This window comes from Pseudomonas sp. R1-15 (assembly GCF_051132085.1).
In the GTDB taxonomy this organism is placed as follows: Bacteria; Pseudomonadota; Gammaproteobacteria; order Pseudomonadales; family Pseudomonadaceae; genus Aquipseudomonas.
Genome location: NZ_CP071660.1, coordinates 3679555 through 3791847, shown reverse-complemented (window position 1 = coordinate 3791847; position 112293 = coordinate 3679555). Strand labels below are relative to the sequence as shown.

Sequence of the window (112293 nt, the reverse complement as noted above, 5' to 3'; positions counted from 1 at the left end):
TGCGGGTAGACCTTGCCTTGCTTGCCCTTGATCGTGCCGTCGAGGAAGTTGCTGGTGTAGAACTGCACGCCCGGCTCGCTGGTGTAGAGCTGCAGGCGCCGTCCGGACTGCGGATCCTGGACCTCGGCGGCGAGTTTGTTCACGTCGCCCTTGGCGTCGAGTACCCAGTTGAAATCGAAGCCGCCTTGTTTCGGTTCGGCAAATTTCAGCTGCGGATGATCAGCCTTGATATGCGTGCCAATGGGCGTGGGCTTGGTGAAATCCATCGGGGTGCCGGCTACTGGCGCCAGCTCGCCGGTGGGGATCAGCTTGGCGGTCACTGGTGTGTAGCGGGACGCGTGCAGCGTCGCGACTTGCTTGAGGATGTCGCCATTACCGGCGCCGGCCAGGTTGAAATAGCTGTGGTTGGTCAGGTTCAGCACGGTCGGCTTGTCGGTGCTGGCCTTGTAGTCGATGCGCAATTCGTTCTGGTCGTTGAGGCTGTAGGTGACGTCGGTCTTCAGGTTGCCGGGAAAGCCCATTTCACCGTCCGCCGACAGATACGTCAGGGTCACGCCTACCGAGTCCTTGTCGTTGCTCGGCTCGGCCTTCCAGACACGCTTGTCGAAGCCTTGCGGCCCACCGTGCAAGGAGTTGTCCTTGTCGTTCTGCGGCACCTGGTAACGCTTGCCATCCAGCTCGAACGCACCGCCGGCCAGACGGTTGCCGAAGCGGCCGATGGTCGCGCCGAAATACACGTTGCCGTTCTTCTGGTAACCCTGCACATCGTCGAAGCCGAGCACGATGTCTGCAGTCATGCCGTTTTTGTCCGGCACGATCAGTGACTGGAGGATCCCGCCGTAAGTGATGACGGTCGCCTCGACGCCGTGGCTGTTGCGCAGTACGTATTTTTCAACCGGCGTGCCGTCGTTGGTCTTGCCGAAGGCAACGCGTTCATTGGTCAGGCCGGCGGCCTGGGCAGAGGTGGCAATCATCAGAGAGACTCCGAGGGCCGTGAGCAGATGTCTGGATTCAAGCATGGTGTGACCTTCCTTTCCTGTTGTTTTGTTGTTGTTTTTAACGTGGTCGAGTCCGTTACCTGTCGGACAGCGATGAAGGTTTTTCTGTTCAGTAGTCTTTCTATTTGAGGGTAGAGAAGGGATTTATAGCTATAAATTGAGATTTATCAATTAAAAAGTAAGACTAATTGAGCGGAGCGAACCTTGGCCAAACGTGTACTCTCACGGCCGTTACCGCACTTTTACGGTTTTTGCCGCTCTATCCATGGCCAGGAAACGGCGATTCCCCACCGCTTCCCCATGCCCAGACCGAGATTCGATGGCCGCTGTCTTACATTCCGTGAGGGTCTTGCCACGTCGCTGCGGCTTGCTGCTGGCGAGCCTGTTGCTGATGCTCAGCGGCGGATGCAGCCATCAGCAAGGCCAGGACATGGTTACCCAGTTCAGCAATGCCAGGCCCCAGGAGTTCTTGCAGACCAGCGTCGACCGCATGGCCACGCTGTCGATGCATGACAACCTGCAGAGCCTTTACCTGCTGATGCACAAGCTCTACCTGCGCAACCCGGAAGAACTGCGCAAATCTGGCTTTCTCGATGCCCGTATCGCCGTCAAGCAAGTGCGCGAGGCGATTGAACAGCAGCAACCGTTGCCGGCCCTGGGCAACAGGAAGGACCTGGCAGCGCTGAGCTATGCGATGAGTCCCGAGTTTCTCGGTGACCGGGTCGGAGCGTTCATCTATGCCATTGGCAGCATGCTGGTGACGGCTCACGGCAACCGTCTCGAGTTCTACATGACCGACACCATCGATCCGCGCTTCGTCAGCAACTCGGCGCGCAACATCGAGAAAGCCACGTGGCTGTTGGGCCAGCGGCAGAACAAGGACGGCACGCCGATGCTGTTCTCCAATGAAATCTCGGAGGAGGGCAGCAACCTGAGCTTTGCCGTGGAGTTCGGGAAGATCGTCGCGCGCCTCGACCTGCTGACCCAGATGCTGGACGAGCGCTATCGGCGAATCGGCTTGAATTATGCGCAGAGTCTGCTGTTTCTCAATTTCCTGCCTGTTCAGTAGCTGCGTCGTGCAAATGGAATAAACATAGATCACATCGATATAGGGAGTTATAAGAAAAATCGCTATGCTCGCGGCCAGATTTTTCATGCGGTCGCGCTGAGACGGGTTTGATGGATTTCGGTAATGTCGGTTTAGTCGTAGCGGGACTGGTGGTCGGTTTCATCGTCGGGATGACCGGCGTCGGCGGCGGATCGCTGATGACGCCCATCTTATTGTGGTTCGGCATCAACCCCGCGACGGCGGTGGGGACTGACCTGCTGTACGCGGCGATTACCAAATCCGGCGGCGTGCTGGTCCATGCGAAAAACCGCAATATTGACTGGGCCATTACCGGTTGGCTGACTTTGGGCAGTGTGCCGGCGGTTGGGCTGACCCTGTGGTTTCTCAGCAGCCTGAACAGTTCTCCCGACGCGATGAACGCGGTCATCAAGCAAGCCCTGGGCTTTGTGCTGTTCGCCACCGCCCTGGCAATCCTGTTCAAGAAGCGCCTGCTGCAGTTTGCCCATGACCGCGCCGGCGGCCATTACAACCCCAGTGGCTCGCGGCTCAACCTGTTGACTGTCATCACCGGCCTGGTGCTGGGCACGATGGTCGCATTGACTTCCATCGGCGCCGGCGCCCTGGGCACCGTCGCGCTGTTCATCCTCTATCCGTTCCTGGTCACCAAGCGCCTGGTTGGCACCGAAATCGCCCATGCCGTGCCGTTGACCCTGGTCGCGGGCCTTGGCCACGCAAGCATGGGCAACATGGACTGGCACATCCTCGGCTTTCTGCTGATCGGTTCGTTGCCGGGCATCTATCTGGGCAGCCACTTGTCGGGACGCGTTTCCGACGAGCTCCTGCGCCCTTGCCTGGCGGTGATGTTGGCCATGATCGGTTTCAAACTCGCGTTCTGATTTGGTCGGAGTCATGGCTACCTCGGCATAGTCATACCTGTAAACCAGGTACTGATGAGGCCTCGATCCATGAACAGCCCAGCCAGAGATCTGCTGCAACGCCTGCGCCGTCGTCGCGCCGAACCGCGCACCGACATCGTCGACATCCTGCGCCGTCACGCCGAACCGCTGCCTGCCGAGGACAGCCCGAGCTTTGGCGAAATGTTTGATCGCTTCGCCGACGCCAAGGTCGTGCTGATCGGCGAAGCCAGCCACGGCACCCATGATTTCTACCGCACCCGCGCTGCTATTACCCGGCACCTGATCGAGCGTCACGGCTTCGGCATTGTCGCGGTCGAAGCCGACTGGCCCGATGCCGGACAGATCGACCGCTGCGTGCGCGACCTGGGGCCTTCGGCCTGGAAACAGCAGGCGTTCGCCCGGTTTCCCAGCTGGATGTGGCGCAACACCGATGTCCAGGACTTTGTCCGTTGGTTGCGCGGCTACAATCTCGGCCAGCCTGACGCTCATCGCGTGGAGTTTCGCGGGTTGGACGTCTACAGCCTGCGCCATTCCATCGACGAGGTACTCGATTACCTCGACAAGAGCCATCCCCACCTGGCCCGTGACGCCCGCCATCGTTATGGCTGTCTGACGCCCTGGCACGACGACCCGGCGCTGTATGGCCATTTCACCGAGCGCGGCAACCTGGCGACATGCGAAGACGCCGTGGTCGAACAGCTCAACACGCTGCTCGCCGAGCGCCTTGATCCGTTGATCGAGGATGACGAGAGCTTCTTCAGCGCGGTGCAGAACGCCCGCGTCGTGCGCGCCGCCGAACAGTACTACCGCGCCATGTATCGCGGCGGCAAGTCGTCCTGGAACCTGCGCGACCGGCACATGTTCGACACCCTGCAAAGCCTGCTGGAGCATCGCGGGCCCGATGCGAAAGCGATCGTCTGGGCGCATAACTCCCACATCGGCAACGCCGCCGCGACACGAATGGGCTGGGAGGGTGAGTTCAACATCGGCCAGTTGTGCCGCATGGCTTATGGCCGCGACGCGGTATTGCTGGGCATGGGCACCGACCGTGGCAGCGTGGCGGCAGCCGATGACTGGGACGCGCCGATGAAAATCAAGCAGGTGGTGCCGGCGCTGGCCGGCAGTTGGGAGCGGGAGTTTTCACTGGCCGGTGTGCGCGCATCGCTCACGGACTGGCGGACCGACCCGGACGAAGCACTGTTGGACGTGCTGTCCGAGCCGCTGCTCGAACGCGCCATCGGGGTGATCTACCGCCCTGAAACCGAACGCCAGAGTCATTATTTCGAAGCGGTACTGGCCGAGCAATTTGATGCCTGGCTCTGGTTCGAGCAGACCGAAGCCGTCACTCCGCTGCCCACGCCGCACACGCTGGAGCGCGAGGAAGACACCTTCCCGTTTGGCCTCTGAAGCCGGCCTGCCGTGGTTGCGCTATGAGTCCGTTGGCCTAAGCTTCAGGGCAGGCAATAGCGGTATCGGGCGACTCTCGCGGAACAATCGCCGCCATGTGCAATCAGTACAGCGTAATTATCAAAAGGAGAGGCGCATGCTTATTCGGTCGTTGACCTTCGCTACCTTGCTGGCCATCGCCGGCCCGTTGTTCGCTGCAGATGGCGACTCACCCCTGGTGGCGGAGGTGGGCAAGTCCCGGCCCGTGATTGTCATCGCGCCCAGCTCTGTCGATCCTGCGTGGGTCAGCCTGAAAAAAGCCTTGGACGAGCCGGCGGGCAAGCAGGGTTTCTCGGAGCGCAACATGGTGCTCTATACCGTGCTCAATACCATCGGCCAGCGTGATGGCAAAGACCTCGACCCGCAAAGCACCATGGCGTTGATCCGTTCCCTCAAGCTGGGAGCGGGAGCGCAGACCAAGATCATCCTGGTAGGCAAGGACGGGGAAAAGAAGCTTGAGCATTCCGGCGCGATCGAACTGAAGGCGCTGTTCGATACCGTCGACAAGCTGCCCGAGACGGAAAAACAAGCCACGGCGCCAACCCCACCGCCAGCGCCGGAACCCGAGCCGGCCAAGGACGCCAAAGGCACCAAGCCGGGCAAGGCAACAAAGCCTGCGGCTGCGCCGAAACCGTTGGATGACTGATTCCTGAAAGCAACGATACCCCCCGTGGCGAGGGAGCTTGCTCCCGCTGGGCTGCGTAGCAGCCCTATGCTTTTTCCGGGCTCATCGTCTGACAGATTTGGGGCCGCTGCGCGACCCAGCGGGAGCAAGCTCCCTCGCCACAAAAGCACCTCACCGCGCTTCTAATGCCATCAGGATCTGGTGCGCGGCTCTCACCCGTTCTTCAATCGGGTAGTTCTTGTTCGCCAGCATCACGATTCCCAAGTCCTCTCCAGCGACGAACGCTGCGTATGCGCCGAAACCGTTAGTCGACCCTGTCTTGTTGATCCAGGCGCCGTCGGGCGCGGGGCGCGGCGGGGTGAGCGGCTCGGCCTTTTGCGGCGTCAAAGCCATCTGTGGACTGTTGCCGGCGAGCAAGCCATCGACGGTGAGCGGAGGTAGGTAGAACTCCCAGCCCAGCCCCTGGTGCATCCCTCCAACCTTGTAGAAACCTGTTTGTGTCGTAGCAATGGCTCGCTGCAGGCCCGCGTCCAGTTTCCCGGGTTGCAGATTGACCTCGACAAACCGGATCAGGTCCGCTGAGCTGATCTTCACCCCATAGGCTTCGGAGGCCAGCGCGCCAGGCCCGACCCGCACAGGCTTGCCATCCTTGGCGTAGCCTTGGGCGTAAGCTCCCATTTGATCTTGTGGCACTTGTACGTAGCTGTGCTTGAGGCCCAGCCCGGGCATCAGCGTCTGTTCCATCACCTCATCAAACGGTCGACCCAGGCTGCGGGCCGCCAGGAAGCCGAACAAGCCGATGCTCGGGTTCGAATAGAGCCGCTGGGTGCCGGCCGGGTAGAGCGGTTTCCAGGATTTGTAGTAGCCGAACATCCGGTCGGGATGGTCGGCATCGTCGGGAAACTGCAACGGCAGGCCGCCCACGCTATAGGTGGCGAGATCGAGCAGGCGGGCGTTTTCAAGGGCACTGCCACGCAATTCGGGGGCATAGCGACCGGCGAGGTCTGACAGCTGCAGTTTGCCCTGGGCCTGGGCGTAGGCGCCGAGTGTCGCGGTAAATGTCTTGCTGATCGAGCCGACTTCGAACAGGGTCTGCTCGGTGACGGCTTTTTTCGTATCTTTGGAGGCAACGCCATAATTGAAGAACCGGCGCTGGCCGTTGTGCGTGATCGCCACGGCCATGCCCGCGATGTCCTGCTCTTTTATCAAGGGTTGGATAACGGCATTGACCGTGTCTTCAATGCGCTCCTGGGCGAAGCCCGGGGTCGTCCCGCAGGCCAGGACAAAAGTCCCGGCGAGTATCGATTTGGCAATGTGCATCTGGACCGCTCTCGTTAGCTCTCCTTGAGGGGGGTCAATCTAGGACGTTTTCCGCTGTCGGGCAATCCGAGGCCATCGAGTAGAGGCCAGGTTCAGAATGGTCCCACAAGGATGCGGGAGCATTCCTACAAAAAGCCCGGCGGCCTGACGCGACTGGCCTCAAGCCAAACCACACAAAGCGGCGGCCGCCGGGTAAACTCGCGGCTCTTTCCAAAGGAGTTCCCATGAGTTACTACCAGCCCGGCATTCTCGCCACCCCTGTTCCGCCTCAGGCCCGTCATCTGTTTTTTGCCCTGGAATCGGTCGAGGCACTGCCGGCTGCGATCGACAAGCTGTTGCTGCAACTGGATGGCCGCGTGGTAGTCGGCTTTGGCGAGTCGCTGGTCCAGGCGCTGGGCGCCAAGGTCGAGGGCTTGCGCGCGTTCCCGGCGCTGGCGGGCGTCGGCGTGGACAACCCGTCGACCCAGCACGCGTTCTGGTGCTGGTTGCATGGCGAAGATCGCGGCGAGCTGATGCACCGCAGTCGCGCCATCGAAGCGGCATTGGCGCCGGCACTGCGTCTGGTGCAGATGAACGAAACCTTTCGGCACATGACCGGCCACGACCTGACCGGCTACGAAGATGGCACCGAAAACCCTCACGACGAAGCGGCCGTGGCCGCCGCCCTGGCCCAGGGCAACGACGGGCTGCGCGGTGGCAGTTTTGCTGCGATCCAGCAATGGCAGCATGACCTGGACGGTTTCGCCGCGATGCAGCCCCATGAGCGAGACAACATCATGGGCCGGCGCCTGAGCGATAACGAAGAGCTCGAAGATGCGCCTGAGTCTGCCCACGTCAAGCGCACGGCCCAGGAAAGCTTTGCTCCGGAGGCTTTTGTCGTACGCCGTTCCATGCCCTGGATCGAAGGTGACCGCGCTGGCCTGATGTTCCTGGCGTTCGGTTTTTCCCTGGACGCCTTCGAGGCGCAATTGCGGCGCATGAGCGGTCTGGAGGACGGTATTACCGATGGCCTGTATCGCATGAGCCGGCCGATTACCGGTGGTTACTACTGGTGCCCGCCGCAGTTGGACGGGCGCCTGGACCTGCGGGCTCTCGCCCGCTAAGCAGCGTCCCGCCCCGACAGGCCGGTCGCGTTGTGCAAATCGTCGAGTCAACGCTATCCTTGGGCCCGACGTATTTGCCTGGAAACGGGAGAGCAAGCGTGGATAAAGTCATCGTCATCACCGGTGGCGGGCGTGGGATCGGGGCGGCCACGGCGTTGTTGGCGGCCGACCTGGGCTATCGGATCTGCATCAACTACCAGTCGGATGAAAACGCTGCCCAGGATGTGCTCGCCCAGATCCGTGCCAAGGGCGCGCAGGCCATTGCGGTGCGGGCCGACGTGAGCATCGAGGACGAAGTGGTCGGCCTGTTCAACCGCGTGGACACCGAGCTGGGCCGCGTCACCGCCCTGGTGAACAACGCCGGTACGGTTGCCCACAAGTCCCGACTCGATGAAATGTCCGAGTTCCGCATGCTCAAGATCCTGAAGACCAACGTGCTCGGGCCGATGTTGTGCGCCAAGCAGGCGGTGCTGCGCATGTCGCCCCGGCATGGCGGGCAGGGCGGCAGCATCGTCAACGTTTCCTCGGTTGCCGCCCGCTTGGGCGCACCGGGTGAATATGTCGACTACGCGGCTTCCAAGGGCGCATTGGACACCTTCACCGTCGGCCTTTCCAAGGAGGTCGCTGGCGAAGGTATTCGCGTCAATGCGGTCCGCCCGGGCTACATCTACACCGATTTCCATGCCCTCAGCGGCGATCCGGAGCGGGTCAGCAAGCTGGAATCGGCGATCCCCATGGCCCGGGGCGGACGTCCGGACGAAGTGGCCGAGGCGATTATCTGGCTGCTGTCGGACAAGGCTTCGTATGCGACCGGGACGTTTGTGGAGCTGGGGGGCGGGCGCTGATCTTGGTTTCTGGTTGTCTGTGCCGGCCTCTTCGCGAGCAGGCTCGCTCCCACATTGGCTCTCTTTTTGGCACCTATTTCAGGCGCGCAGCACAATTCATTGTGGGAGCGAGCCTGCTCGCGAAGGCAATCCCAAAGGCAACATCGCACTCAGAACGACCGGATAATCCGCCCCAACGTCTCCATGGCCTTTTCCGACACATCGGTCCAGGGCCCGCCATAGTTCAGGCGAATACAGTTCCTGAACCGCCGGGTCGCTGAAAAGATCGGCCCCGGTGCAATACTGATGCCTTGCGCCAGGGCCATCTGGAACAGTTTCAGCGAATCAATCTGCTCCGGCAGCTCCAGCCACAAGAAGTACCCACCCGCCGGCTGGCTCACCCGAGTCTGCGCCGGAAAATACCGGGCTATGGCGGCGAGCATGGCGCTTTGCTGTTCTTCCAGGGCGTAGCGCAACTTGCGCAGGTGACGGTCGTAGCCTCCATGTTGCAGGTAATCGGCGATCGCGGCCTGGGCCGGCATCGAGGCGCACAGTGAAGTCATCAGCTTGAGCCGCTCGATCTTCCGGGCGTAGCGCCCGGCGGCGACCCAGCCGATGCGGTAGCCCGGGGCCAGGCTCTTGGCGAACGAGCCGCAGTGCATCACCAGGCCTTCGGTGTCGAACGCTTTCGCCGGCTTGGGAGCCTGCTGGCCGTAGTAGAGTTCGGCATAGACATCATCCTCGATCAACGGCACCTGGTAGCGACGCAACAGTTCGACCAAGGCCTGTTTGCGCGCTTCGGGCATGGTCGCGCCAATCGGGTTCTGGAAGCTGGTCATGCACCAACAGGCCTTGACCGGATGGCGCGCCAGCGTCTGTTCCAGCACATCGAGATCAATGCCGTCGCGTGGGTGGACGGGGATTTCCACCGCCTTGAGTTTCAGCCGTTCGAGTACTTGCAGGCTGGCATAGAACGCGGGCGCCTCGATTGCCACCAGGTCGCCCGGCTCGGTCACGGCTTGCAGGCACAGGTTCAATGCCTCCAGGGCGCCGTTGGTGACGAGCAGTTCCTCCATGGGCAGCATCAGGCCGCCGACCATATAGCGCAGGGCGATCTGGCGGCGCAGTTGAGGGTTGCCCGGCGACATGTCGGTGACCACTACGCGCGGATCCATGTCCCGCGTGGCGCTGGACAACGAGCGGGACAGGCGTTGCAGGGGAAACAGCGTCGGGCTGGGGAATGCCGAGCCGAACGGTACGGTCGTCGGATCCTTGATCGAGTCGAGCACCGAAAATACCAGTTCGCTGACGTCGACCTCGGTGGACTCGTGGACCTGGCTGCTGGCGACCGGCTCGCAGAACGGGCTCGGCGCATGATGATTGACGAAGTAGCCGGAGCGCGGCCGGGCACGGATCAGACCACGTCGCTCCAGCAGGTAATAGGCCTGGAACACGGTGGACGGACTGACGCCGTAGGTCTGGCTGGCGTAGCGCACCGACGGCACCCGTTGGCCCGGCCCGAGCATGCCGGAGCGGATTAGTTCGGCGATGTCGTCGGCAAATTTTTCGTAGCGTTTCATGGCGGGTCCGGTCTTGAATCACGCGTGGTTTGCGCTTTTAACTGCGGAAGCGCGCTCGTTCCCACAAAAGCAAGGCATCTTAAGGCTTCACCGATTCATCGGTGCTACAAAACGGCTTTTTGCTTCGCTGTAAATGTCTGGCTCATCACTGTCGGCAACCTTGAACGTCATTTCCTGGGACCCGCTCTTGGGCCGTTCGCTGAGCATCACCACCGACACCGGAACATCGACGATTTCCCCGGGTGCCAGGCTCAGCTGCGCCCTGCCTTGCAGGACGAAACCAGCGCCGTCCGCCAGCGATAATTGATACGCCTGGCGTTGCTGGGTCTTGTTGATGATCTTCAGGCTGTAGATGTTTTCGATCTGGCCCTGGCTGTTCTCACGGAACAGGCCGCGGTCCTTGCTCACATCCAGCGACACCATTGGCCGCTCCACCAGTGCCAGGGCCAGCGCAGCGATCATGACCATCAGTACCGCCGTGTAGCCGACCAGCCGTGGTCGCAGCAGGTGAGTCTTGCCGCCTTGCAGCTGACGTTCGGAGGTGTATTTGATCAGGCCACGGGCGTAGCCCATCTTGTCCATGATCGAATCGCAGGCGTCGATGCAGGCCGCGCAGCCGATGCACTCCATTTGCAGACCGTCGCGAATATCGATGCCGGTCGGGCAGACCTGTACGCACATCTGGCAGTCAATGCAGTCGCCCAGCCCGATGTTGGCCGGGACCGCATCGCGTTTGCGCGGGCCGCGAATTTCGCCACGGGCCACGTCGTAGGAAATGGTCAGCGTGTCCTTGTCGAACATCACGCTTTGAAATCGCGCATAAGGGCACATGTGCATGCACACGGCTTCGCGCAGCCAGCCGGCGTTGAGGTAAGTGGCCCCGGTGAAAAAAACCACCCAGAACAGGCTGACGCCAGCCATTTGCAGGGTCAGCAGCTCTTCCGCCAGCGGCCGGATCGGGGTGAAGTAGCCTACGAACGTCAGGCCGGTGAGCAGGCTGATGGCCAGCCACAACGTATGTTTGGCCAAGCGTCGCAGCAGTTTGTTCACGCCCCACGGCGCGGCTTGCAGCTTGATCCGCTGGTTGCGCTCACCTTCGGTGATCTTCTCGACCCACATGAAGATCCAGGTCCATGAGCTCTGAGGACAGGTGTAGCCGCACCACACACGCCCGGCGAACACGGTAATCGCAAACAGGCCGAACGCGGCAATGATCAACAACGCCGAGAGCAGGACGAAGTCCTGGGGCCAGAAGGTCGCGCCGAAAATATGGAATTTGCTCTCGGAAAGATCCCAGAGCACTGCCTGGCGACCGTTCCAGTCCAGCCAAACCGTGCCGAAGAACAGCAGGAACAGGACGCCGGCACCGCTGATGCGCAGGGTACGAAACAAACCGCTGAAGCTACGGGTGTGGATCAGGTTGTCGGTAGTCCTGGCCCTGATTCTCGTGGGTGCGGGGTCGAAGGTCTGTATCAACTGGGCGGGGATTCTTTCGCTCATGGTCGGTCGCTCATCAGCCGCTATCTGGCCGGAGCACTATGACCATCGAACTGTTTGCATAACAGACTCAGGTAGCGGGATAAAAACCGGATCAGATACCGCGCGGCCCCGGCCCTGCGACACTTTGATGCACCCGGCAATGACCGAACAACGCTCAGTGGCAAGGGAGCAATCTCCCTCGCCAGCGTGGAGTCAGATCACTGAGTCGCTGTCAGTCGCCTTCAGGTTCTGCCGTCCGTCAGCCGCTCCGGCCACGGTCAGGGCATCCACTTCCGCCTCGGTCAGGTAGACCCGCCCGCCATTGAGCTCCACGGCTGACATGGCCTTGTCCGGGTCGGTAATGATCGTCAACTCGCTCGCCGGTCGCTGTTCCTGGCCGTTGGGGGTGTCGAAGTGGCAGGTCCGGTTGTCATCGATTCGTACAGTCATGTTGATGCTCCTTCCTTCAGTGTCTGAACGTTAGGTGGCGTGCCGCCGGCAGGGTTCGTTGCGGCTGATCAGCGGTCGGTCGCACGTCTCGCATCGCTTGTGGTCCATCATTTATCGAGTGAAGAGAGGAAGGTCCATGGAATCGTGGTGGGATGAAGTCTGGATAACTCTGCAAGCTGAATTCGCCGACATCACCGATACCGAGCAGATGACACGGGTGACGGTGCGCCTGGTAATGGCTGCACTGCTGGGGGGCATCCTGGGGTTCGAGCGTGAGCACAAGGGCAAGGCCGCCGGCGTGCGCACCCATATGCTGGTGGCGCTGGGCGCCGCGCTGTTCGTGTTGGTGCCGCAGATGTCCGGCTCCCAGGCCGACGCGATGAGCCGGGTGATTCAGGGCGTCGTCGCTGGCATCGGCTTCCTCGGCGCCGGCACCATCCTGAAAAACGACAATGGCGACGAAAGCCACGTAAAAGGCCTGACCACCGCCGCCGGCCTGTGGATGACCGCCGCCATCGGCGTTGCCGCCGGATTGGGCCGGGAAGCGACAGCGTTGCTCAGTACGGTGCTGGCGCTGGCGATTTTCAGTGTGATGCCGATGATTGTTCGGGCGTTGGAAAAAGACGAAAAGTTGTAACCATTCGCCGGACTGGGCATGGATTCTGTGGGAGCGAGCCTGCTCGCGAAGGCGGAGTAATCAGCACCACCTATGCTGACTGACACACCGCTTTCGCGAGCAGGCTCGCTCCCACAGGTTTATCACTGATCTGTCGAGTCAAACCCGCTCCGGCGGCGCCTCGCTCGGCGGATCTCCCAAAGGCGGTTGCGGGTCCAGCGGTGGGTCCTTCTCTGGAATCGGCTCGGGATCCGGACCGGGTGGCGGCAGGGTTGGGTCGTCGATGTTCGGATCGGGTGTTTCGGCCGGGATGGGAATGGTCATTCGATCGGGCCTCCGGGGTGGATGTGGCTTGAGTCGTGCTTGTCTGGTTGACCATGGCCCGACGGGTTTGATTCCCCGGTGCCGGCCAGTAAATCGTGCTGAACTTTTGGTCGCCGGTCCGGTTCGGAGCTTAAGTGAGTTAAATCAGGGACCCATTGGGCCTTTACCGCCACAAGTGCGTCCATGGGGCGTAGAAGGAGCGATGCTCGATGATTGCCGAACAGCCAAATGACCTGGCGAACAACCCGCATCTGCCGTTGTCCCAGGCGTTGTTATTGCCACGTATTGCGATTGAAAACACCATGCCGGTGATCGATGGCGGGCAGTTTGCCGCCAAGGCCCTGGCGGGGCAGGACGTGACGGTGACCAGCAAGGTGTTTGCCGATGGCCACGATAAGTTGGCTGTGCGGATCCGCTGGCGTGCGCTGGAAGACGATATCTGGAACAGCGAAGTGATGACCGAGCTGGGCAACAACAGCTGGCGCGGTCAATTTAACGTACCGGCCGTCGGCCGCTACGTGTTTTGCATCGAGGCGTGGTTTGATCAGTTCGCCAGCTTCCGCTACGAGCTGGAAAAAAAATTCGCCGCCGGGGTCCCCATCAGCCTGGAGCTGCAGGAAGGGCGCAATCATGTGCAACAGGCTGCCGAGCGCAGCGATGGGGAATTGAGCGAACAGCTGGCCGAGTTGCACCAGCAGCTTTCGAGTCTGTTGCCGGAAGAACAGGTCGCCCTGTTCCTTGAACCACGCAGCGCGGACCTGATGTCGCTGGCCGACCATCGGCCTTACCTGAGCATCAGTCCCGAATATCCGCTGGACGTGGAACGCGAACGGGCCGAGTTCGCAAGCTGGTATGAGTTGTTCCCTCGCTCGATCACCGATGATCCCAGCCGCCACGGCACGTTCAACGACGTGCATTCGCGCCTGGCGCTGATCCAGGACATGGGCTTCGACGTGCTGTACTTCCCGCCGATCCACCCGATCGGGCGCAGTTTCCGCAAAGGTCCGAACAACTCCCTGACCGCCGGCCCCGACGATCCGGGCAGCCCTTACGCCATTGGCAGCGAGGAGGGCGGGCACGAGGCGATTCACCCGCAGTTGGGCACTCGCGAGGATTTCCGCCGCCTGGTGGCCGCCGCAGCCGATCACGGCCTGGAAATCGCCCTCGACTTCGCCATCCAGTGTTCCCAGGACCACCCCTGGCTCAAGCAGCATCCGGGCTGGTTCAGCTGGCGGCCGGACGGCACGATCAAATACGCGGAGAACCCGCCGAAAAAATACCAGGACATCGTCAACGTCGATTTCTACGCCGCCGATGCGATACCGAGCCTGTGGACCGAACTGCGTGACATCGTGGTGGGCTGGGTCAACGAGGGCGTGAAGATATTCCGCGTCGACAATCCCCACACCAAGCCGTTGCCGTTCTGGCAGTGGCTGATCGCCGATGTGCGCGCGCAGTACCCAGACGTGATGTTCCTGGCGGAAGCCTTCACCACGCCGGCGATGATGGCGCGGCTGGGCAAGGTCGGTTATTCCCAGAGCTACACCTATTTCACCTGGCGCAACACCAAGGCCGAACTGGCGACCTATTTCACCGAGCTCAATGAGTCGCCCTTGCGCGAATGCTATCGGCCGAATTTTTTCGTCAATACACCGGACATCAACCCGGCGTTCCTCCACGAGTCGGGGCGCGCCGGTTTTCTGATTCGCGCCGCGCTGGCGACCATGGGGTCGGGCCTGTGGGGCATGTATTCGGGCTTCGAGCTTTGCGAATCAGCAGCGGTGCCAGGCAAGGAGGAATACCTCGATTCGGAGAAGTACGAAATCCGGCCACGGGATTTCACCGCGCCGGGCAACATCATCGCCGAGATCGCTCAGCTCAACCGTATCCGCCGCCAGAACCCGGCGCTGCATACGCACCTGGGCCTGAAGATCTACAACGCCTGGAACGACAACATCCTGTACTTCGGCAAGCGCACGCCGGATGGCAGCAACTTCATCCTGGTGGCGGTGAGCCTCGATCCGCACAACGTCCAGGAAGCCAATTTCGAGTTGCCGTTGTGGGAGATGGGCCTGCCGGACGATGCCCAGACCCAGGGCGAGGATTTGATGAACGGCCACCGCTGGACCTGGTACGGCAAGTACCAGTTCATGCGGATCGACCCGGCATACCAGCCGTTCGGGATCTGGCGGATCAGCGTGGCGTGAGGCGCGAGAACGGCTTTCGTGGTGAGGGAGCTTGCTCCCGCTCGGCTGCGCAGCAGTCGTGATCTCAGAGGGCCGCTACGCAGCCCAGCGGGAGCAAGCTCCCTCGCCACGTAGATATCGCCAGCCAGTCCAGCGGTTTTATCGAATTTTCAGGAGTTGCAAATGGCCAAGAAACCTCGGTCTGCCACCTTTATCAACGACCCGCTCTGGTACAAGGACGCGGTCATCTATCAGGTCCACGTCAAATCCTATTTCGACTCCAACAACGACGGGATCGGCGACTTTCCCGGGCTGATCGAGAAGCTGGACTACATTGCCGACCTGGGCGTCAACACCATCTGGCTGCTGCCGTTCTATCCTTCGCCCCGGCGCGATGACGGTTATGATATCGCCGAGTACCGTGGCGTCAGCCCCGACTACGGCACCATGGCCGATGCGCGGCGCTTCATTGCCGAGGCCCACAAGCGCAACCTGCGGGTCATCACCGAGCTGGTCATCAACCACACCTCGGACCAGCACCCCTGGTTCCAGCGCGCGCGCAAGGCCAAGAAGGGCTCGAAGGCGCGGGACTTTTACGTCTGGTCGGATGACGATCACAAGTACGACGGCACGCGGATCATTTTCCTCGATACCGAGAAGTCCAACTGGACCTGGGATCCGGTGGCCGGCCAGTACTTCTGGCACCGCTTCTATTCTCACCAGCCGGACCTCAACTTCGACAACCCGCAGGTCATCAAGGCCGTATTGTCGGTGATGCGCTACTGGCTCGACATGGGCATCGATGGCCTGCGCCTGGACGCGATTCCGTACCTGATCGAGCGCGACGGCACCAACAACGAGAATCTGCCCGAGACCCATGATGTCCTCAAGTTGATCCGCGCCGAGATTGACGCCAATTACCCCGACCGCATGCTGCTGGCCGAGGCCAATCAGTGGCCGGAAGACACCCAGCTGTATTTTGGCGATGTCGACGCTCAAGGCCTCAATGGCGACGAATGCCACATGGCGTTTCACTTTCCGCTGATGCCGCGCATGTACATGGCGCTGGCCCAGGAGGATCGTTTCCCGATCACTGACATCCTGCGCCAGACTCCGGAGATTCCAGCCAATTGCCAATGGGCGATTTTCTTGCGCAATCACGATGAGCTGACCCTGGAAATGGTCACCGACAAGGAGCGCGACTACCTGTGGAATTACTACGCGGCCGATCGCCGGGCGCGGATCAACTTGGGCATTCGCCGTCGCCTGGCGCCGCTGATGGAGCGCGACCGGCGCCGCGTGGAATTGCTCAACAGCTTGCTGCTGTCGATGCCCGGTACGCCGACTTTGTACTACGGCGATGAAATCGGCATGGGCGACAACATCTACCTCGGTGATCGCGATGGCGTGCGCACGCCGATGCAGTGGTCCATCGACCGCAACGGCGGTTTCTCCCGCGCCGACCCGGCGAGCCTGGTGCTGCCGCCGATCATGGATCCGCAGTACGGCTACCTCTCGGTGAACGTCGAGACCCAGGCCGGCGACCCGCATTCGCTGCTCAACTGGACCCGTCGGATGCTCGCGGTGCGCAAGCAGTCCAAGGCCTTCGGCCGGGGCACGCTGAAAATGCTGTCGCCGAGTAACCGCCGGATCCTTGCCTACACCCGTGAATACACCGGCCCGGATGGCAAGCATGAAATCATTCTCTGCGTCGCCAACGTTTCACGTAGCGCCCAGGCGGCGGAGCTGGACCTGTCGGCCTATGCCGGCATGGTCCCGGTGGAGATGCTCGGGGGTAATGCCTTCCCGCCCATCGGCCAGTTGAATTTCCTCCTGACCCTGGCGCCGTACGGCTTCTACTGGTTCGCCCTGGCGGCGGAAAACCAGATGCCGAGCTGGCATGTGGAACCTGCCCAGAGCCTGCCGGACTTCACCACGCTGGTACTGAAAAAGCGCTTGGAAGAATTGCTTGAGGCGCCGTCACGCACGACGTTGGAGCAGAGCATTCTGCCAAGCTGGCTGCAGAATCGTCGCTGGTTCGCCGGCAAGGATAGCGCCATCGAGAAAGTCGACATCGTCTATGGCGTGCGCTTCGGTGATCCGCAACGGCCTGTGCTGTTGAGCGAAATCGACGTGACCAGTGCCGGTCAGACGCTGCGCTATCAACTGCCATTCGGTCTGTTGGCCGAGGACCAGGTGGGCCCGGCGCTGCCCCAGCAACTGGCCTTGTCGCGGGTCCGCCGGGGGCGTCAGGTCGGGCTGATTACCGATGCGTTCACCCTGGAGAGCTTCGTGCGAGCCGTGATGCAAGGCATCCAGGCCAACACCGTATTGCCGTGCGCCGATGGCGAGTTGCGTTTTGAACCCACCGCAGGCCTGGCGGCGCTGAACCTTGGCGCCGAGCCGGAGGTGCGCTACCTGTCCGCCGAGCAGTCCAACAGTTCGGTGGTGGTTGGCGGCAGCCTGGTGCTCAAGCTGATCCGCAAGGTCGCGTCGGGCGTGCACCCGGAACTGGAGATGAGTGCTTACCTGACCGCTGCCGGTTTCAGCAATATTTCGCCGCTGCTGGGTTCGGTGATTCGCCGCGACGCCCGGGGCGAGGACGCGCTGCTGATGATCGCCCAGGGTTACCTGAGCAATCAGGGTGATGCGTGGGAATGGACCCAGAACAACCTTGAGCGCGCCTTGCGCGACGAACTGGCGGACGCGGTGTCCGAACAGGAACAGCACTACAACGCCCTGGGCGAGCTGAAGGACTTCGCCGGCATGCTCGGCCAGCGCCTGGGGGAAATGCACAAGGTGCTCGCCCAGCCCACCGACAACCCGGACTTCGCGCCGCAGGCCACCAGCGCCAAAGAGGCCCAGGCGATCGGCAAGGACGTCGTCGCCCAGGTGGAAAATGCCTTGCGTCTGCTCAAGCAGAACCAGGGGCAATTGAACCCGGCGGACCAAGCCATGGTCGCACGCTTGCTGGAACACAGGAAAACCGTGCTGGCCCATGTCCAGGAATTGGCCGGCAAGGCCGCCGGTGGCTTGCGTATCCGGGTGCATGGCGACCTGCACCTGGGGCAGGTGCTGGTGATCAAGGGCGACGCCTACCTGATCGACTTCGAGGGCGAGCCGGCGCGGCCGTTGCACGAGCGGCGTGGCAAGCACAGCCCGTACAAGGACGTCAGCGGTGTGCTGCGTTCCTTCGATTACGCGGCAGCGATGGCGGTCCAACTGCACACCGTGGACACCACGGCCGACGCCGATGCGGCGCGCAAACGGGTCGCCGACCGCTATTTGATTGAGGCCCGCCAGGCATTTGTCGAGGCGTATCGGCTGGCGGCAGCTAGTCTTGCCCATGAATGGAAGGATGCTGAAGGCGAGGACGCCGCGCTGGCGTTGTTCGGCCTGGAGAAGGCGGCCTATGAAGTGGCTTATGAAGCCGAGAATCGCCCCGCCTGGCTGCCCGTGCCGTTGCACGGTCTGTACGGGCTGTTGAGTGGGCTGCAACCCTTTTCCGATTTAGCCGGACCGATTTAGTGGAGAGAATCATGAGCGTCTCGAACAAGGAAACCCAGGGGCAGGCCAAAGAGGCATTGCTGCCGGCCCCCCACGACATCGACGCGCTGGTGCGCGCCGAACACCACGACCCGTTCTCGATCCTGGGCCCGCATGGCGACGGGGCGGGCGGGCAATTCATCCGCGCGTACCTGCCCGGTGCGTTGAGCGTGCATGTGCTCGCCCGTGACGGCGGCGAGGAGCTGGGCGAATTGCAGGCTACCGAAACGCCAGGCCTGTTCGTCGGCCATTTCGACCGCGCACAGCCGTACCTGCTGCGCACCCGTTGGGCGGGCGGCGAGCAGGTTGCCGAAGACCCCTACAGCTTCGGCCCGCTGCTGGGGGAAATGGATCTTTACCTGTTCGCCGAGGGCAATCACCGCGACCTCAGCGCGTGCCTCGGTGCGCAACTGAAGACGGTCGATGGCGTCGACGGTGTGCGCTTCGCGGTCTGGGCGCCGAACGCGCGCCGTGTGTCGGTGGTGGGGGACTTCAACGTCTGGGACGGGCGCCGGCATCCAATGCGCATCCGTTATCCGTCCGGCGTGTGGGAGATCTTCATCCCGCGGCTCGGTCCGGGCGAAGGCTACAAATACGAAATCCTTGGCGCCCACGGTATCCTGCCGCTCAAGGCCGACCCGGTGGCCCTGGCCACCCAGATGCCGCCGGACACGGCATCGAAGGTCGCCGCGCCGTTGAAAATCGAGTGGCAGGACGACGAGTGGATGCAAAGCCGACGCGAGCGCCAGCTACCAGGCGCGCCGCTGTCGATCTACGAGTTGCACGCCGGTTCCTGGCAGTGCGAAATCGACGAGGCGGGGGAGGTTTCCCGGCAGTACAACTGGCATGAAATGGCCGAGCGGTTGATTCCCTACGTCAAGGACCTGGGCTTCACCCACATCGAACTGATGCCGATCATGGAACACCCGTTTGGCGGCTCGTGGGGCTATCAACCGCTGTCGCAATTTGCCCCAACCGCGCGTTTCGGTTCGCCCGATGATTTCGCCGCGTTCGTCAACGCCTGCCACCAGGCCAATATCGGCGTGATCCTCGACTGGGTGCCGGCGCATTTCCCGACCGATACCCACGGTCTGGCCCAGTTCGACGGGACCGCGCTGTATGAATACGGCAACCCGCTGGAAGGCTTCCACCAGGACTGGGACACGCTGATCTACAACCTCGGGCGCACCGAAGTCCATGGGTTCATGCTGGCCTCGGCGTTGCATTGGCTCAAGCATTTCCACGTCGACGGCCTGCGGGTCGATGCGGTGGCCTCGATGCTGTATCGCGACTATTCGCGCAAGGCCGGCGAGTGGGTACCCAACCGCCACGGCGGACGGGAGAACCTGGAAGCCATCGACTTCCTGCGCCACCTCAACGACGTGGTTGCACTGGAGACGCCCGGCGCGCTGGTGATCGCCGAGGAGTCCACGGCATGGCCGGGTGTCAGCCAGAGCACGCAACAGGGCGGCCTGGGTTTCGCCTACAAATGGAACATGGGCTGGATGCACGATTCGCTGCATTACATCCAGCAGGACCCGGTGTACCGCGCTCATCACCACAACGAACTGAGCTTCGGCCTGGTTTACGCCTGGTCCGAGCGTTTTGTCTTGCCGATTTCCCATGACGAAGTGGTCCACGGCAAACGCTCGCTGATCGACAAGATGCCCGGTGACCGCTGGCAGAAATTCGCCAACCTGCGCGCCTACCTGAGCTTCATGTGGGGCCATCCCGGCAAGAAACTGTTGTTCATGGGCTGCGAGTTTGGCCAATGGCGCGAGTGGAACCACGACCAGCAACTGGACTGGTACCTGCTGCAATACCCCGAGCACCGGGGCGTGCAGAAATTGGTGAGCGACCTGAACCGGCTCTATCGCGAAGAACCGGCGCTGCATGACCAGGACGATGCGCCGCAAGGCTTCCAATGGCTGATCGGTGACGATGCGGTCAACAGTGTCTATGCGTGGTTGCGCTGGAGCAAGGATGGCCGGCCGGTGCTGGTAGTCGCCAACTTCACGCCGGTGCCGCGCGAGGCGTATCGGGTCGGCGTGCCGTTTGGCGGACGCTGGGTGGAATTGCTCAACAGCGACGCCGACACCTATGCCGGTTCCAACTATGGCAATGGCGGCGGCGCCTCCACCGAGGCGATCCCCAGCCATGGCCAGGCGCTGTCGCTGGAACTGAACCTGCCGCCGCTGGCGGTGCTGATCCTGCGACCGGAGGGATAGGCCCGGATTCATTTGGATCACATTGATCCAATGTGGGAGCGAGCTTGCTCGCGATGGCGGTCAGTCAGTCACAAAAGTGCTGACAGACACTCCGCTATCGCGAGCAGGCTCGCTCCCACAGTGCTGAGCTAAAAGTCCTCAGCCTCTCAGCGCACCAGGCACGGCTGCTTGTTGTTGAATGTCCAGCCCGGGATCAGATACTGCATCGCCACCGAATCATCCCGCGCGCCAAGTCCCATGCCTTTGTACAACTCATGAGCCTTGGCCAGCTGGTCCATGTCCAGTTCGATCCCCAGCCCCGGTTTCTTCGGCACCTGCACGCAGCCACCGCGGATCTGCAAGGGCGCCTTGGTCAGCCGTTGGCCATCCTGCCAGATCCAGTGAGTGTCGATGGCGGTGATGTCGCCCGGTGCGGCGGCCGCGACGTGGGTAAACATCGCCAGGGAAATATCGAAGTGGTTGTTGGAGTGAGAGCCCCAGGTCAGGCCCCATTCATTGCACATCTGCGCCACCCGCACCGAACCCTGCATCGTCCAGAAATGCGGGTCCGCCAAGGGAATGTCGACCGACTGCAACGTAATCGCGTGACCCATTTCGCGCCAGTCGGTGGCAATCATGTTGGTGGCGGTCTTGAGGCCTGTGGCGCGACGGAATTCAGCCATGACTTCACGACCCGAATAACCATTCTCGGCACCGCAAGGGTCTTCGGCATAGGCCAGCACCTTGTGCTGATCACGGCACAGGCGGATGGCCTCCTTGAGTGACCAGGCGCCGTTCGGGTCCAGGGTGATGCGCGCCTGGGGGAAACGCTCGGCCAACGCCGTCACCGCTTCGATCTCTTCATCGCCCCTGAGCACGCCGCCCTTGAGCTTGAAATCCTCGAAGCCATAGTGCGCGTGGGCCGCCTCGGCCAGACGTACCACCGCGTCAGCATCCAGGGCTTTTTCGTGGCGTACGCGGAACCAGTCATTTTCAGCCTGCGGTTCGCTGCGGTAGGGCAGGTCGGTCTGCTGGCGATCACCGACGTAGAACAGGTAGCCGAGCATCTTCACTTCATCGCGCTGCTGGCCTTCGCCGAGCAGGGCGGCGACCGGCACATCCAGGTGCTGGCCGAGCAGGTCGAGCAACGCAGCTTCCAGGCCGGTGACGGCGTGGATGGTGATACGCAGGTCGAAGGTCTGCAGGCCGCGACCGCCGGCATCACGATCGGCAAAGGCCTGGCGTACGCTGTTGAGGATTTTCTGGTAGGTGCCGATGGGGCTGCCGACCACCAGTGAGCGAGCGTCTTCGAGGGTCTGGCGAATGCGCTCACCGCCGGGCACTTCGCCCACGCCAGTATGCCCGGCGTTGTCCTTGAGAATCACGATGTTGCGGGTGAAAAACGGGCCGTGGGCACCGCTGAGGTTGAGCAACATGCCGTCGTGGCCAGCCACGGGCACTACTTGCATGCTGGTGATGATCGGGGCTTTGCTGGTTTCTTGGGTAGTCATCGTGTACGGATCCTTGAGTTATTGTTGTGGTCAGGCGTGACTGGTAGCCGGGTCGGTGGAAGGCTTGATGGTTTTCGGTTTGGGCGTATTGCGCGCGGCGAACACGATAATCGCGGCAATGATCGATGTGGCCGCCAGGCCATAGAGCCCGCCCTGGATCGAGCCGGTGTGCTGCTCAAGCAGGCCGAAAGTAGTCGGGGCGACGAATCCGCCGAGGTTGCCCACCGAGTTGATCAGTGCGATGACGCCGGCGGCGATCCGTGCGTCCAGGTAGGCCTGGGGGATCGGCCAGAACAGCGAAGAGGCGGACTTGAAACCCAGGGCGGCGAAGCAGATCGCAACGAAGGCGAAGATCGGCCCGCCAGTGGTGGACATGAACATGCCTGCCGCAGCGATCAACAGGGCAGCGGCAACCCAGGCCTGCTGGAACTTCCATTTGGCCGACAGCGAGGCGAAGGCGTACATGCCGACGATCGACAGCAGCCAGGGAATCGAATTGAACAGGCCGACCTGAAGGTCGCTGAGCTCGCCCATCTTTTTGATAATGCTCGGCAGCCAGAAGGTCGCCGCGTAGATAGTCAGTTGGATAAAGAAATAGATCAGGCAGAACAGGATGATCTGGCGGTCCTTGAGCAATTGGCCGATCGACAGTTTGATCGGCGTCGCCGCTTCACGGGCCGCCTGTTCATCGTCGATGGCATTGACCAGCGCATCCTGCTCGTCGCGACTGAGCCACTTGGCGTCGTGAGGCTTGGAGTCCAGCCAGAACCAGACGAACACACAGAGGCAGACCGAAAACATCCCCTCGATGAAGTACATCCACTGCCAGCCGTGCATGCCCAGGCCGTTGATCTGCAAAAGCAGCCCCGACAGCGGGCCGGATATCAGCGAAGCGATCGCCGAGCCGCTGAGGAAAATCGCGATGGCCTTGCCGCGCTCGACGCCGGGCAGCCACCGCGTGAAGTAGTAGATCACGCCGGGAAAGAAACCGGCTTCTGCCACACCCAGCAGGAAACGCAGGATGTAGAAGTGGGTTTCGTTCTGGATGAAGGCCATGCCTGCCGCCACCAGGCCCCAGGTGAGCATGATGCGGGTCAGCCAGATACGGGCGCCGATGCGTTGCAGGAGGATGTTGGACGGGACTTCGAACAGCGCGTAGCCGATGAAGAACAGGCCGGCGCCAAAACCATAGGCGGCTGCGCCGATGCCCAGGTCGTGCTCCATATGGGAACGGACGAAGCCGATGTTCACACGGTCGATGTAGTTGACGATGAACATGATGACGAACAGCGGCAGGATGTGGCGCTTGACCTTGGATATGGCCGAGGACAGCACCGGATCCGCGCCGGCATCTGCCTTGAGGCTGGATGAGTTCACTGGATTTTCTCCCACTGTTTATTTTTATGCGGGGCATCGTGCAGGTGCCGATGTTGATAGACATCATACAAGTTGATTTTTTTGTCTGACAAGCAGTTTTTGAGCACGATTGGATTGGTGCTGGGTCTTTTTTATGCTGGGTTTGTTGGCGTTGGTAAGGTTTTTGGCGGGGTGGTCCTGGCATTAAGCTGCCAAATGCCTGGTGAGCTTTGAGGATTAAACCAGTAGGCTACAGTCTGTTGTCATACAAGTTGGCTTGCATCGACAAACAACTCCGACGCGGCGGATGGTAGGATCGACGAGCCTGTTTTCAAGGAACCCGTGGCACATGCAGCAAGACACTCAAACGCCTCTGCGCAAGCGCACCCACAACCTGGCCCATGACCTGGTGGCGAAGTTGAGCCAGAGCATCCTGCTGGGGCAGTTGAAGCCCGGAGAGAAATTGCCGTCGGAGGGTGCTTTCGTGCGCGAGCATGGGGTCAGCCGCACGGTGGTGCGCGAGGCGATCTCCAAATTGCAGGCCTCGGGGTTGGTGGAGACTCGCCATGGCATCGGTACTTTTGTGCTGCAGCAGACGGGAGAGCAGGGGCTGAGGCTCAACGTCGATACTGCAGCGGGCGTGCGCGGGATTCTCGAATTGCGCCTGGGCCTGGAAACCCAGGCTGCGGCGCTGGCGGCCCAGCGCCGCAGTGAGGAGCAATTGCAGCAGATGCGTCAGGCGCTGGATGACTACCAGCGCTTGCTCAACAACAACGACAGCTGCGTCGAGGCTGACCGGCGTTTTCATTTGCTGATTTCCGAAGCCACGGATAACAGCTGTTTTGTCGAAATCATGCAGCACCTGGGCAGCGCGATGATCCCCCGCACCCGGGTGAACATGGCCGAACGCGGCCAGGCGGACCTGGGCAAGCTGGCGCAGTTTGCGAACCTGGAGCACGAGGCGATTTTCAACGCCATCAAGCGCCAGGACCCCGACGCCGCCCGCGCCGCCATGTGGCTGCACCTGACCAACAGCCGCGACCGGTTTGGCGCAGGGACCTGAAAGATCCGCGTCGCCTGGTTTGTCGCCTTCGCGAGCAGGCTCGCTCCCACATGGATCTTGGGTGTTATCGAGTTCCGCAGCTGCCACAGAACCTGTGTGGGAGCGAGCCCGCTCGCGAAGAGGCCGGCACATTCAGCATCGATGCAAACTGACCCACCGCCTTCGCGAGCAGGCTCGCTCCCACATTCGATCGCAGGCGCTGCCGAATTCGGCGCCATGGCGAATCCCCCGTGGCGAGGGAGCTTGCTCCCGCTGGCCTGCGCAGCAGGCCCCTTGCATTCCCGCAGTCTGATCGCGTCAGCCGGTTTTGCGACTGCTGCGCAGTCGAGCGGGAGCAAGCTCCCTCGCCACGGGGCCGGTGCAGGCAAAAAAAAACCGGCGCAACCAAAGTTGCGCCGGTCTGCTGCCAGTGGTCACGCGGATATCGTGGGTCCGCGCAGCCACCGTTTTGCCTGTTGCCGGTTACGCCCGCTCCAGTGCGAGAGCCACGCCCTGACCGCCGCCGATGCACAGTGTCGCGAGGCCTTTCCTGGCGTCGCGCTTGATCATTTCATGCAACAGCGTCACCAGCACCCGGCAACCCGATGCCCCGATCGGATGGCCCAGGGCAATGGCGCCGCCGTTGACGTTGACCTTGTCCATGTCCCATTGCAGTTCCTTGGCGACAGCCAGGGATTGGGCGGCGAAGGCTTCGTTGGCTTCGATCAGGTCAAGTTGATCCAGCGACCAGCCGGCCTTGTCCAGGCAGCGACGGGTGGCCGAGACCGGGCCGATGCCCATGATGGCCGGGTCGACACCGGCGTTGGCGTAGGCACTGATCTTTGCCAGTACCGGCAAGCCCAGCGCCTTGGCTTTTTCCGCGCTCATCAAGATCACGGCGGCGGCGCCGTCGTTGAGCGAGGACGCATTGCCCGCAGTGACGCTGCCGTCTTTCTTGAACGCCGGCTTGAGCTTGCCCAAGGATTCAGCGGTAGTACCGGCGCGGGGCTGTTCGTCAGTAGCAAAGGCCACCGGATCGCCCTTGCGCTGGGGAATCAGGATCGGCGTGATCTCATCGCCGAAACGCCCACCTTCGATGGCGGCGACGGCTTTCTGTTGGGACGCCGCGGCGAAAGCATCCTGCGCCTCGCGGCTGATGCCGTATTTGTCCACCAGGTTCTCGGCGGTGATGCCCATGTGGTAATCGTTGAACGCGTCCCACAGGCCATCGGTGATCATGCTGTCGATCATCTTCGCGTGCCCCATGCGCAAACCGGTGCGGGCCGCTGGCAACACGTACGGGGCCAGGCTCATGTTCTCCATGCCGCCGGCGATGATGACTTCGGCATCGCCGCAGCGAATCGCCTGGGCGCCCAGGTGCAGCGCCTTGAGACCCGAGCCGCAGACCTTGTTCAGGGTCAGTGCTGGTACGGCATGGGGCAGGCCGGCGAGGATCGACGCCTGGCGCGCCGGGTTCTGTCCGGAACCAGCAGTCAATACCTGGCCGAGGATCACTTCATCGACCTGCTCGCCGGAAAGACCGGTCTGTTCCAGCAAGCGACGGATCACCGCGGCGCCAAGTTCCGGCGCGGGAATGGCCGCCAGCGAACCCTGGAAGCTGCCGATGGCGGTACGGGTAGCGGCGACAATCACGACTTCTTGCATCGAATCTCTCCTCACTGGGCAGCGAACTGCATTTCAGGTACGTGGTCCGGCACGATCAGCTTACCGGCGGTCTTGGCGACGATTTCCTCGACGCTGACGCCTGGGGCACGTTCCTTGAGAATAAAGGCGCCGTCCTGGATTTCCAGATAGGCGAGGTCAGTCAGTACGCGCTTGATGCAACCGGCGCCGGTCAGCGGCAGGCTGCAGCGCGGCAGCAGTTTCGACTCACCGTCCTTGGACGCATGGGTCATGGTGACGATGATGTTCTCGGCACCGGCCACCAGGTCCATCGCGCCACCCATGCCCTTGACCAGCTTGCCGGGAATCATCCACGACGCGATGTTGCCCTCGACGTCGACTTCGAACGCGCCGAGTACGGTCAGGTCGATGTGGCCGCCACGGATCATGGCGAAGGATTCGGCCGAAGAAAAGATCGAAGCGCCGATGCGCGCGGTGACCGTCTGTTTGCCGGCGTTGATCATGTCCGCATCGACTTCGGCTTCGGTGGGGAACGCGCCCATGCCGAGCAAGCCGTTTTCCGATTGCAGCATGACTTCCATGCCTTCGGGAATGTAGTTGGCGACCAGGGTCGGGATGCCGATGCCGAGGTTCACGTAGTAGCCGTCCTGCATTTCGCGGGCGACGCGCTGAGCCATTTGTTCGCGGGAAAGTGCCATGGTGTTATTCCTTCATTCGGGCCGGGGGCAGGGGATCACTTACGCACGGTGCGCTGTTCGATGCGCTTTTCGAACGTGCCGCAAATGACCCGGTCGACGTAGATGCCGGGCGTATGGATGTGCGCCGGGTCCAACTCGCCGGGCTCGACGATTTCCTCGACTTCGACCACCGTGATCTTGCCCGCCGTGGCGGCCAGCGGATTGAAGTTCTGCGCGGTATGGCGATAGACCACATTACCGAAATGGTCGGCCTTCCAGCCTTTGACGATGGCGAAGTCACCGGTGATGGATTCTTCCATCAGGTACTGGCGGCCATGGAACTCACGCACTTCCTTGCCTTCGGCCACTGGCGTGCCGACGCCAGTGGCGGTGAAGAAGGCCGGGATGCCAGCGCCACCCGCACGCATTTTTTCCGCGAGGGTGCCTTGGGGGGTGAGCGCGACTTCGATTTCGCCACTCAACAGTTGCTGCTCGAACAGGGCGTTTTCGCCCACGTAGGAGGCGACTACCTTGCGGATCTGCCGGTCTTCCAGCAGCACGCCGAGGCCGAAACCGTCGACGCCGCAGTTGTTGGAAACCACGGTGAGATCGCGGGTGCCCTTGCGCTTGATCTCGGCGATCAGGTTTTCCGGGATACCACACAGGCCGAAGCCGCCGGCAATGACAGTCATGCCGTCCTTCAAGCCCTCAAGCGCTTCCTCATAGGAGCTCACGCGTTTGTCGAAACCTGCCATAGACACCTCTTTTATTCTTGAGTGGGGTCGCAATGAAATGCAGTGTTGCGCCAAGTCATATATTTGTTAAGTTGATTTTTACGTGGGATTGATTGATAAAACTCAATAGTTGCTGCCCTTCACTTGCAGCTTGGAAACTCATTGCTTGCCGCTGGGAGCGCAGCGACCATGACCCTCAAGCAAATCCGCGCCTTCCTCGCCGTGGCCCAGAGCCTGAGCTTCGCCGTCGCCGGCGAGCGGCTGCATCTGTCCCAATCGGCCCTGAGCCTGACGATCAAGGCCCTGGAGGAAGGGCTCGGCGGTCGCCTGTTCAGTCGTAACACCCGTAACGTAGCGTTGACGCCCGAAGGTGAATCACTGCTGCCATTGGCACGCCGCCTGGTGGCCGACTGGGAAAACGCCGAGGATGAAATGCGCCAGCGCTTCACCTTGCAGCGCGGTCGCGTGACGCTGGCGGCGATGCCCTCGTTTGCCGGAAACCTGCTGCCGCCGATCCTCAAGACCTTCCGCGCCCGGTTCCCGAATGTCAACGTCACGGTCAACGACGTGATCAACGAGCAGGTGCTGGAAATGGTCCGTGATCGTCACGTGGAACTGGGCGTTGCGTTCGAGCCGATGCAAAGTTCATCGCTGGCGTTCACGCCGTTGTACCTCGATCGCTTCGTCGCGGTGGTGCCGCTGGATTCGGCGTTGGCCAAGCTCGGCGAGATCCGTTGGCAAATGCTGCTGGAGCAGCCGTTCATCACCTTGCAACGACCCTCGACGGTACGGGTGATGCTCGAAGAGCATCTGCACGCTCGCGGCATGAAATTGCCGGTCGAGTTTGAAAGTCATCAGTTGGCGACAGTCGGGCGGATGGTTGCCAGCGGCCTGGGCGTGAGCGCCGTACCGGCCCTGTGTGTCGGCCAGATGCACGAGCTGGGCGCTCGCTGCATCACCCTCAGCGATCCGGTAATAGAGCGGGCTATCGGCGTGCTGACCAAGCCGGGTCATGAATTGTCGGCGGCGGCGCAGGCGATGTTCGATACGCTCAGGGATCAGGATATGGGCGCGCAGATGATATCGAAATGAGCGCAGTCCCCTGTGGGAGCGAGCCTGCTCGCGAATAGCGACGTTTCAGTCAACATCATGCAACTGATCCGCCCTCATTCGCGAGCAGGCTCGCTCCCACAGAGCGCACCGTGGTCTTTAGATCAGCAATGGCAACAAGTCTTCGCAAGCCACTTCAACCTTCAGATCCAACAGCTCATCGGCGCGGGTCTTGCCGCGGTTGATCGCAAGCAGCGGCTTGCCCTGATCCTTGATCGCCCGACATAGGCGAAAGGCCGAATACGCCATCAGCGATGAACCCACCACCAGCAATCCATCCGCCTGCCCGACTGCCTCGGTGGCGCGAGTCGCGGTAGCGGCGGCGACGTTTTCACCAAAGAACACCACGTCGGGTTTCAAGCGTTCGCCATCGCAATGCGGGCAACGGGGGATTTGAAAGCGGGCCTCGAAGGCCGGGTCCAGCAAGGTATCGCCGTCGGGCGCTTGCACCGCATCGACACCGGCCAGGTACGGGTTCTGGTCCTCCATCAACAACTGGATCTGCTGCCGCTCGCTCGGCTGGCCGCAGTCCAGGCACAGCACCCGATGCAGGCTGCCGTGCAACTCGATGACATCGCGGCTCCCGGCCCGGTCATGCAAGGCGTCGACATTCTGGGTGATCAAGCCGCTGATGCGCGCCTGCCCCTGCAACGCCGCCAAGGCCTCATGGGCCTGGTTCGGCCGTGCCTGGCGCAAGCGTGGCCAGCCCAGCATCGCTCGCGCCCAGTAGCGCCGTCGCGCTTCTGGCCTGGCGAGGAATTCCTGGTACATCATCGGTTGCCTGCCCCGTCGCACGCCGTCGCTGTCCCGGTAATCGGGTATGCCGGACGGCGTGCTGATGCCCGCTCCGGTCAGCACCAGGAAGCGCCGCCCGGTCAGGTATTCCTGCAATTGTTCGACGGGGTCACGGTGTAGATCGTCGGGCATGGGTGTACTCCGCTGGCCTGGATTCCTTGAGGGTAGCATCGGCTTCGCCAAGCGCCTTTCGTCGCCCGCCGAAGGTGATTGTTCAAACTTTCCCGACGCGCGCGACATCCACCTTATGTGCGGTATTTCAGCGCTCTCGCACTGCGGTGCGTCGACGAACACTGATTAAGGAGAAGGTAAATGGCAACCCCTAAAGAGAACCTGCTGGATTGGCTCAACGACGCTCATGCCATGGAACAGCAAGCGGAGAAAATGCTCAAGGCCCAGGCCGAGCGGCTGGAGCACTACCCGGTGCTCAAGGCGCGGATCGAACAGCACATCGAAGAGACGCTCGGCCAGCAGAAGCTGGTGGAACAATGCATCCAGCGCCTGGGCGGTAGCCCGTCGATGCTCAAGGACATGGCCGGCAAGCTGATGGCGTTCGGTCAAGCCATGGGTGGCATGGCGATGAGCGACGAAGTGGTCAAGGGCGCCATGAGTGGCTACGTCTTCGAGAACCTGGAAATTGCTTCGTACACGGTGCTGATCGAAGCGGCGAAAGTGGCCGGCGATGTGGAAACGCAAAAGGCCTGCGAGCAGATTCTGCCGCAGGAAATCGCCATGGCTGAATGGCTGCGCGATCATCTGCCGGAAATCACCCAGGCGTTCCTTGAGCGTTCGGCCAATCCGCATACCGAAGCCAAGCGCTGAGGTGCAATGCGAGGCGCGGCCCGGCACGGTTCGGCCGCGCCAAACCTGCCATCAACCGCAAAGAGGACAGGTATGAAGCAGACCACCGGTGAGGTTAGGGCCATCAATCGACAGAGTGCCAGGGTGGGCGTCTATGTGGCGGAAGAAGACGGCCATACGGTACTTGAGCTTGGGCCCGCCAATGATGTCGACATTGGCGATGTCATTGAATGGAACAGCGGAGCGGCCCTTGGCACGCAGACTTATCGCAACCTGACCAAAGGCTGGACCGACGAAGTGTATGTAGCGAAGCACGGGGTCGCGGCGGCCAACCTTGAAGTTCAATTACTGGTGGGATCCTGACGACAGCGGACCCCAGGAGGACAAACATGAGCGAACTGCAGTGTGGCTGCCCCGGCTGCCATTGCCAGGTAGATCCCGAGCGGGTGTTCAATCATGACGGCGAGGCCTATTGCAGCCAGGCCTGCGCAGAACAACACCCGAATGGCGAGCCATGTCCGGCGGCGGATTGTCATTGCGAACAAAGTGGCAAGGTCGGCGAGCGGGACATTACCAATAACCAACTGGATGAAGCGCTGGAGGAAACGTTTCCGGCCAGCGACCCGATTTCACCCTGAACATCGCTTTATCCGGGCATCGGCGACAGGGTGCCCGGACACCGCAAGCCGGTCAGTGCGGTGGTGCAAGACAACACCGGCAGCTCGCGAGTTTTGGCTTCCTGGAACGGCGCGCGGCCTGGGTGACGAGACCGGTGCAATGGGGTGCTGGCGCCATCCGGCCCTTGGCGGACAGCGTGGAAAGACACGCACTGTTTTTTAGGCTTTGAGTACGCCCTGTGGGAGCGAGCCTGCTCGCGAATGCTATTTATCATTCGATATGAATGTTGAACTTTCTACCGCTTTCGCGAGCAGGCTCGCTCCTACATTGTTTGGTAGTTGCTGTTGTTAATCGATCGCCGCTTGTTTGATAGCCAGTTTCAATACATACCAAGCGCAGCGGTGTATAAATAAGACGATGACCGTTCGTCGCCGTTTGAAGAACTTTCTTCAAACCTTGAACGGTTCAGGTTTTCCGAATAAGTACGAGCCAACGGGGTTCGCAAATAGCAACTAACGAGGTGAATGAAATGGCAAATACAGGCAATAACAACCCTGGCAATTTCGCTAACGATCGTGAGAAAGCATCGGAAGCCGGCAAGAAAGGCGGCCAGGCATCGGGTGGCAACTTCGCCAACGATCCGGAACGCGCAGCCGAGGCCGGCCGTAAGGGTGGCCATATGTCGGGTGGCAATTTTGCCAACGATCCGGAACGTGCCGCAGAGGCCGGCCGCAAAGGTGGTCAAGCCTCGGGTGGCAACTTTGCCAATGACCCTGAACGGGCTTCTGAAGCGGGCCGCAAAGGTGGCCAGGCGTCGGGTGGCAACTTTGCCAACGACCGGGAAAAAGCTTCTGAAGCCGGTAAGAAAGGCGGTGAAAACAGCCACGGTGGCGGTCGCAAATCGTAATGTCCCGTGGTCTCTGCAGGCCCCATGCCGTTGGCATGGGGTCTGTTCCGGCCACTATCGATTTAAATAGCGTCGGTCATGTCATGCCCGGCTCCGTTTGTTCACTTATATTAAGACGTGGATGAGTTTCTGTTGATTGAAACTACCATTCGTCTTCTGCCTTGAATAAAAAACAAATCTTATCCGTTTAACTTCTTCTGACTTTCATGGGCCTGCCGCCGGCAGTGTTCTCATGAGTGTCCTGATCGAGGAGTTCTACCATGTTCGTACATAACAAACGACTGCAATATACCGTGCGTGTCGCTGAGCCCAATCCAGGACTGGCCAATCTGTTGCTTGAACAGTTTGGCGGCGCCCAGGGCGAGTTGGCGGCGGCGTCGCGCTATTTCACCCAGGCCTTGTCCGAAGATGATCCGGGCCGCAAGGACCTGCTGATGGACATTGCCACCGAAGAGCTCAGCCATCTGGAGGTGATCGGTTCGATCATCGTCATGCTGAACAAGGGTGCCAAGGGCAAGATGGCTGAAGGCGTCGAGCAGGAGGGCCAGCTGTACCGGGAAATCAACGGGGCCGGCAATGACTCGCACATCACCAGTGTGCTGTATGGCGCCGGCTCCCCGTTGACCAACTCGGCCGGTGTGCCATGGACCGCCGCCTACATCGATACGATCGGCGAACCGACGGCGGACATGCGTTCGAACATCGCCGCCGAGGCCCGGGCGAAAATCGTTTACGAGCGGCTGATGAACGTCACTGACGATCCTGGTGTGAAAGAAGCCCTGGGTTTCTTGATGACCCGGGAAATCGCCCACCAGCTGTCGTTCGAAAAAGCCCTGCATTCCATCCAGCCCAACTTCCCGCAAGGTAAGCTGCCAGGCATGCCGGAATTCACCAACGTGTATTTCAACATGTCCCAGGGTGAACCTACCGTGCGCGGCCCATGGAACCAGGGCGACGATTGGGAGTACGTCGAGAACCCGACGCCAGCGGTCGATGGCGGCGATGGCCTGGCCAGCGTGCAGTTGAGTGAAAAGGACGAGGCACTGTTGATGGACATGAAGGCGCGGACGATGTCCAATCCTGAAAGCAATCCCACCACGGGCGCCGACTTGGGTTCGGGGATGCAAGGTGACAAACTGTAAGAAGTTGGCGAGGGGGCCTTGCCCCCCCGCCCGAAAATTCCGCCTGATCGTTCTGCCAATGCGCTCGGCGGTCGGGTATTGCACGGCCAAATCAACAAGGACCTTTGATGGACCAGCCCACCTCCCGGATCCGATCGCCCTGGCGTACCTGGCTTGATCCTGTGCAAAACAACCTGCTGCTGGGCGTGAGCTTCTGGCTGGGATTGGCACTGGTCGCCGTACTGCTGCTGTATAGCGGCTACAACGCCCTGGTGGGGGCCGATCGCCAACACCTCGGCTATGCGGCATTGGGTGGGATATCCGGTTTTGCCGCTACCGCGCTGGGGGCGATGATGGCGGTGGTGCTACGCGATATCTCGTCGCGGACCCAGGACATCATGCTCGGTTTCGCTGCCGGGATGATGCTCGCGGCCAGCTCGTTTTCGCTGATATTGCCGGGGATCGAGGCTGCGCAGATCATTTGCGGCAACCAGTTGCTTGCTGCCTTGGTGGTCGTTATCGGCCTGGCGCTGGGCGTCGCGCTGATGGTCGGGCTCGACCGCTTCGTGCCCCACGAACATGAGCTGAGTGGGCGCCGCGGTCCCGAGGCCAAGCGCATCAACCGGGTGTGGTTGTTTGTCCTCGCGATCACCCTGCACAACCTGCCGGAGGGCATGGCCATCGGCGTCAGCTTTGCCAATGGCGACCTCAAGGTCGGCCTGCCCCTGACCACCGCTATCGCGATCCAGGACATCCCCGAAGGCCTGGCCATTGCCATGGCGCTGCGTGTGACCGGGATCAGCACCCTGCGGGCCGCGCTTATCGCGGTCGGTTCGGGATTGATGGAACCGCTGGGCGCGGTGATCGGCCTGGGCATGTCCTCGGGCGTGGCCGTGGCTTACCCCATCAGCCTCGGGCTGGCGGCGGGGGCGATGATCTTCGTGGTGTCCCATGAAGTCATTCCGGAAACCCATCGCAACGGTCACGAGACACCCGCGACCCTGGGCCTGATGATGGGCTTTGCGGTGATGATGTTCCTCGATACCGCGCTGGGTTAAAGCGCACCCGGAACCCTCTGTCCAGGCGTGCACGGATTTTCTTGAACATCCGCATTTTGCTCCGGGTCAGTGTTGATGACAGGTGAAGCGGCGCTTCACCACTTCAACCCGAAGGAGGATGCCGAGATGGCCAGAAAAACCGTGACGGACCTGTTCATTCACGAACTGTCCGATGTCTACAGCGCCGAAAAGCAGATCACTCGTGCCTTGCCACGCATGGCCCGAGCCACCACCAATCCCTTGCTGGCGCAAGCCTTCAACGATCACCTTGAAGAAACCCAAGGCCAGATCGAACGCATCGACACCCTTGTCGAAGTGGCGGGTATCAAGCTCAAGCGCATGAAATGCATTGCCATGGAAGGGCTGGTGGAGGAGTCCAAGGAGCTGATCGACGAAATCGAAAAAGGCGCAGTGCTCGATGCAGGGCTGATCGGTGCCCAGCAGAAGATCGAGCACTACGAAATCGCCAGCTACGGCACGCTGATCGCCATGGCCAAGCACTTGAACCTGGGCGATGAAGTGGTCGGTTTGTTGCTGGCGACGCTCAAGGAAGAGAAAGCCACCGACGAGAAACTTTCGAAAATCGCCGAGCAGGGCGGCAACCAGGCGGCGACGATGGAAACCTGAGGCCGAACTGACGAGCTATCGTGGCGAGGGAGCTTGCTCCCGCTGGACTGCGCAGCAGGCCCAGGTTTTTGTATAGACGCAGGAGTTTTCAGGGCCGCTGCGCAACCCAGCGGGAGCAAGCTCCCTCGCCACGGGTGCAGTGTTGAATCGGGCATTGGAGTTCATCCCCAATGCCTTTTTTTAAGCGAAACCCAGCCAAACGCCCCCAACGACCGCACAGCGTCTGACAATAAAACTCGTTGGAACTACGCTCCCGCGCGTCCCGTCACTTGTTCTGAGAGGCACTTATCCAGGCAACGTTTCGGCGCTTGCCTGATGTTGAGTTTTTCATCACGGAGGCGATGGACAGACATGACTATCCCGGACAACAACACCGAGCGACAAAGCGGTAACGCAAACCAGGGACGACCTGAAGAATCCCTGAACCACATCAAGGAGGACGTTAACGAAGCCATCGGCAGCGCCCGCGAAAAGGCCGATGCGCATTTCGGCCAGTACCGCGATACCGCGGCGGACCAGATCGATGCACTGGCGCGTGGCGCGAAGTCCGCGATGTCCGAGCTTGAAGCCAACGACACCCTTGGCTTGTCGCATTATCTGGCGGACATGGCCGACAGCATGAGCGGCCTGGCCAGCAAACTGCGCAACAAGAGCGCTGAAGAGCTGCTGCACGATGGCTCTCGCCTGGCGCGGGATAACCCCGGCCTGTTCCTCGCCGGCAGTATTGCGGTGGGGTTCGGGCTTTCGCGTTTCCTCAAGGCCGGCACCTCGCCGATCACCACCGAAGTGCAAAGCCCTGCCTCCACGGAGTCGGATCCAGCCGCCGAAGGTTTCGGCGCCCAGCCCTTCGACGCCCAACCCTTTGACCCCGTGCCTGATCCTATCGGTCCGGGGGCAGGGACCAGCAGCGGCCTCGCCACCGGCGTAACCCCGACTTCACCCAGCGTTCAGGACCATCCCAGTGATTCCGCCACCGGCTCGCTGCCGGGCTCGGCCAATACCAGAGGAGAATTGTGATGAATCGACCAGACCCGGATATCCAGCGTTCCGCCGGCGCCTCGACGCCCGAAAACGATGCCTCGGTCATGGGCTTGCTGCGGCAACTGACCCATGAAGTCCCGTCGCTCTTTACCAAGGAGCTGGCGCTGGCCAAGGCTGAATTCCAGGCGAGCCTCAACACCCTGAAGGCAGGTATCGCCGGGGTCGCCGGCGGCGCCATGGTGCTGATGGCCGGCTTCATCATCCTCCTGATGGCAGTGGTGTATGGCCTGAGCACGATGATGGCGCCCTGGCTGGCCGCACTGATTGTCGGCGTGGTGGTGATGATCATCGGTTTTGTCATGGTCCAGTCCGGCAAGAAGCAATTCGAGCCTTCCCATTTCAAGCCTGACCGAACGCTCGATGCCATGCACAAAGACCAGGAAGCCCTGCGGAGGAAAGCCTCATGAAGGATGAATTGAAGACTGAAGCGGAGAAGAGCCCGGAGACCATCGAGCGCGAGATCGACGAACAGCGCGCCCATATCAGCCACATCGTCGATGCCTTGGGCAGCAAGTTCACGCCGGGGCAGATGCTTGATCAGGCCTTGGGCATGGTGAAAGGCAATGGCGCCGAATTTTTCGGCAACCTGGGCACGACGGTGCGCAACAATCCGGTGCCAACCGTGCTGACTACGGTCGGCTTGTGCTGGCTGATGCTCGGCCAGAACCACCCGCCCCGGGTCGGTTATCGCGTTGGCCCCGACCAGGACGCCAATGGCTGGAGCGAGGGGCTGTCCGGTGGCCTGGACAGCGCCCGCGGTCATCTGCATGACACCACCAACTCCTTGCGCGAAGGGTTTCATCAGCTCAAGGACAAGGCGTCGCATCTGGCTGATGGCCTGGGGGCGAGCGCCCGTAATGCACGGCATAGCGCCACGCAGACAGGCGACCGCCTGGCCCACGGTTCCCAGGATCTGGGCGATCAGTTCAGCCGCCTGCTCAAGAAGCAACCGCTGATGATGGCGGCAGCGGGTATCGCCTTGGGCGCCATGCTCGGAGCAGCCCTACCCAGCACGTCGACCGAACAGCGGGTAATGGGCAAGACCAGTGCGGGCCTGGCCGACAAGGCCAAGCAAAAGGCCCGCGACGGCTACGAAACGGTCCGCGATACGGTGAGCAAGACCACCGAGCACCGTGACGAGCCAAGCGCTGCGCCGGCCACCGGGCATGCGCATTCCGGCGCGGATCTGTCTGGCGGCCTGGGTACCTCGTAAACGGGCAATGATACGGCGCGGGGTGGCCCGCGCCGTATCATTCGGGATTCACGGCAGCCTTGGTTATTTCCATGCACGGTACACCGTCAAGGGGGCGGCACATGAACCATCAGGTTGCGTTCAGCGGCCACCTGGTCTTCATCGGCTTCGGCTCCATCGCCCGGGCCACGTTGCCATTGGTACTGGGGCAGGACCATATCGAGGTCAGGCAAATCACCGTGATCGCGCCGGTGATCGACCAGAACCTCTGGTTCAAGGATCGCGGGATCCGTTTTGTCCGCAAGGCATTGACCGAGCAAACCTTTGCGCAGACGTTGGATCGCTGGGTCAAGCCCGGTGACTTCATCGTCAATCTTTCGGTGGAAGTCAGCTCCCTGGCCATTATCGAATATGCCTGCGCCAAGGGCGCCCTATACTTGGATACCTGTGTCGAACCGTGGGCCGGCGGATATGACGATCCGCACCTGGATTTTTCCCATCGCACCAATTACGCGCTGCGTTATCAGGTCCTGAGCCTGCGCAAGAAATTGGCCGGAGGGCCGACGGCGGTGGTCGCTCACGGGGCCAATCCGGGCTTGATCACTCACTTGCTGAAGGCCGGCCTGGTGGAGCTGGCGGTGCAGTTGGAGCATCCCATACCTCAGCGCCGCGCCGGTGTCGATTGGGCACGGTTATGCATGGAATTGGGGATCAAGGTGATTCATTTTGCCGAGCGTGATACCCAGCGTTCCCGGAAACCCAAGGAGGACGATGAGTTCGTCAACACCTGGTCGGTGGAGGGCTTCATCAGTGAAGGCAGCCAACCGGCGGAGCTGGCATGGGGCAGCCATGAGCGAACCTGGCCAGCGTCTGCCCGGCGCCATCGCTTTGGCAGTCGCAATGCGATCTACCTGGCACGCCCGAGCGCCAGCGTGCCGGTCAAGACCTGGACGCCGTTGGGCGGGCCATGCCTGGGGCTGATGATCACCCATCATGAAACCGCTTCCACAGCCGACCTGCTTACCGTGAAAGACCAGCGTCGACTGATCTATCGACCGACCCTGCATTACGCCTATCACCCCTGCAATGACGCCTTGCTCTCGGTCCACGAGCTGATTGGTCGCGGCTGGCAAACCCAAGCCCGGCAGCGCATCCTCAACGGCGAAATCGACAGCGGCGGGGCAGATGCGCTGGGGGTGTTGTTCATGGGGCATGAGCTGAATGCCTACTGGTTTGGCTCGGTGCTGAGCATTGACGAAGCTCGCGCGCTGGTGCCTTTCAACAGTGCCACCACCCTGCAGGTGGCGGCAGGCGTGCTGTCTGGCATCGTCTGGGCGGTTGAGCATCCGGATCGTGGCATCGTCGAGCCGGAACAGCTGGATCATGAGCGGGTGCTGGAGGTCGCCAGGCCCTACCTCGGCACTTTGGTTGGGCAGCGCACCGACTGGACGCCGAGTGGCACTTCGCATAAACCGTCCGAGGACGGCGCTGCGGATAGCTGGCAATTCGAGCATTTCACCCGGTTTTAACTGACACGACCGCGATTCGTGGCGAGGGAGCTTGCTCCCGCTGGGTTGCGCAGCAACCCTAATGCAGGCGACCCGGTCAATTCGACTCATTGGATCGCCTGGTCGAGGGGCCGCTACGCGCCCCAGCGGGAGCAAGCTCCCTCGCCACGGTTTTTGGGTGTTCCGCCTGGTTCTGTTTCCATGGATCTATACTCAGCTCCGTGGATGACAGGATTCCAAGGTGGCGCAATCGTGCGGCGTTCGCTGATGCTGGCCGTGATGTTCGTTCTGGCGGGGTGCGCCACGTCGCAGCGCGGCCAACAGGTCGCCCCGGTGGTGATTGCGCCGGACACCTGGCGGCAGGCGGACCGGCAGATCATCGCCGCGTCGAAAAGCGCCACCGAGCAAGCCGAACTCTATGCGCGCGGATCGATGGAACATTGGCGAGTGCTGGTCTACGAGCGCACCGAGGCTGCATTCATCCCTTGGTTCAGCAGCTACTGGACCCAGGAGTGGCTGGCCGTGAAGGTCAGTTGGTATTCGGCAAGCGCCAAGGGCGAGGCGGACTCGTCGTCCAGGCGCCTGGCGGGTTACCTGCAGGAACAATATCGCGAGCAGGTGCTGGAACCGGTGGCGGTGGAAATCGATCCCGAGGCGATCCGGGCCAACGCGACGGGGTATTACCTGCGCCTGCTCAACCAACAGGTCCAGGTCATTGCGCAACGGCACCGAATCCCGCCCGAACTGATGAACCGGCGCCTGCACGCAATTACGGCCATCAACCTGGGACCGCCAGCGACGCGCAACGCAACGTTGTACGAAATGGTCCACACCGAACCGCTCAATACACTGCCGGCCTATGCGGCGCTGATCGATCATGTCGACAAAGCCGCCGACACCGGTTCCGGTCCGTCGGACGCCGTGATTGCCACGGTGGCGCAACGTACCAGTGAAAAAATCGAGGCGCAGTTCGCCACGCGAGGAGCGACCGGTGCGGCGGCGGCTGTCGCCGGGAAGGCGGCAGGGGCGCTGATTTCGGTAGGCGTGGCGGGCATCCGGGCAATCATCCATGAGGGCGAACGGCCGGAAATGGAAGCGCAGATCCGTAAAAGCCTGAGCGCGGCGTTCGACGAAGCGTGGTTCAAATCGCTCAAGCATCCCCTCAGCGGCGTCATGGCGGCGGTGTACTACCTGGCTGGGCAAATCGACGATAGCCTGGTGGCGGCAGACCTGAGCAACCGACCGGTGTTCCTGCCTGTCATCGAACCATGAGCGCGGTCACTCGGACCCGAGTGTGACCCGGCAGCCTTTGCGCTGACGGATCTGTTCGTCCGTGGGACGCTCCTTGATGAACTCGAAACGCGGCTCGCCTTCGCTGTAGACCACCAGCCAGCCCCATTCCAATTCACTTTCATCCTGCCCAGGCCGGGGCGGCGCGGCCCACCAGGGTTCCTTTTGCATAATCTGGCGCATCGGTTACCTCCTGCGGGTTGATTCTTGACTATAGACCGCAGGATTTCACCACAAGCGCCCACGCATCATTGCTTTTGTGGCGAGGGAGCTTGCTCCTGGCCACGGTTTTTTTCGGGCAACTCAGTGTGCTCTGACCCCACCCACCAGCGTCTAGCGTCTGTATCCCCGCACTCGAACGGGGAATGACCGGACCCCTGCGCACATGCAAGCACTGTTGAACGAGATCCTCGATGCGGTTCGCCCCCTGATTGGTCAGGGCAAGGTGGCCGACTATATTCCTGCCCTCGGCACCGTGGCGGCCAATCAACTCGGCATTGCCGTGTACAGCAACGATGGCGAGATCTATTGCGCGGGCGATGCCGAGACGCCGTTCTCGGTGCAGAGTATTTCCAAGGTTTTCAGCCTGGTGCAGGCCATCGAGCATTCCGGCGAAGCCATCTGGGAGCGCTTGGGCCATGAGCCGTCTGGCCAGCCCTTCAATTCCCTGGTGCAACTGGAATTCGAGCGCGGCCGGCCGCGTAATCCGTTCATCAACGCCGGTGCCTTGGTGATTTGCGATATCAACCAGTCACGCTTCGCCGCCCCGGCGTTGTCGATGCGCGATTTCGTCCGACGGTTGTCGGGCAATCCCCAGGTGATGGTAGACGGCAAGGTTGCCGAGTCGGAATACCAGCACCGCGCCCGCAACGCAGCGATGGCTTATCTGATGCAGTCCTTCGGCAATTTCCATAACGACGTGGAAGCGGTGTTGCGCAGCTATTTCAGCCATTGCGCGCTGCGAATGAACTGCATCGACCTGGCTCGGGCGTTCTGCTTCCTGGCCAACGATGGTTTCTGCAAGCACAGCGGTGAGCAGATCCTCAGCGCTCGCCAGACCCAGCAAGTCAACTCCATCATGGCCACCAGCGGTTTGTACGATGAGGCCGGCAACTTCGCCTATCGCGTCGGCCTGCCTGGCAAGAGCGGCGTGGGCGGCGGCATTGTGGCCGTGGTGCCCGGGCAGTTCAGCGTCTGCGTCTGGTCGCCGGAACTCAATACCGCCGGCAACTCCCTGGCCGGCATGGCCGCGCTGGAACTGCTCAGCCAACGGATCGGCTGGTCGGTTTTCTAGAAGCCAAAAAAGGGCCCGCTCCTGACGCAGGAGCGGGCCCTTTGTGTTGTGGAATGTCAGCAGAGGCGGTCGATGACCCGGACCTCGGCAGAGTTCTGCACCGACTGCCAGGCCTGGGTCAGCGTTTGCAGCACGCGGCCCATGAAGTCCTTGTCAGCGGCGGCTTTCTTGCCGACGTAGCCTTGGCCGCGACGGTACATCTTCAGCCGGGCACAAAGGTCTTCCTGGCTTTTCTCGAATTCTTCTTCCTGGGTGAAAGGCGAGAGGCAGTCCATATGGACCTGGCCAGTCTTGCTGATCCACAGGATATGGCTATCCAGGGTGTCCTTGTGTGCTGCGAACATGCGAGCCAGTTCATCAATAGATGGTTGATTATTCAGATTCATGTGTAAGCCCCTTGACCATTTGGTTGATCTGTCTGGTGGTTCGCAAAACTTCGCTGTTCGGTAAATTGCCTGCCTGCTACCGAAAACAGGTCGTCAGCGCTCGTCCGTCGAATCCGACGGGGTCGTGCATCGGTTGTGTAGTGTTATCGAAGGGCTGCTACGCAAATGCGCTACAACGATGAGAAACAGCGAAGAATCTTCAGGTCAGTGTCGACTTTTGACAGTCGAGCCCATGCGTCATGAGGATTGATCGCCAGCGTTTCTCGTCCTTGTTACCGGACGGTCTTGCCAGGTCAGCACCTTCAATCTGCCTTGTGGGCAGTCCCTTATCAAAAAAACAGCTCGGCGGTCAGACGAGCTTGCTCAAACATTTACCGTACTCCCGATCGGGGAGACGTCTGCATCATGCAAGGGCAAATCGGAGGCGTCAACGGTTTTGTAGTGATTATTTTTGGTCACTACATATTGTCGGACAAAATGGTTTGGGTATGAAAAACCGGCTGCGATTGGTTTGCCGTGGCGAGGGAGCTTGCTCCCGCTGGGGTGCGAAGCGGCCCTCAAAAAGGCACATGCGATATATCAGGAATAGCGCGTGTGGTTCCTTGGGGCTGCTACGCAGCCCAGCGGGAGCAGGCTCCCTCGCCACGAAGGGACTCAGTGGGTTCAGGTGGCCTTGGCCTTGGCCGCTTTGCGCGGTGCGCCGTCAGCCTTGCGCTTGGCTGGTTTGCGTTTTTTCTTCCACGGCGCCGCGCCACGTCCGGCGGGGCTGGCCGGGCCGTTGATGGTCAGGCTCATGCCTTGGCAGCGGGCGACGTGCTTGCTCATCCAAGCGGCTTGTCGCGTGACGAATTCTTCCAGGCTCATCTCACCGCTCTGCACCATGTCCAGGGCCTGTTCCCAGATGGCGGTGGTGCCGGGGTCGGCGATCGCCCGAGGCACCGCGTCGATCAGGCTGAACGCCGCTGGAGTGGAGGACAGGGCCTTGCCGTTTTTTACCAGGTAACCACGATCGAGCAGACCTTGGATGATCGAGGCTCGGGTTGCTTCGGTGCCGATGCCGGTGGTGTCCTTGAGCTTCTGCTTGAGCAGCGGGTCCTCCACCAGCTTGGCGACATTTTTCATCGCCTTGATCAGGTCGCCCTCGGTAAACGGCTTGGGCGGCTGGGTCCACAGATCCTTGGGGATCACCTCGTCCACATTGCAATCGCGGCCTTCGGCCAGCGGCGGCAGGGTTTGTGGCGCGGGGGCTTCGCGGCCGCGTGCGGGCGCCAGTGCTTCGGGCAGGGCGCGTTTCCAGCCGGGGTCGATGATCTGCTTGCCGACGGCCCGCAGGGCCTGGCCGGCACAATCGAAGTCGGCCTGGGTCCGGTCGTATTCATGGTTGGGCAGGAATTGCGCCAGATACCGCGCGCGAATCAGCGTATAGACGGCCCGTTGCTTGCCGGCGAGCTTGTCGACGTTCTTCGCCGCGGCCGTGGGAATGATGCCGTGGTGCGCGCTGACCTTGGCGTCGTTCCAGGCGCGGGATCTGCGTTGCGGTTGCAGGTGCTCGCGCAGCGGCGCAAGGCCCGGGTCGGCCTGGGCGAGGGCGGCGAGAATGGCGGGTGCTTCGCCGTGCTGGCTCAAGGGCAGGAAACCGCAATCGCTGCGCGGATAGGTGATGAGCTTGTAGGTTTCGTAGAGCGACTGGGCAATGTCCAGGGTTTCCTGGGCGCCAAGGCCGAGCTTCTTCGAGCAGACCTCCTGCAGCGTGCCCAGGTCGAACGGCAGCGGCGCGGCCTCACGCAGCCGTTCGGTGCGGACCTTGATCACCCTGGCGGTAGCGGCATTACCCATGGCTTGTGCCGCATCGCGGGCGAGGGCCTGGTTCAGGCAGCGCTCCTGGTCGTCGCAGGCATCCGGATCGGCGCGCCACTGGGCGGTGAAGGCCGTGCCGACGTGGCTCAGTCGCACGTCGATGGCCCAGTAGGCGACCGGGACGAAATCGGCAATGCTACGGTCGCGGTCTACCACCAGCCGCAAAGTCGGTGTCTGCACACGGCCTACCGGCAGCACGCCCTGATAGCCGGACTGACGCCCAAGGAGCGTGAACAGGCGACTCATGTTCATGCCGATCAGCCAGTCGGCCCGAGAGCGGCCCAGGGCCGAGTGGTAGAGGTTGAAGGTTTCCGCTCCGGGCTTGAGGGCGGCCAGGGCCTTGCGGATCGATGCTTCGTCCAGCGCCGACAGCCACAGGCGCTGGATGGGCCCACGATAGCGGCAATGCTCGACCAGCTCGCGGGCGATCATTTCGCCCTCGCGGTCGGCGTCGGTGGCGATGATCAGTTCGGTTGCCTCGCCCAGTAGGCGCTTGACCGCTTTGTACTGGCTGGCGGTCTTCGGTTTGACGGTCATCTTCCATTGCGCCGGCACGATAGGCAGGTCGGCCAGCACCCAGCGCTTGTAGCGGGCATCGTAGGCGTCGGGCGGGGCCGTCTCCAGGAGGTGACCGATGCACCAGGTGACCGTGACGTTCGCGCCCAGCCAGCAGCCGTCGCCGCGTCGCGTGGCGCCCAGTACCGCGGCGATATCCTTGGCCTGGGACGGTTTTTCACACAGGTACAGCCGCATAACGCCTCTTCCTAAGCAGGTTTCATGGGGCGCTAGCATGGTCAGGGATCGGCGTCGCGGCAAGCTTTATCTGTATGGATATACAGATAAAACGTTGCGCTGCGTTGCAACGGGCCGTTTGGCGCAACGCCCGGCGGTTGTCTGCACAAGCAGAATGAATTTCTCGCAAGGGCGTCGCTCATAACTTGCAGAGCGGCTGAAACCGCAAAGCAAGCTAATGGAATCAAGGAGAGTCACTTTCATGAATTCGATGCCGAAGGGCAACGGACAGGCGACCACACGTTTGATTCTCGTCGTTGAGGATGATCCGACCATCCTGGAGTTTCTGTGCGAAATCCTGGAAGAGGAAGGGTTTGTCGTCGAGCCTCGGGAAAGCGCAGATTCGGCGCTGACGTTCCTGGAGGAGAGCGCCGACTATGTGGACCTGCTGCTGACCGATATCACCATGCCCGGGGCGATGGACGGAGCGGACCTGGCCAACCTGACCGGGGACCGCTGGCCACAGATACCGCTGCTGATCATGTCGGGCTTCGAGACGCCGGAAAGCGCGGGGATCAAGCACCAGGCCTCGTTCATCGCCAAGCCGTGGGCGCTGGGACAGATGCTCGATCTGGTGGAGAGCACGGTCAAGAGCCACTCGGTACACTGAAAGTGACCACAGCACCTGTGGCGAGGGGATAGACCCCCTCGGCACAAAGGGTCCAATGGGTGCTCAGTTGGTATCGAGGTCCACGTTGCGAGTTTCCCGCAGGCAGATCATCCCCACCACCAGGCTCACGCCGGTGATCACCACCGGGTACCACAGGCCGTAGAAAATATCCCCGGTGTAGACCACCAGGGCGAACGACACGGTTGGCAGGAAACCGCCGAACCAGCCGTTGCCGATGTGGTACGGAAGGGACATCGACGTATAGCGAATGCGGGTCGGGAACAGTTCGACCATCAGCGCCGCCAACGGGCCGTAGCACATCGCCGAAATGATGATCAGCGCCACGATCAGGGCGACGATCATCGGCCGGTTGATCTGCTGGGCATCGGCTTGTTGCGGGTAGCCCGCCAGGGTCACCGCGCCGCGCAGGGCGGCTTCGTCGTAGCCTTCAAGTTTCACGTCGCCGACGCTGACCTGCACGGTGCTGCCGGCCGGTGCCGCGACGCTGGTGTAGGGCAGGCCTTGCTTGACCAGGAAGGTCTTGACCTTGTCGCAAGGGCTGTCGAAACGCGCCTTGCCCACCGGGTCGAACTGGAAGGTGCAGGTGGCCGGGTCGGCGACGACGGTGATCGGCGCCTGGCGGCTCGCCAAGTCGATGGCCGGGTTGGCGTAATGGGCGAGCGTCTTGAAGATCGGAAAGTACAACGCCGTCGCCAGCAGCAGGCCGATCATCAGCACCGGTTTGCGCCCGACCTTGTCCGACAGCCAGCCGAAGAAGATGAAGAACGGCGCGCCGATCACCACGCTGACAATCAGCAGGCTATTGGCAAGGGCCGGGTCCATCTTGAGAAACTGGGTGAGGAAGAACAGCACGTAGAATTGCGCGGCGTAGAAGGTCACCGCTTGCCCGGCATTGATGCTGAACAGGGCGATCAGCACCACCTTCAGGTTTTCCCATTTGCCGAAGGACTCGCGGATCGGCGCTTTGCAGCACTTGCCTTCTTCTTTCATCTTCAGGAAGGCCGGCGACTCGTGCAGGCTCAGGCGGATCCAGGTGGAGATGCCCAGCAGCAGGATCGACAGCAGGAACGGAATGCGCCAGCCCCAGACTTCGAACTGGTCACCGGTGAAGTAACGGCAACCGAGCACCACCAGCAGCGAGAGCAACAGGCCCAGTGTCGCGGTGGACTGAATCCAGCTGGTATGAAAGCCGCGCTTGCCCATCGGTGCATGCTCGGCCACATAGGTCGCCGCGCCGCCGTATTCACCGCCCAGGGCCAGACCCTGGAGCATGCGCAATACTACCAGGATGATCGGCGCGGCGATGCCGATGCTCGCGTAGTTGGGTAGCAGGCCGACGCAGAAGGTCGCCAGGCCCATGAGCACGATGGTTGCCAGGAACGTGTACTTGCGCCCGATCATGTCCCCCAGCCGACCAAACACCAGCGCCCCGAAGGGCCGCACGATGAAACCGGCGGCGAAAGCCATCAGGGCGAAAATGAACGCCGTGGTGTCGTTCACCCCGGCGAAGAATTGCTTGCTGATCACCGCCGCGAGGGCGCCGTAGAGGAAAAAGTCGTACCACTCGAACACCGTCCCCAGGGACGAGGCGAAGATGACTTTCTGGGTTTCCTGACTGGTGCCTGCGCTGCGCGTGGCTTCCAGGGGCTGAACATGTTCAGACATAGCGGTATCCCTCACAGTGATTGTTTTTGTTGTTCCACTGTCGACGCCGGGTTGGGGCGTCTCCTGATTTGACACACTTCCTTGGATCACACTCCTTTCAACCTGTGGGAGCGAGCCTGCTCGCGAAGGCGGTGTATCAGTCAATATTGTTCAACTGACATAACGCCTTCGCGAGCAGGCTCGCTCCCACAGAGAGACTTGGCGATTTCAGACCGTGGCGGGCTCCTTCTGCAGCGTAGCGCCCACGGTGGCCGGCTCAAGCATCATCCGCGCGGCCTTCTCGGCGATCATCAGCGTCGGCGAGCAGGTGTTGCCGGAGGTGATGCGCGGCATGATCGAGGCGTCGGCGATGCGCAGGCCCTTGATGCCGTGGACGCGCAGCTGCGCATCCACCACCGCCTCGCCGTCCTGGCCCATGCGACAGGTGCCCACCGGATGAAAAATCGTCGTGCCGATGCGGGCGGCGGCCTGATGCAGTTCTTCCTCGGTCTGCAGGCTCGGGCCTGGCAGGTATTCCACCGGTTTGAAGGCGCTCAGGGCCGGCGCGGCGACAATTCTGCGGGTCAGGCGGATGGCGTCGGCAGCGACCCGCAGGTCCTCGGGATGGCTCAGGTAATTGGGTTGGATCGACGGCGCCTCATGAGGATCCGCCGAGCGGATGTCCACGCGACCACGGCTCATCGGGCGCAGGTCACACACCGACGCGGTGAACGCCGGGAAGCTGTGCAGCGGTTCGCCGAAACGTTCCAGGGACAACGGTTGTACGTGGTATTCGAGGTTGGCCGAGGCCTGTTCCGGTCCTGAACGGGCGAACGCGCCGAGTTGGCTGGGGGCCATGGACAGCGGGCCACTGCGGTCGTACAGGTAACGCAGGCCCATGCCCATCTTGCCCCACAGGGTGCCGGCGATCTGGTTCAGGGTGCGGGCGTTTTCCAGCTGGTAGATCAGCCGCAGTTGCAAGTGGTCCTGCAAGTTGCCACCGACGCCGGGCAGTTCATGCACAACGCCGATGCCCAGACGCTGCAACAGGTTGCGCGGGCCGATCCCGGAGCGCTGCAAGATGCCCGGCGAGCCGACGGCGCCGGCGCACAGGACGATTTCCTTGCGCGCCCTGAAGCTCATGTTCTTGCCCTGCCAGCGGGCGCTGACGGCGTCGGCGCGGTTGTCACACAGCAACACCCGATCAACCTCGACGTCGGTCAGCACCGTCAGGTTGGGGCGATTGCCAATCGGTTTGAGGAAGGCCTTGGCTGCGTTCCAGCGCACCCCGGCTTTCTGGTTGACCTGGAAGTAGCCGCAACCTTCATTGTCGCCACCGTTGAAATCCTCGACGCTGGGGATGCCGCTCTGTTCGGCGGCGGTGCGGAAGGCATCGAGAATCGACCATGACAGGCGCTGGCGTTCGACTCGCCATTCCCCGGCTGCGCCGTGAAGCTCGGAATCCCCCGCGAAGTGATTTTCGCTCTGCCGGAACAGCGGCAACACATCCTTCCAGCCCCAGCCGACATTGCCTTCGGCGGCCCAGCCGTCGTAGTCCGCCGCCTGGCCACGCATGTAGATCATGCCGTTGATGGACGAACAGCCGCCCAACACCTTGCCGCGCGGATAACTCAAGGCGCGCCCTTGCAGGCCGGGTTGCGCTTCGGTCTTGAAGCACCAGTCGGTGCGTGGGTTACCGATGCAGAACAGGTAGCCGACCGGGATGTGGATCCACGGATAATTGTCCCGCCCGCCGGCTTCGAGCAACAGCACCCGGTGTTGCGGATTGGCCGAAAGCCGGTTCGCCAGCAGGCAGCCGGCAGGGCCGGCGCCCACGATTACGTAATCGTATTCATCGACGACAGGTTGCATTCGCGACCTCATTTTTTGTTCTTGTGGGACTCATCCTAGTTGTTAGTTTTCGTCAAAAGAATGTTAGTTTTTGCGCAGCGGCTGTGCGTTTATGAACAGTCATGACTTCAGGCGATTCAAGGATGGCTCATGTTCGACTGGAATGACCTGCGCTACTTCCTCGAACTGCAACGCAGCGGCCGCCTGCTGACGGCCGCGCGACGGCTCAACACCACCCATGCCACGGTGGCGCGTCACATCGAAGCGATCGAGAAAAGCCTCGGCACTGCGTTGTTTGTCCAGCACGCCCAAGGGTATGAATTGACTCCGGCCGGAGAAGCGCTGCTCAAGCATGCCGAGGCCATGGAGAACGTCGCGTTGCTGGCCCAGGAAGACATCACCCAATCCAGCGCGCCCCTCGGCAAGATCCGCCTCGGCGTGACGGAAGGGCTGGGCATCATGTTCCTCGCCAGTCGCATGGACGGCTTGTTCCAGCGCTATCCGGGGCTTGAAGTGGAACTGGTGGCCGTGCCGCGGTTTGTCAGCATCCTCAACCGCGAGGCGGAAATCAGCATTCACCTCGAACGCCCGGCGGCCGACCTGCTGGTGACCCGCAAGCTCACCGACTACAGCCTGGCGCTTTATGCCAGCCAGGCTTACCTGGACCGTTCGCCACCGTTACGCAGTCGCGAGGATCTGGCCCGCCATGCCTGGATCGGCTACGTCGATGACCTGCTGTTCAGCCAGGAGCTGATGTTCCTCAACAGCTTTTGCCGAAACCCTCGCGTGGTGTTCCACAGCACCAGCGTCATTGCCCAGCAACAGGCTGCGCGCTCGGGCTTGGGGATCGCCGTGCTGCCGTGCTACATGGCCAGCAGCGATCCGACGCTGGTGCCGCTGCTGCCGGACGAAACCATCCGCCGTAGCTATTGGATCAGCACTCGCCGCGAGCTGCACAAGTCCGTCCGGTTGCGGGTGTTGTGGGATTACGTGGTGCAGTTGTGCGAGCGCGAGCAAGGGCTGCTGTTGCCCTGACCCTGCTCTAAGGTTATGTCCAAACGGTATTTCTCAAGCATCGAGTGCTTTCCCTAAGATCACGTCATAACTCGTTATGACAAGTGACTTGCGACCCATGCCCGACAACCTTCTTTCCCTCAGCAGCGTGCCGCTGCACACCCAACTGCGCGACGTGCTGCGCGCGCGCATTCTTGACGGTGAATACCCCCAAGGCGGCCAGATGCCCTCGGAAAGCGAGCTCGGTACGCTGTTTCGCGTCAGTCGCATCACCGTGCGCCAGGCTTTGGGCGATCTGCAAAAGGAAGGGCTGATTTTCAAGATCCACGGCAAAGGCACGTTCGTCGCCAAGCCCAAGACCTTCCAGAACGTCAGCACACTGCAGGGCCTGGCCGAGTCCATGACCGGTCGCGGCTACGAGGTGATCAACCGCCTGCGCAGTTTCAAGTTCATCCCGGCGGACAAGTCGGTGGCCGAGCGACTGAAACTGGCGGAAGGCGACGTGGTAACGCAGATCAAGCGGGTGCGGCTGATCAACCGCGAGCCGGTTTCCCTGGAAATCACCTACCTGCCCAAGGCCCTCGGCGAGCGTCTGGAAAAAGCCGACCTGGTGACCCGCGACATCTTTCTGATCCTGGAAAACGATTGTGGCCTGGCCCTCGGTCACGCCGACCTTGCCATCGATGCGGTGCTGGCCGACAGCGACTTGTGCCAGGCACTCGACGTCGAGCCTGGCTCGCCGGTCATGCGCATCGAACGGCTGACCCATGACGCCGGCGGCCAGCCGCTGGACTTCGAATACCTCTACTACCGTGGCGATGCCTTCCAGTATCGCTTGCGGATCGACCGGCAAAAAGGGACGCAGGCATGACCCAGAGCTCCAGGAATATCCTCGAACAGGAATACGACATCGTCGTCATCGGCGGCGGCACCGCCGGCCCCATGGCGGCGATCAAGGCGAAGGAACGCAACCGCGACCTGCGGGTGTTGCTGGTGGACAAGGCCAACGTCAAGCGCAGCGGCGCCATCAGCATGGGCATGGACGGGCTCAACAACGCGATTATCCCGGGCCATTCGACGCCCGAGCAGTACACCAAGGAAATCACCATCGCCAACGACGGCATCGTCAACCAGGCGGCGGTGTACGCCTACGCCACCCACAGCTTCGAGACGATCGAGCAACTGGACCGCTGGGGCGTGAAGTTCGAGAAGGACGAAACCGGCGATTACGCGGTGAAAAAGGTTCACCACATGGGCGCTTATGTGCTGCCGATGCCGGAAGGTCACGACATCAAGAAAGTCCTCTATCGCCAGTTGAAACGGGCGCGAGTCAGCATCACCAACCGGCTGGTCTGCACCCGGTTGCTGACCGATGGGGAGGGCGCGGTGAACGGTGTGATGGGTTTTGACTGCCGCACCGCCGACTTCCATGTGATCAAGGCCAAGGCCGTCATCCTCTGCTGCGGCGCGGCGGGGCGCCTGGGGTTGCCGGCCTCCGGCTACCTGATGGGCACCTATGAGAACCCGACCAATGCCGGCGACGGTTATGCGATGGCCTATCACGCCGGGGCCGAGCTGGCGAACCTGGAGTGCTTCCAGATCAACCCGTTGATCAAGGATTACAACGGCCCGGCGTGCGCCTACGTCACCGGCCCGCTGGGCGGCTACACCGCCAACAACAAGGGCGAGCGCTTTATCGAATGCGACTACTGGAGCGGGCAGATGATGTGGGAGTTCCACCAGGAGCTCGAAGGCGGCAACGGTCCGGTGTTCCTCAAGCTCGATCACCTGGCCGAGGAAACCATCCAGAACATCGAGGAAATCCTGCACAGCAACGAGCGCCCCAGTCGCGGGCAGTTCCACGCCAACCGGGGCACCGATTACCGCACGCAGATGGTGGAGATGCACATTTCCGAGATCGGCTTCTGCAGCGGTCATTCGGCCTCTGGAGTGTGGGTCAACGAGCGGGCCGAGACCTCGGTCAAGGGTTTGTACTCGGCGGGCGACATGGCGGCAGTGCCGCACAACTACATGCTCGGCGCGTTCACCTACGGCTGGTTTGCCGGCCAAAACGCGGCGGACTTTATCGCTGACAAGGATTTTTCGGCACTGGATACTCAGCAGATCGAGCAGGAAAAAAACCGCGTCTACGCGCCGCTCGACCGTGCGCATGGCCTGCCGCCGGCCCAGGTGGAATACAAGCTGCGCCGCTTCGTCAACGATTACCTGCAACCGCCGAAGGTCAGCAAAAAAATGCAGATCGGCCTGCAACGCTTCAGCGATATTCAGCGCGACCTTGATCAGCTCAAGGCCCACAACGCCCACGAATTGATGCGCGCCATGGAAGTCAGCGTGATCCGCGATTGCGCCGAGATGGCCGCCCGCGCCTCGCTGTTTCGCGCCGAAAGCCGTTGGGGGTTGTACCACTACCGGGTCGATCATCCGCAACGCAACGACAGCGACTGGTTCTGCCATTGCCATTTGAAGAAAGGCGAGGACGGCGCGATGACCTCGTTCAAGAAAGCCGTCGAGCCCTACATCATCGCCCTCGATGCCGACGAACTGCAGGCCTACGACCGGCTTCGGCTCGGTGCCGACGCGGCGTGAGCCCTATACCCAGAGAGAACGCCCATGGCCTATCAACCCCAGGAAATCTTCTTCCGCTCCAATGCCCCCGTCACCGTGGACGAGGACAAATGCATCGCCCACAAGGGCTGCACGGTCTGCGTTGATGTCTGCCCGATGGACCTGTTGGCGATCAACCCGGCCACCCAGAAGGCCTACATGGCGTTCGATGAATGCTGGTATTGCATGCCCTGTGAAAAGGACTGCCCCACAGGAGCGGTGAAAGTGGAGATTCCTTATTTGCTGCGGTGACTGAGTAGACGCCTTCGCGAGCAGGCTCGCTCCCACAGTTTTTCAGCGGCGACTCGGTCCGATGTGGGAGCGAGCCTGCTCGCGAAGAGGCCACCACAGCCCCCAAAAAAGCCATCCGGCCACTCCGGACGCTAAAACCAGAACACCCCTCGTTTCCCACCGCGCCCTGATCGTGGCGGAGACGAACATCCAATCAATGATTCGAGGGGACACACCCATGTTATTGCGTGCAGCGCTGGCCGGTCTGGTACTGGCTTCATTGACCTTGCCTGCCCAGGCAGAAACCATCCGCATTGCCATCGGTACCCAGGACACCACCATCAACTGCGCCGCCGGCGGGTTGTTGATCCGCGAGCTCGGCCTGCTGGACAAATACCTGCCCCACGACGGCGCGTACAAGGACGCCGAGTACGACATCCAGTGGAAAAATTTCACCAGCGGCGCGCCGCTGACCAACGAGATGGTCGCCGGCAAACTCGACTTCGGCGCCATGGCCGACTTCCCTGGGGCGTTCAACGGCGTGGCGTTCGAGACCGCCGGCAAGCACAGCCTGTTCATCAGCGTGCTGTCGGGCAGCACCCAGGGCAGCGGCAACGGCATTGTCGTGCCCAGCGCCTCGAGCGTGCAGTCCCTCGCCGAGCTCAAGGGCAAGACGATTTCCGTACCGTTTGCTTCCACCGCCCATGGCATGTTGCTGCGAGCCGTCGCGGCCCAGGGCTGGGATCCGCTCAAGGACGTGAACATCATCGCCCAGCCGCCGGAGGTCGCCGGCTCGGCGCTGCAAGCTGGCAAGATCGATGCCCACGCCGATTTTGTACCGTTCGCCGAACTGTTCCCCAGCCGCGGTTTCGCCCGCAAGATCTACGACGGTGCCCAGGCCAGGACGCCGACTTTCCACGGCGCGCTGGTGGATCAGGCCTATGCCAGAAAGTACCCGGAAATCGTCGTCGCTTATTTGCGCGCGACCATCGAGGCCAATCAATTGCTGGCCGCTGAGCCTGAGAAATACAGCGAGCTGATCGCCAAGGTCACCGGGGTGGATGCCGAGGTCAATTACCTGTTCCACGGGCCGCTGGGCGTACAGACCCGCGACCTGACCTGGAAACCCGAATACCGGCAAGCCGTCGGCACCGCGATCGACACCCTCAAATTGCTGAAGAAGGCTGATCGCGGCCTGGACCTCAACACCTTCATCGACGATCAGTACATCCGCGCCGCGTTCAAGGCATCGAGCCTGGATTACGCCGCGCAACTGGGCAACTACGCCCAGACGCCCCTTGGCAACCCCGATGCCTTGACCGGCCAGCCCATTACCGATCCCCGCCATGTGGCGCAGATCTGGGTACGCGGCGAGCCGACAGTGCGTCATTACGCCTCGGCGCAATCGGCCTTCACCGCGCTGGCGAATCTCAAACAGGAAGGCAAGGGCATCCGCGCCGTCTACGCCCAGGCCAGCGACAGCGGGATCAAGCTGCTGGCCGAGCAGGCGTGGTTCGCCAGCGATGCCAAGGGCCAACTCAGCGCGTTCCTGTTGAAAGGGCAGGCTGAGCAATTTGCCACGGCCGAGGGCGGCAAGGTCCTCGATTTTACCGAAGCTACCACCCAGGCAGTCGCCGCCCGCTGACCTGACTCGACCGAAAGCAAACCTGTGGGAGCGAGCCTGCTCGCGAAGGCGTCAGATCAGCTGAAATTGATTTGATTGATACAGCGCTTTCGCGAGCAGGCTCGCTCCCACAAGGGATCTCCATGACTGAGGGGAAATCAGTGCATCCATCACCCAAACGCTGGCTCCTGCGAGCCGCTTCCTTGTTGCTCTGCCTGCTGTTCTGGCAGCTCGCCGCCAACGGCCATTGGGACCTCGGCCTGGTGACCTTCGCCAACGTCCCGGCCCCGCTGGCAGTGATCGAGGCCGCGCTCGGCCTGGGCGAGTCGGGCAATCTCGTTCGGCACTTGGGCAGCAGCCTGGGGCGGGTCTTCGCCGGGTATGGCGCGGCGTTGCTGGTGGGCGTGGCGCTGGGCCTGGCCATTGGCCGTTCCCGGTGGGCCGAGGACCTGTTGCTGCCACCGCTGGAAGTGCTGCGGCCGATTCCGGCGGTGGCCTGGATCCCGCTGGCGATCCTGATGTTTCCCTCGTCGGAACTGTCGATGGTGTTCATCACCTTCACCGGTGCGCTGTTCCCGATCCTGCTCAACACCGTGCACGGCGTCGAAGGAGTGGACCGGCGACTGGTCGCATCGGCGAAAAGCCTGGGGGCAGGGCGCCGGGCAATCCTGCTGGAGGTGATCCTGCCGGGCGCGGCGCCGAGCATCATCACCGGCCTCGCCATCGGCATGGGGACGTCCTGGTTCTGCCTGGTGACGGCGGAAATGATCGCCGGCCAGTACGGCATCGGCTACTACACCTGGGCGTCATACACCGTGCAGAACTACCCCGACATCGTCGTCGGTATGTTGCTGATCGGCGTGCTGGGCATGGGCAGCAGTTTGTTGATCAAGCGCCTGGGCGGGCTGTTCACGCCTTGGCACCGACCCCGAGGAAAAGCCTGATGAGCGCGATGCAAACCCCTGAAGGGCGGATCGATATCCGCCAGTTATCCATTGTCCTGGGCCAGGGCGCCCAGGCTTTCGAAGCAGTGCAGGGGCTGGATTGCCAGATCGAGGCCGGCCAGTTCGTCTGCATCCTCGGGCCGTCCGGCTGCGGCAAATCGACGTTGCTCGGCGCGCTCGCCGGGCACCTGCGACCCAGTGCCGGCACGCTGAATGTCGATGCGCTGCCGGTGGCCGGGCCGTCGCCCCAGCGCGGCATGGTGTTCCAGCAGCACACCCTGTTTCCGTGGCGCAGTGTGCGCGACAACGTCGCTTTCGGCTTGAAGATGCGCGGCCAGGGCAAGCTTGAACGATACCGGGCTGCCGATGAAATCCTTGCCCTGGTGGGCCTGGAAGGTTTCGCCGGACACTGGCCGGACCAACTGTCCGGCGGCATGCAGCAACGGGTGGAGATCGCCCGGGTGCTGGTCAACCGCCCGCGTTTGTTGCTGATGGACGAACCCTTCGGCGCGCTGGATGCATTGACCCGGTTGAACATGCAGGAGCTGCTGCTGGACATCTGGACGCGCATCCGCACCACCGTTGTCTTCGTCACCCACGACATCGACGAGGCGTTGTTCCTTGCTGATCGCTTGCTGGTGATGAGCCCGCGCCCGGGCCGGATCATCGAGGACCTGCGCCTTGATTTCCCCCGGCCACGAACCACCGACCTGGTCACCCGCCCTGAGTTTTCCCGATTGAAACGCCATTGCCTCGAGCTGCTGCGCCATGAAGACGGCCGGCAATTGCCGCGCCTCAATCCCCTCGGGCTTCCTCCTGAAACCTCCTTGCCGCGATTTGCCCTATGACTTCTCTATTCGAAAACACCGACAACGATGACATTCTTGCCCTGCAACCACGCCTGACGGACGACGACGCGGGGGTGCGCCGCATCGCCCTGATCGAACTGGCTGACCTGGAGGAACCCGAAGGCCTGCTGTGGCTCGTCGACCGTCTGGCCCGGGATCCCAGCGCCGAGGTGCGGGCCGAAGCCGCGCGCTTGCTCGAAGCCTGGGAGGACGCACCGGTGGTCGCGGCCCTGTGCCAGGCCCTGACCGATCCCTCCCCGACCGTGCAGGCCGCGGCTGCCCAGAGCCTGAGCCTGCTCAAGGGCGAGGCGGCGGGGGAGGTGATATTGCCTTGGACCACCCACGCAGATGCCCGCGTGCGCATCGCTGCGTTCCGGGCCTTGCGCGAGTTGCGCCTGGGCGCTGCCGCACCGGCTGCGATCGCGGCCCTGGTCGACGCCGATGCCGGCGTGCGTCGCGAGGCGGTTGGCGTGCTGGGCTGGCTCAAGCAGCTTGAGGCTCTGCCGGCCCTGGCCCGGCTCGCCAGCGCCGATCCGGACAGCGAAGTGCGCCGCGCGGCCACCGGCGCCCTGGGCCTGGCTGCGGATGCGCAAGTCTTGCCGGCGCTGCGCCAGGCCTTGCGCGACCCGGCCTGGACGGTGCGTGAAGAGGCCGCCACCACGCTGGGCAAAGTGGGTCACGCCGACGCCGGCCCGGCCCTGATCGATGCCCTGGATGATGATTACTGGCAAGTGCGCCTGCGCGCCACCCGCAGTCTTGGCCGCTTGCGTTATGTCCAGGCGTTGCCGGCACTGATCGAAACCCTGGGCCATCGAATCAGCAATCTGCGCAAGGAAGCGGCGTTGGCGTTGGGCGAGTTGAACAATCCGGGAGCGATCCCCGCCTTGCAGGCAGCCCGGGACGATGGCGACCCTGAAGTGCGCAAGGCCGTTCGCATCGCCTTGGGCCAGTTGCAATGAGTCCGTTGACGATCGGCAATTCCCGGGACAAGGGCCAGTTGCGGCTGAGTTGGCCCGATGGTCGCGAGCAACGGCTGGACCATGTCGAGCTACGCAGGCAATGCCCATGCTCCCAATGCCGGGCGTTTCGCCTGCAAGGGCTGACGGTTCAGGTCGATGCCCGGGTGCGGGTGGTTGAGGTCAATGCCCAGGGGTATGGGGTTCAGCTGGTGTTCAGTGATGGGCACGAGCGGGGGATTTTCCCCTGGGCTTATCTGGCGGGTTTTAGTTGAATCCAACTGTCCGCAGATTTTTTGTGGGAGCGAGCCTGCTCGCGAAGACGGTCTGATTGGGTACATATTCCATTTTTTTTGGTAACGGCCGCGTATGGTTCCGCTCTTACAGCGGGTCACTTTTGGAAGAGCGCCAAAAGTAACCAAAAACGCTCTGCCCCACCACTCGGCACCTCGCTTAGGCTCGGTGTGCCCTCACTCCGGCATTGCTCCGTGGGGCCGCCGCGAAGGGCCGTCCCTGGCCCAGCGCGGCTACCTCGGCATCCATGCCGAGGTGCCCACTGCGCAATGCCTGCGTTCGGCCAGCGTGGTTAACGGGGCGCCCCAGATCAAGATCAAGATCAAGATCAAGATCAAGATCAAGATCAAAAGCGAGGCGGCATATCTCTTCAGCTATACCCCGATCTAACTGTGGGAGCGAGCCTGCTCGCGAAGGCGGTGGGTCAGCTTGCATGGATGTTGAATGTGCTGAAGCCCTCGCAAAAATTCCTCCTAGGAAGAATGTTGTCATTTAAAGACGACGATGAACCCCGTGGCGAGGGAGCTTGCTCCCGCTGGGCTGCGCAGCAGCCCCAAAACCATTCAGCAGGATTCATCCGGACAACAGCAGGTTTTTTACGACTGCTGCGCAGCCGAGCGGGAGCAAGCTCCCTCGCCACGGGTTTATCCTTTTCTTGGGGAAAGAGTATTTCCTTGTGAAAGGTGTTCACCTTCAAACATCCATGCAATCTGACCCACCGCCTTCGCGAGCAGGCTCGCTCCCACAGGGAAATGCAGAACCCACCAAAATCAGGCCCATCAGCCATCCCATGAACTGACTGGCGGCGCTTGTCAGGCAAAACCGACAGGAGTACAAATGTACTCCATGACGACTCTCACTCCCCGCCGTACCGCCATTCTGACCTTCATCCGCGAACGCATCGCCGAGCAGGGCCAGCCTCCCAGCCTCGCTGAAATCAGCGAGGCGTTCGGTTTTGCCTCCCGCAGCGTGGCGCGCAAGCATGTGCTGGCGTTGACCGAAGCCGGTTTCATCGAAGTCAATCCGCACCAGGCCCGAGGCATCCGGCTGTTGAACCAGCCGCCGCGCCCCGAGCTGCTGGACGTGCCGGTGTTGGGTCGGGTGGCCGCCGGCCTGCCGATTGGCGCCGATGCCGAAGTCCACAGCCGCTTGTTGCTGGACCCGGCGATTTTCACCAAGGCGCCGGATTACCTGTTGCGGGTCCAGGGCGATTCGATGATCGAGGACGGTATCCTCGATGGCGATCTGGTCGGTGTACAACGTACGCCCCAGGCCGCCAACGGGCAGATCGTCGTGGCACGCCTGGACGGTGAAGTGACCATCAAGCGCTTCGAGCGAGTCGGCGAGCGCGTGCGCCTGTTGCCACGCAACCCGGCCTACCAGCCGATCATCGTCGAAGCCGACCAGGACCTGGCGATCGAAGGCGTGTTCTGTGGCCTGGTGAGACAAGGCTGATGGGCGCCGTCGTTGCGCTGGACACGCTGTTCAATGGCGGCCAGGTCTGGAGGGGCCGGCCTGCGCCGCCGGCCGCCAGCCCGCAGCCCACCGGTCATGCAGCGTTGGACGCGGCATTGCCCAGTGGTGGCTGGCCGGACGCGGCGTTGACGGAAATCCTCATCGGTGCGCCGGGCGTGGGCGAGTTGCAACTGGTGTGGCCGACCCTGGCGCGGCTGTCGGCGGCGGGGGAACGCATCGTGCTGGTGGCGCCGCCGTTCGTGCCCTATCCCCAGGCCTGGCGAAATGCCGGGGTGGACCTGCGCCAGTTGTCGATCATCCAGGCCGACCCACGGGATGCCTTGTGGGCCACCGAACAATGCCTGCGTTCGGGCAGTTGCGGCGCGGTGCTGTGCTGGCCGCGCCAGGCGGATGACCGGGCTCTGCGTCGCTTGCAGGTCGCGGCGGAAACCGGCCAGACCCTGGCGTTCGCCTGGCGCTCGATCCAGGAAGCGATCAACCCATCCCCGGCGGCCTTGCGCATCGCCATCGATGCCCGCCCGGCACAATTGCGGGTGCTCAAGTCCCGGGGTGGACTGGCCCGTTCGGCGCCGATTGCGTTCACCACGCACACGGGGCATTGAGGTTGCAATGCGCTGGGTCTGTATCCTTTTCCCGCAATTGGCGCTGGACGCCGCGCTGCGCCAGCGCCCCGATCCCGACGAGCCCCTGGCGCTGTTGACCGGTCCGGCCCAGCGCCGAATGTTGCAAGCGGTCAATGAGCCGGCGCGCGCCCTGGGCTTGCGGCCCGGCCAGACCATGACCGCTGCCCAGGCCCTGAGCAAAGGGTTCGCCACGGCCGAATACGACGCGGCGCAGATCGAGCACTGGCAACAATTCCTGGCGGCCTGGGCCTACCGCTTCAGTTCCCAGGTCAGCGTGCATTACCCGCGCACGGTGCTGTTCGAGATCGAATCGAGCCTGGGGCTGTTCGGGCCCTGGCCGGTGTTCGAGGCTCGGTTGCGGGCCGAGCTGACTGAACTGGGCTTCCGTCATCGCATCGTCGCCGCCCCCAACCCCGTGGCGGCGCGGATGTTGGCCAATGCCCATGACGCCTTGGTGGTGCCCGATGGCGAAACCTTGCAAGCGTACCTGGGGCAAATGCCGGTGGACCGCATCGGCCTGGCCGCCGACGTCGCCACGGCACTGTCGCGCATGGGCCTGCGCCGCCTGGATCAGATCCGGGCCTTGCCTCGGCACACCCTGGCGCGGCGCTTCGAGGCCGATGTGCTCAAGCACCTCGACGCGCTGACGGGCAGTCGTACCCTGGCGCTGTCGTTCTACCTGCCTCCGGACCGTTTTGATGTGCGCATCGAACTCAATTACGACGTGCAGTCCCATCAGGCACTGCTGTTTCCGCTGCGCCGGTTGACCGGTGACCTGTCGGCTTTCCTGTGTGGGCGCGACAGCGGTGTGCAGCGTTTCGACTTGCATCTGGAACACGCCGGTCTGCCGGACACGGTGATCAAGGTCGGCCTGCTCAGCGCCGAGCGAGAGCCTTCGATGCTGTTCGAACTGGCCCGTGGTCGTCTTGAACAGGTACAGGTCGAGGCGCCAGTGCGCGGCTTTCGCTTGTGTGCCGACAACCTGCCGAGCTTCGTGCCCCAGCGCCTGGAGTTGTTCGACGAGCGTCCTCAACAGTCCTTGCCCTGGGAACAACTGCGCGAACGGCTGCGGGCGCGCCTGGGGGATGACGCCGTGCTGGGGCTGGGATTCGGTGACGATCATCGACCTGAGTGCGCCTGGCAGATGACTCCCCAGCCGCGGCAACAGGCATGCCCGCTGCGCGAGGAAGTCCAGCGTCCCGGCTGGCTGCTCGGCGAGCCCCAGGCGTTGCCCGAGGGCCAGGCGCGAATCCTCATGGGGCCGGAGCGCATCGAGTCCGGCTGGTGGGACGGAGCCGACGTGCGCCGCGATTACTACCTGATCGAAACCCGCGCCGGGCAACGCGGCTGGGCCTACCGACCGGTGGGCGAGGGCGGGCCGTTGTGGCTCCAGGGCTGGTTCGCATGAGCATCGAATACGCCGAGCTGCATTGCCTGTCGAACTTCAGTTTCCAGCGCGGCGCCTCCAGCGCCCTGGAATTGTGTCGCCGCGCCAAGGAGCAGGGTTATGCGGCCCTGGCGATTACCGATGAATGCACCCTGGCCGGGATCGTCCGGGCCTGGCAGGCGGCCAGGGAGCTTGGACTGCAACTGATCGTCGGCAGCGAAATCCAGGTCGAGGACGGCCCGAAACTGGTGCTGCTGGTGGAAAACCTCGAGGGCTACCAGACCTTGTGCCGGCTGATCACCCGCGCCCGGCGGCGCAGCGAGAAAGGCTGTTATCGCATCGTCCGGGAAGACTTCGACGGACCTCTGCCGGGTTTGCTGGCGCTGTGGATCCCCGAAGGCAAGGCGCCCGAGGAGCAGGGGCGCTGGCTCCAACAGGTTTTCAACAGGCGACTATGGCTGGCCGTGCAGTTGCATTGCGGCCAGGACGATCGCCAGCGGCTGGCGGACTTGCTCGCGTTGGCCGGACACCTGGGCCTTCCCGCCGTCGCCACGGGGGATGTGCACATGCATGTGCGTGGTCGGCGTGCCTTGCAAGACACCATGACCGCCATCCGTCACCACGTCACCGTGGCCGAGGCCGGCCAGCGCCTGCACCCCAACGGCGAACGCCATCTGCGCAGCTTGCAGGCCCTGGCCGATCTCTACCCGCGTGCCTTGCTCGATGAAACCCTGGAAATCGCCCGGCGTTGTACGTTCGACCTCAGCCAGTTGCGCTACGAATACCCCCGCGAGCTGGTGCCCGAGGGTCACGATCCGGCGTCCTGGCTGCGGGAATTGACCGAGCGCGGCCTGCGCGAGCGTTGGGAGAACGGCGTGACAGACAAGGTGCGCGTGCAGATCGACAAGGAATTGAAGCTGATCGCCGAACTGGGCTACGACAGCTACTTCCTCACCGTGCAGGACATCGTCAGTTTCGCCCGCAGCCGCCACATTCTCTGCCAGGGTCGAGGCTCGGCGGCCAACTCGGCGGTGTGCTACGCCCTGGGCATTACCGAAATCGATCCGAGCCGGACGGACGTGTTGTTCGAACGCTTCCTGTCCCGCGAGCGCAATGAGCCGCCGGACATCGATGTCGATTTCGAACACGAGCGCCGCGAAGAAGTCTTGCAGTATGTGTTCCAGCGTTACGGCCGGCATCGCGCGGCGTTGACGGCGGTGGTCAGCAGTTACCACGGCGCCGGGGCGGTGCGCGATGTGGCCAAGGCCTTGGGCCTGCCGCCGGACCAGGTCAATGCGCTGGCCGATTGCTGCGGGCGCTGGAGCGATGAAGCGCCGCCCCTGGACCGCTTGCGCGAAGGTGGTTTCGACCCGGACAGCCCGGTGTTGCGCCGGGTGCTGAGCCTGACCCGGCAACTGATCGGCTTCCCCCGGCACCTGTCCCAACACCCCGGCGGTTTCGTGATTTCCCAGCAACCGCTGGACACCCTGGTGCCGGTGGAAAACGCCGCGATGGCCGAGCGCACCATCATCCAGTGGGACAAGGACGACCTTGATGCGGTCGGGTTGCTCAAGGTGGACATTCTCGCCCTGGGCATGCTCAGCGCGATCCGCCGCTGTTTCGACCTGATCGCGCATTACCGGGGTGTGCGGCATACATTGGCGTCATTGCCCAAGGACGATCGGGCGACGTTCGAGATGATCAGCCGCGCCGACACCATTGGCGTGTTCCAGATCGAATCCCGGGCGCAGATGGCGATGTTGCCCCGGCTCAAGCCCAAGGAGTATTACGACCTGGTGATCGAGGTGGCGATCGTACGGCCGGGACCGATCCAGGGCGGCATGGTGCATCCGTATCTACGGCGACGAAATGGCGAAGAGCCCGTCACTTATCCTTCGGAAAAACTGAAAAAAGTGCTGGGTCGCACCTTGGGCATTCCGTTGTTCCAGGAACAGGTAATGCAGATCGCTATCGTCGCGGCGGACTACACGCCCGGCGAGGCGGACCAGTTGCGTCGCTCGATGGCTGCGTGGAAACGTCACGGCGGCCTTGAGCCGCATCGCGAGCGCCTGGCGGAAGGTATGAAGAACAACGGCTACACGCCCGAGTTCGCCGCGCAGATCTTCGAGCAGATCAAGGGCTTCGGCAACTACGGCTTTCCGGAATCCCATGCCGCCAGTTTCGCCTTGCTGACCTACGCCAGCAGTTGGCTCAAATGCCACGAACCGGCGGCGTTCGCCTGCGCCCTGATCAACAGTTGGCCCATGGGTTTCTATAGCCCGGACCAGATCCTCCAGGATGCCCGCCGGCATCAGTTGCAGATCCGTGCGACGGACGTGCGCGCCAGCGACTGGGAATCCAGCCTCGAACCCCTGGAGGGCCGGCAACCGGCGATCCGCATGGGCTTGCGCCTGATCAAGGGCTTTCGCGAAGACGATGCCCGCCGTATCGAGACGGCTCGCAGACAGCGGCCTTTCAGCGATGTGGCGGACCTTGCCGAACGGGCTCGACTCGATGCCCGGGCCATGGAACAACTGGCCGACGCCGGCGCGTTGCGCGGTATGGCCGGCGATCGTCACCGTGCCCGCTGGGAAATCGCCGGGGTGCAAAAACAACTGGGCCTGTTCGCCGGTTTGCCCAGCGAGGAGGAACCGCCCGTGGTCTTGCCGACGCCCACGGTGGGGGAGAACCTGTTCGCCGACTACGCCACGTTGGGCACCACGCTGGGGCCGCATCCGCTGGCCTTGTTGCGTCCCGAATTGCGCGCCCGGCGCTGCCGCAGTTCGCGGGAATTGCAAGCGGTGGAACACGGTCGCAACGTCAGCGTCGCCGGGCTGGTCACCGGCCGCCAGCGCCCGGGCACGGCCAGTGGCGTGACCTTCGTCACCCTGGAAGATGAATTCGGCAATCTCAACGTGGTGGTCTGGCGCGACCTGGCCGAGCGTCAACGCAAGGTCCTGGTGGGTTCGCAATTGCTTCGAGTGGACGGGCGCTGGGAGAGTGTCGGCGAGGTTCGGCACCTGATCGCCGGGCGTCTGAGCGACCTGACTGGATTGCTGGCGGGCATCAATGTGCGCAGCCGCGATTTCCGCTGAACACCCATACCCTTAGTGTTCACCCTGTCCCCCGGACCAGACAGGACCGGCGCAGAGGCTTCTGCATGAACCAATTGCCAACCCCGCGCTCGAAGCACTAGCACAAGGGACTTGTGGTATGCCGCTTCCCTGCTGGTAGTTTGAGGTGAGAGTCGTTCCATGAAGTTCTTATCCCAGAGTAACGGGTGTCCCGGTTGGGACGGTGAGATGGCCCGACGTATCCGGGCCTACGATTGGAGTCGCACCGATCTGGGCGCGATCGAGCACTGGTCCGCCAGCCTGCGCAGCGCTGTCCAGTTGATGCTGGCTTCGCCCTTGCCGATGGTCATGTTGTGGGGCCGCCAGGGCTTCATGATTTATAACGATGCCTATGCCGAGTTTGCCGGCGGCCGTCACCCGTACCTGTTGGGGCGCGCGGTGGAGCTGGGTTGGCCGGAAGTCGCTGATTTCAATCGCCATGTACTCGACGTGTGCCTGGCTGGCGGCACCTTGTCCTACCGCAGCAAGGAACTGGTATTGCTGCGCGACGGCAAGCCCGAAGACGTCTGGATGGACCTCTACTACAGCCCGGTGCCCGACGATGATCATTCGCCGGCTGGCGTCCTGGCGATCGTCGTGGAAACCACCGAACTGGTGCTCAGCGAGCGGGCCCGACAAGAGGCGGAACGCAGCTACCGTGCGGTCAACGAGCGTATTCAGTTGGCCCTTTCGGCCGGGCCGTTGCTGGGCTCGTTTGTCTGGGATATCCCGGCCGACACACTGTCCGGCGACGAGCGTTTCGCCCGTACGTTCGGCTATCCGCCCGAATGTTCGCTGGATGCACTGCCCATCGAGATCGCTCGCCAGCGCATCCATCCGGATGATCTTGCCGACGTGGAGCAACGCGTCGACCTGACGGTGCGCACGGGCGCGCCCTACAGCGCTGAATACCGTGTGCGCCGTGGTGAGGGCGAATACCTCTGGGTGCTGGCCAGCGGCCGCTGCGAGTTCGATGCGTTGGGCAAGCCCCTGCGTTTTCCCGGTGTGCTGATCGACATCAATGAGCGCAAGACTGCCGAAGCGTCGTTGCTGAAGTTCACCCGCGATCTGGAACAACGGGTCGCCGATGAAGTACAGGCGCGGCTGGCGGCTGAAGAACAGTTGCGCCAATCGCAAAAGCTTGAGGCCATCGGCGGGCTTACGGGGGGCGTGGCCCACGACTTCAACAATCTGCTCCAGGTGATCGGTGGAAACCTGCATTTGCTGGCTCGCCACGAACCCGACAATCCCAACGTGCAACGGCGGGTCGGGGCGTCCATCGAAGCCGTGGAGCGAGGCGCCAAGCTGTCATCGCAACTATTGGCTTTTGCCCGGCGCCAGCCCTTGTCCCCGGCCGTCTACAACCCACGGCGCATCTACGATGGCCTGGGCGAATTATTGCAACGGGCACTGGGGGAAACCATCCGGATCGAGGTGGCGTTGCCGGATGAGCCTTGGTGCATCCATGTCGACCGCAACCAATTGGAAAATGCCCTGTTGAACCTGGCGATCAACGCCCGCGATGCCATGGGCGGCGAAGGGACTATCTGCCTGATTGGCGAGAATATCGCACTGGATGAGTCATCATGCGCCGGTAAAGGTGTTGCGGCTGGCGATTACGTACGGCTATCGGTGACCGATTGTGGCGCGGGCATGGCGCCTGAAGTCCTCAAGCAGGTTTTCGAGCCGTTCTTCACCACCAAGACCGACGGCCACGGTACCGGACTCGGGTTGAGCATGGTGTTCGGGTTCGTCAAGCAGAGCGGCGGCCATATCGAGATTTCCAGCCATCCGGGAGAAGGCACCCAGGTGCACATGTACTTCCCGCGCAGCCATAGGCCCGAGTCGGAGGAGCAGACGCACCACCGCACGCATCAGTCGGGCTTGCAGGAAACCGTCCTGGTGGTCGAGGACAACGATGACGTGCGCAGTGCCTCGGTGGAATTGCTCGAGCTGTCGGGTTATCGGACCCTGACCGCAGCGAATGGCGACGAGGCCATGAAACTGTTACTGGAGGGCATCTCGGTCGACCTGATCTTCACCGACGTGGTCATGCCCGGGCTGATCAAGAGCTCCGACCTGGCCGCCTGGGCCAAGGTCCAGTCCCCGCCGGTGCCGGTGTTGTTCACGTCAGGGCACACCCGCGACATCATCTCGCGCAATCATCAGTTGAGTCCTGACACCCATCTGCTGAGCAAACCCTATAGCCCGGATGCGCTGACCCGGATGGTCAGGTCGGTACTGGGCGGCTGAGCATGCTGCAAAAGAATGGAACCCAGCCGCCTTGCCACCTTCGAATAACCAAGGCCGTCGATTGAACCGGCCCTGTCATGAACGAGGTGTCCAATGAGCGATCCTGCAAATACCCAGCAACAAGGCCAGACGCAGACCCAGTCTTCGCGTAACGATCCGGCCGTCGATCCCCAAGCGCCGGGCAACCCGCCCGCCGGTCCGGCTGGAACGCACCAGGCTCACAGCGCTGCCAGCGAGGTCGATCAGAAACAACATCACCAGGACAACGACAACACCTACAGCCCTGGCTTCAAGCCAGAGCCGGATCGACCTGGCCCCGGCGACAAGACCGACGCCGACATCGATACCGCCGACAGCTAGCCAACAAAAAGCCCGACTCGAGAGTCGGGCTTTTTCATACATTGCTTTAAGTTATTTACTAGGATGCGCGGCCTGGAGCTTCTTGGCCATTTCCAGGTGATGCTGCAGGTCGGGCAGCATTTTCTGGGCAAACGCCTTGAGTTCGGTATTGCCGGGCTTCTTGTCGTCGGTGACGGTCTCGGCTTCCTTCTTGAACAGGGCGATGGTTTCTTCATGGGCCATCACCTGGTTGTTGGCGAAGGCTGGATCGAAGGACTCGTCACGCACATCGAGAATCTTGGCCTTGGCCTTTTTCATCAGCGTGGTGTCATCCGGTACTTCGATGTCGTGTTTTTGCGCCAGCGCCTTCAGCTCTTCGTTGGCTTTGGTGTGGTCGGTGATCATCTTGTTGGCGAACTCCTTGATGTCCGCCGATTGGCTTTTTTGCAGCGCCAGTTTGCTGGTTTCGATTTCCGCTATGCCATTGGCCGCCGCGTTATCGACAAAGTCGTTGGACGTCGCGGCCCATGCCATGCCCATGCTGGTACTCAAGGCAACTGCCAGGCCGAGTTGACGCAGGGTAAATCTGTCCATAGGTAAGTCTCCACACAGGTTGTACGAGTGTTCTTGTGGTCACTGTTCAATGGAGAGCGGGAAGGGGCCGAAGGTTTGATCGGAGCGCGGCGCGGCACGACGAACGGTCGCCGCTGGTCGGATTGGCGGTCGACAGAAGCCGACCGGCAAGGCCATGCTGGTGACAGGCAGTGCCATGAAAAGCACTCGCCACCGAACCAACTAAAGGAGGTGCTCCATGCCGGTGTCCCATGATCTTTGCCAGGATCTTGATTGCACAAAAGACCACATCCAGCAGAAGCGTAGCGAGGATCCGACGCTCGACGAATTGCTCAAGAAGTATGCGCGAATCGACGCCGAGGTCGTGAATGCCGAGAAGCCGCCCGTCACGCTGTCCGATCCTGCTTTGGAGACACTCAAGAAAGAACGCTTGCAGACCAAGGACAAGATCGCCGAATTGATGCGGGCGTAGTCCAACCAGGTTGTACGGGCCCTTTGTTCTGCAAAGGGCCTTCTGACAGTAAGCGCTTGTGTGGCGAGGGAGCTTGCTCCCGCTGGGCCGCGAAGCGGCCCCATCCTGATCTCTCAGCCCAGCGGATCCCAACGCTGGGACCAGTCACTGCCAGCCTTGACGATCCCCCGCAGCACCTCGAACGCCTGCTGCAATGCCGCCGAATCGCGGTCCCTGGAATACACCAGGTAGGTCGGGTAGTTGAACTCCGGCGCCTTGGGCACCCGCTCCAGAATGCCGCTGTCCAGGTAGCTCTGCACGACCCGGGTGCGGAAGTAGCCGCTACCGCCGTTTTCCAGAATATATTGCAGCGCCAGTGGACCAAGATTGAAGGTCACGGCGGCCTTGGCCTTGTCCGGAAGCGCCGTGTCGTGCTGGCGCCGGAAGTCCGCGCTCCAGTCGATGTACACGTAGGGCTCGGGGCGAGCGGCCAGGCGCACCAGGATGAGTTTTTCCTCCAGCAACTGCTCCACCTGCAATCGCGGCCAGTACTCGGGCTGATAGACCACCGCCGCATCCAGCAGACCCAGCTCCAGTTGCTGCAAGAGTTTTTCACCGTCGCGGATGTCCATGCGCAGGGCATGGCCGGGGATTTTCTGTCGCAGCTCCCCCGCCCAGGCAAGCATCAGGGGATTGCACAAGCTGACCTCGCCACCGAGATGCAAGACGTTGCGATAACCCTCGGGCAACGGCAGGTCCCGGCGGGCGGCCTCCCACGTCTGTACGAGCTGGTTGGCGTAGACCACGAAGGCTTCGCCATCGGCGGTCAGTCGCGCACCGGCACGGTTACGCACGAACAGCGCGCAGCCGAGCTGGCTTTCGAGCTTCTGGACCCGGGCGGTTATCGCCGTCTGGGTGACGTGCAGTTTTTGCGCCGCAGCGGCGAGGCTGCCGTGGCGGACGATTTCCAGGAAGGTACGGGCGAGGTCGATGTCCATGGTCGGGCCGAAGCGGGTGGAGCGGGCATTGTAAGAGCTGGCCCAGCTATCCGATACCATCCACATCCCTGTGGGAGCGAGCCTGCTCGCGAAAAACAAAAATCCCACCACAAGGGCGGGATCTGGTTACAGCCAGGGCGCGACCCGATCTCAGGAAGGGAACAGCTCGGACAGCTTCATCGACAGCATCATGTCGCCTTCAACGCGCAGCTTGCCGCCCATGAACGCTTGCATGCCGTCGGTTTCGCCGCTGACGATGCCTTTGAGGGTTTCGCTGTCCAGGACCAGTGTGCAGTTTGCGTCGGGGTTCTCGCCTTCCTGGATATCGCAAGTGCCATCCTTGACGATCAGGGCGTACTGCTTGTCTTCGTCAGTGATATTGAAACCAAATACCAGGTCCAGGCCGGCAGCGGCGGCTGGGTTGAACTTGGCTTGCATGGCTTTTACGGCGTCGGCTACGGAGGTCATTGTTTCGATCCTTATTTGAGTGGTACAGCAAGGGTCTGCAAGTAATCCGGCCTCAGCGGAAGGTGATGAGGTCCGGGGTCTTCAGCAGTTGCAGATGCGCATGACTGTTGAAGGAAGCCAGGGCCACCTCGCGGCCTCTGAATTTCAGTTGGTTGAGCGAGGTGTTGACGATCTGCCAGTTCAGCTCGAAAGCTTGCCGGGCAGGCATCTGGGTGATCAGGTGAAGCAGGGCGGTGATGGTCCCGCCGGAGGTGAACACGGCGATCTTGTGGGTCTTGTCGGCCTTTTCGAGGATGCGGTGCAGGCCGGCCTGGACCCGCTCGACAAAACCCAGCCAGCTCTCCAGCCCGGGCGGGTCATACTGGCCGCTGAGCCAGCGTTCGACGATCAACGCAAAAATGCGCTGGAACTCTCCGCGGTTCTGCGCCGCGTTGCGCAGGATATGCAGCGCTTCGGGCTCCTGGGGCAGCATGTCCGGGAGCAGCGCGCGGATCACCGCGTCGGCATCGAATTCGTTGAACGCCGCGTCGATTTCCACCTCGGGAACCGGCAGCCCGACAGCGGACATCGCGTCCAGCGTGCCGATAGCGGTGTCCTGCTGGCGACGCAGGTCGCCCGAGAGGCAGCGATCGAACACGATGCCGAGCTCCGCCAGGTGGCCGCCGAGCACTTGGGCCTGGCGTATGCCATTGGGCGAAAGGACATCGTAGTCATCCGCACCAAAGGAGGCCTGGCCATGTCGTATCAGATAAATGCTGCCCACGTCCGCGTCATCCCGGTACGTTGAAGGTTTGGCGAGGTTATGAGGATGGCGGAGGGCTGTCAACGAAAAAACATACGCTCGTTTGAAATGACCGTTACAGGCCCGTCCGGACTCACCCGCGTTACGGTAACAGCAGGTTTCATGGCTGGCAGCGGGGCAGGCGCATGGGTATGCTGGGACCGTTACGCGCCTGCGTTCAGTGGCGCATTGCATTTAAGGAGTCGCTGTGGAGTTTTTTGTCGAATACGCCGGTTTTCTGGCCAAGACGGTGACGCTGGTGATCGCCATTCTGGTGGTCATGGCCAGTTTTGCTGCGTTGCGTAGCAAGGGACGGCGCAAGTCGGCCGGGCAGTTGCAAGTCAGCAAGCTCAATGATTTCTACAAGGGCCTGCGTGAGCGTCTGGAGCAGACGCTGCTGGACAAGGACCAGCTCAAGGCGCTGCGCAAGAGCGAAGGCAAGGCTGAAAAAGCCGGGAAGAAACAGAAAGACAAACCGGCGGCCAAGCCCCGGGTGTTCGTGCTGGACTTCGATGGCGATATCAAGGCTTCCGCCACCGAGAGCCTGCGTCACGAAATTACCGCGCTGCTGACCCTGGCGACCCCGAAGGACGAAGTGGTCCTGCGCCTGGAAAGCGGTGGCGGCATGGTCCACAGCTACGGCCTGGCCTCGTCGCAACTGGCGCGGATCCGTCAGGCCGGCGTGCCGCTGACGGTGTGCATCGACAAGGTTGCAGCCAGCGGCGGCTACATGATGGCGTGCATCGGCGAGAAGATCATCAGCGCCCCGTTCGCAATCCTCGGCTCCATCGGCGTCGTGGCCCAATTGCCCAACGTCAATCGGCTGCTGAAGAAACACGACATCGATTTCGAAGTGCTGACCGCCGGCGAGTACAAACGCACATTGACGGTGTTTGGTGAGAATACCGAGAAGGGCCGGGAAAAATTCCAGGAAGACCTGGACATCACCCATGAGTTGTTCAAGAACTTCGTGTCCAACTACCGCCCGCAGCTGGCTATCGATGAAGTGGCAACCGGCGAGGTCTGGCTCGGTGTCGCCGCGCTGGAGAAACAGCTGGTGGACGAGCTCAAGACCAGCGATGAATACCTGGCCGAACGGGCCAAGGGTGCCGAGCTCTATCACCTGCACTATGCCGAACGCAAAAGCCTGCAGGAGCGCATCGGCATGGCGGCCAGCGGTTCGGTGGACCGGGTGCTGCTGAGCTGGTGGAGCCGCCTGACGCAGCAGCGGTTCTGGTAATCCACTGAAGTCGCACCAACATTGTCCCCTGTGGGAGCAAGCCTGCTCGCGAAGACGGCGGTGCATTCGCCATGGGTGCCAACTGATCCACCGCTTTCGCGAGCAGGCTCGCTCCCACAGAGGTTTCGAAGTCGAGACCAACAAAAAGCCCTGACCCGGTACACCCGGATCAGGGCTTTTTCATACTTCAACTATCAGCGGCGGCGAAACAGTGGCAACGGTTCGTCAGTGGCCGCCTGGTAGGTCACCGAAAAGTCCTTGAGGCTTTCGAGGGCTTCATAGGGGTCTTTGTCGGCACGCAGGGCAAAGGCGTCAAAACCGCAGCGGCGCATGTAGAACAACTGGTCGCGCAGCACATCGCCAATGGCGCGCAATTCGCCCTTGAAGCCATACCGTTCGCGCAACAGGCGCGCGTTGGAGTAGCTGCGCCCGTCGGTGAAGGCCGGGAAGTTCAGTGCAATGACTTGGAGCTGATTGGCGTCATCGCCGATTTCTTCCGCTTCTTCGTCGGCATCCAGCCACACGCCCAGGCCGCCATCACGGGCTTTGAGCGCATGGGCATGGTCGCGCCAAAGGGCGAGGGGCACGATCAGGTCGTCGCAGTTGGAAATGCCATCGAAGGTCGCGTCCTTGGGCAGCAAGTGCCAGGTTTCGTCGATGACCTCGTTGTTCTTAATGATTCGCTGCATAGACGCGTTCCTTGAAGAGGTCGATGCCGATACGTTGATAAGTGTCGATGAAACGCTCGTCTTCGGTACGTTGTTCGATGTACACGTCGATCAGCTTCTCGATCACATCCGGCATGTCGTCCTGTGCAAACGACGGGCCGAGGATCTTGCCCAGGCTGGCGTCGCGGCTGCCGCTGCCACCGAGGGAGACCTGGTAGAACTCCTCGCCTTTCTTGTCCACGCCGAGGATGCCGATGTGACCGACGTGGTGGTGACCGCAGGCATTCATGCAGCCGGAAATGTTCAGGTCCAGCTCGCCGATGTCGAACAGGTAGTCGAGGTCGTCGAAGCGGCGCTGGATCGATTCGGCGATCGGGATCGATTTGGCGTTCGCCAGCGAGCAGAAATCCCCGCCCGGGCAGCAGATCATGTCGGTCAGCAGGCCGATGTTCGGCGTGGCGAAGCCTTGCTCGCGCAGCTCGCCCCACAGGGTGAACAACTGGCTCTGTTCAACGTCCGCCAGGATGATGTTCTGCTCATGGGACGTGCGCAGCTGGCCAAAGCTGTAGCGGTCGGCCAGGTCGGCCACGGCGTCCATCTGCTTGTCGGTGATATCGCCCGGTGCGACACCGGTCGGCTTCAGCGACAGGGTCACCGCGACGTAGCCCGGTTTCTTGTGCTTGAGGGTGTTGCGTGTCCGCCAGCGCGCGAAGCCCGGGTGTTCCTTGTCGAGGGCGGCCAGTTCGGCGTCCTGGTTGTCCAGCGCCTTGTAGGCCGGGTCGACGAAATGCTTGGCCACGCGATGGACTTCGGCTTCGGTCAGGGTGGTCTGGCCGCCACGCAGGTGGACCATTTCGGCCTCGACCTTTTCGGCGAACACTTCAGGCGTCAGGGCCTTGACCAGGATCTTGATCCGCGCCTTGTATTTGTTGTCGCGACGCCCGTAGCGGTTGTACACCCGCAGGATGGCGTCGAGGTAGCTCAGCAGGTCCTGCCATGGCAGGAACTCGTTGATGAACGCGCCGACCACCGGCGTACGGCCCAGACCGCCGCCCACCAGCACGCGGAAGCCCAGCTCGCCGGCGGCGTTGTAGACCGCTTCGAGGCCGATGTCATGGACTTCGATGGCCGCGCGGTCCGAGGTCGAGCCATTGATAGCGATCTTGAACTTGCGCGGCAGGTAGGCGAATTCCGGGTGGAACGTGGTCCATTGGCGAACGATCTCGCACCATGGGCGCGGGTCGATCAGTTCGTCGGCCGCGACGCCGGCAAACTGGTCGGTGGTCACGTTGCGCAGGCAGTTGCCGCTGGTCTGGATCGCGTGCATCTGCACGGTGGCCAGTTCCGCCAGGATCTCGGGCACGTCTTCCAGGGCAGGCCAGTTGTACTGGACGTTCTGCCGGGTACTGATGTGGGCGTAGCCCTTGTCATAGTCGCGGGCAATCTGGGCCAGCTTGCGCACCTGGCGCGAGGTCAGTTGGCCATAAGGCACCGCCACGCGCAGCATCGGGGCGAAGCGCTGGATATACAGGCCATTCTGCAAGCGCAGAGGGCGGAATTCTTCTTCGCTCAGCTCGCCTGCCAGATAGCGTCGGGTCTGATCACGGAACTGCTTGACGCGGTCCTCGATGATCCGCTGATCGTACTCGTCATATACGTACATATAAGTCTCGTTCTCAGGCTTGGGCCGATCAGAAACAGCTGCAGGTTGGCTCGCTGAAATCGGGTTCTGCCTCGGCAATTCTGCGCGCACGGCCGCGCACTCCTAGAGGAGCCGGTGCAAGATACCTGTTTTGAGTTATGCGCAAAAGTGATGTTTGAGTATATGTAAAGAACCAAATCGACTAATGCCTTCGATTATTGGCTAACCCACATTTGTCGTACGGGCAATCATCGTCTTAACTGTGGTCGAGTCCCTATGCAATCACCTACAAAACCGACAAGAGGCGATGCAATGAGTAATCCGACCAAAGCAAGGAAAAGCGACAGTACCGTTGATGCCTGGGCCATTCTGTTCCTGATTATCCTGGTGGTGGGCACGGCGGTGTTCTGGGTCAGTCATCAATAACGTCCCAATCCACGCATAACCCATTGTGGGAGCGAGCCTGCTCGCGAAAGCGATGTGTCAGCCGACATGATCATCGACTGGCCTATCGTCTTCGCGAGCGGGCTCGCTCCCACAGGGGTATGTGTGTGATGTTGAAGGGCGTTACAACCCCGCCAGATGCACCACCAGCTTGACGATGCCAAACAGGGTCAAGGCGAAGATCACTGTGAACGCGATTCCCAGTATCACGAAGTGACTCGGCTTGCCGTGGGTGAAATCCCGGGCGCGGTTCTTGCCGCTCTGCACGCCGAAAGCGGCGGCCAGCACGCTGTGCATCATCTGCAACAGGGTCGGCGGCTTGTTGTCGACTGGATCGTCCATAAATCCCTCGTCTGCCATGGGTTTGGGACAAGCATAGACAACCCCAGGGAAAAGATCGCAGCGCAGCCTCGGCTGCGATCTTTTCAGAGGCGCCTGATCAGTTGTCGTAGCCCAGGTTCGGCGCCAGCCAGCGTTCGGTCACGCTCAGGTCCTGGCCCTTGCGCGCGGTGTAGCTCTGGACCTGGTCCTTGTCGATCTTGCCCACGGCGAAATACTGCGCCTGGGGATGGGCGAAGTACCAGCCGCTGACCGCCGCCGCCGGGAACATCGCGTAGTGTTCGGTGAGGAACACGCCGCTGCGTCCGGCTTTCAGTTCGCTGGCCTCGGAGTCGAGCAGGCGGAACAGGGTGGCTTTCTCGGTGTGATCCGGGCAGGCCGGGTAACCGGGGGCAGGGCGGATGCCGGTGTATTGCTCCTTGATCAGCGCCTCGTTGTCCAGGCGCTCATCCTTGGCATAGCCCCAATACTCCTTGCGCACCTGCTGGTGCAGCCATTCGGCGCAAGCTTCGGCCAATCGGTCGGCCAGGGCCTTGACCATGATCGAGTTGTAGTCGTCGCCGGCGTTCTGGTAGGCCTTGGCGACTTCTTCGGCACCGATGCCGGCGGTGGTGATGAAGCCACCGACATAGTCGGTCACGCCGCTGTCCTTGGGTGCGACGAAGTCGGCCAGGGAGAAGTTCGGCTTGCCGTCGGTCTTGATGATCTGCTGGCGCAGGTGATGCAGGCGCGCCAGTGGCTTGCCGTCGTCGCCATAGACTTCCAGGTCGTCGTCATGCACCTGGTTGGCCGGCCAGAAGCCGAACACGGCACGGGCGCTGATGAGTTTCTCGTCGATCAGCTTGCGCAGCATCGCCCGGGCATCGGCGTACAGCGCGGTGGCCGCTTCGCCGACCACTTCGTCGGTGAGGATGCGCGGGTATTTGCCGGCCAGGTCCCAGGAAATGAAAAACGGCGTCCAATCGATGTACTCGGCCAGGACGTTCAGATCGATATCGTCCAGCACCCGTGCGCCGGTGAAAGTCGGCTTGACCGGCTGGTAGCTGCTCCAGTCGAACTGCGGCTTCTTCGCCACGGCCGCCGGGTAGCTCAGGCGCTCGGTGCGGGCGCTGCGGTTGGAGGTGCGCTCGCGCACGTCTATGTAGTCCAGGCGGGTCTTCTCGACAAACGCCGGCTTGAGCTCCTTGGACAGCAACTGCGTCGCCACGCCCACGGCGCGGGAGGCGTCGGTGACGTAAATCACTGCATCATTGCTGTACTTGGGTTCGATCTTCACGGCGGTATGGGCCTTGGAGGTCGTGGCGCCACCGATCATCAGCGGCAGGTGGAAGTCCTGGCGCTGCATCTCCCGCGCCACATGCACCATTTCATCCAGGGACGGTGTGATCAGGCCGGACAGGCCGATGATGTCGCACTTCTCATCTTTGGCCACCTGAAGGATTTTCTCCGCCGGCACCATCACGCCGAGGTCGACCACGTCGTAGCCGTTGCACCCCAGCACCACGCCGACGATGTTCTTGCCGATGTCGTGGACGTCGCCCTTGACCGTGGCCATCAGGATCTTGCCCTTGGCCTCTGGCTTGTCGCCTTTTTCCGCTTCGATGAACGGAATCAGGTGCGCCACGGCCTGCTTCATCACGCGGGCGGACTTGACCACCTGGGGCAGGAACATCTTGCCGGCGCCAAACAGGTCGCCGACGATGTTCATGCCGGCCATCAACGGGCCTTCGATCACTTCGATCGGGCGGGCGAAGGACAGGCGCGATTCCTCGGTGTCCTCGACGATGTGGGTGGTGATGCCCTTGACCAGCGCGTGCTCCAGGCGCTTGTTCACTTCCCAGCCGCGCCATTCTTCGGTTTCCGCTTCCTTGACGCTGCCGTCGCCCTTGTACTTGTCGGCGATCGCGAGGAGGGCGTCGGTGCCTTCGGGTGTACGGTTGAGGATCACGTCTTCCACCGCGTCGCGCAGTTCCACCGGGATCTGGTCGTAGATCTCCAGTTGGCCGGCGTTGACGATGCCCATGGTCAGGCCCGCGCGGATCGCATGCAGCAGGAACACCGAGTGGATCGCCTCGCGCACCGGGTTGTTGCCACGGAACGAGAACGACACGTTGGACACGCCACCGGAGGTCAGCGCGTAGGGCAGTTCATCGCGGATGTAGGCGCAGGCGTTGATGAAGTCCACGGCATAGTTGTTGTGCTCTTCGATACCGGTGGCGACGGCGAAGATGTTCGGGTCGAAGATGATGTCTTCCGGCGGGAAGCCAACCTCGTTGACCAGGATATCGTAGGAGCGCTTGCAGATTTCCTTCTTGCGCGCCTCGGTGTCGGCCTGGCCGGCTTCGTCGAAGGCCATCACCACCACGGCGGCGCCGTAGCGCTTGCACAGCTTGGCGTGATGGATGAACTGCTCGACGCCTTCCTTCATGCTGATGGAGTTGACGATGCCCTTGCCCTGGATGCACTTGAGGCCCGCTTCGATGACTTCCCACTTGGAAGAGTCGATCATGATCGGCACGCGGGAGATGTCCGGTTCGCCGGCGATCAGATTGAGGAAGGTCACCATGGCCTTCTTCGAATCGAGCATGCCCTCGTCCATGTTGATGTCGATCACCTGGGCGCCGGCCTCGACCTGTTGCAGCGCCACTTCCAGGGCTTCGGTGTAGTTGTCTTCGCGGATCAGCCGGGCGAATTTGGCGGAGCCGGTGATGTTGGTTCGCTCGCCGACGTTGACGAACAACGAGCTGCGATCGATGGTGAACGGTTCCAGGCCCGACAGGCGGCACGCCCGGGGAATCTCGGGAATCTGCCGTGGAGCATAGCCAGTGACAGCCTTGGCGATAGCTTCGATGTGCGCCGGGGTGGTGCCGCAGCAACCGCCGACGATATTGAGGAAGCCGCTCTGGGCGAATTCTTCAATGACCTTGGCGGTGTCCACCGGCAGCTCGTCGTATTCGCCGAATTCGTTGGGCAGGCCGGCGTTGGGGTGCGCCGACACATGGGTGCTGGCCTTGTTCGACAGTTCTTCCAGGTACGGGCGCAGTTCGCTGGCACCGAGGGCGCAGTTCAGGCCGACGGAGATCGGCTTGGCGTGGGCCACCGAGTTCCAGAAGGCTTCGGTGGTCTGGCCGGAGAGGGTGCGGCCGGAGGCGTCGGTGATGGTGCCGGAAATCATGATCGGCAACTCGATGCCCAGCTCTTCATAGACGCCTTGCACGGCGAAGATCGCGGCCTTGGCATTGAGCGTGTCGAAAATGGTCTCGATCAGGATCAGGTCGGCGCCGCCTTCGATCAGGCCCTTGGTGGCTTCGGTGTAGTTCTCCACCAGCTCGTCGAAGGTCACGTTGCGGTAGCCGGGGTTGTTCACATCCGGCGACAGCGAGCAGGTGCGGCTGGTCGGGCCGAGCACGCCGGCGACGAAGCGCGGCTTGTCCGGGGTTTCGGGGGTCTTGGCGTCGGCCACCTTGCGGGCCAGGCGCGCGCCTTCCAGGTTCAGCTCGTAGGCCAGGCCCTGCATGCCGTAGTCGGCCTGGGACACCTGGGTGGCGTTGAAGGTGTTGGTTTCGAGGATGTCGGCGCCGGCATCCAGGTAGGCCTTTTCGATAGCGCCAATCACGTCGGGGCGGGTCAGCACGAGCAAGTCGTTGTTGCCCTTGACGTCGCTCGGCCAGTCGGCGAAGCGTTTGCCACGGTAGTCCTGCTCTTCCAGCTTGTAGCTCTGGATCATCGTACCCATGCCGCCGTCGAGGATCAGGATGCGTTCCTTGAGGGCTTGCTGGAGAAGATAAAGGCGAGCGCTGCGATCAGACATAGGACTACCTGGAAAAAAGACCATTACGAAGGCCGGAATGATAGCAAACCTGTGCAGGATTTGATCATGGAGGGCTTTTGCATGAATTTAGCTCATGTTCGCAAGCGGTACCGGCGCGATCTATTACCGGCTCTGGCCGGTGCAGGGGAAATCGTGCACAAGACCCACGTCACCTACGGTTTGAGCGTAGCGAAGATGGCGCGGATCAAGCGCGACCTCGCCCGGCAGTTGCTGCTTCGCGTCCTTGCGCGGTCGGCTGCTTTCCTGACAAAAATACTGGGACTTTGTCCGGCGCGATGATTGGCGTAAACTGCCGCCAAGCCTGCGAGGAGTTTCCATGACCGCCATTACCATTACCGATGCCGCCCACGATTACCTGGCCGACCTGCTGTCCAAGCAGAACACCCCGGGTATCGGGATCCGCATCTTCATCACCCAGCCCGGCACCCAGTACGCAGAGACGTGCATTGCCTACTGCAAGCCGGGAGAAGAAAAACCCGAAGACACCGCGCTGGGGCTCAAGAGCTTCACCGCGTACATCGACTCGTTCAGCGAAGCTTTCCTGGACGATGCGGTGGTCGACTACGCCACCGACCGCATGGGCGGCCAGCTGACCATCAAGGCGCCGAACGCCAAGGTACCGATGGTCAACGCCGACAGTCCGGTCAACGAGCGCATCAACTATTACCTGCAAACCGAGATCAACCCGGGGCTGGCCAGCCACGGCGGCCAGGTGTCGCTGATCGACGTGGTGGAAGACGGCATCGCCGTGCTCCAGTTCGGCGGCGGTTGCCAGGGCTGCGGCCAGGCTGACGTGACCTTGAAGGAAGGCATCGAGCGCACCTTGCTCGAGCGCATCCCGGAACTCAAGGGCGTACGCGACGTGACCGACCACACGCAGAAAGAAAACGCCTACTACTGATAGGTGCTAGCTGCGCGCAGAACACTGTGGCGAGGGAGCTTGCTCCCGCTCGATTGCGTAGCAATCGCAAGGCAACCCGCGCGTCTTCCGTGATTGACGCGTGAGTCGCCAAGGGACCGCTTCGCGGTCCAGCGGGAGCAAGCTCCCTCGCCACAAAAGCTTCTAGGGTCAGCATGCCATCTTGGAGGCGCCCCCGATCCCTGTGGAAGCGAGCTTGCTCGCGATAGCGGCGGGTCAGCTTGCGTTGATGTTGAACGTGCCATGGTCATCGCGAGCAAGCTCGCTCCCACAGGATCCGGGTCAGGGTCACGATTCCGGCGGGCATCATGTGGGAGCGAGCCTGCTCGCGAAGGGGCCGGCACATTCGACATCGTTGCCGGCTGATCCACCGCTCTCGCGAGCAGGCTCGCTCCCACAAGGGATTCCGATTGAGCCATATCGACGAGTCAGGGCCTGTACAGATGCGCATGCCCGGCGCGATACAGCGATGATTCGCTGAACACATCATTGCCCAACACACGCCCCACCAGTATCAGCGCCGTACGTCGAAAGCCCTTGGCTTGGACCTTCCCGGCGATATCCTCCAGCGTACCCACCACCCAATCCTGATCCGGCCACGTGGCCCGGTGAATCACCGCGATCGGACAATCCGCGCCGTAGTGGGGCAGCAGTTCCGCGACTATTTTTTCCAGGTGATTGACGCCCAGGTGAATTGCCATGGTTGCGCCATGCTGCGCCAGGCTGGCGAGTTCTTCCCCGGCGGGCATCGCGGTCTTGTCCGCGTAGCGGGTCAGGATCACGCTCTGGGACACGTCCGGTAGCGTCAGCTCGGCGCCGAGCAGGGCCGCGCAGGCTGAGGTGGCGGTGACGCCCGGAACGATTTCGAAAGGGATGTCCAGTTCCCGCAGGCAGCGGATCTGCTCGCCGATCGCGCCATACAGACTTGGATCGCCGGAGTGCACCCGGGCCACGTCCTGGCCGTTCAGATGCGCGATCCTGATCAGTTCGACGATCTGTTCCAGGTGCAGCTCTGCGCTGTTGACCACCTGTTCGGCGCTGTGGCCTTCGAGCACGGCCGCCGGCACCAGGGAGCCGGCGTAGATGATCACCGGGCAACGGTGGATCAGGCGCTGGCCTTTCACGGTGATCAGTTCCGGGTCGCCGGGGCCGGCACCGATGAAGTAAACGGTCATGACCGGTTCCTGTAGAAAAGGGCCTTGCATGAGCAGCGCTCATGATTCCGGCGGCGATTATCGAGGGTTACGAAGCTGCCGCCAATGCCAGAGTGGCTTGCGCACTTTTCTGACGGGTAATCAGCAGTCTCGCGGGCGAATCGCCCAGTTGATCGGCCAGGGCAAGGGCGGCGCTTTCGGCGACGCCGTGGCAGCCCGTACTCTCGAAGGCGACCCGGGAACGCTGGCTGAGCTGGGTTTGATAACCCGCCAACTGCTCGGCAGTGAAGCAGGTCAGTGGCAGCGCCAATTGCTCGGCCAGCTCCAGCAGGCCCGGTTCGTCGTGCTTGAGATCGATACTGGCCAAGGCCTGTACATTATCGAGCGCAATGCCATGGGCCAGCAGCGTCTGCTCAAGCAATGCCCGCAATGCACTGGCCGGGCAACCGCGTTGGCAGCCCAGGCCGACCACCAGGATCGGCCCGCTATTCATGCGTCGTGGCGAGCCTGGGCGCCACGGCGAAACAGCCAGGCGCTGATCAGGCCCAGGGCGAGCCAGAACGCGACATTGGTCAGTTGCGCAGCGATCTTGAACTGGCTTTCCAGCGCCTCGGGGGCCAGCATCGAATGGACTTCAGGCTGCGGCGCGCCGATGACGTGAGGCACCAGCAACGTCGCAACACCCAGCAGCTTCAGCAGCCACTGCCGGCCGAAGGCAATCAGGGCGATGCCTACCGCCGTGGACGCCGCCGTGCCGATCCACCACATCTGCCGCTGGGCCAGCTCAGCCGCCGCCGTACCAGGCAGTTCCGGTGGCAGGCCAAGCGTTGGCGCGAGGACGAAGGTGGCGTAACCGGCCAGGCCCCAAAGCAAGCCCTGGGACGTACGCGTCGGCTCGCGCAAGGTGTACAGGCCCGCCAGCATCAGGGCGAAACCCACCGCGACCACCAGGTTGCCGCCGGTGGTGGCGAGCAGGCGTTGCCAGCCGTCTTGCGGTTCCCAGGCTTCGGCGTCGTGGCTGTGGGCAGCGCCCGAAGCATGCTCATGGACTTCGCTGGCCGGGGCCTTTTCGTAGGTTTCGGCTTGCTGAATCAGCGGCGAGACCCACAGGCTTTGTAGAAGAGTCAACAGCAGGGCGGCCAGCAGCCCGCTGAAACCGGCAGTCCGAGCGATACGCTTGATCATGTCGTCAGGTCTCAGTGGCACGGGAACGCGGCGCTGTGCCGGGTGTCGTGGGCCGCGTTGTGCACCGCTTCGATGTGGGAGAAACCGGCGAAGTAGACCAGGCCCGCACCGAGGATCGAGGCGAGGACCGCCGCGCTCAGGCGCTGGCTCAGGGTGACAGTGCTGCTGGTGGTGCGGGCGGTGCTGCTGATGGTCGACATGGCGCTTCCCTCGGGTTTGTCGGCGGGGAAGCGAGCGCAATGAAAACCCGGGCGAGGGCTCGCCAGAATTCGAACAGCGCCCGCCCACCGCGGGTTTGTTGAGCTTGAGTCATGGGCCGGTCTCCGGGCTCGCGAGGGGCTGGGCCAAAGCCTTGCCTGCAAGCGTCACCTTCCCATGCCAAGGCACAGTGGATTCGACGCTTCGCTCGCTTACCGTTGCGGGGGCAGCACCGGACTGACGTGGCCTTGGAGTAAAGCACACGATTCACCGGTTTCCCGTTTCACCCTGTGAAGGGCACCCGTAACTAGGCCGACAGGAGACCATGGGCGAGGCCGGGGCGTCAATCGCGGCTTCGCGCCACCGATGCGGTGGATTATTTTTCATCTCGCCCTGCAAAAGCCGCAAGTCAGGCCGATAACGAGGTAGGCGTACACACAATTATCCCAAACGATACGCTGGCGGCATGGAGGCTCGACCATCACCCGAGGCTTCCCCATGTCCCTACGCAGTTTGAATATCGCCCCCCGAGCCTTTCTCGGCTTCACTGTCATCGCACTGCTTGTCGTCGTCCTCGGCGTGTTCGCCGCCAATCGCATGTCCGTCATTCGCCAGGCTTCGGTGGACATGGAACAGACCCAGGTGCCCAGCGTCAGCCATCTGGCCAGTGTGATGGAAAGCGTCTTGCGTATGCGGATCCTCTCGTTTCGCATACTGGTGAACCGTGACCCGGCCAGCCTGAACGAGGCCGACGGGCGCATCGGTGTGCTGGTGGAAAAACTGCACAAGGCCAATAACAGCTATGCGGCGCTGCCGGCCACCCCGCAAGAGGCCGAGCTGTACAAGACTTTTTCCGCGACGCTTGCAAAGTATCTCGAGGCCCAGCAGGAAATGCTCCAGCTGTCGCGTCAGGACAAGCTTGATCAGCTGCGCGCCCATATCAATACGCGGATCAAGGAAGGCACCGATCTGATGGGCGAACAGCTCAACAAACTCATCGAGTTCAACGTGACCAGCGCCGGCGAAGCATCGGCCAAGGCTGGCGACTATTACACCAGCGCCATCACCGGCATCATCGTCGTCTCGGTCATCGCCGCGCTGGCGACCGTGTTGCTGGCCTTGCTCCTGACCCGCAGCATCGTCACGCCGCTGAACCGAGCGCTCGAAGCAGCCCGGTCCATTGCCAGCGGCAATCTGGTCACCGTCATCATCGACGACGGCAAGGACGAACCTGCGCGATTGCTCCAGGCCTTGGGCGCCATGCAGGGCAGCCTGCGCCAGACCATCGAGCAGATTGCCGGTTCCGCCACCCAACTGGGCGCCGCCGCTTAAGAGTTGAGTGCCGTCACCCAGGAGTCTTCCCGCGGCTTGCAAAGGCAGCACAGCGAAATCGAGCAGGCGGCCACCGCCGTCAATGAGATGACCGCCGCGGTCGAGGAGGTTGCCCGCAACGCGGTGTCCACTTCCGAAGCCTCGAACCAGTCAACCCAGGCGGCCCGGGAAGGGCGCACGCGAGTGGTGGAGACCGTCGATGCGATCCAGACCATGACCCATGACGTACAAGCCACCGCCGCGATGGTCGAGGGCCTGGCGGTCCAGGGGCGCGACATCGGCAAGGTGCTGGACGTGATCCGCGCCATCGCCGAACAGACCAACCTGCTGGCCCTCAACGCGGCCATCGAAGCGGCCCGGGCCGGGGAGGCCGGACGTGGTTTCGCGGTGGTGGCCGACGAAGTCCGTGCCTTGGCCCATCGCACCGCGCAATCGACCCAGGAAATCGAAAAAATGGTGGCCGGCATCCAGAACGGCACCGGCGAGGCCGTGCAGTCGATGCAGCAAAGCAACCAGCGCACCCAAAGCACCCTGGAACTGGCCCGTGGCGCCGGTGTGGCGCTGGAACAGATCACCCAGTCGATCCACCAGATCAACGAGCGCAACCTGGTGATTGCCAGCGCATCCGAAGAACAGGCCCAAGTCTCCCGCGAAGTGGACCGCAACCTGATGAACATTCGTGACCTGGCGACCCAATCGGCCAGCGGCGCGCAACAGACCAGCGACGCCACTCACGAACTGTCGCGCCTGGCGGTGGGTTTGAATGCGACGGTGGCGCGCTTCGTTATTTGAGATAGGGTTGAAGCTGGATACCGCGCGAACAGGAGCAATGCATGCGCTTTTCAGCCTTGACCCAACGCATCACCGGCGACGGCGCCGCCGCCTGGCAGATCCATGACCGGGCGCTGGCCATGCGCGAACAGGGCAGGGAGGTGCTGTTGCTGTCGGTGGGCGATCCGGATTTCGACACGCCTCCGGCCATTGTCGAGGCCGCCGTCGCGAGCCTGCGGGCGGGCGACACGCATTATTCGGATACCCGTGGACTGCATGCGTTGCGCGCCAGCATCGCCCGGCGCCACCAGCAACGTTGCGGCCAGCCGGTGGGCGCCGGGCACGTTACGGTGCTGCCCGGCGCCCAGTGTGCGGTCTTCGCGGTCGCGCAATGCCTGCTCGACCCCGGCGACGAGGTGATCGTCGCCGAACCGATGTACGTCACCTACGAAGCGGTCTTTGGCGCCTGCGGGGCGAAAGTGGTCCCGGTGACGGTGCGTCCGGAAAACGCTTTTCGGGTAGAGCCGGCCGACGTGGCCCAGCTGATCACGCCGCGTACCCGCGTGATGCTGCTCAACAGCCCCAACAATCCCTCCGGCGCCAGCCTGCCGCTGGCCACCTGGCAAGCGTTGGCGCAACTGTGCATCGAGCATGACCTGTGGCTTATCAGCGATGAGGTCTACAGCGACTTGCTCTACGACGGCGAACATATCAGCCCGGCCAGCCTGCCGGGCATGGCCGAGCGCACCGCCACCCTCAACAGCCTGTCCAAATCCCACGCCATGACAGGCTGGCGCATCGGCTGGGCCATCGGCCCCGCGTCCCTTGCCGGGCATCTGGCGAACCTGTCGCTGTGCATGCTGTTCGGCCTGCCGGACTTCGTCCAGCGCGCCGCCCAGGTTGCCCTTGAGCGGGATCTACCTGAAGTGGCGCGGATGCGCGAGGAATATCGCCAGCGCCGTGACCTGGTGTGCGCGGCGCTGGAGGGGCGTGCGGGCCTCAGGCCGGTACGGCCTGATGGCGGGATGTTCGTGATGGTCGACGTGCGCCAGACGGGTCTCGCCGCCCAGGCATTTGCCGAGCGCCTGCTGGACGGCTATGGCGTGTCGGTGCTGGCGGGCGAGGCGTTCGGGCCGAGCGCGGCAGGGCATATCCGGATCGGCCTGGTGGTCGACCAAGTGCAATTGGCGGATGCGTGCCTCCGGATCGTCGAGTGTGCGGCGGCCTTGCTGCAGGTCGATTGGTGAAGTTTTGTAGACGCTATGTGAAATTGTGTAAGGGTTTTGCTCGACCACGGGCGCCGGCGTATATCCTAGGTGGCTTGAGATTTCTTGCGCCTGTGGGACCGCCATCGCGAGCAAGCTCGCTCCCACACGGTTTTTGCTGCGTACCGAAACCCCTGTGGGAGCGAGCCTGCTCGCGATGAGTCCCGCCCAGGCGCCACCGTATTTTCTGGACCAGCCCATGCCCAACATCCTCCTCGTCGAAGACGACGCCGCCCTTTGCGAACTGATCTCCAGCTACCTGGAGCGCAACGGCTATCAGGTCAGCGTCCTCAACCGTGGCGATCACGTCCGTGAGCGGGCACGGGCCAATCCGCCGGACCTGGTGATCCTCGACCTGATGCTGCCGGGCCTGGATGGCTTGCAGGTCTGCCGTCTGCTGCGCGCCGATTCGGCGACCCTGCCAATCCTGATGCTCACCGCTCGGGATGACAGCCACGACCAGGTGCTGGGCCTGGAAATGGGCGCCGATGACTACGTCACCAAGCCCTGCGAGCCGCGGGTATTGCTGGCGCGGGTACGCACCCTGCTGCGGCGCAGTAGCCTCGCTGAACCGCAAACGGTCAACGACCGTATTGTCATGGGCAACCTGTGCATCGATCTGTCCGAGCGCACCGTCACCTGGCGCGGGCAGCCGGTGGAGCTGTCCAGCGGCGAGTACAACCTGCTGGTGGTGCTGGCCCGGCATTCCGGCGAGGTGCTCAGCCGCGACCAGATTTTGCAGCGCTTGCGCGGCATCGAATTCAACGGCACCGATCGCTCGGTGGACGTGGCCATTTCCAAATTGCGGCGCAAATTCGACGACAACGCCGGCGAGGCGCGCAAAATCAAGACCGTGTGGGGCAAGGGTTACCTGTTCAGCCGTTCCGAGTGGGAATGCTGATCGATGTGGAAACTGCTGATTCGCCTCTATCTTGTGACCATCGTCTCCTACAGCGCGGCGATCTACCTGATGCCGGAACTGGTGATCCGCCTGTTCCATGAGCGCTTCCAGACTTACAACCTCGACTATTCCCGTGGCCTGCAAACCTTGATGGCCAAGCAGTTTCGCGCCGTGCCCAGCGCGCAATGGCCGGCGCTGGCAGCGCAGATGGACAAGGAGTTCGAGCCGCTGCACATCGAGCTCGCCGCCACCGATGATGCGGATTTCACCGCCGCCGAGCAGGCGCGTCTGCAGCGCGGTGAGAATGTGGTGCGCATCGGCGACTGGGGTTGGCGAACCCTGGCGGCCGCGCCGCTGGATGGGCGCACCGCGGTCAAGATGATCGTTCCCCCGGATCCGGCGGATGTCAGCTGGCTGTACTGGAGCATCAACGTGCTGATCGGCGCGACGATGCTTGGCTGCCTGCTGCTCTGGCTGCGGCCGCACTGGCGCGACCTGGAGCGGCTCAAGCGCACCGCCGAGCGTTTCGGCAAGGGCCACCTGGGTGAGCGCACGCATATCGCGCCGCGCTCCAACATCGGCAGCCTGGCCCATGTGTTCGACACCATGGCGGGCGATATCGAGAACCTGCTCAATCAGCAGCGCGACCTGCTCAATGCCGTATCCCATGAGCTGCGCACGCCTTTGACCCGGCTCGATTTCGGCCTGGCACTGGCCTTGTCCGAGGATTTGCCGGCGCCCAGCCGCGAGCGTCTGCAAGGGCTGGTGGCGCACATTCGTGAGTTGGATGAGTTGGTGCTGGAGCTGTTGTCCTATAGCCGCCTGCAGAACCCCGAGCGCCTGCCGGAGCGGGTCGAAGTGCCGCTGGACGAGTTCATCGACAGCATCCTCGGCAGCCTCGATGAGGACCTGGCGGCGCCGGAGGTGGTGATCGACGTTTTGCTGCACGGGGCGCTGGAGCGTTTCGAGCTCGACCCGCGCCTCACCGCCCGGGCCTTGCAGAACCTGCTGCGCAATGCGATGCGCTATTGCGAAAAACGCATCCAGGTGGGGGTGCTGGTCAGCGAGCAAGGCTGCGAAATCTGGGTCGACGATGACGGCATCGGCATTCCCGACAGCGAGCGTGAGCGGGTATTCGAGCCGTTCTACCGGCTGGACCGCAGCCGTGATCGCGCCACGGGCGGCTTCGGCCTCGGCCTGGCGATCAGCCGCCGCGCCCTGCAAGCCCAGGGCGGCACCCTGACGGTCGAAGCCTCGCCGCTGGGCGGGGCACGCTTCCGGCTCTGGCTACCCCCAACCTGCTGATCCCCTCCTGTGGCGAGGGAGCTTGCTCCCGCTGGGCCACAAAGTGGCCCCCCTTCAGCCAAACAACCCCGCCGCAATATTGATCGAAAACCCCAGGATCGCCGTGTTGAATACAAACCCGATCAACGACTGCGCCAACACGATCTTGCGCAGCTGCCGCGTCGCAACACCCACGTCCGAAGTCTGCACCGCCACGCCGATGGTGAAAGAGAAGTACAGGAAGTCCCAGTAGTTCGGCGTGGTCAGTCCCTCGGCAAAACGCAGGGCGGGCTCCTTGCCGGACCAGGTGTAATACAGGCGCGCGTAGTGCACGCTGAAAATTACCCCGATCAGTAGCCATGAACCGATCACGGTCAATGCAGTGAAACCGTAATGCAGCAGCTTGCCTGCGGTTTGCAGGTCGCGGCTGCCGGCCAGTTCGAAGGTGATGGTTGCCAGGCTCGCCAAGGCCGCGATGCAGACCATCAGCAGAACCAGCCCGGCATTCTCGTCTTCGATTTCGGCGATGCGCTTGACGTCAGGTGCCTTGGCTCGCACCGTCAGCCAGAACATCAGCGCCAGGTAGGTCCAGACCCCGACGTTCCAGCCGATCAGGACCTTGCCGATGATCGAATCCGCGGGGATCAGCAGGCCCGCCGCCAGGCCGATGACCGTGGCGCAGGAAAGACGCGGGTGAGTGCGGGTGAGGCGAGGCATGGGAGCTCACTGTGGCGGGGGAATGCCGGGGAGTATGAATCAGATCTTAGCCGAAGCAGTCAGGCTCGGGTTCTTCATTTGCGGCGACTGCCGCCTTCGCGAGCAGGCTCGCTCCCACATGAATTTGTGTATGGACGAGCTTGATCGTGATGACGAGGTGTCTTTCGTCGCAAATATTCCGCCGATGATGGCTTTTTGATGCTTGGTTCGTGCACCGCCGTACCAATTGTGTACAATCGCCGACTTTTCAACCAGGCATGGAAGCAGTTCGGCCTTTTGGCCACGAGAAAAATCCATGCTCATCGGCAGCTATTCCCCCGCCCTTGTTTCGATTTCCCTGTTTGTCGCGATCCTGGCGTCCTATACCGCGCTGGACCTGACCGGACGCATAACCACTGCCCAGGGTCGGGCCGTGCATTTCTGGATGGCGGGTGGTGCCTTGGCGATGGGGGTGGGCATCTGGTCCATGCATTTCATCGGCATGCTCGCGTTCAGCTTGCCGGTGGAGCTTGGCTACGATGTGGCGATTACTGCGTTGTCGCTGCTGATCGCCATCCTTTCCAGCGGCTTTGCCCTCTGGCTGGTCAGCCAGCCACAACTGCGGGCCTGGCAGCTGGTGTTCGGCGCGCTGGTGATGGGCACTGGGATCAGCGCCATGCACTACACCGGTATGGCGGCCTTGCGGATGCAGCCGGGTATCGATTATGACCCGACGCTGTTCGGCGCCTCATTGGTAATAGCCGTGGTGGCATGCGCGGCGGCGTTATGGATCGCCTTTCACCTGCGCCAGAACACGCCTCATGTACGTCTCGCTCGCGCCGGTGCCGCCGTGGTGATGGGCGCTGCCATCGTCGGCATGCATTACACCGGCATGGCCGCGGCGCAGTTCAGCGAAGGCAGTTTCTGCGGTTCCCTGGACGGTTTGAGCGGTAAGGGCCTGGATAACCTGGTGCTGATCACCACCTTGGCGGTGCTGGCGATTGCCTTGCTGACTTCGATCCTCGATGCACGCCTGGAAGCCCGTACCGCGGAACTGGCCAGGTCCTTGACCCAGGCCAATCGCGAACTGACCCAACTGGCCCTGCACGACCCCCTGACCGGCCTGCCCAACCGGGTCTTGCTGGCGGATCGCATCGGCCAGGCGATGCACCGGGTGCAAGAGCAGGGCGGTTGTTTCGCCCTGATGTTCATCGATCTGGACGGCTTCAAACCGGTCAACGATGCCTTTGGCCATCACATGGGTGACTTGTTGCTGCGGGACGTCGCGCTGCGCCTGCGTGAAGACCTGCGCAGCCAGGACACCCTGGCGCGGATCGGTGGTGACGAGTTTGTCCTGCTGGTGCAACTGGCCGAGCCGGACGACGCCTTGCGCCTGGCCGCGCGTCAGGTCGGGCTGATCGGTCGCACGTTCCGGGTCGCCGACCATGACCTGCAGATTTCCGCCAGCGTCGGCATCGCGCTGTACCCTGGCAATGGCCAGAGCGCCGATGAATTGCTGATGAATGCCGATGCGGCGATGTACCACGCCAAGGGTGCCGGCAAGAATGGCTACAGCTTTTTCGACGCCTCGATGAACAGCAACGCCCGCCGGCAACTGCAACTGCTGCAGGATTTGCGCATCGCGGTCGAACAGCGCCAGTTCAGCCTTTATTACCAGCCCAAGTTCGACGCAGCGAAAGGCCGCCCGGTGGGCGCCGAAGCACTGCTGCGCTGGAACCATCCGACCCAGGGCCTGCTGATGCCCGACACTTTCATCGACCTGGCGGAAAAGACCGGGTTGATCATCCCGATCGGCGAATGGGTGCTGAACGAAGCCTGCCGGCAGATGCGCGAATGGTACGTGTTGGGCTACACCGATTGGCGTATCGCGGTGAACCTGTCAGCGTTGCAGTTCTGCCATACGGGCCTGGTGCAGAGCGTGGCCAAGGCATTGGAGACGCACCACTTGCCGGCGAACAGCCTGACCCTGGAAATCACCGAGACCACTGCCATGAGCGACGCGGACGCGAGCATGACGGTGCTGCAACAGCTGTCGGACATGGGTGTGGACCTGTCCATCGACGATTTCGGCACCGGTTATTCGAGCCTGATGTACCTCAAGCGCCTGCCGGCCAACGAGCTGAAGATCGACCGCGGTTTCGTGCGAGATCTTGAGCACGACAGTGACGACGCGGCTATCGTCTCGGCCATCGTCGCCCTCGGCCAGGCCTTGGGCTTGCGGATCGTTGCCGAAGGCGTGGAGACCGATGTGCAACAGGACTTCCTCACCCAGTTGGGCTGCGATTCGCTGCAGGGGTATCTGCTGGGGCATCCGCAGCCGGCCGAACACTTCCTGAAGGACATTCGTCAGGCCCGACGCGTCGAGATGGCCTGAGGCGATCGTTCAGGGAACGATCTCGAACGCGGTACTGCCCAGCCGTTCGCCATTGATCAGCAGATGGACCGCATGCCGGCCCGCGTAGTGCCGGCGGGTGGTCAGCTCGCGAATCTGCTGGGAACGGCTGAGACTGGCAGAAGCCAGGGCGGGCAGGTCGAAGGTCTTGAGCTTGAACACTTTGGCTGACGTGCCGCCGGATGCTTTCACATAGTCGATCGCGTAATCGATCACCAGCCGCTGGCTTTGTCCGGCCGTGGACTGCACCTTGAACGACAAGGTGATGGGCTCGCCCAGGCGAATCACCGCTGGCGTCACTTGCAGCTCGGAAACTTCCACCTGCGCCCTGGCGCCCGCGCCGATAACCGCCAGCGCCCGCGGATTGCCTTGCTTGATCAGGCTGCGCAGCGCGTGTCGGGCAATCCATGCGCTATGGCGCTCGTGTAATGGCCAGCCTTCGATCCGCTCCAGGACCCAATCGGGATGCTGCTTGGTCACGTCGTTCAGGTGATTGGCGACGGATTTGCGCACGTACAGGCTGTCGTCGGCCTTGAGCGCATCAAGGATTCCTGCGGCGAGTTCCGGGTTGGCCTGGATCGGCTCCAGGTGAAACGACCAAGGCAAGCGCGGCCGGCTGCCTTCGCTGGCAAGGCGGCGGACGTGCTCGTTGGCGTCCAGCGCCCAGTCATGCATGATCCCGAGGGTGCGCGTCAGGTCGTCGCGCAGGAAATGCCGCACGGCAAACTCAGCGGAGCCAAACCGGGTGAAATACTTGAGCGCGTCCATCGACAGCTCGAAGGTTTGCCGACCGTAGGAGGCGACATAGTGCGGCAGGAACAGGCTGACGAACATGCTGTTCACACGCGGGGCCACGGCCCGCAGCACCTCCAGCGAGGCTTCGTAACTCAGCGGCAGGACCTCATGCAGGCACTCGCTGACCCGCGCCATGCGCTGCATGACCGACAATTCGGCCAATCCGTCGTTGGCCAGGTTCAAGAACGCCTTGGCATCGAAGGCCGGGTACACCGCGCGCATTTCGCTGGCGATGTGTTCAAGGCGCGCGGCGTTGAAGATTTCCTTGAGGGCGGGGGAAGAAGAGGTCATGGCGAGGTCCGTGGTCCAGGAGTTCGCCACTATGCCATGGCGGACCCGTGGCGAGGGAGCTTGCTCCCGCTCGGCTGCGCAGCAGTCGTAAGCGCGGTAAATGCAATGTCATTGAACGACCGCGCCGTCTGGATTGGGGCTGCTACGCAACCCAGCGGGAGTAAGCTCCCTCGCCACGGGGATGCGGTTCATGGAAAAAGGAATGATTCGCCGCCAGTGCAGTCCCAGATTCAGTACCTTGAATAACTGGAGTTTTTATGCGTAAACCAACCTTGATCGCCAGCCTGGTCCTGATCGCCGGCCTCGGAGCCTTTGGGCCCGTTGCGCAAGCGGTCGAGAAAACCGGCGACGCCCTTGAGCATTCGCCGAGCAATGGCCGCCGGCTGGTGGAAAATGACCGGGTACCGGCAGACTATCAGCGCGCGGACAGGGCCATGAAGGACTGGAAACAGAAGAAACTCGAACAGCCGACCGACGAGCAGCAATGGGTGCAGATCGACGACAAGTACCTGCTGATCGAAACCGTGTCCGGCGCCATCGTCAAGATCGTTCCCGCTACACGCTAGACCCTCAAAGCACTTCGCCCTTGTCCCACAAGTGGACCAGCTCGCCAGGTGCCCGGTCCTCGGGTACCTGCAGCACCATCTCGTCATCCTGATCGTTCGCCCGATAACGCACCTCGATCTGGAAATACCTTTGGTCGCCCCGACCCGGCGTGGAGGACGTGAGCGGCAGGCAGCCCTCCAGCACCGAGCAGATGCGCGAGCGCTGGTTGATATCGCACTGGGCGAATTCGATTTCCCGGGGGCGGGTCAGGGCATGGATGGCCGCCACACCACCTTGGCGTGACAGCTTGACCACGGCTTTATCGTCAAGGTCTGGAAGGGTTTTCATCCGTTCTCCTCGTTCAGGTCGACGCCCACCTGCGCCCAGCCATCCTGCACCGCTTGCACTTCCCGCTCACCGAAACGCTGGCGGGCATGCTCGACGGTCAGGCGGGCGAACGCACTGAAGGAGGCGTCGTTGGCCAATTGTCTGTCGCACAAGGTGTCATACCAGATCCGCCCGGCCTTTTCCCAGGCAAATCCGCCCAGGGTTGTTGCCACCAGATAAAAGGCCCGGTTGGGAATGCCGGAATTGATGTGCACGCCGCCGTTGTCTTCACGGGTGATGACGAATTCGCGCATATGCCCCGGTTGCGGGTCCTTGCCCAGCAGCGGGTCATCGTAGGCGGTGCCAGGGTTGGACATGCTGCGCAGGCCGTCACCGTTGATCCTGTCGGTGAGCAGGTCGGCGCCGATCAGCCAGTCGGCCTGGTCGGCGGTCTGGCCCAATACGAATTGCTTGACCAACACGCCGAACACGTCGGAGATCGACTCGTTCAACGCTCCGGACTGGTTGGCATAGATCAGGCCGGCTTCGCTTTCGGTGACGCCATGGGCCAGTTCATGAGCCACCACGTCCAGGGAGCGGGTGAAACGCTGGAAAATCTCGCCATCACCGTCACCGAACACCATCTGCGCGCCGTTCCAGAAGGCATTCTCATAACCTTGGCCGTAATGCACGCTGCCGACCAGGGCAAAGCCTTTGTTATCGATGGAATCGCGCCCGAGCACTTTCCAGAAAAACTCATAGGTGGCGCCGAGGGCGTCATACGCTTCGTCCACCGCCGGGTCGCCGCTGGCCGCCTGGCCTTCCAGGCGTACCGGCTGGCCGGGCAACTCCATGGTGTTCTGCGCGTCGTGCACGCTGCGCTGTGGATGACCGGCCTTGCCGGGTCTGGGCAGTTTCGCCGTGGCGGGTGGGTTGCTCGGCGGGCCAGGGTTGTGGCGCAGATTCTTGACGTGGGTCAAGGTGCCCAGGGCGCTGGAACGTTGCTGTTCGGAGCCATGGGCAATGATGCGATTGAGGATATAAGGCGGAATGAAACCGTGGAGCGGACGAGAGTCGATCATCAGAAGGTCCTTATCTGAAAATGCAGGGTCGATACCCATGTGAACCGAAGTGGCCGTTGCGGTTCCCCTTTGCCGCAAAAGGTTGCCTGTCGCGCGGATTTCTGCGAAAACCCCGCGCCTGGATCACACAGGAATAACGCCATGAATGAAGAGCTGCAAATCATCGACCTGGAACCGGGCGACGGCAAAAGCGTAGTCAAAGGAGCGCTGATTACCACTCAATATCGCGGCACCCTCGAGGACGGCACCGAGTTCGATTCGTCCTACAGTCGTGGCAAGCCCTTTCAATGCGTGATTGGCACCGGTCGCGTGATCAGGGGCTGGGATATCGGCCTGATGGGGATGAAAGTCGGCGGCAAGCGCAAGCTGCTGGTGCCGGCCCATCTGGCCTATGGCGAACGCTCCATGGGCGCTCACATCAAGCCCAACAGCAACCTGGTTTTCGAAATCGAGCTGCTGGAAGTGTTGACCCGCGACGATTGATGGCGCCTTTTTTCATCACCGATTGCTGAACAGCGGGATGCGCCCGTTGACCGAGGGGCGATAGCACCAGCTCAACCGATCCAGGCGTGGATTGCGCTCAAGGATTGTTTCCATGGTGGCCCGAGCGATATTCATGGCCAAGTCTTGGCCAGGGCATTCATGGCGGCCGCTGCCAAAGCTGAAACTGCGGCGGTTGGCGCGATCCAACAGCAACGCGTCCGGTTGCGGGTTGAGCTGCGGGTCGCGGTTGGCTGAAGCCAGCAGGACCAGTACCACATCTCTCGGTTCTAGCGCAGTGCCAAGGATTTCGCAGGGCATGGCGATGAAGCGCCGGGTGTTCTGCACCGCCGGGTCGAAGCGCTGCACTTCAGCCAGCAACACGCCGATCAGTTTGGGATCGTCCCGAACCTGTTGATGTAAAGCGGGGTCGTGAGCTAACGCCAATAGCCCATTGCCGATCAAGCCCGCCGTGGCTTCGTAGGTTTGCGAGAGCAGGCCGATCAGGTTGGCGATTCGGCTGTCCGGGTCGGCGCCTTCGAAGTCCTGGCATATGAGGCTCAGCAAGGGAGTGTCCTGTGCCTCGATCCGTTCCTGGAAAAGGCTCGTCAATTGCTCGCTGGCCCGGTGCGCGGCTTCAAGCTGCTTCACCTGGCTCAGGGGTGACAGGCAGGCGACGAAGTCTGCGGTCAATTCGCTGATCAGGCGGCTCTCCGCCGGGTTGAAACCCAGCAATGCCGCCACCACGCTGGCCGGTCCGACGAACTGCGCCTGGTGCAGACCTTCGGCGCCCTCCCTGAGCAAGCGTGCCCTGACCAATGCCTCGACCTGGCGCGGATCGATGTCCTGCAACCCCGGCGCAATCGCCGCCCTCGGACAGCGCTGCCGTTCGCCTTCGTTCATCCGCATCAGGTGTGCGAACACTTGGCCGGCGGGGCCATCGGCAATTGCCTTGGGCACCGGCTCGTCAGCAGGGCGCACATGGCAATCGGGATGATGCAGTACCGCGCACACCGCCTCGGCGCTGCTGGCGACCCAGAGTTTCAGATGCGCGTCGAAACCGAATCCTCCGTTGGCTTGCAGGCTGGCGTAGTAAGGGTAGGGATCAGCGTGAGTCGCGGCGGTGATCGGGTCCATGAAGCGCAGCCTCGTTCGTGGTGGAGAAAGTGTTGCTACTATCTCCAGTCGATGCATGGCTTGATTCGTCCGGGAGCGAAATATGAACGCAGAACACCATGACATGGGCGTGTCCCGGGTGGCCGCAGCGATTGCCGAACCGGCCCGTACCCGAATGCTCTGCGCACTGATGGACGGCCACGCCCGCACCAGCACGGAGTTGGCGGCGATTGCCGAGGTCAGCGCTTCCACCGCCAGTGCGCACTTGGCGAAGCTCAAGGACCTCGCCTTGGTGCGTTTGCACGTCCAGGGGCGCCATCGTTACTACAGCCTCGCCGACCAGCGCGTAGCCGAGGCTCTGGAGGCGTTGATGATGATTGGCCAGGGCGCCAGGCCGACCTTCACGCCGCGCACGCCGGATCGCTTGCAGTTCGCCCGCACTTGCTACGACCACATGGCCGGTACGCTGGCGGTGCGGTTGCATGATCGCTTGCTGGAAGCCGGGTGGCTGGTGGAGGTGGAAGGGCGGGGCTATCGGCTCAGTGAATCCGGCGAAGCGCTGTTTGAAGGGCTGGGCATGGACGTTTCTACGCTGATGCTTCAACGCCGCCGGTTCGCCTGCCCGTGCCTGGACTGGAGCATGCGCCGACCGCATCTGGGCGGAGCCCTGGGCGCGGCGTTGCTACAACTGGCGATCAAGCGCAAGTGGGTACGGCAGGACCTGGACAGCCGGGCCCTGACATTGACGGCCTGCGGACGCAGGGAAATGGCGGGGCGGTTCGGGGTCAATGCGGAAGTCGATGTCGTACCCACAGGCGCCATCGCGAGCAAGCTCGCTCCCACAGTGGATTTGAGGTGAATCCAGGATTTCTGGACACCGGCAATCCCTGTGGGAGCGAGCCTGCTCGCGAAGGGGCCTGCAAATCCAACATATCTGCAAGCTGACCCACCGCTTTCGCGAGCAGGCTCGCTTCCACAGTGGACCTGAGGTGAATCCAGGATTTCTGGACACCGGCAATCCCTGTGGGAGCGAGCTTGCTCGCGAAGGGGCCTGCAAATCCAACATATCTGCAAGCTGACCCACCGCTTTCGCGAGCGGGCTCGCTCCCACAGTGGATTTGAGGTGAATCCAGGATTTCTGGACACCGGCAATCCCTGTGGGAGCGAGCCTGCTCGCGAAGGGGACTGCACGTTCAACATCCTTGCAGGCTGACCCACCGCTTTCGCGAGCAGGCTCGCTCTCACACAAGCCTTTGCTACCGAGGTGTCCGGGTCAGACCTTGACGATCCAGCCCGCGGGTGCTTCCACGTCGCCGGTCTGTACGCCGGTCAGTTCTTTGTAGAGCTTCTGGGTGATCGGGCCGACTTCGGTTTCGCTATGGAACACATGCAGCTTGTCCTTGTAGCTGATACCACCGATCGGCGTGATCACGGCTGCGGTACCGCAGGCGCCGGCTTCCTTGAACTCCGACAGCTTGTCGATGAACACGTCGCCTTCGATCACTTCCAGGCCCAGGCGCGATTTGGCCAGTTCGATCAGCGACAGGCGGGTGATGCCCGGCAATACCGAAGGGGAGTTGGGGGTGATGAATTTGTTGTCGTGGGTGATGCCGAAGAAGTTGGCCGAGCCGACTTCCTCGATTTTCGAATGGGTCAGCGGGTCCAGGTAGATGCAGTCGGCGAAACTGGCCTTCTTGGCCTGGGAGCCGGGCATCAGGCTGGCGGCGTAGTTGCCACCGACCTTGGCCGCGCCGGTGCCTTGCGGGGCCGCGCGGTCGAAGCTGGAGATCAGGAAGTTGTGTGGGGTCAGGCCACCCTTGAAATAAGCGCCGACCGGGATGCAGAAGATCGAGAAGATAAACTCGGGCGCGGTGCGCACGCCGATGTTGTCACCCACGCCGATCACGAATGGGCGCAGGTACAGCGCACCGCCGGTGCCATACGGCGGGATGAAGCGCTCGTTGGCGCGGACCACTTGCTTGCAGGCTTCGACGAACTGCTCGGTGTCGACATGTGGCATCAGCAGGCGGGCGCAGCTGCGTTGCATGCGGGCGGCGTTCTGGTCCGGGCGGAACAGGTTGATCGAACCGTCCTTGCAACGATAGGCCTTCAGGCCTTCGAAGCATTGCTGGCCGTAGTGCAGGGCAGTGGAACCCTCGCTGATGTGCAGCACATTGTCGTCGGTCAGGGTGCCCGCGTCCCAGGCGCCGTCGCGCCAGTGCGACAGATAGCGTTTGTCGGTCTTGATGTAGTCAAAGCCCAGTTTGTCCCAATTGATGCTCTCGTTACCCATGACACCCTCTATTTCCTGACAACCGTCGAAACGGTTCAAGGCTTCTGACGTTTTTTAATGGGGACAACAATACTTCATTCCGGGGGTGTTTCGCAGCCCGCTCGATAAGGGGCAGACAGATAAATGATGGTGCTCTTGAAAATCGCGAGCAAGCTCGCTCCCACAGGTGATCTCGGTCGTTCATGCGAACGCAATTCCATGTGGGAGCGAGCTTGCTCGCGAAGGGGCCCTCGCTCATACCATCAATTCTCCTGAGTCACAGATGCAACGCATGCCCCAATGCCCGCAACGCCGCTTCCTGCACCGCTTCGCCCAGCGTCGGATGGGCGTGGATGGTCCCGGCGATATCCTCCAGGCGCGCCCCCATTTCCAAGGATTGGCCGAACGCGGTGGACAGCTCCGACACGCCGACACCGACCGCTTGCCAACCGATAATCAGATGATTGTCCCGGCGCGCCACGACCCGGACAAATCCGCTTTTCGATTCCAGAGTCATGGCCCGGCCATTGGCGGCGAACGGGAAGCTCGACACGATGCAATCGACTCCGGCGGCCTTGGCCTCGTCCGGCGTCTTGCCGACCACGACCACCTCCGGATCGGTGAAGCACACTGCCGCGATGGCCATCGGGTTGAATTCCCGATGCTCGCCGGCAATCAGCTCGGCGACCATTTCGCCCTGGGCCATGGCCCGGTGAGCGAGCATCGGTTCGCCGCTCAGGTCACCGATGGCCCAGACATTACGCATGCTGGTCTGGCACCGGTTATCGATTTTCAGCGCCGAGCCATTCATCGCCAGGTCCAGCGCTTCGAGGTTCCAGCCCTGGGTGTTGGGCTTGCGTCCGACCGCCACCAGCACGCGGTCGGTCTCCAGGTTCAGCGTGTCGCCGTCGGGATCGCGCACTTGCAAGGTGCTGGCCTGGGCATCGAAGCCTTCGACGCTGTGCTTGAGGTACAGCTTCACGCCCATTTGCTTGAGCGCCTCGTGCGCCGGTTGCGTCAGCTCGCCGTCGTAGGCCGGCAGGACCCGCTCCTGGGCCTCGACCACGCTCACTTCGGCGCCGAGCTTGCGATAGGCGATGCCCAGCTCCAGGCCTATGTAGCCGCCGCCGACCACCACCAGATGCTTGGGCACCGAGGTGGGGGCGAGGGCTTCGGTCGATGAGATGATCGGCCCGCCAATCGGCAGCATCGGCAGCTCGACACTTTTCGAGCCGGTGGCCAGCAGCAGGTGTTCGCACTGGATGCGCGTATCACCGACCTCAACGGTCTTGCCATCGATGACCTTGGCCCAGCCACGAATGACCTGGACCTTATTCTTCTTCAACAACGCCGCGACGCCCGTGGTCAGGCGATCGACGATGCCGTCCTTCCATTCCACGCTCTTGCCGATGTCCAGGGTTGGCGCCGACACCGAGATACCCAAGGCCGAGCCCTGGCTGTGGTGGCGGGTCTGGTGGAACTGTTCGGCGACATGGATCAACGCCTTGGACGGAATGCAGCCGATGTTCAGGCAAGTACCGCCCAGCGCCTGGCCTTCCACCAGGATCGTTTCAATGCCCAGTTGGCCGGCGCGGATCGCCGCCACGTAACCGCCAGGACCGCCGCCGATGATCAGCAGCTTGGTGTTCTGAGTCCGCATTGCCTGCTCCATTGATGATTAGTCCACAAACAAAGTGGCGGGTTGCTCGAGCAGGCCACGCAGGGCCTGGATGAATTGCGCCGCGTCCATGCCGTCGACCACCCGGTGATCGAAGGAGCTGGAAAGGTTCATCATCTTGCGGATCACGATCTGGCCCTTGATCACCACGGGCCGCTCAACGATTTTGTTGACGCCGACGATCGCCACTTCAGGCAGGTTCAGCACCGGCGTGCTGACGATGCCGCCCAACGCGCCGAGGCTGGTCAGGGTGATGGTCGAACCGGACAATTCGTCGCGACTGGCCTTGCCGTTGCGGGCCGCTGTCGCCAGGCGCGAGATTTCCGCCGCGCTATCCCAAAGGCTGCGGGCCTCGGCGTGGCGTATCACCGGCACCATCAGGCCGACGTTACTCTGAGTGGCGACGCCGACATGCACGGCGCCGGAGCGGTGAATGACCTGGGCTTCATCATCGTAACGGGCGTTCATTTGCGGGAAATCCCGCAGCGCCACGACCAGGGCGCGCACGAGGAACGGCAGCAACGTCAACTTGCCGCGACTGGCGCCGTGTTTTTCATTCAGGTGAACACGCAATTCTTCCAGGGCGGTGACGTCGATTTCCTCGACGTAGCTGAAATGGGCGGCGCGCTGGGTCGCTTCCTGCATGCGCTGGGCAATCTTGCGGCGCATGCCGATCACCGGGATCTGCTGCTCGTCGTGACGTTCGGCATAACCCGAACCGCCCTTGGCCTGGGACGATGGGCCCTGGGCCAGATAAGCCTCCAGGTCCTCGTGCAAAATCCGCCCGGCGGGGCCGCTGCCCTGGACCAGGCGCAGCTGGATACCCAGGTCTAGCGCGTGTTTGCGCACGGCCGGCGAGGCTAGCGGGCGCTCGTCGGGATCGCGGGCCACCGGCGCCTGTGCCGCTTGGGCCGGGCGGGGCGCGGCGACGGGTTTTTCCGTCACAGGCTCGGGTCTGGAAGCCTGTGCAGGCTTCGCGACGGGCTCAGGCTTGGCCACCGGTGCCGCCGATTGCGCCGATTCCTTCAGGTTGCCGGCGCCTTCCACTTCAATGCGGATCAGCTCGCTGCCCACCGCCATGACCTCACCCGGCTCGCCACCCAGCGCGATGACCCGGCCATGCACCGGCGAAGGGATATCCACCATCGCCTTGTCAGTCATGACATCGGCCAACACCTGGTCCTCGACCACCATGTCGCCAACCTTGACGTGCCACACCGACAATTCAACTTCCGCGATGCCTTCGCCGATGTCCGGCATCTTGATAACGTGCGTGCCCATTCAGACCTCCATGACCCGTTTCAACGCCGCGCCCACACGGGACGGCCCAGGGAAATACGCCCACTCCTGCGCGTGCGGGTAGGGGGTGTCCCAACCGGTGACACGCTCGATGGGCGCTTCCAGGTGGTGGAAGCAGTGTTCTTGCACCAGCGACACCAGTTCGGCGCCGAAACCGCAGGTGCGGGTGGCTTCGTGGACCACCACGCAGCGGCCGGTCTTCTTCACGGATTTGACGATGGTGTCCAGGTCCAGCGGCCACAGGCTGCGCAGGTCGATGACTTCGGCGTCGATCCCGGTTTCTTCGGCTGCTACCTGGGAGACGTAGACCGTTGTGCCGTAGGTGAGCACCGTCACGTCCTTGCCCGGACGGGTGATGGCGGCGACGTCCAGCGGCACGGTGTAGTAGCCGTCGGGCACTTGCGCCTGCGGGTGTTTGGACCACGGCGTTACCGGGCGGTCATGGTGACCGTCGAACGGGCCGTTATACAGGCGCTTGGGTTCAAGGAAGATCACCGGGTCATCGTTTTCGATGCAAGCGATCAGCAGGCCCTTGGCGTCGTAGGGGTTGGACGGCATGACGGTGCGCAGCCCGCAGACCTGGGTGAACATCGCCTCGATGCTCTGGCTGTGGGTCTGGCCGCCATAGATGCCGCCGCCGCAGGGCATGCGCAGGGTCATCGGCGCGGTGAACTCGCCGGCCGAGCGATAGCGCAGGCGCGCGGCTTCGGAAATGATCTGGTCCGAAGCCGGGTAGACGTAGTCGGCGAACTGGATCTCGGCCACCGGCCGCAGCCCATAGGCGCCCATGCCCACGGCCACGCCGACGATGCCGCTTTCGGAAATCGGCGCGTCGAATACCCGCGAGGTGCCGTACTTGTTCTGCAGGCCTTCGGTGCAGCGGAACACGCCGCCGAAGTAACCGACGTCCTGGCCGAACACCACGACGTTGTCGTCGCGCTCGAGCATCACGTCCATGGCCGAGCGCAGCGCCTGGATCATGGTCATGGTGGTAGTGGTCATGGCGGTGTCCAACGCAATATTGTTGTTGTGATCGTTCATGTCAGATCCCCAACTGCTGACGCTGGCGCTTCAAATGCTCCGGCATCTCTTTGTAGACGTCCTCGAACATGGTCGCGGCGCTCGGAATCTGCCCGCCGGCAAGGGTGCCGTACTGCTCGGCTTCTTTCTGCGCGGCGATCACCTCGGCTTCAAGCTCGGCGGTGACAGCGGCGTGTTCCTCTTCGGACCACTGGCCGATCTTCACTAGATGCTGCTTGAGGCGGGCAATCGGGTCGCCCAACGGGAAGTGACTCCAGTCGTCGGCGGGGCGGTATTTCGAAGGATCGTCAGATGTGGAGTGCGGGCCGGCGCGGTAGGTGACCCATTCGATCAGGGCCGGGCCGAGGTTGCGGCGGGCCCGTTCGGCGGCCCAGCGCGACGCGGCGTAGACGGCGATGAAATCGTTGCCATCGACCCGCAGCGAGGCGATGCCGCAGCCGACGCCGCGTCCGGCGAAAGTGGTGGCTTCACCGCCGGCAATTGCCTGGAAGGTGGAAATCGCCCACTGATTGTTGACCACGTTGAGGATCACCGGGGCGCGGTAGACGTGGGCGAAGGTGAGGGCGGTGTGGAAGTCCGACTCGGCGGTGGCGCCGTCGCCGATCCAGGCCGAGGCGATCTTGGTGTCGCCCTTGATCGCCGAGGCCATGCCCCAGCCCACGCCTTGGATGAACTGGGTGGCGAGGTTGCCGGAAATGGTGAAGAAACCGGCGTCCTTCACCGAATACATGATCGGCAACTGCCGGCCCTTGAGCGGATCGCGCTCGTTGGACAACAGTTGGCAGATCAGGTCCACCAGCGGCACGTCGCGGGCCATGAGGATGCTTTGCTGGCGGTAGGTCGGGAAGCACATGTCGTCGATGTTCAGGGCCAGGGCCTGGGCGCTGCCGATGGCTTCCTCGCCAAGGCTCTGCATGTAGAACGACATCTTTTTCTGGCGCTGGGCGACGACCATGCGGTTGTCGTAGATGCGTGTCTTGAGCATGGCGCGCATGCCCTTGCGCATGATCTCGACGGGGACGTTTTCAGCCCATTCGCCCAGGGCGTTGCCCTGGTCGTCGAGCACGCGAATCAGGCTGCGCGCCAGGTCGGCGGTGTCGGCGGGTTCGACGTCGATGGGAGGTTTGCGCACCGTGCCGGCATCGGTCAGATGCAGGTAGGAGAAGTCGGTCTTGCAGCCGGGACGGCCCGAAGGTTCGGGGACGTGCAGGCGTAGCGGTTCGTACGCTGGGTTCATGGCTTTCTACGCTCGATCTTGTGAATTTCTTGTAGTGGGCGCGCTAGCTGACGAATTTCCCTGGGTAGGTGGGAAATTGTCCTACAACAATCATAGGCTCGACGTAGGAGAATTTTTTTCTCTGTTAGCTTGCTGTTTAGATGATTTGCAGATAAAAAATCTGCACAACCATAAGAAACAGGAAATTTTGTCTCATGCGCAAATTGGATCGCACCGACATCGGCATTCTCAACAGCCTTCAGGAAAACGCCCGCATCACCAATGCCGACCTTGCCCGTTCGGTCAACCTGTCGCCGACGCCGTGCTTCAATCGGGTCCGGGCGATGGAGGAGCTGGGAGTGATTCGCGAGCAGGTCACCCTGCTGGATGCCGACCTGCTCGGCCTGCACGTCAACGTGTTTATCCATGTCAGCCTGGAGAAACAGGTGGAAGAGGCGCTGCAGCATTTCGAAGAAGCGATCTCCGACCGGCCGGAAGTGATGGAGTGCTACCTGATGGCGGGCGACCCGGATTACCTGATCCGTGTGCTGGTGCCGACCATCCAGTCGCTGGAGCGGTTCATGATGGATTTCCTGACCAAAGTCCCCGGGGTGGCAAACATCCGCTCAAGCTTCGCCCTCAAGCAGGTGCGCTACAAGACCGCGTTGCCGCTTCCGGCCAACGGGCTGACGCTGGGTACCTGAGTCACCCCAATCCCTGTGGGAGCGAGCCTGCTCGCGAAGGCGTCGGCACATTCAGCATCTGACAAGCAGACCCACCACCGTGGCGAGGGAGCTTGCTCCCGCTGGGCCGGTCCGACGCCTCGGGCGCAGCGGCCCCAAGCTGCTAAAGCTGATTGATCGGAATCTTCAGATAGGTCACGCCATTACCCTCCGCCGGCGGCAAATGGCCTGCCCGCACATTCACCTGGATCGCCGGCAACAGCAGCGTCGGCATCCCCAGGGTCTTGTCGCGCTGGGTGCGCATGGCCACGAACGCGGTCTCGTCGATGCCGTCGCGAACATGGATGTTGTGCTGGCGCTGCTCGCCCACGGTGCTCATGCACTGGGGCTCGCGACCCTCCGGCGGGTAATCGTGGCATACGTAGAGTCGAACGCCGGCAGGGAAGGCCAGCAGCTTGCGGATCGAAGCGTAGAGCTGACGGGCATCGCCGCCAGGGAAGTCGCAGCGGGCAGTGCCCACATCAGGCATGAACAGCGTGTCACCCACCAAGATCACATCGCCATCGATCAGGTAGGCCATGTCCGCCGGGGTGTGGCCGGGAACGTGCAGCGCGGTGGCCTTGAGGTTGCCGATAAAAAAAGATTCGTCGGCCGCGAACAGGTGATCGAACTGTGAACCATCCACGGCAAATTGCGCTTCGAGATTGAACAGCGTCTTGAAGACACTCTGTACCTGATGGATGGATTCGCCGATGGCAATCTTGCCGCCCAGTTTCCCCCGCAGGTAAGGAGCGGCGGACAAGTGATCGGCATGGGCGTGGGTTTCCAGCAGCCATTGCACCGTCAACTGATGTTCAGTCACGAAAGCGATCACCCGATCGGCCTGCTCCGTGCCGCTGCGGCCTGACGCCGGGTCGTAGTCGAGCACCGGGTCGACCACCGCACAGGACCCGCCAGCGTGTTCATAAACCACGTAGGTATAGGTCTTTGAAGCGGGGTCGAGGAAGCTTTGGATCTGCGCGGGCATGACAACGAACCTGTGCGGGAAGAACTCATGAAAGGGGCTGCTACGCGGCCCAGCGGGAGCAAGCTCGCTCGTCATATACCAATCTATGAATAGCGGGTTGCAACGCTTGGGACTTACAACATATGGTCCGCAGCTTAAGTGAGGGCCACCGCGTCCTGCAAATGCGATCACGCCTGACAACAGGCGTGCGCGGCTTGAGAGACGGTTATGTTACTGGCAAGTTTTTTTGGTGTGATCATGGGCCTGATCCTTGGCCTGACAGGGGCGGGCGGCGGAATTCTGGCCGTGCCGGCGTTGGTGTTGGGCCTGGGTTGGAGCATGACCCAGGCCGCGCCGGTGGCGTTGTTTGCAGTGGGCAGCGCCGCAGCTGTCGGCGCCATCGATGGGTTGCGCCATGGGCTGGTGCGTTACCGCGCGGCCTTGCTCATCGCGTTGCTGGGCGCGGTGTTCTCGCCGGTGGGCGTCTATTTCGCTCACCGGCTTTCAGAAAAAATCCTGATGATTCTGTTCAGCCTGCTGATGGTGCTGGTGGCGGCGCGCATGCTGCGCCGGGAAACCCCGCAGCCGGGACCCAGCGACCACGGCGCGGCCAGTTGGGGCCAGAAGAACTGCATGCTGGATCAGCAGACCGGGCGCCTGGCCTGGACCGCCCGCTGCACCGCCACGCTGTCGGCGTTGGGCGCGGTCACGGGCATGGTTTCGGGCCTGCTGGGGGTGGGTGGCGGTTTCCTGATAGTCCCGGCGTTCAAGCAACTGACCGACGTGCAGATGCGCGGCATTGTCGCCACCTCCTTGATGGTCATCAGCCTGATTTCGTTGATCGGCGTGGTGGGCGCGTTTCATGCCGGGGTCAGCATCGACCGGGTAGGGGCGGCGTTCATTGCGGCGAGCATCGTCGGAATGACTTTGGGGCGACGATTCTCCGCGAAGCTTCCGGCGCGCGGGTTGCAGGTGGGGTTTGCCGGGGTGTGTCTGGCGGTGGCGGGGTTCATGTTATTGCGGGCTTAGCGCAGGAGAAGGCTTTTGTGGCGAGGGAGCTTGCTCCCGCTCGGCTGCGAAGCAGACGCCCCGATTGACACCGCAGGGGCCTGCTGCGCAGTCCAGCGGGAGCAAGCTCCCTCGCCACGGGGATTGGCGCGCCTATAGTTCTCGGCATTGCATCGAAAACCCCAACGCCACCGACTGCCCTTGCTCCAGCAAGCGCAACCCCGGCCGTCCTGGCAGGTGATGAGCGTTGACCGGATGGCTGACCGGTTCGATGCAGAAGAAATCCAGACCGACGGGGCAGTACAGCAGGAAATATTCGCTGCCGCTGGCGCGACATTCCAGTTCGTAGCCCAAGTCAGGTTGCTGGATCAGACACTGCCCATCCCAACCGCCGAAACCGTTATCGACGAGAGTGTCGGGCAGTAGTCGAGGTTGCTGGAAATCCCACGCTGGGGGTACGCCCGTCAGTTCCGTTGGCAGTTTCGAGACGTCGCACATCCAGACTTCGCTGGCACGAGTTTGCAGGCGAGTGCCGGCGGTGCGTGGCAAATATGGATGCAAGCCCAACCCGTGCCAGGCGGCCTGTTCGGCCATGTGGGTGACGTGCAGCGCTATCTGCAGTTGGCCGCCACCGAGGCGGATGCGCAGGCTGGCGCAATAGGCGAACGGGGTTTGGCTGTCCAGCTGCAGCAAGGCTTCCTGGCCAGTTTGTTCGGTGACTTGCCAGGGCTGCTGCCAGGCACTGCCGTGGATCGGAAAGGGATCGTTGGGGCTATTGGCTTCCAGGGCGAGCCAGCCGCCCGGGCAGTCGAAACCGCCTTGGGCGATCCTGTTTGACCAGGGGATCAACGGGAAGCAGCCGAGTTTTCCTGGCAGGCGGTTTTCCAGCGCTTGTGGTGCGGGCGGGCGCAGCAACGGCGCACCGGTGCTGCGCAATGTCCATTCAACGAGGCTGGCGCCCAGGTGCGGAGCCAGGGTGAGGCGAGTGAGTTCGTCTTCGAGATGAAGGAGAGGTGGTGTCATGGCGGCGTCTTTTTTGTAAGGGCTGAAAGCTTTTGTGGCGAGGGAGCTTGCTCCCGCTCGGCTGCGAAGCAGACGCCCCGATTGACACCGGAGGGGCCTGCTGCGCAGTCCAGCGGGAGCAAGCTCCCTCGCCACAAGAGGGCTTGCTCACTGTTGGGGTTACAACACCAGATTCGGCAGCCACAACGAAATGGCAGGAACGTAGGTCACCAGCATCAGCACCAGGAACAGCATGGCGTAGAACGGCAGCAGCGCCTTCACGGTACTTTCAATGCTGACCTTGCCGATGGCGGAACCGACGAACAACACCGCGCCCACCGGTGGCGTGATCAGGCCGATACCGAGGTTCACCAGCATGATCATGCCGAACTGCACCGGGTCCACACCGATGCCCACGATCACTGGCATCAGGATTGGCGTCAGGATCAGGATCAGCGGCGCCATGTCCATCACGGTGCCCAACAGCAGCAACATCACGTTGATGCACATCAGGATCACGTAGCGGTTGTCCGACAGTGTCAGGAACGCGGTGGTGATCTTCGCCGGAATCTCCATCAGCGTCATGATGTAGCCGAAGCTGGCGGCGAAGCCGATCAGGATCATCACGATGGAGATGGTGCGTACCGTACGGTGCATCAGTTTCGGCAACTCGCTCCACTTGTAGTCGCGATAGATACACATGGTGACGAAGAATGCCCACACCACGGCAATCGCGGCCGATTCGGTGGCGGTGAACACACCCGAGAGAATGCCGCCAAGGATGATGAACAGGGTCATCATGCCCCACATGGCTTCCTTGCAGATCTTCAACGCTTGCTTGAGCGGAATCACTTCGCCCTTCGGGTAATTGCGCTTTTTCGCAAAAACCAGGCACAGCGCCATCAGGCACAGGTTCATCATGATGCCGGGGACGATGCCGGCCATGAACAGCGAACCAATGGAGACGGTGCCGCCAGCGGCGAGGGAGTACAGCACCGCGTTGTGGCTTGGCGGCGTCAGCAGCGCTTGTACCGAACCACTGACGGTGACGGCGGTGGCGTATTCACGCGGATAGCCCCGGCGTGTCATTTCCGGGATCAGCACCGAGCCGACCGAGGCGGTATCGGCCACCGAGGAGCCGGAGATCGCGCCGAAGAAACTCGAAGCCACGAGGTTGACCAAAGACAGGCCACCGCGCACGAAGCCTACCAACACACTGGCGAATGCCACCAATCGGCGGGACATGCCGCCCTCGGCCATGATCGCGCCGGCCAGGACGAAGAACGGAATGGCCAGCAGCGAGAACTTGTTCACCCCGCCCGTTACCTGAATCATCATGGCCTGGAACGGAATATCGATCCACCACGCCCCGATCAGGGCGGCAGCGCCCAGCGCGTAGGCGACCGGCATGCCGATCAGGATCAACAACAAAAAACTGCCCAGCAGAATCAGAGCGTCCATTAAGCGGCACCTTCGTTTTCTTCAACCAGGTCGAACTGCACGACCCGACGCTTGCTTTGATCACCCAGCAAGAGTTTTTCCAGGACAAAAATCAGGGTCAGGAAACCACCGATCGGGATCGGCATGTAGGTGATGCCGACGCGCAGGGTGGGGATGGCGCTCATGAACTGATTCCAGGTGGTCATGCACAGCTTGGTGCCCCAGACGGTCATGAAAATGCACACCGCCGCCATCAACAGTTGCGTGAAAACCGAAGCCAAGGTTTGCAAGTGCGGGGGCATGCGGCTGGTGACCATATCCACGGCCATGTGCGAGCCGGAGCGGTAGCTGGCAGCTGCACCGATGAAAGTGAACACGATCATCAGCAAGATGGCGGTGGGCTCCGGCCAGCTCGAGCCTGAGCCGAGCACGTAACGGGCAAACACACCCCAGGGAATCATCAGCGCAACTGCCAGGACAGAGAGGCCGGCCACCCAGATGCAAGTCATGTAAATCGTGTCGTTGATACGCAGCAGCAAATTCTTCATCGGGTTCCACCGTAACTGGGCGCGCCTTTTAACCGCAGGCGCGCCCAGCCTTTTCATGAGTACAGATTAAGAGGGTCTTACTGGACAGCCTCGATGCGCTTGATCAGATCGGCGTACGGAGCACCGTATTTGGCCCGGATCGGCGCGGTGGCGTCATAGAAGGGTTTTTTGTCGACGGTGATGAACTCGACGCCGGCGGCCTTGAGTTTTTCTTCACTGGCGGCGGACTTCTTGTCCCACAGCACGCGCTCTTCAGCCTGGGCTGCCTTGGCGGCTTTTTTCACCATGTCCTGTTGCTCCGGCGTGAGCTTGTTCCAGGTGATTTTCGACATCACGATCGGCTCTGGCAGGATCAGGTGGCCGGTCAGGCTGTAGAACTTGGCGTTCTGGTAGTGGTTGTGCTCAAGCATGGTCGGCGGGTTGTTTTCCGCGCCGTCGATCACGCCGGTCTGCAGGGCGCTGAAGATCTCGCCGGTGTCCATGGCGATACCGTTGGCGCCCATGGCGTTGAAGGTTTCGATGAACATCGGGTTGCCTTGGACGCGAATCTTCATGCCCTTCAGATCTTCGAGCTTGCGCACCGGTTTCTTGGTGTAGAGGTTGCGGGTGCCGCCGTCCATCCAGGCCAGGGCCACCAGGCCGAATTCGGAGTTGGTGATCCGGTCGAGGATCGCGTCGCCCACGTCGCCGTCGATGACGGCGCGCATGTGGGCCTGGTCGCGGAAGATGAACGGCATGTTGAAGACGTTCACGTCCGGCACCACAGGGCCGACAATGCCCAGGCTGACCCGGGACATCTGGATCGCGCCGGCTTGCATTTGCTCGATGACTTCTTTTTCGGAACCCAGTACGCCACCTGGGAAAAACTTGAACTTCAGTTCGCCCTTGCTCTCGGCTTCCAGGGCTTTACCCATGGACTCCTCGGCGACTACGGTCGGGTAGCCCTTGGGGTGGATGTCGGCGATTTTCAGGGTAAGTTCAGCGTGTGCCGCCTGGGCCAGAAAGGCCAAGGGCAAGGCCGCGATCAAAAGCGTGCGTTTGAAATTCATGGTCAATCTCCAGTGTTGTTGTTTTTATGTCTATCGATGTGAAGCGGCAAAGCAGATCAGTTCGCGGCGTGTTTCCATCCTCCGAAAGCCGGTTCAGCCAGGCCCTTGATGCCGGGGTTGAGGGCGAACACGCCACCGGCCAGGGATTGCGGATCATTGTCGTCACCCGGACGGATCGAGGTGACAAAGAGGGTATCGAGCTGGTCTCCGCCGAAGGCGCACATGGTCGGTTTTTTCACCGGCACTTCCAGCGAACGGTCGAGGCGTCCGTCCGGGGTGAAGCGGTGAATCAGCCCGGCGTCATTGGCGCAGATCCAGTAGCAACCATCGGCATCCACCGCTGCGCCGTCCGGCCGTCCGGCCAGGGGCATCATGTCCACGAACAGCCGCCGGTTGGACGGGGTGCCGCTGTCGATGTCGTAGTCGAAGGCCCAGATCTGCTGGATCAACGGGTGCGAATCGGAGAGGTACATCGTCCGTCCGTCGGGGCTGAAACCCAGGCCGTTGGGCACGATGAAACCGCTGAGCTGTGGCTCGACCGGGCTGCTTTGCCCGGCGTCAAAACGGTACATCCGGCCTTCGTCGGCGTTGGCGCCCATGTTCAGCACCATGCTGCCGGCCCAGAAACGGCCCTGGCGATCACAGCGGCCATCGTTGAGGCGCATGTCGGTACGGCTGTGCTCGACGCTGGCGCACAGCTCGCTGTCCAGGCTGCCATCGTCATTGGGCTGCAGACGGAAGAAACCGCTTTCCATGCCCGCGACCCAGCCGCCGTCCTGGTGACGGGCAATGCAGGCGAGCATTTCCGGTGCTTCCCAGCCCTGGATTTTTCCAGTGCTGGCGTTCCAGCGTTGCAGGCCGCCGCTGGGGATGTTCACCCAATAGAGGGCATTTTCCTCGGGGACCCACACGGGGCTTTCCCCGACGGCATTGCGTGCGTCGACAATCAATTCGGCTTGCATGGCGATTCCTTGGTTCGTGTGTATCCCATGAAACAGGCGAATCAGTTGTCGAACGGGCCGGCAGCAACAAAGGCGCCGCCCTGGTAGATCCTGGCCGGGTCATCCTCGGCCGGCATCGGCTGGGCTTCGACTTTGGCGCGGAAGATTTCCGACGTGTCCTTGGGCTGGTAGCCCAGGTGCGCGGCATGGCTGTTGTCCCACCAGACGTCGCGGTTGGCGGACATGCCGTAGACCACGGTGTGGCCGACCTTCGGGGTGTAGAGCGAGCATTCGATCAGTTGGGTGAGGTCGTCGAAGCTCAGCCAGGTGCTCATCATCCGGCGGTTCTGTGGTTCCGGGAATGACGAGCCGATGCGGATGCTCACGGTCTCGATGCCGTAGCGATCGAAGTAGAAACTGGCCATGTCTTCGCCGTAGGACTTGGACAGGCCGTAGTAGCCATCCGGACGGCGAGGGGAGAGGGCGTCGAGGGTCTGGTCCTGCTTGTAGAAACCGATGACATGGTTGGAACTGGCGAAGATCACGCGCTTGACGCCGTGCTTGCGCGCGGCTTCATAAATATGGAACACGCCGCTGATGTTGGCGCCGAGGATCTCTTCGAACGGACGCTCGACCGACACACCGCCAAAATGCAGGATGGCGTCGACGCCTTCCACCAATTGGTGCACGGCCTGTTTATCCGACAGGTCGCAGGGCACCACTTCTTCGCTTTCGTCGATGGCCGGTGCCATGTTGGCGATGTCCGACAGGCGAATATGGCGGGCGTAAGGCTTGAGGCGTTCGCGCAAGACTTTGCCAAGGCCGCCGGCGGCGCCGGTCAACAGCAAGCGATTGAAAGGGTGGCGAATCTGTGTGGTGGTCATGGCATTACCTGAGCAAACAGTGAGAGGTACAGTTGTTATAAGTTGTCGTACGACCGAGGGCGAATATCCTTATCCTTCTGCTGCCTTGTCAACGTTTGATCGACGAACCGCTCTGGAACGGCGTCCTTGCCGTAGATTGCCATGGGATGCGCCCAGGCTGAATCCTTCCGTTACAACAGCGAAATCGGGTAGCTGATGAAGATCCGGTTCTCGTCGAATTCGTTGGTGCTGAAGTCGCGACGAATCGATGCGTTACGCCATTTTACGTTAAGGCTCTTCAGCGCACCGCTCTGCACGGTGTACGCCAGCTCGGTCTCGCGGCCCCATTCCTTGCCGTCATCGACGGTGGCGGTGTGCACGTTGTCACCGCTGATATAGCGGTTCATCAGGGTCAGGCCCGGCACGCCGACGGCGGCGAAGTTGAAGTCGTGGCGCAACTGCCAGGATTTTTCCTTGGCGTTGTCATAGCTGGAGTTGTAGCTGTCGTTCGCCAGGGTGCCGCCGCTGGTGCCGTTGACGCGCATCCAGGCATCATCGCCGCCGACTTTCTGCAGGCCGACATAGAAGGTGTTGCCACCGTATTTGGCCGAGAGCATGGCGAACGCGGTCTTGTTATCCAGGTCGCCGGCCAGGGCGCTGCCGTCTTCCTTGCCGGTGAAGTAGCCCAGGTTGGCGCCCAGGGTCCAGTCGCCCATGGGTTGGCTGTGGGTCAGGTTGAAATACTGCTGCTGGTAGATGTCGGACAGTTCCGCGTACCAAACGCCGACCTGGGTGCGTTTTTCGTTGAAGGCATATTCGCCGCCGCCGAAGTTGAAACGGTCGGAAGTGAAGGCACCACGGCCGTTCATCGACATGTCTTCCATGCTCGCGTCGTTGCGCGGGCTGTTGCCACGGAACTGACCACCGTAGAGGCTCAAGCCGTTGATCTCGGTGGAAGTGACCTGGCCGCCCTGGAAGGTTTGCGGCAGGGAGCGACCGTCGTCGGAACGCAGGATTGGCAGCACCGGCATCCACTCGCCGACTTTCAGCTCGGTCTTCGAGACCTTGGCCTTGAGGGCCACGCCCAACCGGCCGAAGTCATCGGCCGGGCGACCGTCGTCGTGCACCGGCAGCAGCTGGGTACCGGCGGTGCCGCGACCGCCGTCGAGCTTGACCGAGTACAGGCCGAGCACGTCCACGCCGAAGCCGACCGTGCCTTGGGTGAAACCGGACTTGGCGTCGAGGATGAAGCTTTGAGTCCATTCCTCGGCTTTGCCTTGGGCGGCGGCGTCGTTGACGAAGTTGCGGTTGAAATAGGCGTTGCGCAGATTCAGCGTGGCTTTGGCGTCATCGACAAAACCTGCGGCGCTGGCTGTCATGGGCAGGAACATGGCCAGGCTGCTGCAACTGATCAGGCCCAGGGCGACATTCGATGGGGAAAAAGGACGGGTTGGACGGTTCTTGGGCGAAAAACGGACACGTGTGCTCACTCTGACGCTCCCTTGCTTTTTTGTTGTTTTTATCTGTTATACGTCGTCGTACAACATGGCAGGGATTATTTGGTGGCGGGTGATTCTTGTCAACTGGCCATTACTGCGAATTTTGCTTTCCGATAGCCGCTGATGGGTGGGCATCTCGTGGGGTTATGGGCGCACCTTAGGCTGGAAGGGCTTCGCTGTGAGGCATGCTGCGGTCTGAAGAATAGCTGCGAGCAGATCGGGTTGTGCGATGACTGGTCTAAGACATTAGTCGAATGGGCCTGCCTATAAAGCTTTTGTGGCGAGGGAGCAAGCTCCCTCGCCACAAAAGCATCGGCGGCGTTTCCAGTCATCGAACAGGCACAAAAACAGGCTGCCAGCGCAAAAAGGAGTAACCTGCCGCCCTGCTTTGATTCCCTTCCATGGACCCTCCTCATGTTTCCCAATGCCGAGCGCTACAACCATTCCACCGAATATGCCAACAAACTCGTCGACCGCATCGGCCAGACGCCGGCCTGGATTGCCTTGCGCATCGGCATCACTGAAAAACGTATGCGCTACATTCTCGCCGGCTCGCGCACGATCAAGGGCGACACCACGGAAATCCTCATGTCTTACGCCGAGCAGTTCTGCCTGGAGTGCCTGGCCGCCGAGGCCAAGGCCGCCAAGGATCG

106 protein-coding genes and 1 riboswitch (2 of these 107 cut by a window edge) are annotated in these 112293 nt (G+C 62.2%); of the genes, 59 read left to right on the top strand and 47 right to left on the bottom strand.

Going from position 1 to position 112293, the window contains the following annotated elements:
• Nucleotides 1-1019, bottom strand: partial view of an aldose epimerase family protein gene (locus J3P97_RS17120; protein WP_434672348.1) — the 5' portion only. Its footprint begins 130 nt before the window's first position; the window shows 1019 of its 1149 coding nt (coding positions 1-1019); its start codon is at nt 1017-1019; the stop codon falls past the left edge of the window.
• A gap of 298 nt (nt 1020-1317) precedes the next feature.
• On the opposite strand from J3P97_RS17120, the gene J3P97_RS17115 reads away from it, so the two are divergent.
• From J3P97_RS17115 to J3P97_RS17100, 4 genes are all read left to right on the top strand, one after another.
• The gene (locus tag J3P97_RS17115; RefSeq protein ID WP_434672347.1) at nt 1318-2067 is read left to right on the top strand and encodes a hypothetical protein; all 750 of its coding nucleotides are present in this window, start codon (nt 1318-1320) and stop codon (nt 2065-2067) included.
• A gap of 110 nt (nt 2068-2177) precedes the next feature.
• A complete protein-coding gene (locus tag J3P97_RS17110; protein WP_434656929.1) occupies nt 2178-2963 on the top strand; it encodes a sulfite exporter TauE/SafE family protein in 786 nt (261 codons plus the stop codon).
• A gap of 69 nt (nt 2964-3032) precedes the next feature.
• The gene (locus J3P97_RS17105; protein ID WP_434672346.1) at nt 3033-4391 is read left to right on the top strand and encodes an erythromycin esterase family protein; all 1359 of its coding nucleotides are present in this window, start codon (nt 3033-3035) and stop codon (nt 4389-4391) included.
• Between the two features lie 136 nt (nt 4392-4527).
• A complete protein-coding gene (locus tag J3P97_RS17100; RefSeq protein WP_434672345.1) occupies nt 4528-5076 on the top strand; it encodes a DUF4174 domain-containing protein in 549 nt (182 codons plus the stop codon).
• Between the two features lie 150 nt (nt 5077-5226).
• Here the strand turns inward: J3P97_RS17100 and ampC are convergent, their stop codons facing one another.
• Entirely contained in the window at nt 5227-6375 is a 1149-nt protein-coding gene (gene ampC, locus J3P97_RS17095) for a class C beta-lactamase (RefSeq protein ID WP_434672344.1), read from the bottom strand.
• A 224-nt stretch (nt 6376-6599) separates the two neighbouring features.
• On the opposite strand from ampC, the gene J3P97_RS17090 reads away from it, so the two are divergent.
• A complete protein-coding gene (locus tag J3P97_RS17090) occupies nt 6600-7478 on the top strand; it encodes a Dyp-type peroxidase (protein ID WP_434672343.1) in 879 nt (292 codons plus the stop codon).
• A gap of 98 nt (nt 7479-7576) precedes the next feature.
• Complete coding sequence (locus J3P97_RS17085) at nt 7577-8323, top strand: SDR family oxidoreductase (RefSeq protein ID WP_305500206.1); 747 nt, start codon at nt 7577-7579, stop codon at nt 8321-8323.
• A gap of 149 nt (nt 8324-8472) precedes the next feature.
• Here the strand turns inward: J3P97_RS17085 and mapR are convergent, their stop codons facing one another.
• From mapR to J3P97_RS17070, 3 genes are all read right to left on the bottom strand, one after another.
• Nucleotides 8473-9882: a GntR family transcriptional regulator MpaR gene (gene mapR, locus J3P97_RS17080; RefSeq protein ID WP_305500207.1), complete on the bottom strand. Its 1410-nt coding sequence runs from the start codon at nt 9880-9882 to the stop codon at nt 8473-8475.
• A gap of 87 nt (nt 9883-9969) precedes the next feature.
• Nucleotides 9970-11382, bottom strand: a complete 1413-nt coding sequence (gene ccoG / locus J3P97_RS17075; protein ID WP_434672342.1) for a cytochrome c oxidase accessory protein CcoG — start codon at nt 11380-11382, stop codon at nt 9970-9972.
• A gap of 192 nt (nt 11383-11574) precedes the next feature.
• Nucleotides 11575-11811 carry a DUF3203 family protein gene (locus J3P97_RS17070; protein ID WP_434656944.1) on the bottom strand — a complete coding sequence of 79 codons (237 nt, stop codon included), beginning with the start codon at nt 11809-11811 and terminating at the stop codon, nt 11575-11577.
• A 136-nt stretch (nt 11812-11947) separates the two neighbouring features.
• Between J3P97_RS17070 and J3P97_RS17065 the strand changes: the two genes are divergently transcribed.
• Complete coding sequence (locus J3P97_RS17065) at nt 11948-12448, top strand: MgtC/SapB family protein (protein WP_434573314.1); 501 nt, start codon at nt 11948-11950, stop codon at nt 12446-12448.
• Nucleotides 12449-12586: 138 nt separating this feature from the next.
• On the opposite strand, the gene J3P97_RS17060 is transcribed toward J3P97_RS17065, so the two are convergent.
• Entirely contained in the window at nt 12587-12751 is a 165-nt protein-coding gene (locus tag J3P97_RS17060) for a hypothetical protein (RefSeq protein WP_434573316.1), read from the bottom strand.
• Nucleotides 12752-12960: 209 nt separating this feature from the next.
• Here J3P97_RS17060 and J3P97_RS17055 point away from each other — a divergent pair, with 209 nt between their 5' ends.
• From J3P97_RS17055 to glgB, 3 genes are all read left to right on the top strand, one after another.
• Nucleotides 12961-14958: an alpha-1,4-glucan--maltose-1-phosphate maltosyltransferase gene (locus J3P97_RS17055; protein ID WP_434672341.1), complete on the top strand. Its 1998-nt coding sequence runs from the start codon at nt 12961-12963 to the stop codon at nt 14956-14958.
• Between the two features lie 162 nt (nt 14959-15120).
• On the top strand, nt 15121-18465 hold the full coding sequence (gene treS, locus J3P97_RS17050) for a maltose alpha-D-glucosyltransferase (RefSeq protein ID WP_434573320.1): 3345 nt from the start codon (nt 15121-15123) through the stop codon (nt 18463-18465).
• Nucleotides 18466-18476: 11 nt separating this feature from the next.
• On the top strand, nt 18477-20711 hold the full coding sequence (gene glgB / locus J3P97_RS17045) for a 1,4-alpha-glucan branching protein GlgB (RefSeq protein ID WP_434573322.1): 2235 nt from the start codon (nt 18477-18479) through the stop codon (nt 20709-20711).
• 146 nt (nt 20712-20857) lie between these two features.
• Here glgB and gudD read toward each other — a convergent pair whose 3' ends face one another.
• Both gudD and J3P97_RS17035 read right to left on the bottom strand, forming a co-directional pair.
• Complete coding sequence (gudD, locus tag J3P97_RS17040) at nt 20858-22201, bottom strand: glucarate dehydratase (protein ID WP_434630078.1); 1344 nt, start codon at nt 22199-22201, stop codon at nt 20858-20860.
• Nucleotides 22202-22231: 30 nt separating this feature from the next.
• On the bottom strand, nt 22232-23578 hold the full coding sequence (locus J3P97_RS17035; RefSeq protein ID WP_434672340.1) for an MFS transporter: 1347 nt from the start codon (nt 23576-23578) through the stop codon (nt 22232-22234).
• A gap of 328 nt (nt 23579-23906) precedes the next feature.
• On the opposite strand from J3P97_RS17035, the gene J3P97_RS17030 reads away from it, so the two are divergent.
• Complete coding sequence (locus J3P97_RS17030; protein WP_434601210.1) at nt 23907-24620, top strand: FadR/GntR family transcriptional regulator; 714 nt, start codon at nt 23907-23909, stop codon at nt 24618-24620.
• Nucleotides 24621-25082: 462 nt separating this feature from the next.
• Here J3P97_RS17030 and J3P97_RS17025 read toward each other — a convergent pair whose 3' ends face one another.
• Genes J3P97_RS17025 through J3P97_RS17015 form a run of 3 tightly spaced genes read right to left on the bottom strand, consistent with a single transcriptional unit; the run spans nt 25083 to nt 27675 of the window.
• A complete protein-coding gene (locus tag J3P97_RS17025) occupies nt 25083-26264 on the bottom strand; it encodes an acetyl-CoA C-acetyltransferase (RefSeq protein ID WP_434672339.1) in 1182 nt (393 codons plus the stop codon).
• A gap of 11 nt (nt 26265-26275) precedes the next feature.
• On the bottom strand, nt 26276-26941 hold the full coding sequence (locus tag J3P97_RS17020; RefSeq protein WP_003180355.1) for a CoA transferase subunit B: 666 nt from the start codon (nt 26939-26941) through the stop codon (nt 26276-26278).
• 35 nt (nt 26942-26976) lie between these two features.
• Nucleotides 26977-27675, bottom strand: a complete 699-nt coding sequence (locus J3P97_RS17015) for a CoA transferase subunit A (protein WP_434672338.1) — start codon at nt 27673-27675, stop codon at nt 26977-26979.
• 168 nt (nt 27676-27843) lie between these two features.
• Between J3P97_RS17015 and J3P97_RS17010 the strand changes: the two genes are divergently transcribed.
• On the top strand, nt 27844-28746 hold the full coding sequence (locus tag J3P97_RS17010) for a LysR substrate-binding domain-containing protein (RefSeq protein WP_434672337.1): 903 nt from the start codon (nt 27844-27846) through the stop codon (nt 28744-28746).
• A 117-nt stretch (nt 28747-28863) separates the two neighbouring features.
• On the opposite strand, the gene J3P97_RS17005 is transcribed toward J3P97_RS17010, so the two are convergent.
• Nucleotides 28864-29691 carry an NAD-dependent protein deacetylase gene (locus tag J3P97_RS17005; protein WP_434656962.1) on the bottom strand — a complete coding sequence of 276 codons (828 nt, stop codon included), beginning with the start codon at nt 29689-29691 and terminating at the stop codon, nt 28864-28866.
• Nucleotides 29692-29871: 180 nt separating this feature from the next.
• Between J3P97_RS17005 and J3P97_RS17000 the strand changes: the two genes are divergently transcribed.
• From J3P97_RS17000 to J3P97_RS16945, 12 genes are all read left to right on the top strand, one after another.
• Nucleotides 29872-30381 carry a ferritin-like domain-containing protein gene (locus J3P97_RS17000; RefSeq protein WP_305500226.1) on the top strand — a complete coding sequence of 170 codons (510 nt, stop codon included), beginning with the start codon at nt 29872-29874 and terminating at the stop codon, nt 30379-30381.
• 72 nt (nt 30382-30453) lie between these two features.
• Nucleotides 30454-30723: a hypothetical protein gene (locus J3P97_RS16995; protein WP_434573334.1), complete on the top strand. Its 270-nt coding sequence runs from the start codon at nt 30454-30456 to the stop codon at nt 30721-30723.
• 26 nt (nt 30724-30749) lie between these two features.
• Nucleotides 30750-30998: a metallothionein gene (locus J3P97_RS16990; RefSeq protein ID WP_434601205.1), complete on the top strand. Its 249-nt coding sequence runs from the start codon at nt 30750-30752 to the stop codon at nt 30996-30998.
• Nucleotides 30999-31507: 509 nt separating this feature from the next.
• Nucleotides 31508-31885 (top strand): general stress protein, encoded by a 378-nt coding sequence (locus J3P97_RS16985; RefSeq protein ID WP_039589227.1) that lies wholly within the window; start codon nt 31508-31510, stop codon nt 31883-31885.
• A 260-nt stretch (nt 31886-32145) separates the two neighbouring features.
• On the top strand, nt 32146-33027 hold the full coding sequence (locus J3P97_RS16980) for a manganese catalase family protein (RefSeq protein WP_434557679.1): 882 nt from the start codon (nt 32146-32148) through the stop codon (nt 33025-33027).
• Between the two features lie 107 nt (nt 33028-33134).
• Nucleotides 33135-34064 carry a ZIP family metal transporter gene (locus tag J3P97_RS16975; protein WP_434573336.1) on the top strand — a complete coding sequence of 310 codons (930 nt, stop codon included), beginning with the start codon at nt 33135-33137 and terminating at the stop codon, nt 34062-34064.
• Between the two features lie 126 nt (nt 34065-34190).
• Complete coding sequence (locus J3P97_RS16970; protein ID WP_434573337.1) at nt 34191-34691, top strand: ferritin-like domain-containing protein; 501 nt, start codon at nt 34191-34193, stop codon at nt 34689-34691.
• 351 nt (nt 34692-35042) lie between these two features.
• Nucleotides 35043-35708, top strand: coding sequence for a hypothetical protein (locus J3P97_RS16965; protein ID WP_434630093.1), 666 nt, complete (start codon nt 35043-35045; stop codon nt 35706-35708).
• Nucleotides 35708-36139, top strand: coding sequence for a phage holin family protein (locus J3P97_RS16960; protein ID WP_434672336.1), 432 nt, complete (start codon nt 35708-35710; stop codon nt 36137-36139). The genes J3P97_RS16965 and J3P97_RS16960 overlap by 1 nt, the downstream gene beginning before the upstream one ends.
• On the top strand, nt 36136-36945 hold the full coding sequence (locus J3P97_RS16955; RefSeq protein ID WP_434672335.1) for a DUF3618 domain-containing protein: 810 nt from the start codon (nt 36136-36138) through the stop codon (nt 36943-36945). The genes J3P97_RS16960 and J3P97_RS16955 overlap by 4 nt, the downstream gene beginning before the upstream one ends.
• A 101-nt stretch (nt 36946-37046) precedes the next feature.
• The gene (locus J3P97_RS16950) at nt 37047-38453 is read left to right on the top strand and encodes a saccharopine dehydrogenase C-terminal domain-containing protein (protein WP_434672334.1); all 1407 of its coding nucleotides are present in this window, start codon (nt 37047-37049) and stop codon (nt 38451-38453) included.
• A 231-nt stretch (nt 38454-38684) separates the two neighbouring features.
• Nucleotides 38685-39704 carry a hypothetical protein gene (locus J3P97_RS16945; protein WP_434672333.1) on the top strand — a complete coding sequence of 340 codons (1020 nt, stop codon included), beginning with the start codon at nt 38685-38687 and terminating at the stop codon, nt 39702-39704.
• Nucleotides 39705-39710: 6 nt separating this feature from the next.
• On the opposite strand, the gene J3P97_RS16940 is transcribed toward J3P97_RS16945, so the two are convergent.
• Nucleotides 39711-39905 (bottom strand): hypothetical protein, encoded by a 195-nt coding sequence (locus J3P97_RS16940; RefSeq protein ID WP_434573346.1) that lies wholly within the window; start codon nt 39903-39905, stop codon nt 39711-39713.
• 202 nt (nt 39906-40107) lie between these two features.
• On the opposite strand from J3P97_RS16940, the gene glsB reads away from it, so the two are divergent.
• On the top strand, nt 40108-41016 hold the full coding sequence (gene glsB / locus J3P97_RS16935; RefSeq protein WP_434573347.1) for a glutaminase B: 909 nt from the start codon (nt 40108-40110) through the stop codon (nt 41014-41016).
• A gap of 56 nt (nt 41017-41072) precedes the next feature.
• On the opposite strand, the gene J3P97_RS16930 is transcribed toward glsB, so the two are convergent.
• Together J3P97_RS16930 and J3P97_RS16925 are read right to left on the bottom strand one after the other, a co-directional pair.
• Nucleotides 41073-41402 carry a hypothetical protein gene (locus J3P97_RS16930; RefSeq protein ID WP_305500244.1) on the bottom strand — a complete coding sequence of 110 codons (330 nt, stop codon included), beginning with the start codon at nt 41400-41402 and terminating at the stop codon, nt 41073-41075.
• 663 nt (nt 41403-42065) lie between these two features.
• Nucleotides 42066-44012: a DNA topoisomerase III gene (locus J3P97_RS16925; RefSeq protein WP_434672332.1), complete on the bottom strand. Its 1947-nt coding sequence runs from the start codon at nt 44010-44012 to the stop codon at nt 42066-42068.
• A 241-nt stretch (nt 44013-44253) separates the two neighbouring features.
• On the opposite strand from J3P97_RS16925, the gene J3P97_RS16920 reads away from it, so the two are divergent.
• Complete coding sequence (locus J3P97_RS16920) at nt 44254-44661, top strand: response regulator (protein WP_305500247.1); 408 nt, start codon at nt 44254-44256, stop codon at nt 44659-44661.
• Between the two features lie 63 nt (nt 44662-44724).
• On the opposite strand, the gene J3P97_RS16915 is transcribed toward J3P97_RS16920, so the two are convergent.
• Together J3P97_RS16915 and J3P97_RS16910 are read right to left on the bottom strand one after the other, a co-directional pair.
• The gene (locus J3P97_RS16915) at nt 44725-46347 is read right to left on the bottom strand and encodes an MFS transporter (protein ID WP_434601197.1); all 1623 of its coding nucleotides are present in this window, start codon (nt 46345-46347) and stop codon (nt 44725-44727) included.
• A gap of 207 nt (nt 46348-46554) precedes the next feature.
• Complete coding sequence (locus J3P97_RS16910) at nt 46555-48198, bottom strand: GMC family oxidoreductase (protein WP_434672331.1); 1644 nt, start codon at nt 48196-48198, stop codon at nt 46555-46557.
• Nucleotides 48199-48327: 129 nt separating this feature from the next.
• Here J3P97_RS16910 and J3P97_RS16905 point away from each other — a divergent pair, with 129 nt between their 5' ends.
• The 16 genes from J3P97_RS16905 to J3P97_RS16830 all read left to right on the top strand — a co-directional run bounded on the left by J3P97_RS16905 (nt 48328) and on the right by J3P97_RS16830 (nt 65925).
• Nucleotides 48328-49212, top strand: a complete 885-nt coding sequence (locus J3P97_RS16905) for a LysR family transcriptional regulator (RefSeq protein WP_305500256.1) — start codon at nt 48328-48330, stop codon at nt 49210-49212.
• A 97-nt stretch (nt 49213-49309) separates the two neighbouring features.
• The gene (locus J3P97_RS16900; protein ID WP_434672330.1) at nt 49310-50062 is read left to right on the top strand and encodes a GntR family transcriptional regulator; all 753 of its coding nucleotides are present in this window, start codon (nt 49310-49312) and stop codon (nt 50060-50062) included.
• Nucleotides 50059-51798, top strand: a complete 1740-nt coding sequence (locus tag J3P97_RS16895) for a fumarate reductase/succinate dehydrogenase flavoprotein subunit (RefSeq protein ID WP_434672329.1) — start codon at nt 50059-50061, stop codon at nt 51796-51798. The genes J3P97_RS16900 and J3P97_RS16895 overlap by 4 nt, the downstream gene beginning before the upstream one ends.
• Before the next feature lie 24 nt (nt 51799-51822).
• Nucleotides 51823-52068: a 4Fe-4S dicluster domain-containing protein gene (locus J3P97_RS16890; protein ID WP_003180418.1), complete on the top strand. Its 246-nt coding sequence runs from the start codon at nt 51823-51825 to the stop codon at nt 52066-52068.
• Between the two features lie 217 nt (nt 52069-52285).
• The gene (locus J3P97_RS16885) at nt 52286-53692 is read left to right on the top strand and encodes an ABC transporter substrate-binding protein (RefSeq protein WP_434672328.1); all 1407 of its coding nucleotides are present in this window, start codon (nt 52286-52288) and stop codon (nt 53690-53692) included.
• Between the two features lie 122 nt (nt 53693-53814).
• Nucleotides 53815-54615, top strand: a complete 801-nt coding sequence (locus tag J3P97_RS16880; RefSeq protein ID WP_434672327.1) for an ABC transporter permease — start codon at nt 53815-53817, stop codon at nt 54613-54615.
• Complete coding sequence (locus J3P97_RS16875; RefSeq protein ID WP_434601189.1) at nt 54615-55463, top strand: ABC transporter ATP-binding protein; 849 nt, start codon at nt 54615-54617, stop codon at nt 55461-55463. Before J3P97_RS16880 ends, J3P97_RS16875 begins: the two co-directional genes overlap by 1 nt.
• Nucleotides 55460-56422 carry a HEAT repeat domain-containing protein gene (locus tag J3P97_RS16870; RefSeq protein WP_434672326.1) on the top strand — a complete coding sequence of 321 codons (963 nt, stop codon included), beginning with the start codon at nt 55460-55462 and terminating at the stop codon, nt 56420-56422. The genes J3P97_RS16875 and J3P97_RS16870 overlap by 4 nt, the downstream gene beginning before the upstream one ends.
• A complete protein-coding gene (locus J3P97_RS16865; protein ID WP_434672325.1) occupies nt 56419-56694 on the top strand; it encodes a DUF971 domain-containing protein in 276 nt (91 codons plus the stop codon). Before J3P97_RS16870 ends, J3P97_RS16865 begins: the two co-directional genes overlap by 4 nt.
• 187 nt (nt 56695-56881) lie before the next feature.
• Complete coding sequence (locus tag J3P97_RS16860) at nt 56882-57103, top strand: hypothetical protein (RefSeq protein ID WP_434674601.1); 222 nt, start codon at nt 56882-56884, stop codon at nt 57101-57103.
• Between the two features lie 447 nt (nt 57104-57550).
• Entirely contained in the window at nt 57551-58168 is a 618-nt protein-coding gene (gene lexA / locus J3P97_RS16855; protein ID WP_305500270.1) for a transcriptional repressor LexA, read from the top strand.
• A complete protein-coding gene (gene imuA / locus J3P97_RS16850) occupies nt 58168-58791 on the top strand; it encodes a translesion DNA synthesis-associated protein ImuA (protein ID WP_434573376.1) in 624 nt (207 codons plus the stop codon). The genes lexA and imuA overlap by 1 nt, the downstream gene beginning before the upstream one ends.
• 7 nt (nt 58792-58798) lie before the next feature.
• Nucleotides 58799-60220, top strand: coding sequence for a Y-family DNA polymerase (locus tag J3P97_RS16845; RefSeq protein ID WP_434672324.1), 1422 nt, complete (start codon nt 58799-58801; stop codon nt 60218-60220).
• A complete protein-coding gene (locus tag J3P97_RS16840) occupies nt 60217-63294 on the top strand; it encodes an error-prone DNA polymerase (RefSeq protein ID WP_434672323.1) in 3078 nt (1025 codons plus the stop codon). Before J3P97_RS16845 ends, J3P97_RS16840 begins: the two co-directional genes overlap by 4 nt.
• 159 nt (nt 63295-63453) lie before the next feature.
• Complete coding sequence (locus tag J3P97_RS16835) at nt 63454-65565, top strand: ATP-binding protein (RefSeq protein ID WP_434672322.1); 2112 nt, start codon at nt 63454-63456, stop codon at nt 65563-65565.
• A 93-nt stretch (nt 65566-65658) separates the two neighbouring features.
• The gene (locus J3P97_RS16830) at nt 65659-65925 is read left to right on the top strand and encodes a hypothetical protein (protein ID WP_434573395.1); all 267 of its coding nucleotides are present in this window, start codon (nt 65659-65661) and stop codon (nt 65923-65925) included.
• Nucleotides 65926-65976: 51 nt separating this feature from the next.
• Here J3P97_RS16830 and J3P97_RS16825 read toward each other — a convergent pair whose 3' ends face one another.
• Entirely contained in the window at nt 65977-66498 is a 522-nt protein-coding gene (locus J3P97_RS16825) for a DUF4142 domain-containing protein (RefSeq protein WP_434573397.1), read from the bottom strand.
• Nucleotides 66499-66715: 217 nt separating this feature from the next.
• Here J3P97_RS16825 and J3P97_RS16820 point away from each other — a divergent pair, with 217 nt between their 5' ends.
• Nucleotides 66716-66949 carry a YdcH family protein gene (locus J3P97_RS16820; RefSeq protein WP_434573399.1) on the top strand — a complete coding sequence of 78 codons (234 nt, stop codon included), beginning with the start codon at nt 66716-66718 and terminating at the stop codon, nt 66947-66949.
• A 113-nt stretch (nt 66950-67062) separates the two neighbouring features.
• Here the strand turns inward: J3P97_RS16820 and J3P97_RS16815 are convergent, their stop codons facing one another.
• The 3 genes from J3P97_RS16815 to J3P97_RS16805 form a co-directional block, all read right to left on the bottom strand.
• Complete coding sequence (locus tag J3P97_RS16815) at nt 67063-67926, bottom strand: LysR family transcriptional regulator (RefSeq protein WP_305501220.1); 864 nt, start codon at nt 67924-67926, stop codon at nt 67063-67065.
• Between the two features lie 150 nt (nt 67927-68076).
• Complete coding sequence (locus J3P97_RS16810) at nt 68077-68394, bottom strand: SCP2 sterol-binding domain-containing protein (protein WP_042610331.1); 318 nt, start codon at nt 68392-68394, stop codon at nt 68077-68079.
• A 52-nt stretch (nt 68395-68446) separates the two neighbouring features.
• Entirely contained in the window at nt 68447-69157 is a 711-nt protein-coding gene (locus J3P97_RS16805; protein WP_434672321.1) for a histidine phosphatase family protein, read from the bottom strand.
• 226 nt (nt 69158-69383) lie between these two features.
• On the opposite strand from J3P97_RS16805, the gene sohB reads away from it, so the two are divergent.
• Entirely contained in the window at nt 69384-70415 is a 1032-nt protein-coding gene (gene sohB / locus J3P97_RS16800; RefSeq protein ID WP_434672320.1) for a protease SohB, read from the top strand.
• Nucleotides 70416-70609: 194 nt separating this feature from the next.
• Here sohB and J3P97_RS16795 read toward each other — a convergent pair whose 3' ends face one another.
• The 4 genes from J3P97_RS16795 to metH all read right to left on the bottom strand — a co-directional run bounded on the left by J3P97_RS16795 (nt 70610) and on the right by metH (nt 77319).
• Entirely contained in the window at nt 70610-71104 is a 495-nt protein-coding gene (locus J3P97_RS16795) for a DUF934 domain-containing protein (protein ID WP_305500286.1), read from the bottom strand.
• Nucleotides 71088-72746, bottom strand: coding sequence for a nitrite/sulfite reductase (locus tag J3P97_RS16790; RefSeq protein ID WP_434573404.1), 1659 nt, complete (start codon nt 72744-72746; stop codon nt 71088-71090). The genes J3P97_RS16795 and J3P97_RS16790 overlap by 17 nt, the downstream gene beginning before the upstream one ends.
• Before the next feature lie 546 nt (nt 72747-73292).
• Nucleotides 73293-73511 carry a DUF2970 domain-containing protein gene (locus tag J3P97_RS16785; protein WP_024781254.1) on the bottom strand — a complete coding sequence of 73 codons (219 nt, stop codon included), beginning with the start codon at nt 73509-73511 and terminating at the stop codon, nt 73293-73295.
• Nucleotides 73512-73608: 97 nt separating this feature from the next.
• Entirely contained in the window at nt 73609-77319 is a 3711-nt protein-coding gene (metH, locus tag J3P97_RS16780) for a methionine synthase (protein WP_434672319.1), read from the bottom strand.
• Between the two features lie 81 nt (nt 77320-77400).
• Here metH and J3P97_RS16775 point away from each other — a divergent pair, with 81 nt between their 5' ends.
• Nucleotides 77401-77619, top strand: a complete 219-nt coding sequence (locus J3P97_RS16775) for a hypothetical protein (protein ID WP_434672318.1) — start codon at nt 77401-77403, stop codon at nt 77617-77619.
• A gap of 37 nt (nt 77620-77656) precedes the next feature.
• Nucleotides 77657-78241, top strand: a complete 585-nt coding sequence (gene nfuA / locus J3P97_RS16770; RefSeq protein WP_003182850.1) for a Fe-S biogenesis protein NfuA — start codon at nt 77657-77659, stop codon at nt 78239-78241.
• Between the two features lie 446 nt (nt 78242-78687).
• Here nfuA and cobM read toward each other — a convergent pair whose 3' ends face one another.
• The 4 genes from cobM to J3P97_RS16750 all read right to left on the bottom strand — a co-directional run bounded on the left by cobM (nt 78688) and on the right by J3P97_RS16750 (nt 80798).
• Nucleotides 78688-79434 carry a precorrin-4 C(11)-methyltransferase gene (gene cobM / locus J3P97_RS16765; protein ID WP_434601179.1) on the bottom strand — a complete coding sequence of 249 codons (747 nt, stop codon included), beginning with the start codon at nt 79432-79434 and terminating at the stop codon, nt 78688-78690.
• Between the two features lie 67 nt (nt 79435-79501).
• A complete protein-coding gene (locus tag J3P97_RS16760; protein ID WP_434672317.1) occupies nt 79502-79906 on the bottom strand; it encodes a cobalamin biosynthesis protein in 405 nt (134 codons plus the stop codon).
• The gene (locus tag J3P97_RS16755) at nt 79903-80598 is read right to left on the bottom strand and encodes a CbtA family protein (RefSeq protein WP_434601178.1); all 696 of its coding nucleotides are present in this window, start codon (nt 80596-80598) and stop codon (nt 79903-79905) included. The genes J3P97_RS16760 and J3P97_RS16755 overlap by 4 nt, the downstream gene beginning before the upstream one ends.
• A gap of 11 nt (nt 80599-80609) precedes the next feature.
• On the bottom strand, nt 80610-80798 hold the full coding sequence (locus J3P97_RS16750; protein ID WP_420764493.1) for a CbtB domain-containing protein: 189 nt from the start codon (nt 80796-80798) through the stop codon (nt 80610-80612).
• A gap of 97 nt (nt 80799-80895) precedes the next feature.
• A riboswitch (cobalamin riboswitch) is annotated at nt 80896-81116 on the bottom strand.
• Nucleotides 81117-81294: 178 nt separating this feature from the next.
• On the opposite strand from J3P97_RS16750, the gene J3P97_RS16745 reads away from it, so the two are divergent.
• From J3P97_RS16745 to J3P97_RS16725, 5 genes are all read left to right on the top strand, one after another.
• Complete coding sequence (locus J3P97_RS16745) at nt 81295-82128, top strand: MCP four helix bundle domain-containing protein (protein WP_434672316.1); 834 nt, start codon at nt 81295-81297, stop codon at nt 82126-82128.
• Nucleotides 82129-82215: 87 nt separating this feature from the next.
• Entirely contained in the window at nt 82216-82920 is a 705-nt protein-coding gene (locus J3P97_RS16740; RefSeq protein ID WP_434674568.1) for a methyl-accepting chemotaxis protein, read from the top strand.
• 41 nt (nt 82921-82961) lie between these two features.
• Entirely contained in the window at nt 82962-84146 is a 1185-nt protein-coding gene (locus J3P97_RS16735) for a pyridoxal phosphate-dependent aminotransferase (RefSeq protein ID WP_434672315.1), read from the top strand.
• 217 nt (nt 84147-84363) lie between these two features.
• Nucleotides 84364-85065, top strand: a complete 702-nt coding sequence (locus tag J3P97_RS16730) for a response regulator (RefSeq protein WP_434573417.1) — start codon at nt 84364-84366, stop codon at nt 85063-85065.
• 3 nt (nt 85066-85068) lie between these two features.
• Nucleotides 85069-86370 (top strand): ATP-binding protein, encoded by a 1302-nt coding sequence (locus J3P97_RS16725; RefSeq protein ID WP_434573419.1) that lies wholly within the window; start codon nt 85069-85071, stop codon nt 86368-86370.
• A 54-nt stretch (nt 86371-86424) separates the two neighbouring features.
• Here the strand turns inward: J3P97_RS16725 and J3P97_RS16720 are convergent, their stop codons facing one another.
• On the bottom strand, nt 86425-87066 hold the full coding sequence (locus J3P97_RS16720) for a DUF1345 domain-containing protein (protein WP_305500305.1): 642 nt from the start codon (nt 87064-87066) through the stop codon (nt 86425-86427).
• Between the two features lie 34 nt (nt 87067-87100).
• Here J3P97_RS16720 and J3P97_RS16715 point away from each other — a divergent pair, with 34 nt between their 5' ends.
• Together J3P97_RS16715 and J3P97_RS16710 are read left to right on the top strand one after the other, a co-directional pair.
• Nucleotides 87101-87265 carry a hypothetical protein gene (locus J3P97_RS16715; protein WP_434601175.1) on the top strand — a complete coding sequence of 55 codons (165 nt, stop codon included), beginning with the start codon at nt 87101-87103 and terminating at the stop codon, nt 87263-87265.
• A 96-nt stretch (nt 87266-87361) separates the two neighbouring features.
• Nucleotides 87362-89440 carry a putative bifunctional diguanylate cyclase/phosphodiesterase gene (locus J3P97_RS16710; RefSeq protein WP_434672314.1) on the top strand — a complete coding sequence of 693 codons (2079 nt, stop codon included), beginning with the start codon at nt 87362-87364 and terminating at the stop codon, nt 89438-89440.
• A gap of 9 nt (nt 89441-89449) precedes the next feature.
• On the opposite strand, the gene J3P97_RS16705 is transcribed toward J3P97_RS16710, so the two are convergent.
• Nucleotides 89450-90544 carry a DNA alkylation repair protein gene (locus tag J3P97_RS16705; RefSeq protein ID WP_434672313.1) on the bottom strand — a complete coding sequence of 365 codons (1095 nt, stop codon included), beginning with the start codon at nt 90542-90544 and terminating at the stop codon, nt 89450-89452.
• 257 nt (nt 90545-90801) lie between these two features.
• Here J3P97_RS16705 and J3P97_RS16700 point away from each other — a divergent pair, with 257 nt between their 5' ends.
• Nucleotides 90802-91110 (top strand): RcnB family protein, encoded by a 309-nt coding sequence (locus tag J3P97_RS16700; protein ID WP_434573428.1) that lies wholly within the window; start codon nt 90802-90804, stop codon nt 91108-91110.
• Between the two features lie 4 nt (nt 91111-91114).
• Here J3P97_RS16700 and J3P97_RS16695 read toward each other — a convergent pair whose 3' ends face one another.
• Nucleotides 91115-91438, bottom strand: a complete 324-nt coding sequence (locus J3P97_RS16695) for a protealysin inhibitor emfourin (protein WP_305500309.1) — start codon at nt 91436-91438, stop codon at nt 91115-91117.
• The gene (locus J3P97_RS16690) at nt 91435-92499 is read right to left on the bottom strand and encodes a M4 family metallopeptidase (RefSeq protein ID WP_434573430.1); all 1065 of its coding nucleotides are present in this window, start codon (nt 92497-92499) and stop codon (nt 91435-91437) included. Before J3P97_RS16690 ends, J3P97_RS16695 begins: the two co-directional genes overlap by 4 nt.
• 141 nt (nt 92500-92640) lie before the next feature.
• Between J3P97_RS16690 and J3P97_RS16685 the strand changes: the two genes are divergently transcribed.
• Nucleotides 92641-92982, top strand: a complete 342-nt coding sequence (locus J3P97_RS16685) for an FKBP-type peptidyl-prolyl cis-trans isomerase (RefSeq protein ID WP_434672312.1) — start codon at nt 92641-92643, stop codon at nt 92980-92982.
• A 15-nt stretch (nt 92983-92997) separates the two neighbouring features.
• On the opposite strand, the gene J3P97_RS16680 is transcribed toward J3P97_RS16685, so the two are convergent.
• The gene (locus J3P97_RS16680; protein ID WP_434672311.1) at nt 92998-94116 is read right to left on the bottom strand and encodes a cytochrome P450; all 1119 of its coding nucleotides are present in this window, start codon (nt 94114-94116) and stop codon (nt 92998-93000) included.
• 82 nt (nt 94117-94198) lie between these two features.
• On the opposite strand from J3P97_RS16680, the gene J3P97_RS16675 reads away from it, so the two are divergent.
• Nucleotides 94199-94954 (top strand): ArsR/SmtB family transcription factor, encoded by a 756-nt coding sequence (locus J3P97_RS16675; RefSeq protein ID WP_434672310.1) that lies wholly within the window; start codon nt 94199-94201, stop codon nt 94952-94954.
• Nucleotides 94955-95368: 414 nt separating this feature from the next.
• Here J3P97_RS16675 and J3P97_RS16670 read toward each other — a convergent pair whose 3' ends face one another.
• The 5 genes from J3P97_RS16670 to J3P97_RS16650 form a co-directional block, all read right to left on the bottom strand.
• Nucleotides 95369-96388 carry a branched-chain amino acid aminotransferase gene (locus tag J3P97_RS16670; protein WP_305500317.1) on the bottom strand — a complete coding sequence of 340 codons (1020 nt, stop codon included), beginning with the start codon at nt 96386-96388 and terminating at the stop codon, nt 95369-95371.
• 256 nt (nt 96389-96644) lie between these two features.
• Nucleotides 96645-98027: a dihydrolipoyl dehydrogenase gene (lpdA, locus tag J3P97_RS16665; RefSeq protein WP_434672309.1), complete on the bottom strand. Its 1383-nt coding sequence runs from the start codon at nt 98025-98027 to the stop codon at nt 96645-96647.
• Between the two features lie 18 nt (nt 98028-98045).
• Entirely contained in the window at nt 98046-99326 is a 1281-nt protein-coding gene (locus J3P97_RS16660; protein WP_434672308.1) for a dihydrolipoamide acetyltransferase family protein, read from the bottom strand.
• The gene (locus J3P97_RS16655) at nt 99327-100385 is read right to left on the bottom strand and encodes an alpha-ketoacid dehydrogenase subunit beta (protein WP_434672307.1); all 1059 of its coding nucleotides are present in this window, start codon (nt 100383-100385) and stop codon (nt 99327-99329) included.
• Between the two features lies 1 nt (nt 100386).
• A complete protein-coding gene (locus J3P97_RS16650; protein WP_434573443.1) occupies nt 100387-101622 on the bottom strand; it encodes a 3-methyl-2-oxobutanoate dehydrogenase (2-methylpropanoyl-transferring) subunit alpha in 1236 nt (411 codons plus the stop codon).
• Between the two features lie 194 nt (nt 101623-101816).
• Between J3P97_RS16650 and bkdR the strand changes: the two genes are divergently transcribed.
• Nucleotides 101817-102305: a Bkd operon transcriptional regulator BkdR gene (bkdR, locus tag J3P97_RS16645; RefSeq protein WP_003202929.1), complete on the top strand. Its 489-nt coding sequence runs from the start codon at nt 101817-101819 to the stop codon at nt 102303-102305.
• Nucleotides 102306-102447: 142 nt separating this feature from the next.
• Here the strand turns inward: bkdR and J3P97_RS16640 are convergent, their stop codons facing one another.
• Entirely contained in the window at nt 102448-103311 is an 864-nt protein-coding gene (locus J3P97_RS16640) for an MBL fold metallo-hydrolase (RefSeq protein ID WP_434672306.1), read from the bottom strand.
• A gap of 207 nt (nt 103312-103518) precedes the next feature.
• Here J3P97_RS16640 and J3P97_RS16635 point away from each other — a divergent pair, with 207 nt between their 5' ends.
• Nucleotides 103519-104319: a sulfite exporter TauE/SafE family protein gene (locus J3P97_RS16635; protein ID WP_434672305.1), complete on the top strand. Its 801-nt coding sequence runs from the start codon at nt 103519-103521 to the stop codon at nt 104317-104319.
• Between the two features lie 132 nt (nt 104320-104451).
• Here the strand turns inward: J3P97_RS16635 and J3P97_RS16630 are convergent, their stop codons facing one another.
• The 7 genes from J3P97_RS16630 to J3P97_RS16600 form a co-directional block, all read right to left on the bottom strand.
• Entirely contained in the window at nt 104452-105321 is an 870-nt protein-coding gene (locus tag J3P97_RS16630) for an aldose 1-epimerase (protein ID WP_434672304.1), read from the bottom strand.
• Between the two features lie 159 nt (nt 105322-105480).
• Nucleotides 105481-106761 (bottom strand): TRAP transporter large permease, encoded by a 1281-nt coding sequence (locus tag J3P97_RS16625; RefSeq protein WP_434672303.1) that lies wholly within the window; start codon nt 106759-106761, stop codon nt 105481-105483.
• Entirely contained in the window at nt 106761-107288 is a 528-nt protein-coding gene (locus J3P97_RS16620) for a TRAP transporter small permease (protein ID WP_434672302.1), read from the bottom strand. Before J3P97_RS16620 ends, J3P97_RS16625 begins: the two co-directional genes overlap by 1 nt.
• A gap of 77 nt (nt 107289-107365) precedes the next feature.
• The gene (locus J3P97_RS16615; RefSeq protein ID WP_434601162.1) at nt 107366-108337 is read right to left on the bottom strand and encodes a TRAP transporter substrate-binding protein; all 972 of its coding nucleotides are present in this window, start codon (nt 108335-108337) and stop codon (nt 107366-107368) included.
• Nucleotides 108338-108393: 56 nt separating this feature from the next.
• Nucleotides 108394-109299: an SMP-30/gluconolactonase/LRE family protein gene (locus J3P97_RS16610; RefSeq protein WP_434672301.1), complete on the bottom strand. Its 906-nt coding sequence runs from the start codon at nt 109297-109299 to the stop codon at nt 108394-108396.
• A gap of 41 nt (nt 109300-109340) precedes the next feature.
• Nucleotides 109341-110162: an NAD-dependent epimerase/dehydratase family protein gene (locus J3P97_RS16605; RefSeq protein WP_434630182.1), complete on the bottom strand. Its 822-nt coding sequence runs from the start codon at nt 110160-110162 to the stop codon at nt 109341-109343.
• Nucleotides 110163-110332: 170 nt separating this feature from the next.
• A complete protein-coding gene (locus J3P97_RS16600; protein WP_434630184.1) occupies nt 110333-111631 on the bottom strand; it encodes an OprD family porin in 1299 nt (432 codons plus the stop codon).
• Nucleotides 111632-112054: 423 nt separating this feature from the next.
• Here J3P97_RS16600 and J3P97_RS16595 point away from each other — a divergent pair, with 423 nt between their 5' ends.
• Nucleotides 112055-112293, top strand: partial view of a hypothetical protein gene (locus tag J3P97_RS16595; protein ID WP_434601158.1) — the 5' portion only. Its footprint extends 40 nt past the window's final position; the window shows 239 of its 279 coding nt (coding positions 1-239); it begins with the start codon at nt 112055-112057; its stop codon lies off the right edge, out of view.

What these genes read in the sequence shown, in the direction of transcription:
- J3P97_RS17115 (WP_434672347.1), top strand. Translation starts at nt 1,318, where the DNA reads ATGGCCGCTGTCTTACATTCCGTGAGGGTCTTGCCACGTCGCTGCGGC.
- J3P97_RS17110 (WP_434656929.1), top strand. Translation starts at nt 2,178, where the DNA reads ATGGATTTCGGTAATGTCGGTTTAGTCGTAGCGGGACTGGTGGTCGGT.
- J3P97_RS17105 (WP_434672346.1), top strand. Translation starts at nt 3,033, where the DNA reads ATGAACAGCCCAGCCAGAGATCTGCTGCAACGCCTGCGCCGTCGTCGC.
- J3P97_RS17100 (WP_434672345.1), top strand. Translation starts at nt 4,528, where the DNA reads ATGCTTATTCGGTCGTTGACCTTCGCTACCTTGCTGGCCATCGCCGGC.
- ampC (WP_434672344.1), bottom strand. Translation starts at nt 6,375, where the DNA reads ATGCACATTGCCAAATCGATACTCGCCGGGACTTTTGTCCTGGCCTGC.
- J3P97_RS17090 (WP_434672343.1), top strand. Translation starts at nt 6,600, where the DNA reads ATGAGTTACTACCAGCCCGGCATTCTCGCCACCCCTGTTCCGCCTCAG.
- mapR (WP_305500207.1), bottom strand. Translation starts at nt 9,882, where the DNA reads ATGAAACGCTACGAAAAATTTGCCGACGACATCGCCGAACTAATCCGC.
- ccoG (WP_434672342.1), bottom strand. Translation starts at nt 11,382, where the DNA reads ATGAGCGAAAGAATCCCCGCCCAGTTGATACAGACCTTCGACCCCGCA.
- J3P97_RS17070 (WP_434656944.1), bottom strand. Translation starts at nt 11,811, where the DNA reads ATGACTGTACGAATCGATGACAACCGGACCTGCCACTTCGACACCCCC.
- J3P97_RS17065 (WP_434573314.1), top strand. Translation starts at nt 11,948, where the DNA reads ATGGAATCGTGGTGGGATGAAGTCTGGATAACTCTGCAAGCTGAATTC.
- J3P97_RS17060 (WP_434573316.1), bottom strand. Translation starts at nt 12,751, where the DNA reads ATGACCATTCCCATCCCGGCCGAAACACCCGATCCGAACATCGACGAC.
- J3P97_RS17055 (WP_434672341.1), top strand. Translation starts at nt 12,961, where the DNA reads ATGATTGCCGAACAGCCAAATGACCTGGCGAACAACCCGCATCTGCCG.
- treS (WP_434573320.1), top strand. Translation starts at nt 15,121, where the DNA reads ATGGCCAAGAAACCTCGGTCTGCCACCTTTATCAACGACCCGCTCTGG.
- glgB (WP_434573322.1), top strand. Translation starts at nt 18,477, where the DNA reads ATGAGCGTCTCGAACAAGGAAACCCAGGGGCAGGCCAAAGAGGCATTG.
- gudD (WP_434630078.1), bottom strand. Translation starts at nt 22,201, where the DNA reads ATGACTACCCAAGAAACCAGCAAAGCCCCGATCATCACCAGCATGCAA.
- J3P97_RS17030 (WP_434601210.1), top strand. Translation starts at nt 23,907, where the DNA reads ATGCAGCAAGACACTCAAACGCCTCTGCGCAAGCGCACCCACAACCTG.
- J3P97_RS17025 (WP_434672339.1), bottom strand. Translation starts at nt 26,264, where the DNA reads ATGCAAGAAGTCGTGATTGTCGCCGCTACCCGTACCGCCATCGGCAGC.
- J3P97_RS17020 (WP_003180355.1), bottom strand. Translation starts at nt 26,941, where the DNA reads ATGGCACTTTCCCGCGAACAAATGGCTCAGCGCGTCGCCCGCGAAATG.
- J3P97_RS17015 (WP_434672338.1), bottom strand. Translation starts at nt 27,675, where the DNA reads ATGGCAGGTTTCGACAAACGCGTGAGCTCCTATGAGGAAGCGCTTGAG.
- J3P97_RS17010 (WP_434672337.1), top strand. Translation starts at nt 27,844, where the DNA reads ATGACCCTCAAGCAAATCCGCGCCTTCCTCGCCGTGGCCCAGAGCCTG.
- J3P97_RS17005 (WP_434656962.1), bottom strand. Translation starts at nt 29,691, where the DNA reads ATGCCCGACGATCTACACCGTGACCCCGTCGAACAATTGCAGGAATAC.
- J3P97_RS17000 (WP_305500226.1), top strand. Translation starts at nt 29,872, where the DNA reads ATGGCAACCCCTAAAGAGAACCTGCTGGATTGGCTCAACGACGCTCAT.
- J3P97_RS16995 (WP_434573334.1), top strand. Translation starts at nt 30,454, where the DNA reads ATGAAGCAGACCACCGGTGAGGTTAGGGCCATCAATCGACAGAGTGCC.
- J3P97_RS16990 (WP_434601205.1), top strand. Translation starts at nt 30,750, where the DNA reads ATGAGCGAACTGCAGTGTGGCTGCCCCGGCTGCCATTGCCAGGTAGAT.
- J3P97_RS16985 (WP_039589227.1), top strand. Translation starts at nt 31,508, where the DNA reads ATGGCAAATACAGGCAATAACAACCCTGGCAATTTCGCTAACGATCGT.
- J3P97_RS16980 (WP_434557679.1), top strand. Translation starts at nt 32,146, where the DNA reads ATGTTCGTACATAACAAACGACTGCAATATACCGTGCGTGTCGCTGAG.
- J3P97_RS16975 (WP_434573336.1), top strand. Translation starts at nt 33,135, where the DNA reads ATGGACCAGCCCACCTCCCGGATCCGATCGCCCTGGCGTACCTGGCTT.
- J3P97_RS16970 (WP_434573337.1), top strand. Translation starts at nt 34,191, where the DNA reads ATGGCCAGAAAAACCGTGACGGACCTGTTCATTCACGAACTGTCCGAT.
- J3P97_RS16965 (WP_434630093.1), top strand. Translation starts at nt 35,043, where the DNA reads ATGACTATCCCGGACAACAACACCGAGCGACAAAGCGGTAACGCAAAC.
- J3P97_RS16960 (WP_434672336.1), top strand. Translation starts at nt 35,708, where the DNA reads ATGAATCGACCAGACCCGGATATCCAGCGTTCCGCCGGCGCCTCGACG.
- J3P97_RS16955 (WP_434672335.1), top strand. Translation starts at nt 36,136, where the DNA reads ATGAAGGATGAATTGAAGACTGAAGCGGAGAAGAGCCCGGAGACCATC.
- J3P97_RS16950 (WP_434672334.1), top strand. Translation starts at nt 37,047, where the DNA reads ATGAACCATCAGGTTGCGTTCAGCGGCCACCTGGTCTTCATCGGCTTC.
- J3P97_RS16940 (WP_434573346.1), bottom strand. Translation starts at nt 39,905, where the DNA reads ATGCGCCAGATTATGCAAAAGGAACCCTGGTGGGCCGCGCCGCCCCGG.
- glsB (WP_434573347.1), top strand. Translation starts at nt 40,108, where the DNA reads ATGCAAGCACTGTTGAACGAGATCCTCGATGCGGTTCGCCCCCTGATT.
- J3P97_RS16930 (WP_305500244.1), bottom strand. Translation starts at nt 41,402, where the DNA reads ATGAATCTGAATAATCAACCATCTATTGATGAACTGGCTCGCATGTTC.
- J3P97_RS16925 (WP_434672332.1), bottom strand. Translation starts at nt 44,012, where the DNA reads ATGCGGCTGTACCTGTGTGAAAAACCGTCCCAGGCCAAGGATATCGCC.
- J3P97_RS16920 (WP_305500247.1), top strand. Translation starts at nt 44,254, where the DNA reads ATGAATTCGATGCCGAAGGGCAACGGACAGGCGACCACACGTTTGATT.
- J3P97_RS16915 (WP_434601197.1), bottom strand. Translation starts at nt 46,347, where the DNA reads ATGTCTGAACATGTTCAGCCCCTGGAAGCCACGCGCAGCGCAGGCACC.
- J3P97_RS16910 (WP_434672331.1), bottom strand. Translation starts at nt 48,198, where the DNA reads ATGCAACCTGTCGTCGATGAATACGATTACGTAATCGTGGGCGCCGGC.
- J3P97_RS16905 (WP_305500256.1), top strand. Translation starts at nt 48,328, where the DNA reads ATGTTCGACTGGAATGACCTGCGCTACTTCCTCGAACTGCAACGCAGC.
- J3P97_RS16900 (WP_434672330.1), top strand. Translation starts at nt 49,310, where the DNA reads ATGCCCGACAACCTTCTTTCCCTCAGCAGCGTGCCGCTGCACACCCAA.
- J3P97_RS16895 (WP_434672329.1), top strand. Translation starts at nt 50,059, where the DNA reads ATGACCCAGAGCTCCAGGAATATCCTCGAACAGGAATACGACATCGTC.
- J3P97_RS16890 (WP_003180418.1), top strand. Translation starts at nt 51,823, where the DNA reads ATGGCCTATCAACCCCAGGAAATCTTCTTCCGCTCCAATGCCCCCGTC.
- J3P97_RS16885 (WP_434672328.1), top strand. Translation starts at nt 52,286, where the DNA reads ATGTTATTGCGTGCAGCGCTGGCCGGTCTGGTACTGGCTTCATTGACC.
- J3P97_RS16880 (WP_434672327.1), top strand. Translation starts at nt 53,815, where the DNA reads ATGACTGAGGGGAAATCAGTGCATCCATCACCCAAACGCTGGCTCCTG.
- J3P97_RS16875 (WP_434601189.1), top strand. Translation starts at nt 54,615, where the DNA reads ATGAGCGCGATGCAAACCCCTGAAGGGCGGATCGATATCCGCCAGTTA.
- J3P97_RS16870 (WP_434672326.1), top strand. Translation starts at nt 55,460, where the DNA reads ATGACTTCTCTATTCGAAAACACCGACAACGATGACATTCTTGCCCTG.
- J3P97_RS16865 (WP_434672325.1), top strand. Translation starts at nt 56,419, where the DNA reads ATGAGTCCGTTGACGATCGGCAATTCCCGGGACAAGGGCCAGTTGCGG.
- lexA (WP_305500270.1), top strand. Translation starts at nt 57,551, where the DNA reads ATGTACTCCATGACGACTCTCACTCCCCGCCGTACCGCCATTCTGACC.
- imuA (WP_434573376.1), top strand. Translation starts at nt 58,168, where the DNA reads ATGGGCGCCGTCGTTGCGCTGGACACGCTGTTCAATGGCGGCCAGGTC.
- J3P97_RS16845 (WP_434672324.1), top strand. Translation starts at nt 58,799, where the DNA reads ATGCGCTGGGTCTGTATCCTTTTCCCGCAATTGGCGCTGGACGCCGCG.
- J3P97_RS16840 (WP_434672323.1), top strand. Translation starts at nt 60,217, where the DNA reads ATGAGCATCGAATACGCCGAGCTGCATTGCCTGTCGAACTTCAGTTTC.
- J3P97_RS16835 (WP_434672322.1), top strand. Translation starts at nt 63,454, where the DNA reads ATGAAGTTCTTATCCCAGAGTAACGGGTGTCCCGGTTGGGACGGTGAG.
- J3P97_RS16830 (WP_434573395.1), top strand. Translation starts at nt 65,659, where the DNA reads ATGAGCGATCCTGCAAATACCCAGCAACAAGGCCAGACGCAGACCCAG.
- J3P97_RS16825 (WP_434573397.1), bottom strand. Translation starts at nt 66,498, where the DNA reads ATGGACAGATTTACCCTGCGTCAACTCGGCCTGGCAGTTGCCTTGAGT.
- J3P97_RS16820 (WP_434573399.1), top strand. Translation starts at nt 66,716, where the DNA reads ATGCCGGTGTCCCATGATCTTTGCCAGGATCTTGATTGCACAAAAGAC.
- J3P97_RS16815 (WP_305501220.1), bottom strand. Translation starts at nt 67,926, where the DNA reads ATGGACATCGACCTCGCCCGTACCTTCCTGGAAATCGTCCGCCACGGC.
- J3P97_RS16810 (WP_042610331.1), bottom strand. Translation starts at nt 68,394, where the DNA reads ATGACCTCCGTAGCCGACGCCGTAAAAGCCATGCAAGCCAAGTTCAAC.
- J3P97_RS16795 (WP_305500286.1), bottom strand. Translation starts at nt 71,104, where the DNA reads ATGCAGCGAATCATTAAGAACAACGAGGTCATCGACGAAACCTGGCAC.
- J3P97_RS16790 (WP_434573404.1), bottom strand. Translation starts at nt 72,746, where the DNA reads ATGTACGTATATGACGAGTACGATCAGCGGATCATCGAGGACCGCGTC.
- J3P97_RS16785 (WP_024781254.1), bottom strand. Translation starts at nt 73,511, where the DNA reads ATGGACGATCCAGTCGACAACAAGCCGCCGACCCTGTTGCAGATGATG.
- metH (WP_434672319.1), bottom strand. Translation starts at nt 77,319, where the DNA reads ATGTCTGATCGCAGCGCTCGCCTTTATCTTCTCCAGCAAGCCCTCAAG.
- J3P97_RS16775 (WP_434672318.1), top strand. Translation starts at nt 77,401, where the DNA reads ATGAATTTAGCTCATGTTCGCAAGCGGTACCGGCGCGATCTATTACCG.
- nfuA (WP_003182850.1), top strand. Translation starts at nt 77,657, where the DNA reads ATGACCGCCATTACCATTACCGATGCCGCCCACGATTACCTGGCCGAC.
- cobM (WP_434601179.1), bottom strand. Translation starts at nt 79,434, where the DNA reads ATGACCGTTTACTTCATCGGTGCCGGCCCCGGCGACCCGGAACTGATC.
- J3P97_RS16760 (WP_434672317.1), bottom strand. Translation starts at nt 79,906, where the DNA reads ATGAATAGCGGGCCGATCCTGGTGGTCGGCCTGGGCTGCCAACGCGGT.
- J3P97_RS16755 (WP_434601178.1), bottom strand. Translation starts at nt 80,598, where the DNA reads ATGATCAAGCGTATCGCTCGGACTGCCGGTTTCAGCGGGCTGCTGGCC.
- J3P97_RS16750 (WP_420764493.1), bottom strand. Translation starts at nt 80,798, where the DNA reads ATGTCGACCATCAGCAGCACCGCCCGCACCACCAGCAGCACTGTCACC.
- J3P97_RS16745 (WP_434672316.1), top strand. Translation starts at nt 81,295, where the DNA reads ATGTCCCTACGCAGTTTGAATATCGCCCCCCGAGCCTTTCTCGGCTTC.
- J3P97_RS16740 (WP_434674568.1), top strand. Translation starts at nt 82,216, where the DNA reads ATGACCGCCGCGGTCGAGGAGGTTGCCCGCAACGCGGTGTCCACTTCC.
- J3P97_RS16735 (WP_434672315.1), top strand. Translation starts at nt 82,962, where the DNA reads ATGCGCTTTTCAGCCTTGACCCAACGCATCACCGGCGACGGCGCCGCC.
- J3P97_RS16730 (WP_434573417.1), top strand. Translation starts at nt 84,364, where the DNA reads ATGCCCAACATCCTCCTCGTCGAAGACGACGCCGCCCTTTGCGAACTG.
- J3P97_RS16725 (WP_434573419.1), top strand. Translation starts at nt 85,069, where the DNA reads ATGTGGAAACTGCTGATTCGCCTCTATCTTGTGACCATCGTCTCCTAC.
- J3P97_RS16720 (WP_305500305.1), bottom strand. Translation starts at nt 87,066, where the DNA reads ATGCCTCGCCTCACCCGCACTCACCCGCGTCTTTCCTGCGCCACGGTC.
- J3P97_RS16715 (WP_434601175.1), top strand. Translation starts at nt 87,101, where the DNA reads ATGAATCAGATCTTAGCCGAAGCAGTCAGGCTCGGGTTCTTCATTTGC.
- J3P97_RS16710 (WP_434672314.1), top strand. Translation starts at nt 87,362, where the DNA reads ATGCTCATCGGCAGCTATTCCCCCGCCCTTGTTTCGATTTCCCTGTTT.
- J3P97_RS16705 (WP_434672313.1), bottom strand. Translation starts at nt 90,544, where the DNA reads ATGACCTCTTCTTCCCCCGCCCTCAAGGAAATCTTCAACGCCGCGCGC.
- J3P97_RS16700 (WP_434573428.1), top strand. Translation starts at nt 90,802, where the DNA reads ATGCGTAAACCAACCTTGATCGCCAGCCTGGTCCTGATCGCCGGCCTC.
- J3P97_RS16695 (WP_305500309.1), bottom strand. Translation starts at nt 91,438, where the DNA reads ATGAAAACCCTTCCAGACCTTGACGATAAAGCCGTGGTCAAGCTGTCA.
- J3P97_RS16690 (WP_434573430.1), bottom strand. Translation starts at nt 92,499, where the DNA reads ATGATCGACTCTCGTCCGCTCCACGGTTTCATTCCGCCTTATATCCTC.
- J3P97_RS16685 (WP_434672312.1), top strand. Translation starts at nt 92,641, where the DNA reads ATGAATGAAGAGCTGCAAATCATCGACCTGGAACCGGGCGACGGCAAA.
- J3P97_RS16680 (WP_434672311.1), bottom strand. Translation starts at nt 94,116, where the DNA reads ATGGACCCGATCACCGCCGCGACTCACGCTGATCCCTACCCTTACTAC.
- J3P97_RS16675 (WP_434672310.1), top strand. Translation starts at nt 94,199, where the DNA reads ATGAACGCAGAACACCATGACATGGGCGTGTCCCGGGTGGCCGCAGCG.
- J3P97_RS16670 (WP_305500317.1), bottom strand. Translation starts at nt 96,388, where the DNA reads ATGGGTAACGAGAGCATCAATTGGGACAAACTGGGCTTTGACTACATC.
- lpdA (WP_434672309.1), bottom strand. Translation starts at nt 98,027, where the DNA reads ATGCGGACTCAGAACACCAAGCTGCTGATCATCGGCGGCGGTCCTGGC.
- J3P97_RS16660 (WP_434672308.1), bottom strand. Translation starts at nt 99,326, where the DNA reads ATGGGCACGCACGTTATCAAGATGCCGGACATCGGCGAAGGCATCGCG.
- J3P97_RS16655 (WP_434672307.1), bottom strand. Translation starts at nt 100,385, where the DNA reads ATGAACGATCACAACAACAATATTGCGTTGGACACCGCCATGACCACT.
- J3P97_RS16650 (WP_434573443.1), bottom strand. Translation starts at nt 101,622, where the DNA reads ATGAACCCAGCGTACGAACCGCTACGCCTGCACGTCCCCGAACCTTCG.
- bkdR (WP_003202929.1), top strand. Translation starts at nt 101,817, where the DNA reads ATGCGCAAATTGGATCGCACCGACATCGGCATTCTCAACAGCCTTCAG.
- J3P97_RS16640 (WP_434672306.1), bottom strand. Translation starts at nt 103,311, where the DNA reads ATGCCCGCGCAGATCCAAAGCTTCCTCGACCCCGCTTCAAAGACCTAT.
- J3P97_RS16635 (WP_434672305.1), top strand. Translation starts at nt 103,519, where the DNA reads ATGTTACTGGCAAGTTTTTTTGGTGTGATCATGGGCCTGATCCTTGGC.
- J3P97_RS16630 (WP_434672304.1), bottom strand. Translation starts at nt 105,321, where the DNA reads ATGACACCACCTCTCCTTCATCTCGAAGACGAACTCACTCGCCTCACC.
- J3P97_RS16625 (WP_434672303.1), bottom strand. Translation starts at nt 106,761, where the DNA reads ATGGACGCTCTGATTCTGCTGGGCAGTTTTTTGTTGTTGATCCTGATC.
- J3P97_RS16620 (WP_434672302.1), bottom strand. Translation starts at nt 107,288, where the DNA reads ATGAAGAATTTGCTGCTGCGTATCAACGACACGATTTACATGACTTGC.
- J3P97_RS16615 (WP_434601162.1), bottom strand. Translation starts at nt 108,337, where the DNA reads ATGAATTTCAAACGCACGCTTTTGATCGCGGCCTTGCCCTTGGCCTTT.
- J3P97_RS16610 (WP_434672301.1), bottom strand. Translation starts at nt 109,299, where the DNA reads ATGCAAGCCGAATTGATTGTCGACGCACGCAATGCCGTCGGGGAAAGC.
- J3P97_RS16605 (WP_434630182.1), bottom strand. Translation starts at nt 110,162, where the DNA reads ATGACCACCACACAGATTCGCCACCCTTTCAATCGCTTGCTGTTGACC.